Annotated in this window: 74 protein-coding genes, 2 tRNA genes and 1 other RNA gene (2 of these 77 cut by a window edge); 37 read left to right on the forward strand and 40 right to left on the reverse strand. The window is 65.1% G+C overall.

Annotated features, from left to right (window positions below):
* From fabF to CIW53_RS13985, 7 genes are all read right to left on the reverse strand, one after another.
* Positions 1–1172, reverse strand: the 5' portion of a protein-coding gene (gene fabF, locus CIW53_RS13955; protein WP_149365332.1) for a beta-ketoacyl-ACP synthase II. The gene continues 67 nt to the left of window position 1, outside the view; 1172 of the gene's 1239 nt are visible here — the first part of the coding sequence; it begins with the start codon at positions 1170–1172; the stop codon falls past the left edge of the window.
* A 239-nt stretch (positions 1173–1411) separates the two neighbouring features.
* Positions 1412–1651 carry an acyl carrier protein gene (acpP, locus tag CIW53_RS13960; RefSeq protein ID WP_007805185.1) on the reverse strand — a complete coding sequence of 80 codons (240 nt, stop codon included), beginning with the start codon at positions 1649–1651 and terminating at the stop codon, positions 1412–1414.
* 188 nt (positions 1652–1839) lie between these two features.
* Positions 1840–2583 carry a 3-oxoacyl-ACP reductase FabG gene (gene fabG / locus CIW53_RS13965; RefSeq protein ID WP_149365333.1) on the reverse strand — a complete coding sequence of 248 codons (744 nt, stop codon included), beginning with the start codon at positions 2581–2583 and terminating at the stop codon, positions 1840–1842.
* Positions 2584–2622: 39 nt separating this feature from the next.
* Entirely contained in the window at positions 2623–3570 is a 948-nt protein-coding gene (fabD, locus tag CIW53_RS13970) for an ACP S-malonyltransferase (protein WP_149365334.1), read from the reverse strand.
* A 136-nt stretch (positions 3571–3706) separates the two neighbouring features.
* Complete coding sequence (locus CIW53_RS13975) at positions 3707–4681, reverse strand: beta-ketoacyl-ACP synthase III (RefSeq protein WP_149365335.1); 975 nt, start codon at positions 4679–4681, stop codon at positions 3707–3709.
* A 136-nt stretch (positions 4682–4817) separates the two neighbouring features.
* Positions 4818–5012, reverse strand: coding sequence for a 50S ribosomal protein L32 (rpmF, locus tag CIW53_RS13980; protein WP_149365336.1), 195 nt, complete (start codon positions 5010–5012; stop codon positions 4818–4820).
* A gap of 82 nt (positions 5013–5094) precedes the next feature.
* Positions 5095–5574, reverse strand: a complete 480-nt coding sequence (locus CIW53_RS13985) for a YceD family protein (RefSeq protein ID WP_149365477.1) — start codon at positions 5572–5574, stop codon at positions 5095–5097.
* A gap of 183 nt (positions 5575–5757) precedes the next feature.
* Between CIW53_RS13985 and CIW53_RS13990 the strand changes: the two genes are divergently transcribed.
* The 6 genes from CIW53_RS13990 (at position 5758) to CIW53_RS14015 (ending at position 11387) form a co-directional block, all read left to right on the forward strand.
* The gene (locus CIW53_RS13990) at positions 5758–6213 is read left to right on the forward strand and encodes a hypothetical protein (protein WP_149365337.1); all 456 of its coding nucleotides are present in this window, start codon (positions 5758–5760) and stop codon (positions 6211–6213) included.
* A complete protein-coding gene (locus CIW53_RS13995; RefSeq protein WP_149365338.1) occupies positions 6210–6809 on the forward strand; it encodes a Maf family nucleotide pyrophosphatase in 600 nt (199 codons plus the stop codon). The genes CIW53_RS13990 and CIW53_RS13995 overlap by 4 nt, the downstream gene beginning before the upstream one ends.
* 76 nt (positions 6810–6885) lie before the next feature.
* The gene (locus CIW53_RS14000) at positions 6886–7818 is read left to right on the forward strand and encodes a MoxR family ATPase (RefSeq protein WP_149365339.1); all 933 of its coding nucleotides are present in this window, start codon (positions 6886–6888) and stop codon (positions 7816–7818) included.
* Positions 7818–8768 (forward strand): DUF58 domain-containing protein, encoded by a 951-nt coding sequence (locus CIW53_RS14005; RefSeq protein WP_149365340.1) that lies wholly within the window; start codon positions 7818–7820, stop codon positions 8766–8768. Before CIW53_RS14000 ends, CIW53_RS14005 begins: the two co-directional genes overlap by 1 nt.
* Positions 8765–10744, forward strand: a complete 1980-nt coding sequence (locus tag CIW53_RS14010; RefSeq protein WP_149365341.1) for a DUF3488 and transglutaminase-like domain-containing protein — start codon at positions 8765–8767, stop codon at positions 10742–10744. Before CIW53_RS14005 ends, CIW53_RS14010 begins: the two co-directional genes overlap by 4 nt.
* Before the next feature lie 46 nt (positions 10745–10790).
* On the forward strand, positions 10791–11387 hold the full coding sequence (locus tag CIW53_RS14015) for a Slp family lipoprotein (protein ID WP_149365342.1): 597 nt from the start codon (positions 10791–10793) through the stop codon (positions 11385–11387).
* Positions 11388–11454: 67 nt separating this feature from the next.
* On the opposite strand, the gene CIW53_RS14020 is transcribed toward CIW53_RS14015, so the two are convergent.
* The 8 genes from CIW53_RS14020 to CIW53_RS14055 all read right to left on the reverse strand — a co-directional run bounded on the left by CIW53_RS14020 (position 11455) and on the right by CIW53_RS14055 (position 16655).
* Positions 11455–11799: a histidine triad nucleotide-binding protein gene (locus CIW53_RS14020; protein WP_149365343.1), complete on the reverse strand. Its 345-nt coding sequence runs from the start codon at positions 11797–11799 to the stop codon at positions 11455–11457.
* A 17-nt stretch (positions 11800–11816) separates the two neighbouring features.
* Positions 11817–12419, reverse strand: a complete 603-nt coding sequence (gene recR / locus CIW53_RS14025) for a recombination mediator RecR (RefSeq protein WP_149365344.1) — start codon at positions 12417–12419, stop codon at positions 11817–11819.
* 110 nt (positions 12420–12529) lie between these two features.
* Positions 12530–12853, reverse strand: coding sequence for a YbaB/EbfC family nucleoid-associated protein (locus CIW53_RS14030; protein WP_149365345.1), 324 nt, complete (start codon positions 12851–12853; stop codon positions 12530–12532).
* Positions 12853–14538 carry a DNA polymerase III subunit gamma/tau gene (gene dnaX, locus CIW53_RS14035; RefSeq protein ID WP_149365346.1) on the reverse strand — a complete coding sequence of 562 codons (1686 nt, stop codon included), beginning with the start codon at positions 14536–14538 and terminating at the stop codon, positions 12853–12855. The genes CIW53_RS14030 and dnaX overlap by 1 nt, the downstream gene beginning before the upstream one ends.
* Positions 14539–14619: 81 nt before the next feature.
* Positions 14620–14716: signal recognition particle sRNA small type (gene ffs, locus CIW53_RS14040), an RNA gene on the reverse strand.
* Between the two features lie 78 nt (positions 14717–14794).
* Positions 14795–14884: transfer RNA gene (locus CIW53_RS14045), tRNA-Ser, on the reverse strand.
* A 284-nt stretch (positions 14885–15168) separates the two neighbouring features.
* A complete protein-coding gene (locus tag CIW53_RS14050; protein ID WP_149365347.1) occupies positions 15169–15927 on the reverse strand; it encodes an MBL fold metallo-hydrolase in 759 nt (252 codons plus the stop codon).
* A complete protein-coding gene (locus CIW53_RS14055) occupies positions 15924–16655 on the reverse strand; it encodes a 3-deoxy-D-manno-octulosonic acid kinase (protein ID WP_149365348.1) in 732 nt (243 codons plus the stop codon). The genes CIW53_RS14050 and CIW53_RS14055 overlap by 4 nt, the downstream gene beginning before the upstream one ends.
* Positions 16656–16690: 35 nt before the next feature.
* Here CIW53_RS14055 and CIW53_RS14060 point away from each other — a divergent pair, with 35 nt between their 5' ends.
* Positions 16691–17728, forward strand: coding sequence for a glycosyltransferase family 9 protein (locus tag CIW53_RS14060; protein ID WP_149365349.1), 1038 nt, complete (start codon positions 16691–16693; stop codon positions 17726–17728).
* A gap of 72 nt (positions 17729–17800) precedes the next feature.
* On the opposite strand, the gene CIW53_RS14065 is transcribed toward CIW53_RS14060, so the two are convergent.
* The 3 genes from CIW53_RS14065 to hisS are packed head-to-tail and all read right to left on the reverse strand — an operon-like array spanning position 17801 to position 21556.
* On the reverse strand, positions 17801–18202 hold the full coding sequence (locus tag CIW53_RS14065) for a DUF6165 family protein (RefSeq protein ID WP_149365350.1): 402 nt from the start codon (positions 18200–18202) through the stop codon (positions 17801–17803).
* Positions 18199–20121 carry an aromatic amino acid ammonia-lyase gene (locus tag CIW53_RS14070; protein ID WP_149365351.1) on the reverse strand — a complete coding sequence of 641 codons (1923 nt, stop codon included), beginning with the start codon at positions 20119–20121 and terminating at the stop codon, positions 18199–18201. Before CIW53_RS14070 ends, CIW53_RS14065 begins: the two co-directional genes overlap by 4 nt.
* A gap of 55 nt (positions 20122–20176) precedes the next feature.
* Complete coding sequence (hisS, locus tag CIW53_RS14075; RefSeq protein WP_149365352.1) at positions 20177–21556, reverse strand: histidine--tRNA ligase; 1380 nt, start codon at positions 21554–21556, stop codon at positions 20177–20179.
* 165 nt (positions 21557–21721) lie between these two features.
* Here hisS and CIW53_RS14080 point away from each other — a divergent pair.
* From CIW53_RS14080 to CIW53_RS14095, 4 genes are all read left to right on the forward strand, one after another.
* Positions 21722–21798: transfer RNA gene (locus CIW53_RS14080), tRNA-Pro, on the forward strand.
* Between the two features lie 257 nt (positions 21799–22055).
* Entirely contained in the window at positions 22056–22955 is a 900-nt protein-coding gene (locus CIW53_RS14085) for an efflux RND transporter periplasmic adaptor subunit (protein WP_149365353.1), read from the forward strand.
* A 127-nt stretch (positions 22956–23082) separates the two neighbouring features.
* The gene (locus tag CIW53_RS14090; RefSeq protein ID WP_172969679.1) at positions 23083–60120 is read left to right on the forward strand and encodes a tandem-95 repeat protein; all 37038 of its coding nucleotides are present in this window, start codon (positions 23083–23085) and stop codon (positions 60118–60120) included.
* A 621-nt stretch (positions 60121–60741) separates the two neighbouring features.
* Positions 60742–61626 (forward strand): hypothetical protein, encoded by an 885-nt coding sequence (locus tag CIW53_RS14095; protein WP_149365355.1) that lies wholly within the window; start codon positions 60742–60744, stop codon positions 61624–61626.
* 171 nt (positions 61627–61797) lie between these two features.
* On the opposite strand, the gene bamE is transcribed toward CIW53_RS14095, so the two are convergent.
* Together bamE and CIW53_RS14105 are read right to left on the reverse strand one after the other, a co-directional pair.
* Complete coding sequence (gene bamE, locus CIW53_RS14100) at positions 61798–62118, reverse strand: outer membrane protein assembly factor BamE (RefSeq protein ID WP_149365356.1); 321 nt, start codon at positions 62116–62118, stop codon at positions 61798–61800.
* A 145-nt stretch (positions 62119–62263) separates the two neighbouring features.
* Complete coding sequence (locus CIW53_RS14105) at positions 62264–62914, reverse strand: glycosyltransferase family 9 protein (RefSeq protein ID WP_172969680.1); 651 nt, start codon at positions 62912–62914, stop codon at positions 62264–62266.
* A 477-nt stretch (positions 62915–63391) separates the two neighbouring features.
* Here CIW53_RS14105 and CIW53_RS14110 point away from each other — a divergent pair, with 477 nt between their 5' ends.
* The 4 genes from CIW53_RS14110 to CIW53_RS14125 are packed head-to-tail and all read left to right on the forward strand — an operon-like array spanning position 63392 to position 70813.
* Positions 63392–64825 carry a TolC family outer membrane protein gene (locus CIW53_RS14110; RefSeq protein ID WP_172969681.1) on the forward strand — a complete coding sequence of 478 codons (1434 nt, stop codon included), beginning with the start codon at positions 63392–63394 and terminating at the stop codon, positions 64823–64825.
* Complete coding sequence (locus tag CIW53_RS14115; protein ID WP_149365359.1) at positions 64822–66675, forward strand: HlyD family efflux transporter periplasmic adaptor subunit; 1854 nt, start codon at positions 64822–64824, stop codon at positions 66673–66675. Before CIW53_RS14110 ends, CIW53_RS14115 begins: the two co-directional genes overlap by 4 nt.
* Positions 66676–66690: 15 nt before the next feature.
* Positions 66691–68832, forward strand: a complete 2142-nt coding sequence (locus CIW53_RS14120; RefSeq protein ID WP_149365360.1) for a peptidase M50 — start codon at positions 66691–66693, stop codon at positions 68830–68832.
* Positions 68825–70813, forward strand: coding sequence for a preprotein translocase subunit SecA (locus CIW53_RS14125; protein ID WP_149365361.1), 1989 nt, complete (start codon positions 68825–68827; stop codon positions 70811–70813). Before CIW53_RS14120 ends, CIW53_RS14125 begins: the two co-directional genes overlap by 8 nt.
* Positions 70814–70854: 41 nt before the next feature.
* On the opposite strand, the gene CIW53_RS14130 is transcribed toward CIW53_RS14125, so the two are convergent.
* The 9 genes from CIW53_RS14130 to CIW53_RS14170 all read right to left on the reverse strand — a co-directional run bounded on the left by CIW53_RS14130 (position 70855) and on the right by CIW53_RS14170 (position 81334).
* Positions 70855–71529 (reverse strand): YdcF family protein, encoded by a 675-nt coding sequence (locus tag CIW53_RS14130; protein WP_149365362.1) that lies wholly within the window; start codon positions 71527–71529, stop codon positions 70855–70857.
* 150 nt (positions 71530–71679) lie between these two features.
* Complete coding sequence (locus CIW53_RS14135; protein WP_149365363.1) at positions 71680–72510, reverse strand: ferritin-like domain-containing protein; 831 nt, start codon at positions 72508–72510, stop codon at positions 71680–71682.
* 95 nt (positions 72511–72605) lie between these two features.
* A complete protein-coding gene (gene purF, locus CIW53_RS14140) occupies positions 72606–74078 on the reverse strand; it encodes an amidophosphoribosyltransferase (protein WP_149365364.1) in 1473 nt (490 codons plus the stop codon).
* A 43-nt stretch (positions 74079–74121) separates the two neighbouring features.
* On the reverse strand, positions 74122–74754 hold the full coding sequence (locus tag CIW53_RS14145) for a CvpA family protein (RefSeq protein WP_149365365.1): 633 nt from the start codon (positions 74752–74754) through the stop codon (positions 74122–74124).
* 39 nt (positions 74755–74793) lie between these two features.
* Positions 74794–75828 (reverse strand): SPOR domain-containing protein, encoded by a 1035-nt coding sequence (locus CIW53_RS14150; protein WP_149365366.1) that lies wholly within the window; start codon positions 75826–75828, stop codon positions 74794–74796.
* Between the two features lie 88 nt (positions 75829–75916).
* Positions 75917–77212 (reverse strand): bifunctional tetrahydrofolate synthase/dihydrofolate synthase, encoded by a 1296-nt coding sequence (folC, locus tag CIW53_RS14155; protein ID WP_149365367.1) that lies wholly within the window; start codon positions 77210–77212, stop codon positions 75917–75919.
* Positions 77213–77353: 141 nt separating this feature from the next.
* Positions 77354–79684, reverse strand: a complete 2331-nt coding sequence (locus CIW53_RS14160; protein ID WP_197736662.1) for a heavy metal translocating P-type ATPase — start codon at positions 79682–79684, stop codon at positions 77354–77356.
* A complete protein-coding gene (locus tag CIW53_RS14165) occupies positions 79681–80106 on the reverse strand; it encodes a heavy metal-responsive transcriptional regulator (RefSeq protein ID WP_149365369.1) in 426 nt (141 codons plus the stop codon). Before CIW53_RS14165 ends, CIW53_RS14160 begins: the two co-directional genes overlap by 4 nt.
* Positions 80107–80164: 58 nt before the next feature.
* Positions 80165–81334: a membrane dipeptidase gene (locus tag CIW53_RS14170; protein ID WP_242451918.1), complete on the reverse strand. Its 1170-nt coding sequence runs from the start codon at positions 81332–81334 to the stop codon at positions 80165–80167.
* 97 nt (positions 81335–81431) lie between these two features.
* Here CIW53_RS14170 and CIW53_RS14175 point away from each other — a divergent pair, with 97 nt between their 5' ends.
* Entirely contained in the window at positions 81432–82202 is a 771-nt protein-coding gene (locus CIW53_RS14175) for a TetR/AcrR family transcriptional regulator C-terminal domain-containing protein (RefSeq protein ID WP_149365370.1), read from the forward strand.
* Positions 82203–82287: 85 nt separating this feature from the next.
* Positions 82288–83553, forward strand: coding sequence for a phospholipase D-like domain-containing protein (locus tag CIW53_RS14180; RefSeq protein WP_149365371.1), 1266 nt, complete (start codon positions 82288–82290; stop codon positions 83551–83553).
* A gap of 118 nt (positions 83554–83671) precedes the next feature.
* Here CIW53_RS14180 and CIW53_RS14185 read toward each other — a convergent pair whose 3' ends face one another.
* Complete coding sequence (locus CIW53_RS14185; RefSeq protein ID WP_149365372.1) at positions 83672–85129, reverse strand: PLP-dependent aminotransferase family protein; 1458 nt, start codon at positions 85127–85129, stop codon at positions 83672–83674.
* A gap of 88 nt (positions 85130–85217) precedes the next feature.
* Here CIW53_RS14185 and CIW53_RS14190 point away from each other — a divergent pair, with 88 nt between their 5' ends.
* Positions 85218–86015 carry an MBL fold metallo-hydrolase gene (locus CIW53_RS14190; protein ID WP_149365373.1) on the forward strand — a complete coding sequence of 266 codons (798 nt, stop codon included), beginning with the start codon at positions 85218–85220 and terminating at the stop codon, positions 86013–86015.
* Between the two features lie 17 nt (positions 86016–86032).
* Positions 86033–86506 carry a cupin domain-containing protein gene (locus CIW53_RS14195; RefSeq protein WP_149365374.1) on the forward strand — a complete coding sequence of 158 codons (474 nt, stop codon included), beginning with the start codon at positions 86033–86035 and terminating at the stop codon, positions 86504–86506.
* Between the two features lie 23 nt (positions 86507–86529).
* On the opposite strand, the gene CIW53_RS14200 is transcribed toward CIW53_RS14195, so the two are convergent.
* The 5 genes from CIW53_RS14200 to CIW53_RS14220 form a co-directional block, all read right to left on the reverse strand.
* On the reverse strand, positions 86530–86991 hold the full coding sequence (locus CIW53_RS14200) for a GNAT family N-acetyltransferase (protein WP_149365375.1): 462 nt from the start codon (positions 86989–86991) through the stop codon (positions 86530–86532).
* Between the two features lie 72 nt (positions 86992–87063).
* Entirely contained in the window at positions 87064–88905 is a 1842-nt protein-coding gene (locus CIW53_RS14205) for an ABC transporter ATP-binding protein (protein WP_172969686.1), read from the reverse strand.
* 226 nt (positions 88906–89131) lie between these two features.
* A complete protein-coding gene (locus tag CIW53_RS14210; protein WP_149365377.1) occupies positions 89132–90787 on the reverse strand; it encodes a serine hydrolase in 1656 nt (551 codons plus the stop codon).
* Between the two features lie 4 nt (positions 90788–90791).
* Positions 90792–91133 carry a transcriptional regulator gene (locus CIW53_RS14215; protein ID WP_242451919.1) on the reverse strand — a complete coding sequence of 114 codons (342 nt, stop codon included), beginning with the start codon at positions 91131–91133 and terminating at the stop codon, positions 90792–90794.
* Positions 91130–91816 (reverse strand): hypothetical protein, encoded by a 687-nt coding sequence (locus tag CIW53_RS14220; protein WP_149365378.1) that lies wholly within the window; start codon positions 91814–91816, stop codon positions 91130–91132. The genes CIW53_RS14215 and CIW53_RS14220 overlap by 4 nt, the downstream gene beginning before the upstream one ends.
* A gap of 177 nt (positions 91817–91993) precedes the next feature.
* On the opposite strand from CIW53_RS14220, the gene CIW53_RS14225 reads away from it, so the two are divergent.
* The 3 genes from CIW53_RS14225 (at position 91994) to CIW53_RS14235 (ending at position 95647) form a co-directional block, all read left to right on the forward strand.
* Positions 91994–92488, forward strand: a complete 495-nt coding sequence (locus tag CIW53_RS14225; RefSeq protein ID WP_149365379.1) for a GFA family protein — start codon at positions 91994–91996, stop codon at positions 92486–92488.
* Positions 92489–92706: 218 nt separating this feature from the next.
* Positions 92707–95109 (forward strand): DUF3772 domain-containing protein, encoded by a 2403-nt coding sequence (locus CIW53_RS14230; protein WP_149365380.1) that lies wholly within the window; start codon positions 92707–92709, stop codon positions 95107–95109.
* 103 nt (positions 95110–95212) lie between these two features.
* On the forward strand, positions 95213–95647 hold the full coding sequence (locus CIW53_RS14235; RefSeq protein WP_149365381.1) for a VOC family protein: 435 nt from the start codon (positions 95213–95215) through the stop codon (positions 95645–95647).
* Between the two features lie 58 nt (positions 95648–95705).
* On the opposite strand, the gene CIW53_RS14240 is transcribed toward CIW53_RS14235, so the two are convergent.
* Complete coding sequence (locus CIW53_RS14240) at positions 95706–97307, reverse strand: alpha/beta hydrolase-fold protein (protein ID WP_242451926.1); 1602 nt, start codon at positions 97305–97307, stop codon at positions 95706–95708.
* Between the two features lie 155 nt (positions 97308–97462).
* Positions 97463–99148, reverse strand: a complete 1686-nt coding sequence (locus tag CIW53_RS14245) for a serine hydrolase (protein WP_149365383.1) — start codon at positions 99146–99148, stop codon at positions 97463–97465.
* 178 nt (positions 99149–99326) lie between these two features.
* Between CIW53_RS14245 and CIW53_RS14250 the strand changes: the two genes are divergently transcribed.
* The 4 genes from CIW53_RS14250 (at position 99327) to CIW53_RS14265 (ending at position 101382) form a co-directional block, all read left to right on the forward strand.
* The gene (locus CIW53_RS14250) at positions 99327–100172 is read left to right on the forward strand and encodes a DUF72 domain-containing protein (protein WP_149365384.1); all 846 of its coding nucleotides are present in this window, start codon (positions 99327–99329) and stop codon (positions 100170–100172) included.
* Positions 100173–100233: 61 nt separating this feature from the next.
* Positions 100234–100665 carry a ribonuclease gene (locus CIW53_RS14255; RefSeq protein ID WP_149365385.1) on the forward strand — a complete coding sequence of 144 codons (432 nt, stop codon included), beginning with the start codon at positions 100234–100236 and terminating at the stop codon, positions 100663–100665.
* Positions 100662–101123 (forward strand): barstar family protein, encoded by a 462-nt coding sequence (locus CIW53_RS14260; protein WP_149365386.1) that lies wholly within the window; start codon positions 100662–100664, stop codon positions 101121–101123. The genes CIW53_RS14255 and CIW53_RS14260 overlap by 4 nt, the downstream gene beginning before the upstream one ends.
* Before the next feature lie 22 nt (positions 101124–101145).
* A complete protein-coding gene (locus CIW53_RS14265) occupies positions 101146–101382 on the forward strand; it encodes an RNA-binding S4 domain-containing protein (RefSeq protein WP_149365387.1) in 237 nt (78 codons plus the stop codon).
* A 73-nt stretch (positions 101383–101455) separates the two neighbouring features.
* Here the strand turns inward: CIW53_RS14265 and CIW53_RS14270 are convergent, their stop codons facing one another.
* Positions 101456–102280 carry an arylamine N-acetyltransferase gene (locus tag CIW53_RS14270; RefSeq protein WP_149365388.1) on the reverse strand — a complete coding sequence of 275 codons (825 nt, stop codon included), beginning with the start codon at positions 102278–102280 and terminating at the stop codon, positions 101456–101458.
* Between the two features lie 105 nt (positions 102281–102385).
* Here CIW53_RS14270 and msrA point away from each other — a divergent pair, with 105 nt between their 5' ends.
* From msrA to CIW53_RS14295, 5 genes are all read left to right on the forward strand, one after another.
* A complete protein-coding gene (msrA, locus tag CIW53_RS14275) occupies positions 102386–103093 on the forward strand; it encodes a peptide-methionine (S)-S-oxide reductase MsrA (protein ID WP_149365389.1) in 708 nt (235 codons plus the stop codon).
* Positions 103094–103207: 114 nt separating this feature from the next.
* Positions 103208–105055, forward strand: a complete 1848-nt coding sequence (locus tag CIW53_RS14280; protein WP_242451920.1) for an ABC transporter ATP-binding protein — start codon at positions 103208–103210, stop codon at positions 105053–105055.
* A gap of 108 nt (positions 105056–105163) precedes the next feature.
* Complete coding sequence (gene parE / locus CIW53_RS14285; RefSeq protein WP_149365390.1) at positions 105164–107053, forward strand: DNA topoisomerase IV subunit B; 1890 nt, start codon at positions 105164–105166, stop codon at positions 107051–107053.
* Between the two features lie 128 nt (positions 107054–107181).
* Positions 107182–107775 (forward strand): fasciclin domain-containing protein, encoded by a 594-nt coding sequence (locus CIW53_RS14290; protein WP_149365391.1) that lies wholly within the window; start codon positions 107182–107184, stop codon positions 107773–107775.
* Positions 107776–107884: 109 nt separating this feature from the next.
* Positions 107885–108406: a 3-hydroxyanthranilate 3,4-dioxygenase gene (locus tag CIW53_RS14295; protein ID WP_149365392.1), complete on the forward strand. Its 522-nt coding sequence runs from the start codon at positions 107885–107887 to the stop codon at positions 108404–108406.
* Between the two features lie 33 nt (positions 108407–108439).
* Here the strand turns inward: CIW53_RS14295 and CIW53_RS14300 are convergent, their stop codons facing one another.
* A complete protein-coding gene (locus CIW53_RS14300; protein WP_149365393.1) occupies positions 108440–108991 on the reverse strand; it encodes an NUDIX hydrolase in 552 nt (183 codons plus the stop codon).
* Positions 108992–109156: 165 nt separating this feature from the next.
* Between CIW53_RS14300 and CIW53_RS14305 the strand changes: the two genes are divergently transcribed.
* Together CIW53_RS14305 and CIW53_RS14310 are read left to right on the forward strand one after the other, a co-directional pair.
* Positions 109157–110686: an amino acid permease gene (locus CIW53_RS14305; RefSeq protein WP_149365394.1), complete on the forward strand. Its 1530-nt coding sequence runs from the start codon at positions 109157–109159 to the stop codon at positions 110684–110686.
* Positions 110687–110779: 93 nt separating this feature from the next.
* Positions 110780–112240 carry an amino acid permease gene (locus CIW53_RS14310; protein WP_149365395.1) on the forward strand — a complete coding sequence of 487 codons (1461 nt, stop codon included), beginning with the start codon at positions 110780–110782 and terminating at the stop codon, positions 112238–112240.
* A gap of 434 nt (positions 112241–112674) precedes the next feature.
* On the opposite strand, the gene CIW53_RS14315 is transcribed toward CIW53_RS14310, so the two are convergent.
* Complete coding sequence (locus CIW53_RS14315; protein ID WP_149365396.1) at positions 112675–113007, reverse strand: high-potential iron-sulfur protein; 333 nt, start codon at positions 113005–113007, stop codon at positions 112675–112677.
* 166 nt (positions 113008–113173) lie between these two features.
* Here CIW53_RS14315 and CIW53_RS14320 point away from each other — a divergent pair, with 166 nt between their 5' ends.
* From CIW53_RS14320 to CIW53_RS14335, 4 genes are all read left to right on the forward strand, one after another.
* On the forward strand, positions 113174–113824 hold the full coding sequence (locus tag CIW53_RS14320; RefSeq protein WP_149365397.1) for a methylthioribulose 1-phosphate dehydratase: 651 nt from the start codon (positions 113174–113176) through the stop codon (positions 113822–113824).
* A complete protein-coding gene (locus CIW53_RS14325; RefSeq protein ID WP_149365398.1) occupies positions 113821–114372 on the forward strand; it encodes an acireductone dioxygenase in 552 nt (183 codons plus the stop codon). Before CIW53_RS14320 ends, CIW53_RS14325 begins: the two co-directional genes overlap by 4 nt.
* Before the next feature lie 75 nt (positions 114373–114447).
* Positions 114448–115134, forward strand: coding sequence for an acireductone synthase (gene mtnC / locus CIW53_RS14330; RefSeq protein WP_149365399.1), 687 nt, complete (start codon positions 114448–114450; stop codon positions 115132–115134).
* 21 nt (positions 115135–115155) lie between these two features.
* Positions 115156–115343, forward strand: partial view of a C13 family peptidase gene (locus tag CIW53_RS14335; RefSeq protein WP_149365400.1) — the 5' end (the start) only. It continues 820 nt past the right edge of the window; only the first 188 of its 1008 coding nucleotides appear in the window; the start codon lies at positions 115156–115158; its stop codon lies beyond the right edge, outside the window.

Genomic DNA, 115343 nt, shown 5'->3' on the forward strand with positions numbered 1-115343 from the left:
TCGAGCTTCGCTTCGCGCGCGGTGTTCGCCACGAAGTCGAGATCGCAGCCTTCGCCCGGCTCGTCGAGATTGATCGTCGGCGGCATCACCTGATCGCGCAGCGCCAGGATGCTGAAGATCGCCTCGACGCCGCCGGCCGCACCGAGCAGATGGCCGGTGGTCGACTTGGTCGAACTCATCGCCAGCTTGTAGGCGTGATCACCGAACACCTTCTTCGCCGCCATCACCTCGCCCAGGTCGCCCAGCGGCGTGGAGGTGCCGTGCGCATTGATGTACTGCACGTCCGTCGGATTGAGGCCGGCATCGTCCAGTGCGGTCTGGATGCAGCGTGCCGCACCTTCGCCACCCTCGCTCGGCGCAGTCATGTGGAACGCGTCGCCGCTCATGCCGAAACCGACCAGCTCGGCGTAGATGCGCGCGCCGCGGGCCTTGGCATGCTCGTACTCTTCCAGCATCAGCACGCCGGCGCCATCGGACAGCACGAAGCCGTCGCGATCCTTGTCCCACGGCCGGCTGGCCTTGGTCGGCTCATCGTTGCGGGTGGACATCGCCTTGGCCGAGCAGAAGCCGGCCATCGCGGTGCCGGTGGTGGCGAATTCGGCACCGCCGGCGATCATCGCGTCGGCATCGCCGTACTGGATCATCCGTGCGGCCAGGCCGATGTTGTGCGCGCCGGTGGTGCAGGCGGTGACGCAGGCGATGTTCGGACCCTTCAGGCCGAACATGATGGAAAGCTGACCCGAGGCCATGTTGATGATCGAGCTGGGCACGTAGAACGGCGAAACCCGGCGCGGGCCCTTCGCCGCCAGCTCCAGCGTGGTCGCCTCGATCGTGTACAGGCCGCCGATGCCGGCACCGACCGCCACGCCGATGCGCGGCGCGTTCGCCTCGGTTACGTCCAGCCCGGAATCACGCAAGGCCTGGGTACCTGCGGCCACGCCGTAGTGGATGAACGGGTCCATTTTCTTGACGTCCTTCAACGGCATCCACTGCGCAGGATCGAAGCCGCTGACCTGGCCGGCGATGCGCGTGGAATAAGCGGAGGTGTCGAAATGGGTGACCGGGCCGATCCCGCTGACGCCCTTGAGAACACGATCCCAGGCGCTGGCGATGTCGTTGCCGACCGGCGAGATGATGCCCATGCCGGTCACTACCACACGTCGCTTGCTCATGCTGATGTTCCTTACGTGATTGCGTGGATCTGCCGTTGCCGACAGCCGTCCCGCGCCGACCGCGGAGACGTCGTCCGGCCCTGCCTGGCGCGCATCCTGTGCACCATACGGGTTCGGACGTTACAAAATGCAGAAACGAAAACTGCGCCGGGAAGGCGCAGCGTTCGGTCTCGCCGCGGTAGTCGACTGGCCCAAACCACGCAGGCCAGTCTGACCAACAGCGAACAATGGTGTGCCGATCAATCCTTGGAGTGGGCCTTGATGTAATCGACGGCCTGCTGCACGGTGGTGATCTTCTCGGCGTCTTCGTCGGGAATCTCGGTCTCGAACTCTTCCTCGAGCGCCATCACCAGTTCCACCGTGTCCAGCGAATCTGCGCCCAGATCGTCCACGAACGAAGCGTTCGCCGTGACTTCATCCTCTTTCACGCCCAACTGCTCGATGACGATTTTCTTCACGCGCTCTTCGATGGTGCTCATGTTGCCCATACCTCTCAAGGAGTAATTGTTTGTCTGTGCCGGCGTAATGCCTGCAAAAGGCCGGCGCATTGTAGTGGCTAAACCGCGAGGCCGCCACGATTCGCCGGTGATACCCGGACGCAGCGTCCTGTGAAACCGACGCGAAGGCGCAATTGTCGCCTAAAACGCGTCTGCTGGCGACAACTGCCTTACGCCATGTACATGCCGCCATTGACGTGCAGCGTTTCGCCGGTGATGTAGGCCGCGGCCGGTGAAGCGAGAAAGCCGACCGCCTTGGCGATGTCCGACACCTCGCCCAGTCGCCCCAGCGCGATCTGGCCGAGCAGCGCCTGCTTCGAGGTCTCCGGCAGCGCGCGGGTCATGTCGGTGTCGATGAAGCCCGGCGCCACCACGTTGACGGTGATGCCGCGGGTACCGATTTCCCGTGCCAGCGACTTGGAGAAGGCGATGACACCCGCCTTGGCCGCCGCATAGTTGGACTGGCCCGGATTGCCGGTGAGTCCGATCACCGAGGCGATCGAGATGATGCGGCCCTTCCTCGCCTTCATCATGCCGCGCATCACCGCCTTGGAGGTGCGATAGACCGAGCTGAGGTTGGTGTCGATGATCGCCTGCCAGTCCTCGTCCTTCATGCGCATCAGCAGTTGGTCGCGGGTGATGCCTGCGTTGTTGACAAGGATCGAGACCGCGCCGAATTCCTTCGCGATACCGTCGATCAGCGCCTCGACCGCAGCACTGTCGGTGACGTTCAGCACGCGGCCGTGGCCACCGTGGGCGGCCAGTCGCTCGCCGATCGCGACAGCGCCGCTCTCGCTGGTGGCCGTGCCGATGACGGTCGCGCCCATCGCCGCCAGCTCATCCGCGATCGCCGCACCGATGCCGCGGCTCGCGCCGGTAACCAGCGCGATTTCACCTTGCAATGAATTGCTCATTTGAATCTTTCCTTCGGGTGATTTTCCGTAAACGTACGCTTACGCCCATTCGGTGCGGGCGGCTTCCAGGTCGGCCGGCGCTCCGATCGCGCGTGCCTCGATGTTCTTGTCGATACGCTTGATCAAGCCGGCCAGCACCTTGCCCGGACCGCATTCGGCAATGCGCGTGGCGCCGCCGGCGGCCAACGCCTGCACGCACTCGGTCCAGCGCACCGGCAGATACAGCTGCCGCTGCAACGCACCGCGGATCTCCTCGACGCTGCCGTAGCTTCGTGCTTCGGCATTCTGGATCACCGGAATCGAGGGCGGCTGCCAATCGATCGAAGCCATCCGCTCGCCCAGCCGGTCGGCCGCCTCGCGCATCAAGGCGCAATGCGACGGCACCGACACGGCCAGCTTGATCGCCTTCTTCACGCCCAGCTCGGCAAGCCTCGCCAGTGCGCGATCGACCGCCTCGGCGTTGCCGGCGATCACCAGCTGTCCCGGAGAATTGAAGTTGGCCGGCGACACCACCTGGCCCTGCGCCACTTCCTCGCACACCGAGGCGATCTGTGCATCGTCGCCACCGAGGATCGCCGCCATCGCGCCGACGCCGGCCGGCACCGCCGCCTGCATCAACCGGCCGCGCTCGGCCACCAGCGCCGCCGCGTCATGCAACGACAGAGCGCCGGCGCATACCAGCGCGCTGTACTCGCCCAGACTGTGGCCGGCCAGCTGCACCGGCTGCGCGCCGCCGAGCTTCTGCCACACCCGCCATACCGCAACACTGGCTGCGAGCAAGGCCGGCTGGGTGTTCTCGGTGCGGTTGAGCTGGTCTTCCGGTCCTTGTGCGCTCAAGTGCCACAGATCGAGACCGGCGCCCTGGGAGGCCTCCTCAAAGGTCGCCTGCACCTCGGCATGCGCGGCGGCCAGTTCGGCCAGCATGCCGACCGATTGCGAACCCTGGCCGGGAAAAACAAAAGCGAGCGAAGCGGACGGTGAACTCATGGATACGCGAATTCCATCGACGAAAACCGACATGGTGCCAGCATCACCGCCCATACGCAGCTGTATCCGCCTGGCGCGGCCAAAAGCACGATGCCGCCCGAAGGCGGCATCGTGGAGAAACCCGAATCATCGTGGCTCAGTAGCGCAGCAGTGCCGAGGCCCAGGTGAAACCGCCGCCGAACGCTTCCAGCAGGAGGTTCTGGCCGCGCTGCACCTTGCCCGAACGCACCGCATAGTCCAGCGCCAGCGGGACCGAACCGGACGAAGTATTCGCATGCTTGTCGACCGTCACGATCACCCGCTCCATCGACATGTTCAGTCGCTTGGCGGTCGCCTCGATGATGCGCAGGTTGGCCTGGTGCGGGATCAGCCAGTCGATCTGCGACTCGTCCATGCCGGCGGCCTGCAGGGTCTCGCCGACCAGCGCGTCGAGCGTCTTCACTGCGACCTTGAACACCTCGCGGCCGGCCATGTTGATGCGCACGCCGTGGTTCGGTTCGTCCTTGAAACCGACCGATACGCCGACCGGGTTGTACAGCAGATGCTTGTAGCCGCCATCGGCGTGCAGGCAGGTGGCGTAGATGCCCGGTTCGTCGGAGGCTTCCAGCACCACCGCGCCGGCACCGTCACCGAACAGCACGCAACTCTGGCGATCGGTCCAGTCGACCATCCGTGTCAGTGTTTCCGCGCCGATCACCAGCACCTTCTTCGACTGCCCGCTGCGAATGAACTTGTCGGCAATGCCCAGCGCATAGACGAAGCCCGAGCAGGCGGCATTGACGTCGAATGCTGCGCAGCCGTTCGCGCCCAGGCGATGCTGCACCAGACAGGCGGTGGACGGGAAAATGATGTCCGGCGTAGTGGTGCCGAGGATTATCAGGTCGAGTTCGGACGCCTTGACGCCCGCCGCTTCCAGTGCGCGCTGCGCGGCAACGAAAGCCAGGTCGCCGGTGGTCTCGCCGTCAGCGGCAATGTGGCGTTGGCGGATGCCGGTGCGGGTGTGGATCCACTCGTCACTGGTGTCGACGATTTTTTCGAGATCGGCGTTGGTTACCACACGCTCGGGCAGCGCGCTGCCGGTGGCGATGATGCGGGCGTAGATCTGGGCCATTCAACTATCCGTCGGAGAAAACAGTGGATCGAACGCCGAACGTTACGGTCTGGCGTCTCTGAACGCAAAACGGCGCGTCGCCGCGCCGTCCAGCATGATCATCTGCCGGAAACCCCTGGGGGTTCCGCGGAACCGATCAATCCTCGACCGACACTGCGCCCTTGGTCTCGATCACCTTCTTGCCGCGATAGTAGCCATCCTTGGTGACGTGATGGCGCAGGTGCACCTCGCCACTGGTCGGATCAGTGGATAACTGCACGGTCTTCAGCGCGTCGTGCGCACGACGCATGCCGCGGGTGGACGGGGTACGGCGGCTCTTGGCAACTGCCATGGTAGTTCTCCAACTGAAACTTGATGATTGAAACTGGTGATCTGTTTCGACATGACCCGGATCGGATGAGCCGGGTCGGCGGTTACTTCTTCAGTTCGCGCAACACCGCGAACGGATTTTCGGAGTGCCCCTCGCCGGCATGCATCTGTTCCGGGTCGTGGCCTGTCACTTCATCGGGCAGGCTGCTGTCCGGGTTGACCGGAACCAGCGGCAGCGCCAACAGCAATTCGTCTTCAATCACATCGGCCGGACTCAATCGGCCATCCTCGGCCACCAGCAGCGGTTCGCAATCAGGCGGCAACCCGGCCTCGTCGCGCTCCAGTTTGATCAGGCCGAGCCGGGTGTCCACGGTGACCGGCAATGCAAACGGTTCCAGCGTGCGCTGACAAACCACCGTCAGAGAAGCTCGCGCACGAACGTCGACATAACTGATACCGAGACTGTCGCGCCCGAAATCCAGCTCGAACTGCACGTCGCCGCCGGTGTCTGCCAGCACTTCGCACAGGCGTGACAGGGTCGCGATGGGAAGCGCTCCCTCGAACGAACGCCGCGCCGAAACCATGCGCCAAGCGTCCACGGACTCTGGCAGTGTCACGGACATAATCGCGGAATGTTAGGTTCGAAACCGCCTCAAGTCAACCGGGACAGCGTCTGAATGGCCCAATCCCTGGCCGACCCCGCGTATTTTGCCTGATCCGGCCCCGATGCGGCAGACTGATTCCCTTCGCCGCCTGAGCCGCTGCCCTTGAACTTCTATCTGACGCTCGGTACAGCCGTACTGCTGGCGCTGCTGGTTGCCATCGTGATCACGGCGCTGCTGCTGCGCCGACGCCAGTTCCGGCGCGGCAACAGCCTCAACACCCTGCTTGATCTGGCCGACCGGCTGGAGGCCGATCTCAAGACGTGTCGATCCGGCCTGCAACAGGCGCACGCCGTGATGTCGCTCAACCCCGACCTGCCCGCCGCCAGCGAGCAGGATGCGCAGCACGCGATCGATGCCGGCTTGCGCGCGTTATTGCAGCAACGGCTGTGGATCCGCGATCGTTCGCCCCGTGCCAGCCAGCACGAACTGGATGAAGCGGCCACTTCGATGCGCAGCACGCGCGATCGCCTGAAGCCCCTGTTGCAGGCCCTCACCCAGGCCCAGAGCGATCTCAACAGCGCCATGCGCGAACACATCCGCCGCGAGTCGGATACATGAGTCCGAACGACCTGACGCCGCCCCGACTCGTGCTGGGCTCGACTTCGCGCTACCGCGCCGAACTTCTGCGCCGACTGGCGGCGGACTTCGAGCAATCCGCCCCGGGCACCGACGAGACGCCGCTGCCCGGTGAACTTCCGGCCCCACGCGCCCTGCGCCTGGCCATCGCCAAGGCGGATGCCGCGTCGAACGGCTGGTTCAACGCGCTGGTGATCGGCTCCGACCAGGTGGCCGAGCTGGATGGACGGATCCTCGACAAGCCCGGCACGACCGAATGCGCCCGTGCCCAGCTCGCCGCCAGCTCCGGCCGCGACGTGAGTTTCCACACGGCGTTGTGCCTGCTTGATACCCGCGATGGCCGCCGGCATACCCATGTCGATCACACCCGTGTGCGTTTTCGCGAATTGACGGCAACGGAAATCGCCCGTTATGTCGAACGCGAACAGCCGCTCGACTGCGCAGGCAGCTTCAAATGCGAAGGCCTCGGCATCAGCCTGTTCGAGTCGATCGACAATCGCGACCCGAGCGCGCTGATCGGGCTTCCTCTGATCGCACTGGCGAGCATGCTGCGCGCGGCCGGCGTCGCACTGCCGTAGGGTGCGCAGCGCCAGTTACACTGGTTGGAAGCGCGCAGCATGATGCGCGATCTGCCACCGAGGAAACCGCGCTGACATGACCGAGTCCAACGATGAATCCCTGCGGCAGCGTCTGGATGCCGCGATGGCGCAGGTCAATCGCGTACTCCTGGGCAAGCCGCGACAGGTGAAGTTGGCGTTCACCTGCCTGATCGCCGGTGGTCACCTGCTGCTGGAGGACGTGCCCGGCGTGGGCAAGACCACCCTGGCGCACGCCTTGGCCGCCACCTTCGCACTGGAATTCCAGCGCGTGCAATTCACCAGCGACCTGCTGCCGTCGGACATCATCGGGGTCAGCGTATACGAGCGCGAAACCGGCCAGTTCCGTTTCCATCCCGGGCCAATCTTTACCGGCCTGCTGCTGGCCGACGAGATCAACCGCGCCAGCCCGAAAACGCAAAGCGCGTTGCTCGAAGCGATGGCCGAGGATCAGGTCACCGTGGACGGCCAGACCCATGCCCTGGCGCAACCGTTCTTCGTGGTCGCCACACAGAACCCGCTGGACCTCAACGGCACCTTCCCGCTGCCCGACTCGCAACTCGACCGCTTCATGTTGCGACTGTCGCTGGACTATCCGGACGCGACCGCCGAACGCGCCCTGCTTACCGGCTCGGACCGGCGCGACCTGCTGGCCAGGCTGACCCCGCAACTCGATGTCACCGCCCTGCTCGCGCTGCATCAGCAGGCACAGTCGATCACCGCCAGTACCGCGTTGCTCGATTACCTGCAGGCGCTGCTGTCGGCCAGCCGTCGGCACAACGAGATCCGCGTGGGCCTGTCGCCGCGTGCCGGCCTTGCGCTCCTCGGAGCGGCACGAAGCTGGGCGATGCTCAGCGGCCGCACGCATGTATTGCCGGAAGACATCCAGGCGCTGTTCGTGCCATTGGCGGCGCACCGCCTGCTGCCGGCGCGGGGCGCCAATGGGGATGCGCTGGCGCGCCAGTTGCTGGCCGAGGTCGCGGTGGATTGATGCGAGAAACGCTGCAGTCGTTGCAACGATGGGCCGAGCGCCGGCTGCCTGCGCTGACTCGCTATCGTCGCCCCGAGAAGCTGCCGATCGAACTGCATCGGCGGCGCATCTATATCGTGCCGACCGCTTTCGGCCTCGGCTTTTCGGTGCTGCTTCTGGTGATGCTGATCGGCGCACTGAATTACGCCAACAACGCCGCGCTGCTGCTTACGTGCCTGCTCGGTGCGGCCAGCTCGGCCAGCATGCTGATCGCATTTCGCAGCCTCGACGGCCTGCGCCTGAGCCACATCCACGGCGGCCATGCCGTCGCCGGCCAACCCCTCGAGTTGACCTTGACGTTCGATTCCCGACGTCCGCGCAGTGCCATTCGCCTCGACCTCGGCGAGTGCCGCGTTGCGTTCGCGCCCGGCCCCGCCACCACTCAGGTAAAGCTGTCGTTGCCCACTGAAAAGCGCGGCTGGCAACCACTGCCACGCATGCGCTTGTGGAGCACATGGCCGCTCGGACTGTTTCGCGCCTGGAGCTGGCTGCATCCGGATCAGGCGGTACTGGTATGGCCGCGCGCGGAAGCTGCCGGGCCCCCACCCAAGGCGCCGGGCGACGACGCCCGCCACATGCAGTTACATCGTGGCGATGAACTCGCTGCGCTGCGCGATTACCATGCCGGCGATCCGCAACGGCATATCGCCTGGAAAGCCAGCGCGCGGCACGAAAACCTGCTGGTGAAGGATTTCGAGCAGCCGCAGAATCGCCCGCAATGGCAACTGGACTGGCGTCAGCTGGGCGGGATCGACAGCGAGGCGCGTATCGCCCGGCTGGCGCGCTGGTTGAACGAGGCACAGGCTTTGCGCTGCAACTACAGCCTGTGGTTGCCCGGCAACCACATCGCCAGCGGCAGCGGACCGCTTCACCATGCGCGCTGCATGAACGCGCTGGCGTGCCTGCCATGAGCGGCCTGCCACGCGGCCGATCCACCGAGCCGCCGATCGACTCCCGCGCATTCGACCTGCTGTGCCTGACCATGGCGCTGGTGCTGGGGCTGCATGCCATGCATCTGCCATGGTGGCTGGATCTCATGCTGGCACTCGTCCTTGGCTGGCGCTGGTGGCAGCGACGCCGACAGTCCGGCCACGTGCCGCGCTGGATCAAGCTGCCGATGCTGGTCCTGCTGACGCTGGCGGTGATAGTCAACTACGGCAACATCGTCGGCCGCGAGCCGGGTGCTGCACTGGTCGTCGGGTTGCTCGTCCTGAAATTGCTGGAAACCGAGAGCATCCGCGATGTCCGCGTCGGCGTCAGCTTCGCCTGTTTCGCATTGATGACCGCGTTGCTGTTCGATCAGGGATTGGTCGCCACAGCCGTGGTCGTGCTCGGCCTGCTGCCGGCACTGGCGACCCTGCGCGCGCTGGAACCGGCGCAAGCCCCAGGCAGCCTGCAACGCTCGCTGTTGCCTGGCCTGACCTTGCTGGCGGCAGCGTTGCCGCTGGCCCTGCTGGCGTTCCTGCTGGTACCGCGACTGAGTTCGCCGCTGTGGGGTGCGCCGTCGCGGGACCAGGCCACCACCGGCCTGAGCGACAGCATGACACCGGGCAACCTGACCGACCTGCTCACCAACGACAACCCCTCGATGCGGGTGAGCTTCGACGGCGCACCGCCGCCGCCTGACCTGCGCTATTTCCGTGCCTACGTGATGTGGACATACGACGGCCGCGGCTGGCACTACACGCCCACCCCGCCCACGACGGCGACGACGCCGGCACCGATCGACGTCGACCGCGCCATCGACTACCAGATCAGTCTGCAGCCCACACATCAGCGGGTGTTGCCGACACTGGATGTGCCGCTGGCGGCTCCCGCCCAGGCAAGGCTGCAGGCCGATCGTGAAGTATTCGCCGACAAACCGGTCAACGATCCGCTGAGCTATCGGCTGCGTTCGGCATTGCGCTATCGGCTGCAACCCACGCTGGACGATCGCTCGCGGCGCCTGGGTCTGCGCCTGCCCTCAGGCTTCAACCCCCGCACCCATGCGCTGGCAAGCCAATGGCGCCAACAGTACGGCGACGACGATGCCGCGATCGTGCGGGCGGCACTGGCGCTGTTCCACGACGGCGGCTTCAGTTACACGCTGGCCCCGGCCCCGCTGGGACGCGACGCGGTGGACGATTTCCTGTTCGGCACCCGCGAAGGTTTCTGCGAGCACTATTCGTCGGCCTTCACCGTGCTGATGCGTGCCGCCGGCATTCCGGCGCGGGTCGTTACCGGTTACCAGGGAGGCTACTGGAACGAGCTTGGCGGGTATCTGCTGGTGCGCTACTCCGATGCGCATGCATGGAGCGAGGTGTGGCTGGCCGGACGGGGCTGGGTCCGGGTCGATCCCACCGCTGCGGTACGCCCGGAGCGCGTCTCGCTGGGAGCCGCCGCGGCGGCTGGCGATCAGTTGGCCTGGTACCGGAACGACTGGCTGCAGGGTTTGCGCAATCGCTGGGACATTGTCAACCGTTGGTGGGACAAGGGCGTTATCGGTTTTGATGCCCTGCGCCAGCGCGGTTTGTTGACACCGTTCGGTGTCCGCAATACCGACACGGGAATGCTGGCAATACTGCTGGCTCTGGGCAGCTTGCTGTTTATCGCGGTCGGGCTGGCATGGGCGTTGTCGAAACGGCATTTGCGTGATCCCTTGCGGGCATCCCTGCGCGAACTGGAACAAAAGCTCGCCCGAAAGGGTGTCGCACGGACGGTCGGCGAAGGTCCGCGGCATTATCTGCAGCGTGCTGCCCGTGCATTGCCCATGCAACGCGACGAACTCGTCGCGCTGATGAGGAGTTACCTGGAGCTGCGTTATGCTCATGACGAACCGCCGCCTGAATCCTTGCGCACGTTTCAGCGCGCCGTGCGGAATTTTCGCCCTGTCGCCGTGGTCAAATAAGAGCCGAAGCGGAGGCGCATGCCTTCGCCATGATGGAGAAAGCCCCATGTCCCCGTACCGTCCAATCGCCGTCATCGCCGCATTCGCCCTGCTGGGCGGATGCGCGACGATACCCAAGCCGCTCGAAGGCGCCTACGCGAATGTATCCACCGCCAGTGCCCAGCAGGGTGGTGCCGGTGGAACCCGTGTGCGCTGGGGAGGTGAAATCATCAAGACCGAGCCGGGCCCGCAGCAGACCTGTTTCTACCTGCTGTCTCGCCCACTGGACAGCCAGGCACGCCCGGAGTCCGGCAACGCCGGGGAAAGCCAGGGGCGATTCGTCGCTTGCCGCGACGGCTTCTATGACCCGGAAGTATTCACGCGCGGACGCGAAGTGACCGTCACCGGCACCTTGCATGGCGCGGTATCGCAAAAGGTGGGCGACTATGATTACGCCTATCCGCGAGTGGAAGCCGACGTGGTTTACCTGTGGCCGAAACGCCCCGCCGTAGTTCGTTACCCGGCCGGTTTCTACGACCCGTTCTGGGGCCCCGGTTTCGGCCCGGGTTACTACGGGCCGTGGGGGCCGTGGGGCGACCCGTATTGGAACCGACCGCGGGTGATCGTGGTGCGGCCGGCACCACCGCCGCCGCCGCACAAGTAACAAGTAATCAGATGCGAAGACGCCGGCCTCGAGCCGGCGTCTTCGCATCTGCCTGGCGAGCCCTGCGTCAGCCCGGTGGCCAGTGCATGCGACGTCCGGCCAGCAGGTGCACATGCAGGTGGAACACGGTCTGCCCGCCATCCTCGTTGCAATTTATCACTGCGCGATAGCCGTTCTCGGCAAAGCCTTCCTGCCTGGCATAGGCCGCCGTGGCGAGCAGCAGCTTGCCAAGCAGTTCGGCATCCCCTGCGGTCGCGTCGTCGAGCGTGGCCAGCGGCTGCTTCGGAATGAACAACACATGCACCGGTGCCTGCGGATTCAGGTCGCGAAACCCCAGCACGTCATCGTTCTCGTAAACGATGTCGGCCGGGATTTCACGGCGGATGATCTTGCTGAAAATCGTGTCGCTCATGGATGTCTCCTCGCCCGTCAGTCGAGCAGTTGCCGCCCGCCGAAAGCGTGCGCCAGCGTGCTGCGATCCACATATTCAAGTTCGCCACCCAGTGGCACGCCATGCGCCAGCCGGGTCGGTCGCACGCCGCCGGCACGAGCCAATTGCGCCAGGTAGTGCGCGGTCGCCTCGCCTTCCACGGTGGGGTTGGTGGCAATGATCAACTCTTCGACCTCGCCCTCACCCAGGCGCTGTGCCAGTTGCGCCAACCCGAGCTCTTCCGGCCCCAGTCCATCCAGCGGCGACAGCCGGCCCATCAGCACGAAGTACTGCCCGCGATAGCCGGTGGCCTGCTCGATCGCCGCCAGGTCGGTCGGCGATTCCACCACGCACAGCACCTGACGGTCGCGACTGGAACTGGCGCACAGCGAACACAGCGGGTCCTCGCTGAAATTGCGACAACGCTCGCAATGGCCGATCCGCTGCATCGCCTGCTCCATCACGGCAGCCAGCTTCAGGCCACGCTCGCGCTCCCGCTCCAGCAGATGGAAGGCCATCCGTTGCGCACTCTTGCCGCCCACGCCGGGCAGGCAGCGCAGGGCTTCGATCAGTTCGGCGAGGAGTGGGGAGCCGGATGACATGGATGATCCGAGAAGTGAGTGAAGAGGAGTGAGAAGCGAGAGAAAAAGCGAAGAGCGGCAGGCTGATGCGCGCGCTCTCGCTTCTCACTCCTCTCCAATCACTCCTGCTTTCAGAACGGCATCTTGAAGCCGGCCGGGAGATTCATCCCGGCGGTAACGCCGCCGAGCTTGTTCTTGCTGACTTCGGCGACCTTGTTCACCGCGTCGTTGATCGCGGCGGCAACCAGATCCTCGGCCATCTCCGGGTCATCGGCAAAGGTCTGCCGGTCGATCTGCACGCGGCGCACTTCGTGCGCACCGGTCATCACCACGCTGACCAGGCCGCCACCGGCGTTGCCGGTGACTTCGAGCTTGGCGATTTCCTCCTGCGCGCGCTTCATGTCTTCCTGCATGCGCTGCGCCTGCTGCATCAGCTGGCCGATCTGTCCTCTCATCACATGGCTCCGGATTCGTTGTCAAAGGGTTTGATGGATTGCGGCACCACGCGCGCTCCAAAGTCGCGCTTCAGCGCCTGCACCAGCGGATCGTCCTCGATCGCCTGTTCGGCAGCTGCCTGGGCGCTGTCGCGTGCCTGCGCGGCGCGAGCCGCCGGCGTCTGCACGCCTGCCGCCTGGTCCTGGCTGACGAAACGCAGGCGGATGCGCTCGCCCAGCGCGTTGCCAACGCGTTCCTCCATCTGGCTGACCATCGGCTCGACCGCCATGCTCATGTGCGCCGGCTGCAACGCCAGCACCAGGGTCTGGCCATCACGCTCACGCAGCACGGCATTCTGCGCCAGCACGCTGAACGGACCACGCAAGCCGGCGCGCTCGATCAATGACTCCCAATCCGGCAAGCCATGGGCATCGCGCGCCACCGGAGCGGCGGCAACTGGCGCGGGAGTGGGTGTCGGTGCCACGCGCGGAGTCGGCGCTTCGGCTGCACGTGTCGGCGCAGCTGGCGACCGTGAAGCCTGCGCGTCCACCGCCGAGCGTGGCGCGGCCGACTGGCTGCTCGCCGACGGTCGCTCGACGCGTGCCGCCGATGAGCCATCGCCGGGACGGAACGCCAGCATGCGCAGCATAGCCATCTCGAAACCCGTTCGCGCATCCGGCGCCAGTGCAAGGTCACGGCGGCCGGAGGTGGCGATCTGGTAGTACAGCTGCACGTCTTCCGGCGTGATCCGCTCCGCCAGCGACGACAGGCTGCCGTCGTCCTCGCCTTCCTCGTCGGGACGATAGCCGGGAATCAGCTGGATCAACTGCAACCGGTGCAGCACGCTGGCGATGTCGTCCAGCACGCCGCCGAAGTCGGGCGAGTACGAGGCGATCTGCGTGCACTCGGCCAGCAGCCGCTCGCCGTCGCCGGCGGCCAGCGCATCAAGCACACCGAGCACCTGACCGCGCGCGACGCTGCCGAGCATGGTGCGCACGTCGTCCGCATGCAGCGCACCGCCGCCATAGGCGATCGCCTGGTCCAGCAACGACAGGCCGTCGCGTAGCGAACCGTCCGCGGCGCGGGCCAGCTCGCCGATCGCGCTGTCTTCATAGGCGATGTTCTCGGCACCGAGGATGTGCCGCATCTGGCCGGAGATCTGCTCGGGCAGCAGCCGCTTCAGGTTGAACTTCAGGCAACGCGACAGCACCGTCACCGGCAGTTTCTGCGGATCGGTGGTGGCCAGCAGGAACTTCACGTGCGGCGGCGGCTCTTCCAGCGTCTTCAGCAGCGCGTTGAACGCGTTCTTCGACAGCATGTGCACCTCGTCGACCAGGTACACCTTGAAGCGGCCGCGCGACGGCGCGTACTGCGCGTTCTCGATCACCTCGCGCACGTCGTCCACGCCGGTGTTGCTGGCCGCGTCGATCTCCAGCAGGTCGACGAAGCGCCCCTCGTCCACCGCCGTGCACACCGAACACTCGCCGCAGGGATCGGCCGACTGCCCGCGCTCGCAGTTCAGCGACTTGGCGAAGATGCGCGCGATGGTGGTCTTGCCGACGCCGCGGGTGCCGGTGAACAGATAGGCATGGTGCATGCGCCCGGTTTCGAGCGCATTGGTGAGCGCGCGCACCACGTGTTCCTGCCCGACCAGTTCGGCGAACTTGCGCGGGCGCCACTTGCGGGCGAGTACCTGATAAGACATGACTACCAACGTTGGGGCAAAGGTTGATTGTGCCAAGTCGCGGGGGGCAAGTCAGTAAAGCCTGCCCCAAAATGGCGGCGGCCCCGCCAGCCACACCCCGGCACCCGAACCATTCGCTACCGTTGCTTCCTTCCGGACCTGGCGGAGTTTGCGAACTATCGTCGCGGGGGGACCGACGGGGCCACCATGGACGTCAAGCAATAATGCTTGGTTTACTGCTGCGCCGGCCAGCAAGGCCGTCGCATGACTCGAATTCTGGCGGAGAGAGCGGGATTCGAACCCGCGATAGGTTTTACCCTATACACACTTTCCAGGCGTGCTCCTTCAACCACTCGGACACCTCTCCGTATAACTTTTTCGCACCACGCTCACCGAGCGGGATTGTTCGGCTCATCCTGAGCCTCACCCCTCACTGGCGTTCGGAACTTCTCTGGCGGCTGTCCTTGTCGTTCCAGACGAATTTGTCGAACCCGCGATAGGTTTTACCCTATACACAACTCCAGCGGCACCCTTCATTCAACCACCCGGACACCTCTCCGCAATGAAATCCTCTTTGCCGGCAATCCAGCCATCAAAGAGTCGGTAAGAATAGCGTCAGGGCCCCATACAGGCAAGCGAACAGGCGCTGATTCAGCCAGCGTCGGCCCGGGGCTCCGCCGGGGCGTGCAAGGCGACATGCTCGCCCGGACCGGCGATGCGGTAACCGAGCGAGGCCAGCGCCGTGCCGTCCGCCTCGCTGCCGTAGTGGTACAGCAGCAGCCGGGCGCGCAAGGCATCGGGATACTCGCGCTCGATGTCGTCGATGCCGGTGTGCGACGGGTTGCCCACCAGGCTGCAGTCGTGCGCGATTAGCTCGCCGCTACCGGCATGGCGCGCCAGCACCTCCGGGATCGGCCGGGTGTCGCCGGTATAGACGAAGCTGCCGTTCAGTGCCAAGCCGTATGAGGTTCCGGGGACGTGATGGCGGGTGGCGAAAACGTCGAACCACAGCCCGTCCAGCCAGAAGCCACGCGTGCACGGCACCAACCTGAACGCTTCCCAGAAATTCGCGCCGCCCTCGGCGAGGACACCGGGGTAGTCGGCGACCCGTGCCTGCAGCCACGGCATCAGCGCGGCGTGGACGAACAGCCGGGTGGTGCCGCGCAGGTGCGGGTCGAACCACAGGCGGATGAACAGTTGCTCCAGTCCGGCCACGTGGTCCATGTGGGTATGCGTGATGAACACGGCCGGCGGCAACGCGTCGTACGCCGCCATGTAGCGGTCGAGCGTGTCGGGGCCGCAGTCGACCAGCAGCAAAGGCACGCCGGCACGCTCCAGCACCACCGCTGATGAGCCCAATGCCACCGCGTGGGCGGCGCCCACGCCGAGAAAGTTCAGATGCCAGTTCATGGGTTGAGCGTACGCCCGTAGCGATACAGCAGCGGTTGCCAGATGCTCTTCTCGAATGTCGCCTCATCCTGGCCGACTGCCCCGAGCTTGAGCAATGAACGGCGCAGTCGCAACAGGTTGGCCCGCTGCCACGCCACCGCCGACGTCCGCTGGCGACCGCGATCGAAGTCGATCAAATACAGTCCGTTCGGCGCCACCAGCACATTGTGCGCATTCAGATCGGCATGCCAGATGCCGTCGCGATGGAAGCGCGCCACCAGCGCCCCGACCTCCTCCGCCAGCTCGCCATCCAGCCGTCCTGCCGCCAGGCACTCGGCCAGCGTCTGTGCATCGGCGATGCGGCGGGTGATCAGGTCGGCGCCGTAGAACGGGCCATGCCGGCAGTAACGCGCGGCAACCACGGCCGGCCCGGGCAACCCAAGCCGGGCGATCTCGGCCAGCAAGCGAAACTCCATGAACGGCCGCGTGCGATCGGCGCCAGTCCACAAATAACGATCACCCATCAGCGTGGCGACCAAGCCGCCGCGACGATAGTGGCGCAACACGCATTCGCCCGCCGGCGTGGCGATGATCGCCACGCCGCCACGGCCACCGGACTGCGTGCGCAAGGCATCGCGGTCGCGCCAGTAATCCGCGGCAAACCACTCATGTCCGACTTGTAGCGACACCGCCGCGTCGAACAGAATCGCGCCTTCGGCATCGCTGTTGATTCGTTCCTGCATCATCATGCCCGGTGACTGTCACCGATTCTAACCCAGGCCTCATGACAACCCTTTCCTCGATCTGCCTGCTGCGCACCTCCGCCATCGGCGACGTGACGCACGTGGTGCCGCTGGTGCGCACGCTGCAAGAGGCGTGGCCGCACACCTCGCTGACGTGGGTTGTCGGCAAACTCGAGCGCAAGCTGGTCGGCGACCTGCCGGACGTGGAATTCGTCACCTTCGACAAGGCCGCCGGCTGGGCCGGCATGCGCGCCGTGCATGCGGCGCTGCGCGGGCGACGTTTCGACGCGCTGCTGCAGATGCAGGTGGCGCTGCGCTCGAACCTGCTCAGCCTGGGCATCAAGGCCGACCGGCGCATCGGCTACGACCACGCCCGCGCGAAGGACTTGCACGGCCTGGTGGTCAACGAACGCATCCCGGCGCGAACCGGCGAGCATGTGCTCGACGCGATCGGCAGCTTCTGCGAACCGCTGGGACTGACGCAGACCCAAGTACGCTGGGACATCCCGGTTCCCGACGAGGCCCACGCCTGGGCCGCCGAACAGCTGCCCGGCGACACGCCCACCCTGCTGGTCAGCCCCACCTCCAGCCACGCGTTGCGCAACTGGCGGCCGGAGCGCTATGCCGCGGTGATCGACCACGCCGCCTCCCGCGGCTGGCGCGTGGCGCTGGTCGGCGGCCCGTCCTCGTTCGAGCGCGAAATGGCCGACGCCGTGCTGGCGGCATGCAAAGCGCCGCCGCTGGACCTCACCGGCAAGGACACGCTGAAGAAACTGCTGGCCTTGCTCGGTCGCGCCCAGCTGCTGCTGACCCCCGACTCCGGCCCGATGCACATGGCCAACGCGGTGGGCACCCGCGTGCTCGGCCTGCACGCGGCAAGCAATCCGAACCGCTCCGGCCCCTACTCCGACCGCCGCTGGTGCGTCGACAAATACGACGAAGCGGCGCGCAAGTACCTGGGCAAACCGGCCAGCGAGATCCCGTGGGGCAGCAAGATCGAGAAGCCCGGCGTGATGGACCTGATCGGCGTGGACGACGTGATCGAACGCTTCGAAGCCGCCGCGAAGAGCGAGGAGTGAGCGGAGAGGAATGAGAAACGAGAGAAGAGCTACGGATTGCGAGCCTTTCTCTCGTTTCTCACTCCTCTTCCCTCACTTCTGCTGTCGGTAATCCTGGTACGACTTTTCCTCGACCAACTGCGATCCGAGCTTGAGGTTGATCTCGCGCTTGAACGCGGCGCGCTCGTCGTTGCGGAAATAGACCGCACGCGCCAGCTCGATGAATTCCCGGTCGAACTCCTGCGCACGCTCCTTCAGGCGGATCCTGTCCTCGATATCCCACAGCAGTTCGTTCACTGCCAGCAGGCGCGCGCGCTCGTCGGAAACATCGGTCTGCGAAGCCGCATCGTTGGCCCAGGTCGCGTTGAGCAGATCCAGCTCGTTGCGCACATTGGCCAGCTTGGCGTCGTCGGTGATCCGGCGCGACTTGATTTCGAGGATGGTGATCTTGTCGATCAATTCGCCGTAGGACACCGGGGTCTGGATCAGGCTCATGCGCTTGGCTCCGTTGAAGAGGCTTGATGACGGAACGCGCCCTGCTGCACCAGCGCGCAAATCGCACGCACGTCGCCGTCCATCGCGCGGTCGCGATGAATGAAGCCGATGTGCTGGCGCAGGATCGCGTGGGCCTCGCACACGGCGGCGCCGGCGTGGAAATCCTCCGCATTGGCCAGTGCAGCGCCAAGCTGCTGCACTTCGGCGACGAACTGCGCGTGGTGCGACTGGTCTTCGCGCGGCGCGTTGCTGATTTTCGCCGCCAGCGCCTGCCAGCCACCGCGGCTCGCCAGGCGACGCGCCGCGTTCAACATCGCCTGGCGGTAATCCAGCGCCTGCGCCGCGGTATACAGCTCCAGCGCCAGCACGTGGCCGAGATCGTCGATCATCTCGAGTACGTGGCGTGCCTCGTTGGCGCCCATCGACACGTGGTCCTCGGCGTTCGCGCTGGTCGGCACCGAATACACGCTGGCCGGATGTGCCCGCGTGGCCAGGTCGTTGACCAGGGCAGCGGCGGTGTACTGCACGATCATGAAGCCGGAATCGGTGCCGTCCTCGTTGCCGGTGAGAAAGGCTGGCAGGCCGTCGTTGGTGGCCGAATCGACCAGCTTGTTGAGGCGGCGCTCGGAGATCGACGCCAGCACCGGAATCGCCGCCTTCACATAACTCATCGCCAGCGCCAGCGGCATGCCGTGGAAGTGGCCGGCCGAGATCACCTGCTCCTCGATGAACTGCGCGCCCTCGTTGTCCGGGAAGATCAACGGGTTGTCGGTGACCGCGTTCAGCTCGATGTCGAACACCCGGCACGCCTGCGCCCACGCATCGCGCACCGCACCGTGAACCTGCGGCATGCAGCGCAGGCTGTAGGCATCCTGCGGCTGGTGCTTCTTGCCGCCCTTGAACGGCAGGAAGCGGCTGTAGAACGCTTCGCGGCCATGACGCTGGTTGACCGGCACCCAGTCCCAGCCGATGTCGAAGCTGAGCGCCTGGTCGTCCGGTTCGCTCCATGCCTCGGCACTCCAGGATTTGAAGCGCGGTACCAGGTGATAGGGAATATCCACCAAGGTCGAACCGGCCAGCAAGTCGCGCACATGCGCTGCGGTTTCCACCTGCCCAGGATGCGGACGCAACGCGTGCACTTCGGGACGCAGCGCGCCGCTGCGGCCGGCAAAAGCGTCCAGCGTCATCGACGCGGCCAGGTCGGCGGTATCCAGCAACCGCTCCAGAGAATCCAGCGCCAGCACGCCGGTCGCCAGCATCTGCGCGGTGCCGTTGTTGAGCGCCAGGCCTTCCTTGAACGACAGCCGGATCGGCGCCAGCCCGGCGCGCTTCAGCGCCTCGGCGCCGTGCATCCGCTCGCCCCGATAAAACGCCTCGCCACCGCCAAGCAGCACGATCGCCAGATGCGACAGCGGCGCCAGGTCGCCACTGGCTCCCACCGACCCCTTCTCCGGAACCACCGGCACCACGCCGGCGTTGAGCATCGCGGTCAGCGCTTCGAGCGTGCTCACGCGAATGCCCGAGTGACCGCGCATCAGCGTATTGATGCGGATCAGCAACATCGCCCGAACCACGTCTTCGCCGAACGGCTTACCCACGCATACCGCATGGGTGATGATCAGGTTGTGCTGCAGTTCTTCCAGCAGGGTCCCTTCGGACGCATGCGGATTGCCACCGGGCAGTTCATCGCGCACACGATGCGCGCCCAGCAGCTTGTCGGCATTGCTGCCGAAGCCAGTGGTGACGCCGTAGGTCGGTTCGCCGCAACTGACCTTGGCGGCGAGGAAATCGGCAGCGCGCTGCACGCGCTCGAGTCCGGCGGGGGCCAGTGAAACCTTGTTGCCGTGGCGTGCCACCGCCACCAACTGGGCGCGGGTGAGGCTGTTGCCGTCGAGGACGATGGTATCGGTTGTGCTCACTGCTGCCTCATGGATGGATTGCGTCGTCTGTCATGGATCACCGGGAAGGTGGCACTCACCCCATCGCCGCGGCCTGCTCCAGCTCCACCCGCAGCGTCTTGACCAGTTCGCTGCGCGCCACTTCGAACTGATCCTCGCGGCGCAGATCCTTCACCGTGACCACGCCCTTGGCGATCTCTTCCTCGCCCAGCACCACCACGAAACGGATACCGGCACGGTCGGCGTACTTGAACTGCTTGCCGAGCTTGCCGCCTTCCAGCACCACTTCGGTGGCGATGCCGGCGCCGCGCAGTTCGCCGGCCAGCGCCAGGTAGGCCGGCAGCTGCGTCGCATCCATCTGGGTGACCAGTACATCGACCGTGCTGGCGGCGGTGTTGATCAGGCCCGCATCGCGCAGTTGCCAGTACAGCCGGGTCAGGCCGATCGAGATGCCGACGCCGGGCAGGTGCGACTTGGTGTACTGGCCGGCCAGGTTGTCGTAGCGGCCACCCGAGCAGATCGAGCCGATCTGCGGATGATCGTTCAAGGTGGTCTCATAGACCGTGCCGGTGTAGTAGTCGAGACCGCGGGCGATCGACAGGTTCAGGGCGTAGTGCGTTTCCGGCACGCCGAAAGCGCGGATCAGGTTCAACACTTCCTTCAATTCGTCGCGGCCCTGCTCCATCGCCTCCGGGCCGGCACCAAGTACGTCGAGCTTGTCGAGCGCGTCCTGCAGCGAGGTCGAGCGCACCTGCACGAAGGCGAGGATCTTCTGCACCACGTCGGCAGCCAACCCGAAGGCCTCACCAGTCAGGGTAGTGCGCACGGCGTCCGCGCCGCGCTTGTCCAGCTTGTCCACTTCGCGCAGCACCAGCATCTGCTGTTCGCCGCCGACTACCCCCAAGCTCTCGAAGTAGCCGCGCATCAGCTTGCGGTTGTTGAGCTGGATGGTGAACGGCCCGATCGCCAGCTCGCGGAACACGCTGTAGATCACCGCCGGGACCTCGGCGTCGTAGCGCACCGACAACGCGTCCTTGCCGATCACGTCGATGTCGCACTGGTAGAACTCGCGGAAACGGCCGCGCTGCGCGCGCTCGCCGCGATACACCTTCTGCATCTGGTAACGGCGGAACGGGAAACTCAGGTCGCGTTCGTGCTCGGCCACGTAGCGCGCCAGCGGCACGGTCAGGTCGAAGCGCAACGCCAGCTCCGGCGTACCCTCGTCGGCCTTGCCCAGTGCGCCGGTGGACTGCACGAAGTACACCTGCCGCTCGGTCTCGCCGCCGGTCTTGGTCAACAGCACGTCGGAGTATTCGATCACCGGCGTCTCGACGGGAAGGAAGCCGAAACGCTCGTAGTTGCGGCGGATCACGTCGAGCATGCGCTGGAACGCGATCTGGTCGAGCGGCAGCAACTCGAGCACGCCGGGCATGGTGCGGGCCGGGGTAAGCGCCATGGAATCCTCTACTGACGGTGGGAATATTCCGTCTGGCGCGGGAGCGCGCGACGGCAGCCGTCAAGATTAACAGAACGCCATCAGCCTTCCCCAGCACGTTTGTCGACCGGAGCATCGAACCTGTTGCCAAGCTCCCGATCCGCGATTAAGATACGCGGCTTCCCACGGGGTGTAGCTCAGCCTGGTAGAGCGCTACGTTCGGGACGTAGAAGTCGCAGGTTCGAATCCTGTCTCCCCGACCAAGAATTCGCGATTTAGGCCATCTTCACGGGTGGCCTTTTTCGTTTGTTCCCGTACGCCGGACGGATTGGGCAGGTCCGTGCGAACTGGATTCGTCGCGCCGACATTCGAAAGACCCGGCTGGGATACGAAGCCCCGCAAGACAGCCTGCCCACTGCACGGCGCCGCAACGGTCACCCCGGCAATTTCCTATTGCCAGAGGTAGTGCGAGACAGTACTTTGGCGGGCGGCGAAAGCAGATCACTCTCTGCATCGCCCAGTGATTCGGGGGAACAAGGGGAACAACGGAATGACTCTTCAAAACCGGGGCCTTCGCAGGCTCCTGTTGGCGTGGCGCTGTTTGTGGGCCTGGATGCCGTCGTGCATCGCAATGATGCTGTACGCGCCAGCCCTGCTCGCCACCAGTTCCCACGAATGCCTTATCGAACCCGCACAGACGGTCGAGCTGGGAACCCCGGTTGCCGGCCTGCTCGCGCAGGTCATGGTCAAACGTGGCGATCGCGTCAGGAAGCATCAGGTGCTGGCCACGCTCGACTCCCACGCCGAAAAGGCCGCCCTCGAACTTGCCCGCTACAAATCCCAGCTGTCAGGCCCGACCCAGCTGGCGCAAAGCAAGATCGAGTTCTCCCAGCGAAAATTCGAACGCCGCCGCGACATGGCAGCGGAGAACCTGATGTCCAGGCAGGACAGCGATGACTCCGAAGCGGAATTCAAGCAGGCCCAGGCCGAACTGAAAGTCGCCCAGGAAAACCGCGAGGTGGCACGCCTGGAGTACGAGCAACGCGACAGCGAAATCGATCTGCGCACCATTCACAGTCCCTTCGACGGCGTCGTCGTCGACCAGATGATGTGGCCCGGCGAAATAGTCGAACCCGGCGCCACCAAACACGCGATCCTCAAGCTGGCCAAGCTCGATCCGCTGCGTGTCCGGGTCGTGATGCCGATGCAGTCGTTCGGACAACAGAAGCTGGGCATGTCCGCCGCAGTGACCTCGGAAATCCAGCCCGGCAAGGTCTATGCCGCGAAGGTTTCCGGCATCGATCGGATCGTCGATGCAGCCAGCGGAACCTTCGTGGTGTTTCTCGACTTGCCCAATCCAGAACTGGACATGCCTTCGGGCGTGAAATGCAAGGCTGTTTTCGGTGCAACCAGCCACTAAGTAGCCGGAGCACGTGCGCCCGGTCGCGCGACTCCGATCACTCGTCTTCTTTGTCTGCGGAACATCCCGCAAAAACTTGAATCAGACACAAGCGGCGATCACTGCGTGGTCGCACATGGGGAACAACATGGAACAGTCGAACGGCAACAACTCGTCCCGCGAAAGCAAGGACGCACCCTCCTCCAGTGCGGTTCCACCCGAGTACATCTCCACAACTTCCGAGCATGCAAGCGGCCCAGCCATCCGTTTCGAAGCGCTTGAACCACGCGTCCTGCTATCGGGCGACGCCAATCCCGCCGCGATCGCCATTAGCGGTTCGCTGGATGCGCCGGGCCAGCAGAACCATTACCAATTCACCGTGACGGATACCAAGCGCGTGGTGTTCGACAGCCTGACCAACCGCGATGACATCCAGTGGACGCTGACCGGTCCCGACGGCCAGATCACCAGCCGGCGTTTCGACTACACGGATGGCCAGAACACGAGTTCGACCACCTACGATCTGGGCCCGGGGACTTACAGCATCACGGTCAACGGCGATGACGGCGCGACGGGCACTTATGCCATGCGCATCATCGATGCCGACACCGCGGTCGACCTGCAGCCGGACAGCAAGACCACCGGCAGTCTCTTGAAAGGCGACGAAACCAACGTCTATCGTTTCAATGCCGTCGCCGGACAGAAACTCTCCATGTCGGCGGACAGCATCGTGGCTGCATCCGGTTCCTCATCGATCAGCTGGCGCCTCATTGATCCGTATGGGCGGCAGGAACATGCGGCTGACTCGCTGAGCAGCAGCATGGATACCTTCACTGCCCAATACACCGGCCAGTATCTGATGCTGCTGGAAGGCGGCATCGCAAACACCGCCCAGGTCGATTATTCCTTCACGCTGGGTACCGTCAACGACATCGATGCGGCGCTTGAGCTTGGGCAGGAGGTCGACGCAGCCGGCAACCTTCCGGGCCAGGTCGCCAACTACCACTTCACGCTCGACACCGACACCTCGGTGGTGTTCGACAAGCTCGGCGGCAACGATTTTTATTGGTCGCTGAGCGGGCCGCAGGGGCAGATCACGTCCAGCTATACCGGTTGGAACTATTACGATGATCCATCCGGCGTAAAGCTGGCTGCCGGAAGCTACACCCTCACCATCGGCAATGGCAGCGCATCCGGCGCCTATGCATTCCGCCTGCTCGATACAAGCTCGGCGCAGGCGCTGAGCCTCAATTCGACCATAGATTCGACGCTGGCCTACAGCCGCAATACCAACCTGTACAAGGTTTCGTTGCAGCAAGGGCAGCGGCTGTATCTGGCCGGCTCCCTGCCCGGCGGTGGCTACATCAACTGGTCGCTGCTCGATGCCTACGGCCAAAAGATAGCCGGCAACAGCCTGACCAGCAGCACGCCGGCCTTCACGGTACCCCAGAGCGGCGACTACTGGTTGGCGATGTCCGGTTACAACTACAACGCCGCCGGCTCCCCCCTTGCTTATCATTTCTCGTTGAATCAAGTCCCCGATGTGGCGGCCAGCGTGGCGCTGGGGGCGGTGACCAACGGCAGCGTTGCATTGGCAGGCCAGCGGACGGTCTACAGCTTCCAACTGGCCCAGGCGACACAGCTGGCGTTCGATGCCTTGACCAACCGCTCCGACCTGCTCTGGTCGCTGCGTGGCCCGCGCGGGCTGGAGATCAACCAGCGCGGGTTCAACCAGAGCATCCAGGCCACGATCAGCGCCCTGCCCGCCGGTGACTACACGCTCACTGTCGAAGGCAGCAACAGCGCAGTGGGTGATTACGCCTTCATCCTGCAAGACCTCGGCGCAGCTCCGCTGGAGCAGTTGGGCATTGCCCTCAGTGGCACGCTGGATCCGGGCAACGGCAACCTGGCTTACCGCTTCGCCGCACAGGCCGGCGACAGCCTGCAACTGCAGGACAACACGGTCAGCGCCGGCCATGCCAGTTGGCGATTGATCGACCCGTATGGGCGTGATGTGAGCGGTACACGGGATCTGGCCGGCAACACGGCTGCCCTGACGGCATCGGTCGATGGCACTTACACCCTGCTGATCGAAGGCGCCATCGGCAACACTGCGCCGCTGGATTTTGCGGCCCGGTTGAACAAGGTGGGGCATACCGATCCGGCGCCGCTGCCCGATGGCGATGCCCTGCCCCTGGGTCGGGTTGCCGCCGGCGTGTTGTCGGCTTGGAACGAGACCAAGATCTACCGGTTTTCCCTGTCCGCCGAAACCACCCTCGCCTTCGATGGGCAGACCAACTCGTCGACAGTCTGGACCCTGGTGGGACCTCGCGGCACGGAGGTCAGCCAACAATATGCCTACCAGAACAACGTCCTGAAGCTGCCGGCCGGCGATTACGTGCTGACCTTGCAGGGCGCCTATGCATCCTGGGACTACAACGGCGGCTCGTACGCTTTCCAGCTGGTCGATCTGTCCACGTTTCCCCCGCTTCAGCCCGGCCAGGCCACGACCGCAACCCGCTCCCCCGCCAGTTCGACCGTGGGATACCGCATTGAAGCCACAGCGGGCAAGCCGCTGGTGCTCAACGTGGACTCGCAAGGTGGCGGTTACTACGGTTCGACCTGGTCGTTGATCGACGAGTTTGGACAGTCGGTGTCAACGATCTCCGGTGACAATCCGGGCACCATTTTCAACATCACGCACACCGGCACGTACACCTTGCTCGATACCGGAAACACAGGTGCGACCGGTAGCGCGAACGACACGTTCACCATCAGCGAGGCCGAGCAGTCGTCTGCGTCGCTATCTTTCAACGATGTGATAACCGGCACCTTGAACGGGCGCCAAAGCACTGCGCTGTACAGCTTGGATGTAAGCCAGCCGACTTCGGTGGTGTTCAGTGCGCTCTTCGGCTCCGGCGGCATTCCAACCAACGTGCGATGGTTGCTGCGAGGGCCGCAAGGCAACGTGACCGGCTGGAACAACCTGATATCCGACAACTGCACTCTGCTCGCACCAGGCCACTACACGCTTGTTCTGTCCAACCTCACCGACAACCCGGCGACGTTCCATTTCCGGCTGATGGACAGGAATGCGGCTTCCGACATCGCCCTCGGTGAGCAAACCAGCTTTTCCGTTCCAGCCTGCCAGAGCCAGATCTTCCGCTTTGATGCGGATTCCGGTGACCACCTCTATTTCGATGGTGGGCAAGGCACCAACCGCTACTGGCGGCTCATCGACCCGCGCGGTGAGGTCGTTCGCGACGGATACACCAACTACGACTACATCGACATCAATGCCAGCATCGGTGGCGAATATCTTTTGGTGCTGTCCCCCTCCAATTGGTCGAACGCCTCGACAACCGGCACGTTCACGGTGGGCAGGCGGGACTCCGTGACTGCACCCCTGACGCTGGGCGAAGATGTGGTCGGTGAAATCGCCGAGCCCGGCCAAAGCATCCAGTACAGCTTTACGCTGACGGCACCCACGAAGTTGTTGATGAATCCCGGGCGGCAGGATTCTTTCCGCTGGAGCCTGACCGGTCCGCGCGGGGCGGAGGTGTCCTCCCGCTACTTCACCAACGGCGTTTATATAGACACGTTGCCTGCGGGCATCTACACACTGACGGTCAACAGCGGCGACCTGAGCACCGGAAGTTTCGCCTTCAATCTTGCCGACATGGACGCCATGGCGGCACTGCCCTTTGGCGAACCGGCCACGACCACTGCCGTCGCTGCAAACGAAGCGCGCCCGACTTTCGTCCTGGACGTCCCTGCGGAGGGCGACTACGTCATCGACGTGCCGTCCTCGTCGTATTACACGCCGCGGTGGAGCCTCATTGACGCGCAGGGATATACGCGAGCGGGTTCCTACGGCACATCGAACGCCATTCACCTCACCCAGGGCAGGTACGCGCTGGTCTGGGACAGTTACTACTACGACGCCGACATACCCGCGACGGCTTTCATTCCGCTGGCCATCACCACGACCCGGCAAGCCCTCGTTCCAGGCACCAAGGTCAGCGGCGAAATCACGGCCCCGGGCCAGCGTTTCGAATACGACTTTTCCATCGACGCACCGACGCGGGCGATCTTCGACAGCCTGTCCAGCCGCAGCGACATCACCTGGCAATTGTCGGGCCCCAGTGGCCAGGTTGTCGCCAGTACCGCGTTCAATCAGATCGTCGACAATGGCTCGCTCGACAAGATCCAACTGTCGGACATCGGCCAGTACCGCCTGACAGTGGCCCCCGTCGATGCCACGGTCGGCACCTTCGCGTTCAACTTGCTTACCTATGCCACGGCGCCGGCACTGACGCTGGGTGCGCCGCAATCGCTCAGTCTTGACCCCGGCAACGGCACCGCCATCTACCGGGTCGAAGGCAACGCGGGCGATTACCTGAGTGTGGATGTGTCGAGCATCGCCGACGGTCAGGCCAGTACATGGCTGATGGATGCCAACGGCGTACGCGTGCAAGCGGCCGTCCTTTGGACGGCCGCAGGAAAGATGCGCCTTGCCCTGCCCCATGCGGGAAGCTATTTCCTCGTCATCAACGGGGCCACGGACAACACGGTGCCGGTGGACATCGCGTTCGAGGCATCGGTGGTCTCGCCCAGGTACGCCACGCTGGCGCTGGGTGATGACGTCTCGGGCAGCACGACGGCCACAGGCATTCCCGACCAGTGGACATTCTCCACAAGCACGCCTTCACGGCTGCTCGTCGACGGTCTGGCCGGCGGCGACCAGCAATGGGCCGTACGCGCTGCCGATGGCACGATGGTCTCATCCGGAACGCTCGCCGGCGCCGCTCCCATCGTGCTCGGCCCGGGTGTCTACACCCTGGAAATCCAGGCGGAGGACCCGGCTGCGCTGGGTGCCTACGGTTTCAGCCTGCGCGATCTGTCCGACGTCGCGACCATGACGCTGGGGCAAGCGACGGCGGTCGACGTCGCTGATGCACATGCGCAGGTCTATCGCGTCGCCAGCTCCATCGAACTGGCCGACCTGGCGCTCGCGGCCAGCACGGCCGCGGATGGCGGCGCGGCGATCCGCGTCTTCGATGCGCAGGGCCAGCTTGTCGCGTCCGGCGCGGCCTCGCTCGGTGCGCTGGCCATCGGCGAGGGCATCGACGCCAACGTGGAGCGACTGATCGTCATCGACGGCGGCAGTCCTGCGACGTACTCCATCACCGTCAACCAGTCGGCAGCCACCCGACCCCGGGTCGATCTTGGCGCAAACATCCAGGGCACGCTGCAACATGCCGGCGACAAGGCGGTCTGGCACCTGACGGTGCCGCACGCGCAATCGCTGCCCGTCGACTTGCTGTTGCGCGACCTTGGTTCGACCGGCATCCACTGGCGGCTGGCCGCAGCCGGCCAGGACGCCACGCCACCCTGGAGTGACCAGAGCACGGCGGCATATGACTGGATCCCCGGCGTAGGCGACTACGTGCTGACGATCGAGGCCACCTCCGATGCCGCCAGTTATTCGCTGCAGAGCAACGACAGCTCGCTCGCGCCACTGCTCGTGGACGGCAAGGCAAGCGGTTCGGTTTCCGATCGGCAGGCTGCCATTTATCGCTACGACCACACGCAGCCGGGAGCGATGCATATCGCATTCGCCGGTGCCGACAGCGCCGGCCTGGTATGGAACCTGTATACCGGCCAGGGTCAGTGGGTGACCAGCGGCGTCGGCGCGGTCGCCGTCGACACAGGCTTGCTCGACAGCGGCGTCTACACACTGGCAATTACGCGCTCGGCCACCGATCCGGGAACCGCCGCGTTTGACGTCGCGATCAATGCCCTGGCGCTTCCGCAAATGACGTTGAACGACGTCGTCTCCGGCACACTGGGTTCCGCCGAATCGCTGGCCGTGTACCGACTGCACCTGCCGCTCACAAGCGATCTGGCCCTCTTCGACGCAGGCTCCAACGGTGGCATGCGCTACAAGCTGGTCGCGGCGGGAGGGCAATCCGACTGGAGTTGGCTCTCCAACAGCAATGTGGGCACGCAAGGCAATCTCGCCGTGCAGTCATGGGTCGCCGGCGATTACTACCTCTACGTGCAGGGCAGCCCAGGCGACAACTATGCCCTGCAACTGATCGATATCCAGGAAACGCCTCCCGTCGGCGATAGCGAAGCCACCGGCACATTGACGGGTCGTGAAACGGCGATCTACCACCTCGACGTCGCCACCGGATATGGGTTGCACATCCACCTTGGCGATGGTGGCGATGGCAGCGCGGTGGGTTGGCGCCTGCTCGATGCAAGCCACACCATCGTGGCTTCTGCTGATCAAGGTGGCGATTTCGACACCGATACCTTGCTCGCCGGCACCTATACGCTGCTGGTCACGGGCCAGGTCAGCGACAGCAGCGACGTGTCCTATACCGCCTCTGCGGCGGCACACGTGCCCCCGGCATGCACGCCGGGCAACGTGCTCAGCGGAACGCTCGACAGCTACAACAGGCACGACAGCTATCGCCTGAGCGTGCCGCAGGGGGCGACCATCGCCCTGTGCGACAGCTACGGCGAGTCCGGCTACGTCCAGGTGGACATCCTGCATGACGGTCAGGTGTATCGCAGTTATGTCGGGCAGCAAGCACCCTATCTTTCTCCCATCGTGTTGCCGCCGGGCGAATACGACATCCGTTTCAGCAGCTACTACGCCGACCAGAGTTACCGATTCAAGATCCTCGACTTCAGTGACGCGCAGACGCTGCCTGCGGCCGCCGTGACCGGCAGCCTGGCCGCCGACCAGGACCCGGTGGTCTACACGTTCCACAGCGATGGGCTGACACCGGTTTCGCTGGGCGTTGCCACAGCCAATGCGAACGACATCCGCTGGTCTCTCTACGATCCCAACCACAATCGCTACCTGACCACCGGGGCCAACGGCCCCGCCGTGCGAGTACTGCCCAGTGGCGACTACACCCTGGTCGTGTGCCGCACGAACAAAGGCGATACCCCACTCGACTACACCGTCTCGGCCACCCCCCTTCCCGTTTCCTCAACGGCGCTGGTCGTCGGCCAGAGCTACACCGCCTCACTCGATTCGGTGAACAGCCGCCGAAGTGACTACACCTTTACGCTGTCCCAGGCCGGCCGATTGAAGCTGGTCTCCCCGAACCAAACAAATGGTTACATCCGTTACCGGATCGTCGACGAAAGCGGCCAGACGCTGCTCGATTCGGCCATGTACGACTACTCGGAACTTCCGTTCACTCTCGCAGCCGGCAAGTACACGCTGTCCTTCGGCGACTTCAACAACAGCTACAGCAGCGGTTCGCCTTTCACCTTCGATTTCCGTCTTTCGGATGCCAATGCAAGCCCGGAGCTCCCGATCGATACAAGCGCGACGGTTGTGCTGCAATCGGGTTCGGACGTCCAGATATTACGGCTGTCGGGCAGCGTCGGGGACGTGATCGACCTCTCGTCGACCAGCACCGTGTCGACGTGGGGCTACTGGCAGGTCGTCGACGCCGACAACCAAGTCGTTGCCAGCAGCAACACCAACGGTGGCGAGGCTACGTTCCAGTTCGGGGAAACAGGCACGTACCTGTTGATGGCCTACGCCAACCAGGCAACCCAGCTGGTTTTCAGCGCGACGAAGCAAGTCCCGACGGCCACGCCCGCGCCGACACCGGTGTCGACCACCACACTGGACCCGGGCACCGCGGTCACCGACACCGTTGCCGCAGGTACCAGCAAGGCCTACACCTTCACCCTGGCGTCGGACACCTTGGTGTCCCTGAAGGGCGCCGCCAACAACTACGGCGCGTCCTGGGAACTCCGCAATGCCTCGGGCGTGGTGCTCAGCGGTCAGTTCGACTTCACGGATGTCGCCGATGCGCTAGATGCGCAGGCGCTCGCCGCGGGGGATTACCAGCTCTTCGTCAGCGCCGACAACGACCTCAGCGTCGACTTCGTCCTGGCCACGCAGGCCAATGCCACCGGGATCCCGGCCGACAGCGCCAGCTTCGACGTCCCGCCGGGCATCTACGCGCTACCGCTTGTCGCCGGCCAGGACTATTACCTGTCTGGCTCGCCGAACTTGCAGTACGCGCTGTATCGCCCCGACCTGAGCCTGGACAGTTCCGGCTCCTTCAATCTCTATTCCAACACGGGATCGAACCAGGGCCTGGTCTCCGCCGACCCATCGGGTTCCGACGGAAGCTTCGCCCTCCACCTGCATCCCGATGCCGACGGCACCTGGTACCTGGTCAGCTTCAACACGGTCGGCAGCTACGACCCATCCGGCTACGGGCAGGCTTCCGCGGGTGCGGTGCACTTCACGACGGCAACCGCGATTACGCTTGACAGCCCCCTGACCGGTACGGTCCAGCCGGGCAACGTGATTGCCGAACACACGCTGGACCTGAGTGCGGATCAAGACATCTGTTTCAGCGCCGATGCCAGCGCGCGGGTCGCCATCCACATCACCGGGGACAACCTGGACCAGCTGTTCTGGGCAGGCGGCTACACCAGCGGGCTTGCGCAGTTCGTGCATCTGGCTGCAGGCAGCTATCACATCGAGGTCGCCGACGCGGACGACGTCGGTTACTACTACGGCGGTGGGGGCGGCGGATATATCGTTGCCCCGCAGGCGGTGTCCACGGGCGATACGACGAACGCCATCTCCTATACGCTTTCACTCGTTGCCCTGGATGCCGCGCCGTTGCTGGCGTCCAATGCCCCGGCAAGCGCGGAGCTGGCTCCTGGCCAGACGATGGCCTGGCGCGTGCAAGGTACTGCCGGCCAGCAGCTCTACGTCATTCCACAAGACAACAACGTCGACTCCGGCTGGACGCTGTTCGACAGCGCCGGGGCGGTGGGCGCCAGCGGGAATGCTGATTGGACCGTGCGGCTTCCGGCCTTCGAGACCGATGGCATTTATTACCTGGTCTGGAGCCGGGCTGCCGACAGCACCGGCAGCTCGACGCTCGGATTCCGTCTGCTCGATGCCTCCGCACAGACACCTGCCCCGTTCCAGGTAGGCGATCTGCTGCACGTCGACACGGCGACCACGGACAGCGCGGTGTACAGCCTCACCCTCGCCCACCCGACGCAGTTGTTGCTCAACCCGGCGCACGGCGGCAACGACAGCTTCCACTGGTGGCTGACCGGCGCTCAAACCGACGCCGAGGGCGATTCCTACGGGCCGCAGCTGATCGAGCTGGACGCCGGGACCTACACCCTCACCGTGGCCGCAGCGACCGGCAGCACGGAGCAGTTCGACCTGCAGACGCTCGATGCGCAGCAGGCGATCCCCGTGGAGCAGGACAGCAGCATCACCGGCCAGGTCACACCTGGCAGCACCGTGGTCTACAGCTTCGACGCGCTCGCCGGAGACACGCTGGATTACGACCCGACCGATGTCGGTTTGCTCGGTGGCAGTTGGACCTTGCTCGGCCCGGACGGTCAGTTTGTGAGCACTGGCGACATTACCGGTGCCGGCAGCCTGACTGCGCCATGGGCCGGCCGATACCTGCTGGTATGGCGTACCGATGCGGGTGCCGACGCGGCCCCGGTTGCGTTCGGCTTCGCGCTCGATCGTCGGCAGATCGAGGTGGGTACGTATTTCCAGAGCTACGGCTCGCAGAATTTCGACTTCACGGTGTCGTCGCCGACGCGGGCCCTGCTGGACTTCACCCAGGGCAACTACTCGTTTGGCTGGAACATCACGCGGGATGGGCAGGTCGTCGCATCCGGCAACAATTGGGGTACCGATCCGGCCAGCGGCAGTCCCCTGCTTGACCTGGCGACCGGCAAGTACACGCTGCACCTGACAGGCGTTTCCGGAACGCTGCGCTTGCGCCTGCTGGATCTTGCCGGCGCGACCGATATCCAACCGGACGTGCCCGTCAGCGACAACGAAGTGCCGGGCGAAGCGAAGGTCTACCGCTTCGACGGCAAGGCCGGGGACAAGCTCACGCTCGAGGCCACCGGCAGTGGGCTGGTCTGGAACCTGTACGACGCCTTCGGCCGCTTCATCAAACAAGTGCAGACACCGGTCTTCCCGCTACCGCGCGACGGGTCGTACTACCTCACTTGCGACAGCAACAACTACCAGTCGGCAGCGCCTTACACGCTGAAGGTATCGCTCGACCAGAACATGGACACCCTGGTGGTCGGCCAGGCCACAAGCGGCACGCTTGGTGAGGATGGACGGGTCAGTTACCACCTCGATCTGGCAAGCGCGTCCACCCTGTGGCTGCAACCCACCGGCGACACCTCCAATCTTCGCGTCGACATCTACGATGCCAACGGCACCCTGGTCTATGCCGCCGACGAGTCGGACCCCGCTCGTCCGCTGGTCGCGTTGAACGCAGGCAGCTATACGGTCAGGTTCAGCCATGCCAATGGCGATGCCGCCCCAGGCAATTTCAGCATCTTCCTGGGCGATGCGAGCTTGGCACCGGAACTGGTGGGCGGCGCCATCATCAGCGGGAGCTATCCATCGACCGCGGTTGCATCCCTGTATCAGTTCGACCTGGCACAGGCAGGCAGCTTCGCGTACCGGTACATCGACGGTTCGTATGCCTCTTATGCCCGTTGGCGGCTCTACTCGCCTTACGGCAAGTTGATCGCCTCCGGTTCTGGCTCCCAGATCGCGCCTCCCCTGGCGCTGGATGCCGGCCATTACCTGCTGGCCATCGACAATGCCTATTCCTATTGGTGGGCAACCCCCAACTTCCGCTTTGTGGCGGATACCACAGCAGTTTCCTTGCCACTGAACACCGTGGTTTCGGGAACCACGCCGGCATCGGGCCTGCGCGTTCGCTATGCCCTGCATCTCGACGCCGACAGCCGACTGGTGTTTGACAGTCTCGTTTACAACAACACGAACTGGCAGTTGGATGGTCCTCACGGAAGCGTGGTCAGCAGCAGCTTCTATTACGACGACATCCGCGAGATTCCTGCCGGCGATTACGTGCTGAGCGTCTGGGCGAGCCAGGCTCAGGCGTATTCGTTCCGCGTGCTCAACTTCAGCGACGCGACCGACGTCGTCCCGGGTACACCCGTGACCGTGCAAGTCGATCCGGGCAACGAAACGCAGTTGTACCGTCTGACCATCGAGGCGGGCGCGAGCTATTTCCTCGACGCGCTGACGGCCCCCAACTCCTCCGGCTACACGGCCGAATGGAGCCTGTTGGATCCGCATGGGCGAACCGTCTTCGGTGACAGGTACGCGAATGCCGGTGTCGATCTGGCCAATCTCACGGTCGGCGGTGACTACACGCTCGTAGTTTCGGTCTCGAATTACGAGACGACTCCGCTACGCCCGTTCACCTTCAACCTGACCAAGCTGTCCCCCAGCCCGGCCCAGGACGCGGGAACCATCGGCACCACATTCGCCCCCGACCTTTCGGTCAACAACGTCAGTATCACCCCCGCCAGCGACCTGTCGACCGGCCAGTTGGTGGACGTGCAGTGGGTGCTGGAAAACCGCGGCAACGCGGCAGCCAGCCAAAGCTGGAACGACCGCGTCATCGTGCGCAATACCGATACCGGCGCGGTCCTGCTCGACACCGTGGTGCCCTACGACGGCATCGGTACGCCGCTGGGTATCGGCACGGCGATCACGCGCCATCTGCAGCTGCGCCTGCCCGACGGCACCGCAGCGGCGGGCAACATCAGCATCACCGTGCTGGCGGACTCGGACAATGTCCTGCGTGAATTCAACGCCGCCGGCACCGGCGAGAAGAACAATGCCGGCGTCCTCTCCACGCAGGTGAAGCTGGCACCTTATGCCGACCTCACCGTAGGGAACGTGCGCCTGCAGCCGGCCGGCGATTTCCAGCCAGGCCAGACCGTGGCGGTCGACTGGACCGTCACCAACCAGGGTGCCGCCGCGGTGACGATGCCGTGGAGTGAAAAACTCGAGTTGCGCAACCTGTCCACCGGCCGTGTGGTCGACACCTTCAGCGTGCGCGACCTGCTCGACGCCGGCGCACTCGAAAGCGGCGCCAGCCGCGACCGGCAAGGCAGCTTCGTTTGGCCGAGCGGCATCGACGCGTCCGGTCGCTTCTCCCTGCGCATCATTGCCGACAGTCTTGGCGAGGTGCCTGAGGCAAACGCTCAGGGCAGCGGGGAAAGCAACAACACGATCACCTCCACGCTGACCGCCGGCCCGGACCTGCAGGTGAAGAACCTGCAGATCACCACCACCGACGTGAAGGCAGGCGGCCTGGTCACGATCAGTTGGGAAGACTGGAACACCGGCACAAGCGCAACCGCCCTGGGCTTCAGCGACCACATCACGGTCAGCCGCGGGGACTCGGGCCTGCTGCTGCTCGACACCAGCCTGCTGTATGACCCGCAGGCCACGATCGACGGACAGGCCAACGGCCCGATCGGCGCAGGCGAGCATCGCCTGCGCAGCTTCACTTTCCGCCTGCCCGATGGCTTGAAGGGCACGGGCGATCTGGCCATCACGGTGGCCACTGACCAGAACACCGCCGGTCTTGGCGTGCTGTACGAAACCAATCTCGACGGCACCGCCGAGGACAACAACACGGCCAATGCCAGCCTGACTTCAGCGGCGGTTGCCTACGCCGACCTGGCCGTCAGCAACGTGGTGTCCCCCGCCACAGCCATGGGTGGCACGCAGATCAAGGTCAGCTGGAACGTCAAGAACACCGGGCAGGCTGCCACCTCGAATGCCTGGACCGACCACATCATCCTGAGCACCGATGCAACCATCGGCAACGGTGACGACATCGTCATCGGCAGCGTGCGGCACACCGGCGCCCTGGGCGTGGGCGAAGGCTATTCGCAGGCACTCATGGCCACTTTGCCAGGGTTGCCCGACGGGCGCTACTACATCGCCATCCGCAGCGATGCCAACGGCGAGGTGCTGGAGCCGGATACGCGCGGCGACAGCACCAGCGCCGCGCAACCGATCGTGCTGGCTGCCGCCTACGCAGACCTCGGCGTGACCTCCGTCACCGCTCCGGCAACTGCCTTGAGCGGCGAGAGCGTCCGCGTGACCTGGCAGGTCAGCAACAGTGGCAATTCCGCAACCAACCTGGCGTTGTGGAACGACCGCGTCGTGCTTTCGCGCACCGGCGTGCCGTCGTCGTCGGACATCATCCTGGCCGGCTCGGTAACGCACGCGGGCTACCTGGCGGTGGGCGACAGCTATACCGCGAGCGCCACGCTGACCCTGCCGCGCGACCTGGTCGGCGACTACTACATCCTGGTCTACACCAACCTCAACAACGTGGTCGACGAAAACGGTCGCAACGGGAACAACAGCGCCTACAGCCAGTTGCTGAAGATCTCGCTCTCGCCCTCGGCCAACCTCACGGTAACCGACATCAGTGGTCCGACCGACGCACGACCGGGCGACAACGTCAGCCTGACCTATGTGGCCCACAACCTGGGCAACGCCGATGTCCCGGGCACCTGGCGCGACCGCATCTTCCTGGAGAACAGCAACGGGCAGCGGTTCGAGGTCGCCAATCGCTTCTACACCGACGGCCTCGCGGCCGGTGCCAGCGCGCTGCGCAACGTCAGCTTCACGCTGCCCGCCAACTTCGTCGAAGGCAGCTATACCTGGGTGGTCACCACCGACACCGACAACACCGTCTACGAGCGCGACGGCGAAGGCGACAACCTGGCGCGGGGCGGGACTGCCCTGACCGTGGCCCGTCCGGATCTTGCCGTGAGCACGGTGACCGGCCCGAGCCTGGTGCAATCCGGCTCGACGATCCATGTCGACTGGACGGTCACCAACCATGGTGGCCTCGCCTCCACAGGCTGGGTGGATCGGATCTACATTTCGCACAATGGCGCGCTCACACAGTTTGCCGAAGTGGCACACGCCGGCCCGCTGGACAAGGGCGCCAGCTACACCGCCGGTGCCGACCTTGCGCTGCCGCTGGCCTACGACGGCGAATACGCCATCGTCGTGGTCACCGACGCAGCCCACGCGCTGGACGAGCACTCCCGCACCGACGACACCGGCCAGCAGGCGCTGACCGTACAACTGGCGCCCCACGCCGATCTTGCAGTGGGCGCCGTGCAGGCGCCGACCTCCCTGATTGCCGACCCGGCCACGCTCGACGTGAGCTGGACGGTGACCAATCAGGGGACCGGCGCGGGCCTCGCTGGCCAATGGACCGACAACGTCATCCTCTCCACCGATGACGTGCTCGGCAACGGCGACGACCGCGTGCTGGGCACCGTCCTGCACGACGGCGCGCTAGCCGTCGGCGACTCCTATACCGGGCACCTCAGCACCCTGCTGCCACCCGGCACCACCGGGCACTACAAGCTGTTCGTGGTGGCCGATTCGGCAGCGGTCGTATTCGAGAACGGCGCGCGCGCCAACAACGTACTGGAGGCCGACCACGCCATCGACGTGATGCCCCAGCCATACTCCGACCTGCAGGTGCAGTCCGTCACCACGCAGGGCGCAGCAACCAGCGGCCAGCCGCTCACCGTGAGCTGGAGCGTAGTCAACAACGGTATCGGCATCACCGACACCGCGCAGTGGACGGACCACGTCTGGCTGAGCAGCAATCCCGACGGCACCGGCTCGATCGTGAACCTGGGGTCGGCCGACCACATCGGCCAGCTTGCCGTTGGCGACACCTATAGCCGAAGCATCACGGTCAACTTGCCCAACGGCATCCAGGGCAACTATTACCTCAACGTACGCACGGGCGGGCCGTTCGAGTTCATCTATGGCAACAACGACGTTGGCCACAGTGCAGCGGTGCCGGTCCAGCTTGCGCCTTCTCCCGACCTGGCCGTGCAATCGGTCAGCCTGCCGGAGACGGCGCAGGAAGGTGCCCTGGTCGACATCGCCTGGACTGTCGTCAACCAGGGGGCAGCGAACGCCGTCGGCCCGTGGGTCGATACCGTCAAGCTGGTTCCCGCCGATGGCAACGGCTCGGCGGTCGTGCTGGGCAATTTCACCTATGACCGCCCACTGTCGCCCGGCATCGCCTACACCCGCACCGAGCAGGTGCGCCTGCCCTCCAGGATCGAAGGGCTCTACCGCATCGAGGTGGTCACCAACTCCGGTGGCAATAACGATGTCTACGAATACGGTACGGCAAGTCAGAACAACGTCCTGATCTCGTCCGACGCGTTGCAAGTCAGCCTCTTGAGCCGCCCGGATCTGCAGGTCGGCAACGTGGTGGTGCCCGACCACGTCGCCGCCGGCACCAGCATGGCCATCCAGTACACGGTGACCAATCTGGGTTCCGTCCCGGCCAACGGTCGCTGGCGCGACAAGGTATACCTCTCGCTCGACGGCACCTTGAGTGGTGACGACAAGCTGGTCGGCGTATACGACAACAACAGTGCGCTCGCACCGACGGAAAGCTATTCCAACACCAGCGGCACCATCGACATCCCGATCACTTACCGCGGGGACGTCTACCTGATCGTCGTCGCCGATGGCGACAACGCCATCGACGAGTACCCGAACAACGGCAACAACGCAAAGGCCGCACATTTCTATGTCGACCCGGTGCCCTTCTCCGACCTGGTCACCAGCGACGTGGTCGCACCGGACCAGGCCGTGCACGGCGCCACCATTGACGTGCGCTACAAGGTCAGCAATCTGGGGAGCGCCACCACGCGGGGCGTAAGCGCCGACGTCAACAGCTGGACCGACACCGTCTGGCTGGCCAAGGACCCGCGCCGTCCCGGTGCCTACAAGGGCGATGTGCTGCTCGGCTCGATCAAGCACACCGGCAACCTCGCCATCGGCGAGGACTACCTGGGTGACCTGCAAGTCACCATTCCCGACGGCACCCTGAGCGGGCAGTACTACGTCACCGTCTGGTCCGACGCCTACGACACCATTCTGGAAGACACGCTCGCCTCCAACATCAACCCGGACGATCCCAGCCAGGTCGACAACGACAACTACAAGGCTCGTGCCATCAGCGTGCTCGGCATCACCCCGCCGGACCTGGTGGTGACCGAGGTCAACGCGCCGGCGAGCATCGACGCCGGAACCACCCTCAGCTTCAGTTATACCGTGCAGAACCAGGGCGACCTGTTCGACGGCGACTGGACGGATACGGTCTATGTGGCCGACAACGCCGACCTCAGCAAAGCCAAGCACATCTGGACCCTTGGCAGCTACACGCAGAAGCGCGCACTCAACAACGGCGAAAAGTACACTGTCAACCAGACGGTGCAGTTGGCACCATCCATCACCGGCAGCTACATCATCGTCCAGACCGATGCGCTCCAGCAGGTGCGCGAGGTCAGCAACGCCAACAATGCAACGTCAGCCGCGTCGGTCGTCACGCCGCATCCGGCGGACCTGCAGGTCACCGCGGTGCAATGCCAGCCGCAAAACTACTCCGGCGAACTGACGTCGATCAGCTGGACCGTCACCAACCACGGCGAGGCCGTATGGCCGTCGACCGCGCGCTGGCAGGATTCGGTGTACATCAGCACCGACCCGACCTTCATTCCCAGCCGGGCGACCCTGCTGGGCCTGTTCGAGCATGACAACAGCAACGGCCTGGCCGCGGGCGCCAGCTATACGACCACGGCCAACGTGCGCCTGCCAGCCGGCACGGATGGGCGTTACTACATCTACGTCATCACGGACAGCGAACGGCACGATCCGGATTTCCACCGCAATCCTGCCGAAGAAATCACCACCGGCGGCTTCAACAGCAACGCGCTTTCGTTCTACCGCACGTCGGCATACGAAGGTGCGCGCAACGACAACAACCTCGGAGGCAGCCCGCTCGACATCACCTACCGCGAAGCGGACCTGCAGATCGGCTCGGTCACCATCGACAACGACGCGCCCAAGTCGGGCGACCTGGTCACCGTCACCTGGACGGTGACCAACCAGGGCACGCGTGCGACGCGCACCAACGCGTGGTACGACGGCGTATACCTGTCCAACGACGACTCGCTCGACAGCAGCGATTTCGCACTGATCGAGGGCGGCTACTACAACCCGGGTTGCGTGCAGCAAATCTCCCTCTTCGATGCGAATGGCCAACCGCGTTTCCTGCTGCCTGGCGAGTCGTACACGCAATCGGCCACCTTCCACCTGCCGCAATCGATCAGCGGCGACTTCCACATCATCGTCAAAGCGGATACTTCGACCGTCGCCGACAACGACGAACCGAGCACCATCCGTTCCGACCTGCGCGGAGTCAGCGGCAGCGGCCCGGGCGCCGTGCTGGAGTTCCGTGACGAGGGCAACAACGTTGCCTCGCTCGCGCTGCCGATCACGCTGGCCACGCCACCGGACCTGCAGGTGGCCCAGGTCACCGCACCGGTATCGGTGATTGCCGGCCAGAAATTCGACGTCGACTACAGCGTGCTCAACGCCGGCGGCACCACGCCCGGCGGCCAGACCAGCTGGAACGATTTGATCTATCTCTCCCGCGACCGTTTCCTTGATGTCAACCAGGACTGCTACCTCGGCTACCTGTCGCACAGCGGCGGTCTCGCCGCCGGCGGCACCTATGACGGCCACTTCGAGATCACCGCACCCGGCGACCTCGAGGGCCCCTACTACGTGTTCGTCATCACCGACCCGGCGCGTGCCTTCGGCAGCGGAGCCTACGGCAAGGTCCGCGAGTTCGGCTACGACCAGAACAACGCCACCGCCGCGGCCCAGCCGATGCTGGTGGAAACGCCGCCACCGGCCGACCTCAAGGTCGTCGATGTCAGCGTTCCCGCGCAGGCCACGGTGGGCACGCCGGTCACCGTCACCTATTCGGTCACCAACGATTCGAGCAACACCGCCCACGGTCACTGGACCGACGCGATCTACCTGTCGCAGGACAACGGCTGGGACATCGGCGACATCCTGCTCGGCAAGGTCAACCATTCCGGCGACGTCGCCGGTGGTGCCAGCTACACCGGTACGCTCACGGCCAACCTGCCGCCGCTGAAGGACGGCAGCTGGCGCATCGTGGTACGTCCGGACCTGTACAACGAGGTCTACGAAGGCGACATCAGCTACGGTCCTACCGGACTGGTGATGGCCCCGGGCGAGGCGAACAACCTCACCGCGTCGGCGTCGAGCATCCAGACCCAGGTGCCGCAGATCGCGGTAGCCAGCCCCACCGCGATCACGCTGTCGGACGGCCAGACCCTGCTCTACAAGGTCAGCGTGGCGGCCGGGCAGACCCTGCGCGTCTTGCTCGATTCGACCGCGGCCAGCGGCGACAACGAGCTGTTCGTGCGCTATGGCGACATCCCCACCGGCTTCGCCTACGACGCGGCGTACACCAACGCGGCCTCGGCCGACCAGCAGGCCCTGATCCCCAGCACCCAGGCCGGCGACTACTACATCCTGGTGCGCTCGCGCAGCGGCAATGCCGTGCCCGCGATCCTGCGCGCCGATCTGCTGCCGCTGTCGATCACGAAGGTCACGCCCGACAACGGCGGCGTCAGCGACGATGACCACCGCTGGGTCACGCTGGACATCTACGGCTCCAGCTTCCAGGCCGGCGCGATCGTCAAGCTGACCCGGCCAGGCGTGTACCAGGCCGAGCCGGAACGCTGGCAGGTGTTGGACGCCACGCACATCCGCGCCGTGTTCGACACGCGCGCCTTCCCGCTCGGCCTGTACGACGTCACCGTCGTCAACCCCGACGGCCACAGCGTCACCGAGGCCGACCGCTACCTGGTCCAGCGCGGCATCGAGGACGACGTCACCATCGGCATCGGCGGCCCGCGCAATCTCGAACCGGGCGACGCTGCGACATACACCGTGTCGCTGCAGAGCCTCACCAACGTCGACACGCCCTACGTGCGCTTCGACGTCGGCGCGGTCGAGATGGGCTACAACCATTATCTGCTCGACGGACTGGACCTGCCCTACGCCCTGTTCGGTTCCAACGTCGGCGGCTCACCGTTCGGCAATACCGCCAATGCACCGGCCAACACGCAGAGCTACGGCCAGACGCCGGGCAGCCAGCCGCGCAGCGACATCCCGTGGGCCTCGCTGGATGGCACCGAAAACACCAGCGGGTACAACCTGGCGCCGGGCTATGCGTTCGACGTGGCCGCGCACGGCTTCGTCGGCATGAACTTCCGGCTGCAGACCTATCCGGGTCTGACCGCGTGGATCAACGGCGATTTCAATACCCTGCGCGATGCCCTGTACGCCACGCACCCGGACTGGAAGGCACAAGGAATCCTCGATGCCGGCGTAAGCGGGCTGGACAATATCCAGCAGGGACTTGCCGCACGCTTCCTGAACCCGGACGACCGCGCGCTCGAAAAAATAGAAGCGCTGTCCGAGTCGTTCGAAATGAACGTGGTGGCTTCCGCCACCGCCCTGACCCGTGACGAGTTCATCGCCGAGCAGACCCAGTACGCCTTGCGCCTGCGCGATGCCGTGCTCGCGGACGCGAACGCGCCCAGCAATCTGGCGGTATTGGCAGCCGACGCCACGCAATGGGTCAACGGCTGGCTGGCTTCGCTGGAAGCCTGCGGCATGCTGCGCCCGGCCGACCAGGCACCGCCGATCTCGACCAATCCGCAGGTGGTCAGCCTCAACGCCACGCTGGCCGCCGGCATCCTGATGTCCAAGGGCGGCGACAGCTATCGCACCCAGGCCGACATCCTCGGCTTCTTCGCCAAGGTGCAGCAATGGTATGGGGATACCGCGCAGTACGCCGGCGACCCGAACGCGGCGACCGGTGCGATCGATCATTACGAAACGCGTACCGACTCCGATGGCGATGAAATCGAGGTGCCGGTGCCGGCGCTCGCCAACCCGGCAGATTACGATCAGCACGCCGGCCGCACGCTGCAGTTTGAGAATTTCCGCATCTTCGTCGGCGGCCAGGCCGAGCTTGAATACCTGCGCGACCAAGGGCTGCTCGACGACAAATTCAACCCGCTGCCCGCCAAGGGCCTGAACCTCGCCCAGTACCTGCAGTTGGTCGCGCGCCAGAGCAACGTCGGCGACACCGCGATCAGCGTGCAGGGTCCGCAGGGCCAGGCCATGGCCGCGGACGGCAGCATCTACGTGCCGGCCGCCACGCCGCTGCCTTACAGCTTCGCCTTCAGCAATCCGGGTACGCAGGGTGTCGGCCAGATCCGCATCGTCTCGCAGCTCGATCCGAATCTGGACCCGCGCTCGCTGCGCCTGGGTGACCTCAAGATCGGCGACATCAACATCCACGTGCCAGCCGATCGCGCCAACTTCCAGGGCGACTTCGACTTCAGCGGCAGCAAGGGCTTCATCCTGCGCGTGAGCGCGGGCATCGACGTCGAATCGCATACGGCCACCTGGCTGTTGCAGGCGATCGACCCGGCCACCGGCGAGGTGATGAAGAACCTCAACCGTGCGCTGCTCGTTCCCACCACCGGCTCCCAGCCGGCGGGCGGCTTCGTCAGCTACACCGTGGCCGCCGCAGCCGATGCCGCATCCGGCGCCCACATCGCCACCGCCGCGCGCATCTTCTTCGACGATACGCCGCCGATCGACAGCACCACCGTGACCACCACGCTGGACGCCACGGCGCCCACGACCAAGGTGGAAGTGACCTCCACAGGGACCGACGCGCAAGGCGCGCCGACCTTCGACGTCAAGTGGACGGCGACCGACGACGCCAGCGGCATCCGCTACGTCACCGTCTATGTCGCCACCGACGGCGGCGACTTCAAGATCTGGCAGCGCCAGCTCGGCCTGGACCAGACCCACGCGACCTTCACAGGCGAAGCCGGCCACCATTACGAGTTCCTCGCCGCGGCCACCGACAACGCCGGCAACCGCGAAGCGGCCATGGTCACCAACGCGGTACTGCCCGACGACGGCAGCCGCCAGCAGGTGCTCGACGGCTTGGGCGTCACCCCTGGCGTAGAGCAGAGCGCGCAGGTGTCGCAGGCACCGGCCGACCGCAGCTACGCCGAAAACACGCTGTTCCAGCAGGCCACCCAGCTGTTGCCGGGCCAGGTCGCCAGCGTCGGCGCCGGCGACCTGCGCAACGTGCTGGCACCGTTCGCAGCACGCGGCTTCGCGGATGGTTTTGCCACCGGCGCGGCCGACATCGGCGCGATGGCGATGGTGCAACTGGCCGATGGATCGGTGCTGGTCAGTGCCGGCGCGGAGCGCAATGAGGTGTTTCGCTACGACGTACACGGCGGCCACAGCACCACGCCGCTGTTCACGCTCGATGCGCCCGTGCTCGACATGGCCGTCGATGCACTCGGCCAGCTGTGGGTGATGACCGGCAACGAGCTGCTGCAGGTCGACGCAGCCAGTGGCGCGATCGTGCGTCGCCTGCACGGTCCCGGCGACCAGCCGCTGACGCACGCGCTGGCAATCCAGCCCGGCACCGGCGACATCTACGTCTCCGCCGGCGACGGCATCGATGTGTTCCACCCCGACCAGACCGATCCCAGTCTGGCCTGGCAGCACTTCAGCAACACCCGCGTGGGCGATCTGGCCTTCGGTCCCGACGGCCGCCTGTGGGGCGTGCGCTGGACAGGCAGCGACATTACCGCTGCCGATCCGAATGGCAGCACCGACATCGTCAGCTTCCCGATGAGCGGCGCCACGCTGGGCCGGGCGGAGCTCGAATACCGCCTTGCCGGCGTGGTCGACTCGATCGCCTTCGGCCAACCGGGCAGCCTGCTCGATGGCCTGCTGTTCGCCTCCGGCGGCTTGAACCAGCACGTGCAGGTGGACGGCGTCGCCGACACCACGCATGGTTCCTCCGTATGGATGATCGCACTCGACTCGCGCCGTGTACTGCAGGTCGCCGGCGGCGGCACGCAGGGCGAAGCGCTGCTCACCACGGCTGACGGCCGCATCCTGGTAGCGCAGACCAACCACGTCGACGAGATTGCACCCGCGCAAGCGCCCAAGATCATCGCCACCAGCGTGCCCGATGGCGCCCTGGTGCCATTGCCGTTGGGCGAAATCGCGGTGCAGTTCGATCAGGACATGTGGCTGGGCACCAACCCGCAGGATGCCTCCAGCATCTACGACGTGGCCAACTACAGTTTGCTGCCCGACGGCACGAACGCCGCGGCCATCAACCCGGCCAGTGTGCGCTGGGATGCGGCCACGCACACCGCCTACCTCGACGTAAGCGGTTTGCAGGCCGGCCACTACCAGCTGACCATCAGCGGCAGCCTGCGCAGCAGCATGCAGCTGGCGATCGGCCAGGACACCATCACCGGTTTCACCGCGCTGCTCAACATGAGCTCGCAGGTGCACCTGAGTTTCAGCCACACCCGCTCCAACCAGGCTACTGGTGAAGTCAGCTACGACGTCAGCCTCACCAATGTCGGCACCGACGACCTCGATGGTCCATTGATGCTGCTGCTCGACCCGGGTGCCTACTTCGGCGACAGCATCACTGGTGCCACCCAGGGCAACGGCGACCAGGCCGACCTGTGGGTGCTCGACCTCACCAGCGCATTGCAGGCCCTCGGTGGCAAACTCGCCGCCGGTGCCACGCTGGCCGACCAGACCGTCACGGTCGTCCCGGCGAGCGCCTTCGGCGGCCCAGGCAGCTTGCCGGAACTGGCCAAGTTCGACCTGGGCCACGGCGTCTACGCCGTGCCGCAGGCCAACCTGCCGCCGAGCCTTGGGCTGGTGCTGGCCCCTGCCACTGACGGAACCGACGGCGGCGATGCGACCGTCCCGGTCATCGACTACTCGGCCGACACCTTCCCGACCACTGCCACGGTCGGCCAGCCTTGGACGGCGCAGGTTGACGCGCTCGATCCCGACGGCACCGTGTTCCACTGGCAGCTCGTGCAGGCGCCCGCCGGTGTCACGCTGACGCCAGCCAACGGCACCACCGTCGGCGCAGACGGCTATTACCACGCCACCGCTACGCTCAGCTGGACGCCCGGAGCCAACGCACCTGCCGACAGCGTGATCGTGCTGCGCGTGCAGGACAGCCGCGGCGGCGTGGCCCTGCGCACCTTCCACCTGCCCGTCGCGGGAGGCAACCACGCACCGACGCTGTCGCCAATCGGCACCATCACGCTGAACGAAGGCCAGTCGCTCTCCCTGCCGCTCGCCGCGGGCGACGCCGATGGCGACCTGGTCACGCTGGCCATCGCCAACTTGCCGGCGGGTGCGTCTTTCGACGCCCGCACGGGTCTTCTTTCCTGGACCCCTGGCTACGACCAGGCAGGCATCTTCCACGACGTCACGGTCACCGTCAGCGACGGCAAGACGACCACCCGCCAGCAGTTCGACATCATCGTCGCGCAGGCGCAGCCGGCGCCGGCACTCGCGCCCATCGCAGCGCAGATCCTGCGTGAAGGCGAGGCCTTCGGCCTGCAGCTCAACGGCCAGTTGCCCGGCGGTGTCACCTTCGCCGACGGCACCACGGTCGACTTGCGCTACAGCGCTCCACTCCTGCCCGGCGGCATGACGCTCAACACCGACACCGGCTGGCTCGCCTGGACGCCGGGCTACGACCAGCACGGCAACTTCAACGTGGCGGTCACGCTCACCGCGACCTACACCTTGCCCGACGGCAGCTTGGTGACGCGTAGCGCCACCCGGACGCTCGCCCTCAACGTGCTCAACGCCAACGGCGCGCCTGTGTTCGACGCCAATGTCGGCGACAGCTGGAACCTTCTCGAAGGCCAGCCACTGAGCATCAGCGTGTTCGCCTTCGACCCCGACAATCCCGGTTTTGCACCCAAGATCCGTCTGGCGCCCGGTGGCCAGGCAGTGCAGCAGGAGTCGGATGCGCCCGCCACGGTCAGCTACCAGGTGCTGGGCTTGCCCGACGGCGCAAGCTTCGACCCGGACACCCTGGAAATCCTCTGGACGCCGGGCTACGCCCAAGCCGGCACCTACCACGTCACGGTGATCGCCACCGACGATGGCGATGGCACCGGCACGCCGGCGGTCAGCCAGGTCACGATCCCCATCGTGGTTGCCGACACCAACCGCGCACCGGTCATCGCGCCGATCGGCAACGCCTTCGTCGACAAGGGCGCCACGCTCGACATCCCGATCGACATCGCCGACGTGGACGGCAACCCCATCCAGCTCACCTTCGACGGGCTGCCGCCGTTCGCCACTTACACCCAAAATCCGTCCAGCGGCGACGGCCACATCACCGGCACGCTCCATTTCGCGCCGGGCGACAACGACCGCGGCGACTACACCATCACCGTGGCCGCCCGCGACAACGGCGATGGCGACCCGGCCCGCGTGCTGGCCAGCTCGGTCAGTTTCGTGGTCACCGCGCGCAGCGCCAGCGAGCCGCCGGTGTTCACCCTGCCCACGCAGATCGTGGCCGTCGCCGGCCAGCCGATCAGCCTGCCGATCACGGTCAGCGACGCCGACCAGGATGCGCTCTCCTTCAGCGCCACCGGGCTGCCGCTCGGCGCGCAGATCACGCCGCAGACCCAGTACGGCCGGGCGATCCTCACCTGGACGCCGAGCACCGACGACATCGGCGGTCACGACATCGTGTTCACCGTCACCGACAGCGGCCTGCCGCCGCAGGATGCCGGCTACACCAACCCGGCCAACCCGGTGCCGAACGTGACGACGCACACCGTGCGCATCGTGGTGCGTGCGGCCGACGTGCCGCCGCAGTTGCTCGGCCTGCAACTCAACGGCCAGGCCGTGGCCGACAGCACCGACCCGACCGTGCCGGTGCAGCTGACCGCCACCGAGGGCACGCCGCTCGCGCTCGACCTGTTCGCCAACGACACCGACGCCGACCTGATCAACTGGACCGCCACCGGCCTGCCACCGGGAATGCAGCTGAGCGTGCCCGCCGGTGCCAACGGCAACCGCGCCACACTGAGCTGGACGCCGGGCCTGTTCGCCGCGCAAAGCGACAACGTGGGCGGTGCCAGCCCCGGCACCTACCGCTTCGCCCTCACCGGCAGCGACGGCAGCGCAAGTTTCGTGCGCCATTTCGAAGTGCACGTGACCAACGTCGACCAGGCGCCGGTGATCCTGCCGATGCCGCTGCAACTGGTGAACGAAGGCGGCACGCTCTCCTTCACCGTGCGCACCTTCGACGCCGACGGCGACCCGCTCAACGCCAGCCTGGTCTACGACGACACCACCCCGCCCGGCATCGCCTTCGACCCGACAACCGGCTACTTCGAGTGGACGCCCGGCTACGGCGTGATCGACAACGCCAGCGCCGACAACCGCGACTTCAGCTTCACCTTCAAAACCACCGACGGCACGCTCGCCACCACGCGGATCGTGCACGTGCGCGTGTTCGACAGCAACCGCGCGCCCACCCTCGGCGTGGCCAACCACCTAGCCGTGGTCGGCCAGACGCTGACCCTGCCCGTCCACTTCGGCGGCAGCGCCAGCGATGGCTTGACGGTCACTGACCCGGACGGCGCGACGCAGACCGACGGCCTGACCGTGAGCGTCCTCGGCCTGCCCGAGGGCGCCAGTTACGACGCCCAGGCCAAGGTTTTCGTGTGGACGCCGGGTCCCGGCCAAGTGGGCGACGTCGTCATCACGGCCCAGGTCAGCGATGGCCACGCCACCACGCAGCAAACCTTCGTCGTCCGCGTGGGTGCCGACGGGAGCGCCAACGCGCCCAGTGTGCTCATCGACAGCGTCCCCAGCACCCCGGCACTCCCCGGCCAGTCGGTGCTGGTCACCGTGCGCGCGAGCAGCTTCGGCGCCATCGCCAGTGTCATCGCCCAGGTGCGCGGCACCGGCCTGGGTACCGACACGTGGCAGACCGTGGCGCTCGATAGTTCCGGTCGCTTCCATGTGCAGGCTACCCAGCCCGGCCTGATCGACGTACGCGTGATCGCCACCGACACCGACGGCAATACCCGCACGCTGGACAGGCAACTGCGCATCAAGGACCCCGCCGACACCGGTGCCCCCGCGCTTGCGTGGACCGGCGTCCTGCAGGGCGCCACGCTCGATGGCCGTCCGCTCGACATCACCAGCCCCGCCGCCCTGCAAGCCTCGCTCGATGAACTGCAGGCCATGGGCTACCGGCTGCAGATCGCAGCGGCCGGCAGCGACCAGTGGCAGACACTCGCCGAGCAGTCGCTCGACGCCGCCACCATCGACCAGCAACTGGCGCTCGCCAGCCTCGATCCCGCCGCCTTCAACAATGGCGTGTACCAGCTGCGCCTGACCGCGTGGGATCTGGCCGGCCGCACCAGCGAGATCGATGCGCGCGTCATTATCGACACCGCGCAGAAGACCGCGCCCGCGGCCAGCACCACCGACGCGACCTACATGCTCGGCGGCCATGCCTTCGCGCTCCAGCGCACTCTGGGCAGCGGCGACTTCGGCAACTGGGCCATTGCCGGCTTCGACAGCCACCTGACTACCGATCAGAGCGCCACCACCGCCAGCGGCGCTAGCGCCGCCTGGACGGTCGGCGCACGCCTGTGGCTGACCCTGCCCGCGAGTTTGACCTCACCGCAGGCATCAACCCACTTGAGCTTCACCCTCGACGTCGTCGGTACCCCGCTGGACACCTCGCCGGCTGCGCCCATCGTCTATCGCGCGAGCTTCGGAAACGATCAGGGCTGGCAGCTTGAGGCCGTCGACGGCAGTCACCTGCAACGCATGGGTGACCGTCTGTACGACGAACTCACCGGCCTGCCCTGGACACCCAGCGGCTATCAGTTGACCGCGCCAGACGGCACGATCTACGCGCTCGACACTGCTGGCAAAGTCACCGCCGTGACCTTCGCCGACGGCATGCAATGGCTGGTCTCCGATACCGGCATCGCCCTGGTCGGTGGCGACGCCTCTGCACGCATCAACATCCTGCGCGACAGCCAGGGTCGCATCGCCCGCATCGCCGGCCCGACCGACGCCGCCGGCACCACCCGTACCGTCGTCTACCGCTACGACACGGCAGGCCGTCTCGTCCTCGCCCGCGCTCTGGGCGGCAACGATTTCGGCACGCCGTACGGTTACGACACCCAAGGTGCGCCCTTCACCGACGTGCTCGCCGCCAACCTGGGCACCGCCGCAAGCTGGCAAGGCAGCAGCACGGCCAACACGTGGGCCGGCACTCTGACGAGCGGCGAAACCACGGCACTCGGTTTCACCGTCCGCGACAGCGAACTGGCTTCCACCATCAAGGTGCCGGGCGAGCAAGGTGCGCTGATCCTCGCCATCAGCGTGAGCCTGAGCGACCCCAACGCCAACCTTCAGATCGTCGGCGCCGACGTGCTCGGCAGCACCGTGCACAACGGCGTGCAGACCTGGCTGGTGCGCGTCACCGAAGCTGGGCTCAAGCTGATTCGCTTGACCGGCGCCGGCACGGCAACCGTCACCGTATCGGTCGCGGGCGACCTCAACCGTGACGGCGCCATCGACGGCGCCGACAGCGCCGCGTTCGAGCAAGACCTCGCAAGTACACACCTTGGGGCCGACCTCAACGGCGACGGTCAGGTCGACAGCACCGACCGCCAGGTCCTCTACGCCAACTACGGCTGGCGCGCCAACCAGTCACCGGTGAACGCCGTCAATGCACCTGCCACCCTCACCCACGCCGACCTCGCCGTGCGTATCCCGCTGGCCTCCATCGCCCAGGACTACGAAGGCGACGACGTGTTCTGGCGCGTGCTCGGCGCTACCCACGGCACCGCCATCCTGAGCGACGATGGCCAAGCGGTGATCTTCACCCCCGAAGCCGGCTACAGCGGCGCCGCTACGCTTACCCTGGGTGCCGATGACGGCTACGCATCCAGTGCGCCGATTACGTTGAACATCAACGTCAGCTCTGCGGCGCTGACTGCAATCCATGTCGAACGCATCCCGGCAATGGCTGCTGGCGATCGTCAGCAGTTGGTAGTGACGGGTGATTTCGCCGACCAGGAAAACGTCGTCCTCCCGATCGATTACCTCACCGTCGTTTCATCCGACCCATCCGTTGTCACGGTGATGGCCGGCGGGATACTGCACGCACGGGAAGATGGCACGACCTTGGTCACCATCTCGGCGCATGGCATAAGCGCGTACAACGCGTTGATCGTCAATGCCGACGGCGAAGCTCCGTTGGCCATACAGGGCAACGAGCTGGACGTCTTTCCGCCACGAATCAACCTGGCCGCTGCGATTGGGCAACGCCAGATCGACGTTTCTTCCCTGGATACCGGCGAAAGCCTGTCAGCGGCGTCCACTGGGACTCAATACCATTCAAGCAACCCCTCCGTTGTGACGGTGACACCGGACGGATTGCTCAAGGCGCACGCTGCCGGCACGGCCATCATCACGATCATCCATGACGGGCTCCAGGCCGAGATTCAAGTGACGGTTAATGTGCCAGCGGTTGGCCCAGTAGCCATGAACGCCGAGGCCGGCGCTGTCACGCAGGACGAGCAGGGAGACACCCTGATGGTCGCCGGCGGCAGCGTGGCCCATGACGCCGACGTTTCGCTCCAGCGCGTGGATGCGGCATCGGTAGGCATGACTGCGCCGGCACCGGACTTCCTCGACGTCATTTCCGCGGTCAAGGTGGACATTGGCGGCGAAAAGGCAGGCAACCCGCTCCAGTTCGCCCTGAAAGTCAATGCGCCCATCGACCCGGCTACCGGCGAACCGAAAGTACTGGAGGCCGGTACCACCGTGTATTTCTGGCGACTGGGGACAGTCACCCTGGCCGACGGCAGCGTTCATCAGACATGGTGGCTGGCCGACGACGGCGTCATCGGGACCGATGGATTGGCGCATACCGCCAGTCCGCCCTACGGTGGGGCCACGGTAGGGGGCGTGTATTTTGCGACCGTCTCCAAGCAACCCGTGCAGAACGGTGGCGTGCAGGATGTACACCTGAAAGGCGCTGCAATGGATTGGCAGGCCTATTGGATGGGAGCGATGGGAATCGGCTTCCGCGCAGCCTTATCGCCCAGCCTGGCGGGGTTGTTGGTTCAGATGACGACAAATGCCGCGCAGTCCATCGTGGCACTGGACTACACCATTGCGGGTACCGCGCAAGCGACCGTCCCCGTGAGCGACCTATTGTCCACCAGCGACGCAACCTTCCCGGTACCCGGCGACTATCTACAGAATCCCAGCGCAGCTCCCTTCATCACCAACATGTCGTACAAGGCCGCCTCGCAGGACTTGACGATCACAGGAAACTTCGGCAGCGGGCGCTTGCTCGTCAGATTGATTCCGAATGGTTCGCAACTGGTCCAGCCGGGCGTCTTCGACGACGGTCAATTGACCCCGGACAGGGGATTGGTATGGGATGAAATCGTTGCCGGTGCACCCGGTTCGGATGGCCTGGCGCAAACCATCACCATACATATCCCTGATGGAATGGCGTTAAGCCAGGAGGCGATCAAGGTAATCCGGCAAATACCGGTACTGGCCAGCGACGGGTCGGTTGATCACTACGAAAGCGTCGGCAGCAACCTGGTGGCTGCCTTCACGGGGAGCAAGGGGGAAACGATTGCCACCTCGGACAACGCGATCTACATCTTCAAGGGTACCGGTCAAGCTACCGCCGATAGCAGCGCGCCCGTCGAAACACGTGCAACCATCACCAAAGACGAAAACGGGAACCCCATCCAGCCCGGGCGTCTGGGCACGAACATGGTCACGTACTCGCAAGATGGTTCGCTCGCTTTTGTAGCTTCCTTTAGAAGTCGAGAAATCTATGTCATCGACATGATGACGCGATCCATCGTGTACACGATCCCCGTCGTCTCCGGCCAAGGTGAGATCAGCGGCCTGATCGCCCATGACGGCTGGCTCTATGTTTCGCTGCAATCGGACGGCGCAAATCTTTCCATCCTGAAATCCTCGGCCGACGATGTTGGCGGCGGCTTGATGCGCATCAACATTGACCGAACGTCCCCACAGTTCTTCGAGCAGCAGCAGGGACTGAGCGGCCTGCCCGGTGGCAACCAGATCAAGGGCGGCTTCGAATCGATCGCGATCAATGACAACAGCTACATGGCGGCTACATCGCTGAGTGGGCGTATCGATTTCATCGACCTGAACAGCATCGACGAGAATGGGACAGTTGCCAACGCCATTTCGGTCGGCGCGGAAATTTACCAATCGCCCAGTTACGACAACGCGACCTGGAATGTGGTTTCGGGCAAGGAGCCCGGTCAATTCGTGGTCACCAACATACATGCCGTGGATCACGGCGTGACCACGATTCAGTTGCCGCTGGACGAAAATGGCAGGATCGACGCCTCACAGACCGTGACGACCAATACCATTTCCACCGCAGTGTCGCTGGAAAAGTACGGGATTCACCGCGACCATTTCCGCGAGAACATCCGTGGCGCTTCAGACGTGGTGATCGTGGAATACAACGGCAAGGAATATGCCCTGGTTTCTGACCGGAACTTCTGGTACTACGACCCCACGGTCACGGGCCTGTCGACACTTCCCCCTTATCAAACAGGCGGAAAAATAGGCGTCATCGAAGATCCATTCGGGAAGGATGGCGCACCCGTTTACCTTGGAGCCACCAGTGCAATGGCTGGCGCATCCATAAAAGATCTCACCATCGGTGCAGATGGGCTGCTCTATGCCAAGGTATGGAACTACGAGCCCGACTACGACATGTTCGCCGCGTCGTATTTCTCGCTGTATACCTGGGATGCCGCGGCGCTCGTCCAGGCGGCAATCAATGCCCGCGGCCAGTGGGATTACTGGCGCGGCAAAAACATCGATCCACTGAGCCGTCCCATTGATCGGTTCTACGATGGCACTTCGGCCGGCATCGGCACCATGATGCCAGTGGTGACGCCATCCCAATACAAGGGAACGTCGGATACGGAGTCGTTCTACGCGCTGTGGACGGTCGCCGGGTACAACCCCTCTGGTTTGCCGGTGGAACTGGCTTCTGCAGAAGGAAGAGTCCCGGTCTATGACATCCAGTACACGCCACTTGCGCCCGTGGTGAAGCCATTGGATCTCTTGTCCGAAATGAGCCCAATGGGAGCTGTGCTGTGGAGCGTCCTTGACACCAAATATGATTCAGGCCTCGCAACTGAATTTCATGAGAATATCGAGAAAATGTCCACGGAGGGATGGACGCTGGATAAGGTGCATCACGAAAACGCCAAGAAAATTGGCGAATCCATGGTCGATGCCTTATTGGATTCTGCCGTGGAAACCGCGACCGCAGGAGCGCTGGCAGCCAGTGGTAAATTCATGGAACTCGAATCTCTGGTCCAGATCAGATTCGAAAAGCGGCTGGTCGTTGCCACGAACGAATGGATCGTCGCGCGGAAAATTTCCATTGCGGTCGACTTGCCGCACTATGTCCAGGATATGGAGAAAATAAAGGGAATATCAGAGAGAATAGCCAAGGCGGCTGTCGCGCTTTACCACTACGGAATAGATGACAATTACAACATTACCGACCCTGAAAACTGGAAGGATATTATTTCCATATTCTCTCCTGATGCCGGCAAATGGTTTGAGCTCGCTGACAGCGCGTTGGGAGCCTATTTCAATCCCGCCTACGCCAAGCTGAAAGAAGAGCTTGGGCATGTTCTTGACGCGGTTCTCCATAAATCACCCGGAGAAGCGATTCAGTACTTCCTGCATCTCGGCGACGACAAGCCGGGCGAGGGTAGCGGCACGGAGATAACCCATGCCGGTACCACGGTCGCCCCGCAGGATTATCGCATTCCACCTGTCGAACCCGGCACGGATGTGAAAAACGGTCAAGGCGATGTTCTGTTTACCGCGCCAGCGCAGGCTTCGATGGATGCGTCGCAGGCGATCACCTGGTACGCCAACCAGGTGAGCCGGTTGCGTGACATGACAGCTGGGCTTCCTACTTCCGACATGCGCGCCCAACAAGCCGTGCAGCTTATGGGCATGCTCAACCAGGCGACCGCCAACGCTATTGGTGATCCAGTCGAACAGATGTTCTTCAAGTTCAATTTTCCGATGTACTCCCTTGAAGATCTGACGCTGCAATTCCAGGGGCAGTACAGCGGCAGCAAGCTCTACGACGCCATCCAAGGCAATATCGTGTCTGCCGTCCAGTCCAAGGCATCGACACTGACGAACGGCGGAGAAATTGCCGTGCCCTTGCCGGATGCGGCCATCATGGCTGGCCCCGGAACCCAGCAACAGCTGTCGCTTGGCGACGTGAACGCGCTATTGCCAGCTGCCATCTCCTACTGGACGAATCTTGGCGTCCCCGAATCAGTCTTCAAGGACGTGACTGTGTCGATTGCCGATCTGGAGGATCTGCTGGTCGGCAAGACCGATGGCAATAGCATCACTCTGGATACAACTGGGGCAGGCTGGGGTTGGTACACCGGCGCACCGGGAGCAGGTGCTTTCGACCCGGTGGATGGCTCCAGCTCCCATTTTGTTGCCAAGGAATCCGGCGCGGCGTACGGAAAAATGGATCTTTTGACCGTGCTGATTCATGAACTCGGCCATGTCGCGGGTGCGCAGGACGTGATGCGCTCCTCCGATTGCATGTATCCGTACATGACCCCTGGCGACCGCCGTCTCCCGACAAGTCTGGACAAGACGACGGAGTCCGCGGGTAGCCAATTGATGACGCAATCCGTGACAACGCAACCAGCCGATTCCGGCGCTCATGCGTTGGCGTCGACGCAGGCGGATGAGATGCGATCGCTTGCTCTTCGTGCCCCGGAATTCATGGTCGCGCGGGCTGATGCGCAAAATGGTCCGGCTGACGGATTGGTCAACTCCGGTTTCAACGGCACGGACGGCTGGAAAGTCGACGGCAAGGCGGTCACGGGGAACGGCTCGGTGGTGCTCGACGAGATCGCGGGAGGCCAGACGCGGATCAACCAGATCTTTACCGTAGGCCCCAACGACCAATTCCTTCGCTTCACCGTCGACAGCGCTTCGCTGGTCAACTCGGGCAATCTTCCCGAGGACGCGTTCGAGGTCGCGCTGCTCGACGCCAACACGGGCGCGTCGCTGCTGGGCTCGATCGGCCTCAGCCACACCGACAGCTTCCTCAACCTGCAGGGCGACGGCCAGGCGTTCTTGTCCAGTGCAGTGCGCGTGGTCGCCAATGCCGACGGCAGTCGAACCTATGTCGTCGACCTGCGTGGCATCGCCGCCGGCACGGCGGTGAACCTTTCCTTCGACCTGCTCGGTTTCGGCGAGGCGCGCAGCCAGGTCACCATCCGCGACCTGCACATCGGTGTGCCCGAGACCTATGACGACACGGCACAGACCGCCGAGGACACGCCGCTGACCGTGGCCGCGCTGGCCAACGACATCGCTGCTGACCAGCCGGGCTTCCTACCGGTCGTCGTCGATGGTCCGGCACACGGGCAAGTGACGATCAACCCCGACGGCACCTTCGCCTACACACCCGACGCCGACTACTTCGGCCCGGACCGCTTCACCTACAAGCTGAGCGACGGTCAGATCGACTCGAACGTCTCCTCGGTCGATATCACTGTCACTCCGGTCAACGACGCACCCGTCGCCAGCGACTTGGCGCCGGCTACGCTTGAGGACACGCCGCAGATCATCGACCTGCTGGCGCAGGCGCATGATGTGGACAGCACGACGCTGACGCCGCGAATCGTCGATGGACCAGTGCACGGACAATTGGTGGTCAACACCGATGGCACCTACAGCTACACGCCGGGCGCCAACTTCAATGGCGCCGACAGCTTCAGCTACGTCGTGAACGATGGCGAGCTGGACTCGGCCGTTGCTACCGTGCAGATTTCGGTCACGTCGGTCAACGATGCGCCGATGGGTGCCAGCGCCACCGTGACTACGCTGGAAGACACGGCATATGTCTTCCAGGCCAGCGACTTCGGTTTCGCCGATGCCAGCGACGCGCCGGCCAATGCCTTTGCTGCTGTCGTCGTGGGTGACCTGCCGTCGCTCGGCAGCCTGACGCTCAACGGCCAGGCCATCGTGGCCGGCCAGCGCATCACGGTGGCTGACATCACCGCGGGTCTGTTGCAGTTCTTCCCAGCCACCAACACCAGCGGCGACGCCTATGCGTCCTTTACCTTCCAGGTGCAGGACGACGGTGGCACGGCTAATGGCGGTGTGGATACCGACCTGATCGCCCGGACGCTGACGATCAATGTCACCTCGGTCAACGACGCCCCGACCGGCACCAACACTACCGTCACCACACTGGAAGACACGTCTTACGTGTTCCAGGCCAGCGATTTCGGCTTTGCCGATGGCAACGACACGCCGGCCAATGCCTTTGCTGCTGTCGTGATCGGCGACCTGCCGCTGGTTGGCAGCGTGCTGCTCGACGGCCAGGCGGTCATCGCCGGCCAGCGCATTACGGTGGCAGACATTACCGCCGGCCTGCTGCGGTTCGTGCCGTCTGCCAACGCCAACGGCAAGGCCTATGCCTCCTTCACCTTCCAGGTGCAGGACGATGGCGGCACGGCCAACGGCGGTGTCGACACCGACCCGACGGCCCGCGCGTTCACCATCGACGTGACCTCGGTCAACGATGCGCCGACCGGTGCCAGCACCGCCGTGACGACCTTGGAAGACACGCCCTACGCCTTCCAGGTCAGCGACTTCGGCTTCGCCGATGCCGACGATGCACCGGCCAACGCCTTCAGCGCCATCATCGTGGGTGACCTGCCCTTGGCCGGTAGCTTGACCCTCGACGGTCAAGCGGTTACGGCCGGCCAGCGCATCAACGCCGCGGACATCACCGCCGGCTTGTTGCAATTCCTGGCCGCTCCCAACGCCAACGGCGACGCCTATGCCTCCTTCACCTTCCGGGTGCAGGACGATGGCGGCACCACCCACGGCGGTCTCGACACCGATCCGACGGCCAAGACCCTGACCATCAACGTCACGCCGGTCAACGACGCGCCGGTCGCCGCGGCTTCGACCCAGGTCACTGGCGTGGAAGACACGCCCTACGTCTTCGCCTGGAGCGACTTCCCGGTCAGCGACATCGACAGTAGTGCGCTTTCGATCGTGCTGGCCTCGCTACCGACGGATGGCACGTTGCAGGTCTACGATGGCGCTGCCTGGGTTGCCGCCACGAGGGGGCAAACTCTGACCTCGGCTGATATCGACGCGGGCCACCTGCGCTTCGTACCGGCTGCCAATGCCTCGGGTATGGCTGGCTTCGGCGGCGATGGCACCGGCAATCTCCAGTCGCACTACGCCCGCTTCGACTACCGCGCCAGCGATGGCGAGCTGCTGAGCGAGCTGGCCAGCGTGCTCGTGGACATCACGCCTGTGGCCGATGCGCCCACGCTCTCTCTCACCGAACGTCCCGGCGCCACGCAGGAAGTGTTCCGTACCGATTGGGAAGATGTGGACGACCGTAGCCCCACCTCCACGCTGATGCATGGCGACAGCCTGGACGGCTGGAACCTGGTCAAGCAGCCCGATCACACCTGGGGTGGCTGGAACGGCTTCGAAGTCTGGTCCGAGGGCGATCGCATGGACGGCCCGCACGGCCGACCCGTCGAGGTCCACGCCGCCACCGACGGCGGCCACAACTGGCTGGAGCTCAACGATGCCCAAGGCCTGGGCAACCAGACCATCGGCATCGAACGCCAAGTGGACACCATGGCCGGTGCCACCTATACGCTGAGCTTCGACTACGCCGGCCGCATCGGCTACAGCGCCGACTACACCGCCATCGGGATCTACGTCGACGGCGTGGAAATCGCCCACTACGCCGGCACCAGTCCGGACGATTCCCTGGCATGGCAGGCGCTGAGCTTCAGCTTCGTGGGCACGGGCGGACCGCAGACCTTGAGCATCGTCACCGAAGCGACCAAGCGCGATGCCAACGGTCGCGGTGCCATGCTGGACAACCTGGTGTTGACCCAGGCACTGCCGGCCAACACCGGCCTGGAGGACACTGCCATCCCGCTGTCGGCGATCCAGGCCGCCCTGGCCGACACCGACGGCTCCGAGGCGCTACGCCTGACGGTTGGTGCCCTGCCCGTCGGCGCGACCCTGAGCGACGGCACGCATAGTTTCACTGCCGCGGCCGGCGCCACCTCGGCTGACATCTCCAGTTGGACGCTCGATGCGCTCACGCTGTTGCCACCGGCGAATTTCAACGGCACATTCGACCTCACCGTCGAAGCCACGGCCATCGAAACCGCCAACGGTGACGTGGCCCGCACCGTCGCCGCGCTCACCGTCACCGTGCTACCGGTCGACGACGCTCCCGTCGCCCAGGCAGACAACGTCAGCGTGCGCGAGTACAAGACCGTCGTGATCGACGTGCTCGCCAACGACACGGACATCGACAGCACGGCGCTCACAGCCGACATCGTGTGTGGCCCGCGCCACGGCTGGCTCACCCGCAACGCCGACGGCACCTTCAGCTACACCGCCGGCTGCGGCTACGTAGGTACGGATACCTTCACCTATCGCGCCAATGACGGCGAACTCGACTCGGCACTCACCACCGTCACCATCACCGTAACCGCCAACCAGAGCCCGATGGCCCAGGACGACACCATCACCGCTCAGGAAGACACACCGGTGAAGATCGACGTGCTCGCCAACGACAGCGACGCCGATGGCGACGCGCTGGGCGCCTGCGTGGTCTGCGGCCCCGAACACGGTCGCTTGTGCCGCAACGACGACGGCACCTGGACCTACCTGGCCGATCGCAACTGGTCGGGCACGGACACGTTCACCTACCGCGCCTACGACGACCTGGACGGCTCCAACCTGGCCAGGGTCACGATCACCGTCGCGCCGGTGAACGACGCGCCGATCGCTCGCGATGCGACGTTCGGGGTTCGTCAGGACGGTAGCGTTTGCATCGACTTCGCTTGCCTCGTCACCGATGTCGACGGCGATGCCCTCAGCTTGTCGTTCACCAACCCGAGTAACGGCACCCTGACCCGCACGGACGATGGCCGTTATCTGTACCGGCCGGCCAACGGCTTCAGTGGCACCGACAACTTCACCTACACCGTAAGTGACGGCCAGAGGAGTACCACGGCTACGATCAAACTGGACGTAGACCGCTCGGATGATTGCAGTAACAGTGCCAGCGTATGGGTCACGTCCGAGTGGGCAGCAACCAATCAAGCAGACGGGGGTTATCGCTACCTCGTGGTGAACCAGACGCGCGGCTCAAGCGATGACAAGAGAGACGCGGCAGTCGACGACCTGCCGAAGGTCGACTGGAGCACCCCAGTAGAGGCACCGGCATATGCGACGACCAGCACAAGCAACCCCTGGTGGGAGGCGCTGGGAGAAGAAACCGCTTTGGGAACAATGGACCTCGCAGAGCACTGCGGATTGAGGGTCAAGAAACCGCACTGATCCTGGAGGTGTGGCGCGATGGATGCGCGCCACACCTCGGCTGCAGCTTGGAAGCATGGGCGGTTCGTGGACTGGCTGCCGTTGTCCCCTCAGTCTGCCGCGGCCCACGGATAGTGAGCCGACGATGTAATTGAGGTTGGTCGCCGTGCCCAGATGTGCCGCCAAGGTGTTTCGGTCACGAAGATTCAAAGCCGTGGGTCGACTCCAGCATCCGGAAGTGCAGAACACATTGGCGCGTCAAACTACGCGCTTGGCTCATCCTGTCAATCGGCGAAGAGGTGTAGAGACAACACGCGACAATCGATTGCCACGCCTTCCCGATCATGCCGACACGCCGACACGCCGCGTCGGAGTTTTCTTCGTATCGATGCCGCCGACAACGCGAACGACCGCATGCGATGGAGTCTCGAAAAACAAGCTGACGAGCACACAGGGGTTATTCGGGATTTCCGCAAAGAAGTTCCGTCTACAATCATGCGGACCTTGACCGGGAGGAAACCGGCAAGGACCTGGCACTACGGCTTCATCGAATCGGCAATCGTGACTCAGGCGCCCGCGTTCGAATGCAGAGGTTTTCCCGCTTGCCGTCACGGATCGTCGCAAACAAAAGGGGGAAAGCTCATGGGCAGGGTATTGAGGGTTCGCAAGAAGGTCGATTACCACAAGGTCAACCACAAGTACGACAAGTACACCTTCAAGTCGCAGAAGGTGGTCAAGATCAAGGTACACAAGTACAGCGGCACGGTCGGCCGCGCCTCGGCCGCCCCGCCGCTGACCACATGGCCGCCGTTGGGCATGCACGGCGGTGTGACCTATTTCGCCGACATCACCATCGGTACGGGCTGGAGGGGCGCGGCGATCGATACGGTGTGGATGCCGTTCAAGCTGCTCGACATCCATGGATCGCAATGGCAGGGGATCTCGCAGGTTGTGGCGGGGGCGGATGCCGACGTCATGGCCCGTGCCCACTTCGACGACGTCTGCCATTCGCTGCGCACGGCCTACATGAGCACGCGCATTACCGAGGCGGTGGGCGAAGCGGCAGCTGCGATGTATGTGCTGGAAAACCATCCCGGCTACCAGATGACCTGGGGCGCACATGTGCATGCCGGCACCGGCATCGACCAGATATGGCAATACACGCACGGCAACGGTATCCGTGACTATCTGATCGTCGAGGCAAAGGGTCCGGGCGCGACCCTGTTGTTCTCGCCATTCCTGCCGACCGGATACAACCAGATGGATCCCGGCTGGGTGATCAATCACCTGTACAGCATGAGCCAGAATGGCCATGCCGCCGGCCAGGACATCGTGGCCCGGAAAGGCCTGGTATTCGCGGTAGCCCACCCCAACTACAACGGCGGCAGCAAGAGTTACTACGGCCTGCACCACAGCAGCGCCCATGCCGCGCGACCCGGCCGCGTGTTCGGCATTGTGGTGACGGCGCAATGGCGGGCCGATGGAAGCCTCGGTTACAACGCCACTGCGCCGGTGCGGTATCTCTAGAGCACCGGAGTTCGACAAGACGGGGCAGATACAGCCGAACAGGCGTCTCTGCCGCGTCGCGAGCAGTGCGCACAGGAGCCGCGGTAGGATGACCGACCTTGCCCCCCGGGAACGCATCCCTTGCCGTGCAGTTCAATCCCCATGCAAGGAAAACATGGCGAAAGACAACCGTCAGGACTGCGGCGGCACGATCACCACGGTATGCAGACCTTCCCGCTGAGGCAGGCCAGGACCGAACTGGACGACTTTCCCGTCCTGCATGACCACGGTGTAGTCGGTATGGTGCAGCGACCGGCGTTTGCGATGACGGTTGAGGTAGGTGTAGACCTCGTAATCGCCCATGGTGCGTACGGCATCCGGGCGACCCAGCCAGTCGCGCACTTCGGCGGCCGAGTTGCCGGTATAGAGGTGAGTGATGCGCTGACCGGTTGTCCGGCAGCCACAAAGCGCGCAGACAACACCGAACACCGCAGCAGCGGCAAACTTGTTCACGTCCTACCCCCTGAAACAAAAAAATGACAAGCCCCAACTGTCAAGAATAGCCCAGCAGTTGCCGAAATGTCAGGCTCCACGAGGGCAAGCGCGCGCCGGCCGGTCAGCGAAATCGAGCGGGCAAGGCGATGAAGCATCGGCCCGATTACCGACGCGGGATTCGAAGCAGACCGGACAAAACACCCAGTACGTCATCCACGCTGATCAGATCCATCGCATGGCCCGGAAGGTGTTTGGCGCTGTCGTAGGTCGCACCCGACGAAAATGCTGCCTGGTGCCGATCTATGCACCAGCGCCTGTCCCGATAAGGGCCGTACGTGACGGTGCTGGTTGCCGCATAGAGCCCCACGGCGGGGATGCCGAGTGCATCGGCGAGATGGACATGGCCGCTGTCGGGTCCGATGACGGCGAGGGCTCCGAGCATGGCTGATGCAAGGGCCGGCGCGGTCATGTCTGCGCGTCTGGTGTGCTGCGGCAGCGGAACCTGCTGTCGTCCCGGCATGCCGCAGACAATCACCTCGCAGCCCAGCGACAGGAGGTGCTCGCTCAAGGGTGCCCATCGCGATCGGTGCCACTCCTTGTATCGCGCGCCGGCATCCGGGCAGACGATGACGCGTGGCCGATGCATCGCCACCGGGGGCGTTGACCGGGCGATCGAAACAGCCAGCCCATCCTCTTCGACTCCAGCCGCTTGCGCCATCGAGTCACGCACATGCTGGCCGTGTCGCGGACCCTTGAACGCCTGGCGCGAGGTGGTTTTCCACACCGTACCGCGAGCATCGGCCAGCACTTGCATGGGTTGGTCGGGAAACAAGGCAGCCAACGGAGTGTAGGCATGAAATCGCCGCTCGCGATCCTGCCTTGCCAGGGCGCACATCACGGCATAGGCATGAATGCTGTCGCCAAGGCGTCGGGTGTGGTTTGCGTGTGCCAATCAGGGGCGCCAATGGTGATGTCGGGCGAGAAGAGACTCGAGTGCTTCAACGACAACCGAACGTCCGAACCATCTTAGCCTGATCACGCACTTGGCATAGTTGGTGCGGCAATGCCAAAATGATGACTAAGGGGGAATGATCTGGTTTGTTTGTCCGACATCACGTGTTGCGTGGGTCGGAACATGCCATGGGGAACCATCGACGGAATCGTTTCTCCCTTCAGTTGCAGCGAAGGGATTTGAGTGCTGGCCCATGCATCCACACCTTGCCTATAACGACGACCCTTCCGGTCGATCCATCCGTGCGCGTCGTCCATGACCCTGCCCCGAAGTCGCGGCATGGCTGACCAGGCATTTACGCGCGGCCATGCTTTTCTTGCATGCTGTGCGCCCCTGCTGTTCGGGTTGTGCTGTATCGCTCCTGCACACGCGGCGCAGCCGACCGTCACCTCGCTGGGCGAATTGTTCGCGATTGCTCACGAAAGCGAGCCCGGATTTCGCTCGGCCATGGCCGATGTTGCCGTGGCGCATGCGCGCGCGCGCGAGGCGCTGGGTGCCATGTTGCCGCAGCTCACGGCCACGGCGAACAGCAATGGCAACCGCCGTCGCTACCACACCCTGGATACACCGCCGTCGACCCTGCACGACCGTTATCACAGCAACGGTGACCAGATCAGTCTGAATCAGCCGCTCTGGCGCCCCGCGAATATCGCCTCGTGGCACCAAGCCCAGGAAAGCGCGGCGCAGGCCGGGTATCGGCTCGACGATGCGGAGCAACAGCTCTACCTGAAAGTCGCCACTGCATGGTTCGACCTGATGGAAGCCCGCGATGCGGTGGAGTTCACCACGGCGCAACGGGATGCATTGCACGCCCAATGGAATATTGCGCGGCGCGCAGCCGAACTCGGCGCACAAAGCCAGCCACAGGCCGACGACGCCCAGGCGAAATATGAGGAAGCCAGCGCGGACGAAGCTTCGGCCGAACTCGATGTCGAAACCAAACTCGCCGCCCTGGAACAATGGGTAGGCCGCGCCGATGGCCTGGTCCAGCCTTACCTGCGTGACGACGCCAGGATTCCGGAATTGGTCGGTGGCGATCTGGATCAATGGCTCGAACAGGTCGACACGCACTGCCCTGCACTGCGCGCCGCCGACCGTGCGATTGCCGCGGCCAATGCGGAGGTGAGCAAACAGCGGGCCGGACACCAGCCTACGCTGGACATCGTGGCTACGTATGGCGATACCGATCAGGCAGTGGGCAACTTCCCGGGCCAGACCGGCTACCGCATTCGTCAGTTCGCAGTGGGGTTGCAGCTCAACGTGCCGATCTATTCCGGCGGCACGCAATCGGCCAAGGTCGCCGAAGCACTGGCGCTGCGCGACAAGGCGCGTGACGACCGCGACGCCGCGCGCCGACTGGCCATCCTGAACGTCAAGACGGCGTTTCTCGGCTGGCGCGCGGGCCTGGCGAAGGCGAAGGGCGCACGCATCGCCGTGATGTCGGCAAAATCCGCGCTTGCCGCCGCCGAGTCATCGGCATCGCACTGTCTGAAGACGCAAGCGGATGTCCTCACTGCGCGTCAACAGATGGCCACCGCACGGCGCGACCTGCGCAAGGCGCGTTACCAGCAACTGACGTCCTTCATCAAATTGAAGTCGACGCTGGGCGAGCTGAGCGAGGGAGATGTGGACGAACTCGACCAGTTGTTCAGTGCCAGCGAAAGCGATGCGAGTGCCATGGCGATGACATCGACGGCACAACCAACGCCATGAGCACGCCGATTCCGTCCGGCATCGGCGACACGCCGCCCCAAGCGCTCGTAGTCGGCGCCTGGGAGCGCTTTCTCGCCGCCCGAACCTCCGATACGTTCTGCGCCGCGTGGCTTGCCCTGATCCGCGAAAAATTTCCGGCGGTACGCCAGGCCGCCGTGCTGATCGAGTCTGCCGATGGCCAGTCGTTCGTACCCATCGCGGTCTGGCCGAGGGCGAATGCCGACATGGCCCGGATGGGTGCCGCCGTGCAGCGGGCGCTGGGTGAGCGCCGCATCGTGCTGGTACCTGCGGACGAACAGCCCGGGTTGTTGCATGTGGCTTTGCCCGTATCCGCCAACGAGCGCATCGTCGGCGCCGTGGTGCTGGAAGTGGCCGCCGAGGCGAAGGATGCAAACCCGCTGCTGCGCGAACTGCATTGGGGCAGCGCATGGCTGAGCAACCTGCTCGGCAAGCGCGAACTCGATGCCGCGACCGCGGCCAATGCCCGCTCGATTGGCATTCTGGAAACCGTCGCTGTCGCACTTCGCCATCGTCACTTTCAGCAGGCGCTGTTCGAGCTCAGCAATGAACTGCGGCAGCGCTTCGATTGTTCGCGGGTGGCGATCGGCCTCGTACATGCCGCGCGGGTGAAACTGGCGGCGCTGTCGGAGGCGGCGACGTTCGAAAAATCCTCGCCGATGGTTCAGGCCTACGTCGACGCCATGGGCGAAACCTGCGACCTGGCCCAGGTCATCGAGGCTTTCCGCCCCGAAGAAGGCTCTCCGCCGGAGACTTATCGTGCGCATGCCACCCTGCTGCAGCGGGTAGGCAGCGATGCGCTGATCTCGCTGCCGGTCAGCCACCAGGCACAGACCATCGCAGTGATCACACTCGAGCGCGGCAACGGCCAGCGCTTCAGCGACGCCGAGCGTCAATGGCTGGAGGCCTTTGCCGCGCTGTTCTCGCCGGTGGTCGCGCAACGGCGCGATGCCGAACGCAACTCGCTGCGACGTCTCGCCGATGAAAGTTCGCGCTTCTGGGGGGCGTTGCTGGGACCCCGGCACCTGCTGTGGAAGATGGGCGGCCTGCTCACGCTGCTGTTGCTTGCGTTGCTGGTGTGGCTGCCCGTGCCCTACCGCATCTCGGCCAAGACCGTCACCGAAGGTTCGGTCCAGCGCGTGGCTGCCGCGCCTTTCGAAGGCTATCTCGCGGCAGGCTTCGTGCGGGCGGGAGACGTTGTGGACAAGGGCCAGGCACTGGCGAAACTGGATGACCACGACTTGCTGGTGGAGCGCGCCAAGTGGACCAGCGAACGCGACCAGTACGACAACAAGCTGCGCGAGGCCATGGCCAACCACGACCTCACCGCGATCCAGGTAATCGGCGCGCAATTGAACGAAGCGCAGGCGCAACTCAACCTGACCGACGACAAGCTGGCCCGGGTGAAGATCGTCGCACCCTACGACGGCGTGATCGTCACCGGCGACCTCAGCCAGCAGATCGGCACCCCGGTCGAGGCCGGCAAGAAGCTGTTCGAGATCGCCCCCCTGCACAGCTACCGGATCATCCTCGAAGTGGACGAGCGCGATATCGGACAGGTTCGCACCGGGCAGCAAGGCCGGCTGTTGATGAGCGGCCTGACCGATCATCCGATGTACTTCAGCATCGCCAGGATCATGCCGGTGGCGACCGCGCAGGACGGCAAGAATTTCTACCGCGTCGAAGCGAAGCTCACGCACGAATCGACGCTGCTGCTGCCGGGCATGGAAGGCGTGGGCAAGGTCGACATCGGCAAGCGCAAGCTCGGCTGGGTGCTGCTGCACAGCCTGTTCGACTGGATTCGCCTGAAGCTCTGGAACTGGGGACTGTAGAGATGGCGCCGACCCGTGTCGCGTAATCCGTTCAGTCCTTCGTGGCACAGCGTCGCGGCGCTGCGGCCGCGGTTGATGCCCTACGCCGTGGTCACGCGCGTGGTGTTCCGCGGCAAGCCGTGGTACGTGGTGCAGGATCAGACCGGCGGCCGGGTCTACCGCTTTTCGGCGACGGCATACGCCCTGATTGCCGGCATGGACGGCCGTCATACCGTGCACGAGCTGTGGGAACGCGCCAATGCATCGGAAGTGCGCGACGCCTGTACCCAGCCGGAGGTGGTCGATCTGCTGGTACAGATGCACTCGGCGGACCTGCTGCAGACCGATGTGACACCCGACTCCGCCTCCGCCATGGATCGTCACCGGCGCAAGCGCTTCGAAACCGTCAAGCAGTGGCTGCTCAATCCGATGAGCCTGAAGTTGCCGCTGCTCAATCCGGATGGCTTCCTTACGGCGCTCGCGCCCTGGTTCCGCTGGTGCTTCGGTCCGGTCGGTGCCGCCTTGTGGCTCGCCACGATATTGCCGGCGATGGTGCTTGCCGCCCAGCACTGGGAGGAACTGACCCATAACCTGTCCGATCGGGTGCTGTCGTCGAGCAACCTGCTGGTGATGCTGGCGGTGTACCCGTTGGTCAAGCTGCTGCACGAGCTCGGCCACGGCTTTGCCGTCAAGCGTTGGGGCGGGGCCGTGCGCGAGCTGGGGTTGATGTTCCTGATCTTCGCGCCGGTGCCCTACGTGGAGGCATCGTCGTCGGCCGCCTTTCCGTCCAAATACCGGCGCGCGCTGGTGGCCGCGGCGGGCATGCTGGTGGAGCTGTTCCTGGCCGCGCTGGCGCTCTACGTCTGGTTGCTCGCCGAACCGGGCCTGCTGCGCGCGGTGGCGTTCAACGTGATGGTGATCGGCGGGGTATCCACCGTGGTGGTGAATGGCAACCCGCTGCTGCGCTATGACGGTTATTACATTCTTTCCGACCTGATCGAGATGCCCAACCTGGCCCAGCGCGGGCTGGACTGGTGGGCGTGGCTGCTGGACCGCTACGCCTTTGGCGCCAGCGATGCCGTGAAGCCGGATGAAAGCCTGTCCGAGCAGCGATGGCTGGTGCTGTATACGCCACTGGCATGGTGTTACCGCACGCTCGTCACGATATCGATCATCTTCCTGGTCGCTGGCAAGTTCTTCATCGTCGGCGTGATCATGGCGTTGTGGAGTGCCGTCAGCCTGATTGGCGTGCCGCTTCGCAAAGGCTGGAAACATCTGGTATCGGGACCGGCGTTGCATCGTCGCCGCGGTGAAGCGATGCGCCGCACCTTGCTCGCGCTGGGCGGCCTCGCGGCATTGCTGCTGGTGCCGCTGCCCTTGCGCATCCGCGCGGAGGGCGTCGTGTGGTTGCCCGACCAGGCCATGCTGCATGCTCGCGAAAACGGCTTCTTCGGACACTGGCTGCAGGCTCCAGGCAGCATGGTGCACAAGGATCAGCCGCTGTACGTGCTGGACAATCCGCAACTACAGGCCGAACTCGCCGTGGATCGGGCCAAGCTTGCGCAAGCGCAGGCGCGCTATGACGCCGACCAGTTCAGCGACCCGGTGAAAGCCGATGTATCCGGCCGCCAATTGCAGGAGGCTCGCGAGATCCTGCGCCAGAGCGAAATCAGGGTTGCCCGGCTGAACGGCAATGCGGAAAGCGATGGCAAGCTGATCGTCGCCACGGCCCAGGACATGCCTGGCCGCTACTTCAAGAAAGGCGACCTGCTCGGCTACGTGCTGCAGGACGACGAGTTGCTGGTGCGCGTGGTGGTGCAGCAGGACGATATCGACCTGGTGCACGAGGGGCTCAGCGGTGTATCGCTGCGCCTGAGCGATTCGCCCGAGCAGGCGTACCGTTCGCGCGTGGTGCGAGAATTCCCCGGCGCCGTGGACGAACTGCCGACGGCCGCACTCGGGCTCAACGAAGGCGGCATCATCCCCACCAGCCCGAACGACCCCAAGGGGCTGAAGACGTTGCAGCGCGTGTTCGTCGTCGACCTCGCCTTGCCCGGCCATACCCGGCCCGCCTTCGGCGAGCGCGTCCATGTGAGATTCGAACACGGCAACGAACCGCTGGGGCGCCAGCTGTTGCGCAAGCTGCATCAGGTTTTCCTGAGTCATTTCGGTGTCTGACGTACGTGCGCTGCTGGCCGGGCGTCATGTCGAGCTCGGCGATGGCCCCTATCTGGAGCGGCTGGACCGGACCCACGCGCCGTGGGAGGAACGCCTGCGATCGTGGCTGGATCGAGTTCCCCGCCCTGAAGGTCGCCGTACCCGGCGCTTCCTCCAGGCCACGAAAGCGTTCGAACCGACGCTGGGCCCGCTGGACGATGAAGGCCTGCGTTTGCGACTGGCCGCGACGACGCGGCAGATGCAACGTGATGGCTTCACCGATCCCCTGCTGGCCGCCGCTTTCGCGGTGATTCGCGAAGCCTCCCGACGCGCGCTCGGCATGCGCCACCATGACGTGCAGTTGCTCGCCGGCCGTGCGCTGCTGCAGGGCCGACTGGCGGAAATGGCCACCGGAGAAGGCAAGACGCTTGCCGCGACGCTTGCCGTCTGCACTGCCGCCGCCACCGGCGCAGCGGTGCACGTGGTCACCGTCAACGACTACCTGGCCGAACGCGATGCCGACGACAACAACCCGCTGTTCACCCTGCTTGGGCTGAACGTCGGCGTGGTGCTGCAGGACATGGACGTGGCGAAGCGGCGCGAGGCCTACGCCTGCGACATCACCTATGTCTCCAACAAGGAGCTCACCTTCGACTACCTGAAGGACTGCATCGCGATCGGCGAGGCTTCGCGCACCCAGCAGCGCCTGCGCGAACTCGCGGGCGGCAACCGCGGGGAGTCGCCGATCCTGCGCGGGCTGCACATCGCCATCATCGACGAGGCCGACAGCGTGTTGATCGACGAGGCCAGCACGCCGCTGATCATTTCCGAGACATTGCCCGACGACCTCGATCCGGCCATCTACACGCAGTCCCTGGCGATTGCCGGCTCCTTGCGCGCGGGGATCGAATACGTGCATGGCGCACATCGCGATCTGTGGCTGACACCCGCCGGCAAACACGTGGTGCGCAACGCCAGCTCCGGCCATGGCGGGCTGTGGCAATCGCCACTGTGGCGCGAGGAGTTCGTGCACAAGGCGCTTTCAGCCATCCACAGTTTCCAGCGCGACCAGCATTACATCCTCGCTGAAGGCAAGGTGCAGATCGTCGACGAATCCACCGGCCGGGTCATGCCCGATCGCACCTGGGAGCGCGGCCTGCACCAGATGATCGAAGCAAAAGAGGCCTGCGAGATCACCGGCCAGCGACGCACCTTGGCGCAGATCACCTACCAGCGTTTCTTCGGCCGCTACCTCCTGCTGTGCGGAATGACAGGAACCGCCCAGGAAGTCGCCGCCGAAGTCAAACGCACCTACGACCTCTCGGTGACGCGAATCCCCACCCACAAACCCAGCCGGCGCCGGCGCCTGGTCGACCGCATCTGCCGCACTTCGGACGAACGCTGGAAGGAAGTGGCCCGGCGTGCCACTGAAGTGGCTGCCACTGGACGACCGGTCTTGGTGGGCACCCGCTCGGTGGAGGCGTCCGAGCAGCTCGGCAACTTGCTGGAGCGCGACGGCATTGCGCACGCGGTTCTCAATGCGCGGCAGGACAAGAGCGAAGCCGAGGCGGTGGCACAGGCCAGCCAGGCCGGCCGGATCACCGTGGCGACCAACATGGCCGGCCGCGGCACTGACATCAAGCTTGCACCTGACGTGGAGCAAGCCGGCGGCCTGCATGTCATCCTCACCGAATTCCACGAGTCGGCACGCGTCGATCGCCAGCTCTTCGGTCGCTGCGCACGCCAGGGCGACCCGGGCACCATCGAGTCCGTGGTGAGTGTCGAGGACGAACTCTTCCGGCAATTCGCACCCGCTGGCGGACGCTGGCTGATGCGCGCGATGGTCAGGCAGAACCGCGAAACCCGCCGATTGCTCCGCTGGTGGGTGCGACATCTGCAAAACCGGGCCGAACGCCACTATCGAAAGCAGCGCACCGAAACCATACGCAGGGATTTCGAATGGGCACGGGCGCTAGGCTTCGTGGGAAAAACACGAAAATAGACGGCCTCATCCACTTCACTCACCACTGATCCCCCGCCGCCTCACGTCCATCCGCGCAACGCATATATCCATCGACCGAGATATTCGTGCAGGCAGTCTGCGCTTCGGATGAGCGACCATTTTCGCGAGTGCCAGAAACCGTTGGCCACGGGGTGCGAAGGGGGTGCAAGCGGCGGCGCCGGCACCACGTCGAAACCCTGCTTTCTGAAGCTTGCCGCGGCACGGCCCATATGCCGCGAAGAGGTGACCAGCAGAATGCGCCGCGCGCCCAGGCGATGGAGAATGGGCGCGGAATAGAGCGCATTTTCGTGAGTGTTGCGACTCTTGTCCTCGATCAGGACGTGCGCCCGTGGCACGCCATTCAGTGCAAGGTTGGCCGCCATTCTCGTCGCCTCCCCGTCGCCACCGGTGAGCAGGATGATCGGGGCGCACCCGGCCTGGTACAAAAGGCGACCAAAGCCCAGCCGGGTCATCGGCGCGACCGCCGATACGTACTCCGGATCGTCTTCCGGGTCCACGACCCAGCCGCCGCCCAATACGACGATGGCATCCGCCGCGGCATAGCTCGCGGCCGCGCGGGGCGGGTAAGGGTTCGTCAGGCTACGCCGCAAAAACATCGAAAACGCCGGCGTCGAACACGCAACCAGGAAAACGGCCATGACGGCGAGCAGGATCCACACGGATCGGTACAGGTGGGTAGTGATGGAATATTTCACGTAAAACTGCACCACGGCAGATGAAACCTCGAAGGTTGTTGAACCGGACGTGCCTTGAATGCGTCGGGCAGAACTGCTGACTTTCACGGTCCCGGCGAAAAACCGACGTGAAGCCCGGCACAATTGTCTGGCCGCCGCATGTCGGCGGCGCTATGCACGGCGCTGCTGTTCGCCCTCTTGCACGGCCAGCGCGACCAGCCGGTCGAGCTCCCGCTCATCGAAGCCTGCCTGGCGCCGGGCCGGCAGGTTGAACGGCCCGCGCAGGCTGACGCCCATGTAATCGCGCAGCAATTCGAAGAACGTCTCGACCGGCTCGACGCCATCGCGTTCGCAGCAATGCCGATACCAGCGGGTGCCGGCGGCGACGTGGGCGACTTCCTCGCGCAGGATCACTTCGAGGATGGCCACCGTGTCGTCGTCGCCGAGGTGGCGCAGGCGCTCGATCATGCCCGGCGTCACATCCAGCCCGCGCGCTTCCAGCACGCGTGGTACCAGCGCCATGCGGGCGGTGTCGCTGTGCGCGGTCTTCTCGGCCATCGCCCACAGGGCATCGTGCGCGTCGAAGTCGCCGTAGGCGTGGCCGAGTTCTTCCAGACGTCCGGACAGCAACGCGAAATGGCGCGCCTCGTCATCGGCGCAACTCGCCCAGTCGCGGTAGTACGCGTCCGGCTTGCCGCGGTAGCGATACACCGCGTCCCACGCCAGGTTGATCGCGTTGAATTCGATATGTGCCACCGCGTGGACCAGCGCGGCACGGCCCTCGGCGCTGCCGAGGCCACGTTGCGGCACCTGGCGCGCGTTGACCAGTTGCGGGCGTGCCGGGCGACCGGGTGGACCGATCGGTTCGGGCGGCGGCGACGCGGGATCGGCACGCAGCGAACCGGCAAGAAAGGCCTGCCATGTCTCGTGGGTGAGGCGAAGCTTCTCGGCCGGATCCGTAGCGTCGAGGCAGTGTCTGGCAGCGGCATGCAGATCGGTCATAGAGATTTTCTGTAGGAGCCCGCTCGCGGGCGATGCTCCTGCGCTGATGCGCAACGAAGAGGATCGCCCGCGAGCGGGCTCCTACAAATTGTATTTCAGGTACGCCGCGCGGCCTTGGCGTCGTCCGAGCGCAGCATCTGGATCTGCTCCAGGTAGCTCTGGTCGAGGCCGGTGACGTATTCGCCGGAGAAGCACGAGGTGTCGAACTGTTTCAGATTCTCGTTGCCGTCCTGCACCGCCCAGATCAGGTCCTTGAGATCCTGGTAGATCAGCCAGTCGGCACCGAGCATCGTCTCGACCTCCTGTTCGGTATGGCCAGCGGCGATCAGTTCCGAAGTGGATGGCATGTCGATGCCATAGACGTTCGGATAACGCACCGGCGGCGCGGCGGAGGCGAAGTAGACATTCTTCGCACCGGCATCGCGGGCCATCTGGATGATCTGCTTCGAGGTGGTACCGCGCACGATCGAGTCGTCCACCAGCAGCACGTTCTTGTTGCGGAACTCCAGGTCGATCGCATTGAGCTTGCGGCGTACCGATTTCACCCGCTCGCCCTGCCCCGGCATGATGAAGGTGCGACCGATGTAGCGGTTCTTGACGAAACCCTCGCGGAACGGCACGCCGAGCGCGCCGGCCAGCGCGCTGGCCGCGGTGCGCGCGGTGTCGGGAATCGGGATGACCGCGTCGATGCCGTGGTCGGGCCGCTCGCGCAGGATTTTCTCGGCCAGCTTCTCGCCCATGCGTAGGCGCGCCTTGTACACCGAAACGTCCTCGATCATCGAATCGGGCCGCGCCAGGTAGACGTATTCGAAGATGCACGGCGTGTGCAGCGCGCCCTCGGCGCAGCGGCGGCTGTGCAGCTGGCCGTCGTCGGTGATGATCACCGCCTCGCCCGGCATGATGTCGCGCACGCGCTTGAAACCGAGCACGTCGAACGCGACCGACTCGGAGGCCACCGCGTATTCGTGGCCTTCCGCAGTAACCCGCTCGCCCAGCACCAGCGGGCGGATGCCATGCGGATCGCGGAATGCGACCAGGCCGTAACCCAGCACCAGCGCGATGCAGGCATAACCACCGCTGGCGCGCGCATGCACGCCGGCGACGGCCTTGAAGATGTGGTCCGGCGTCAGCGCCATCCGGTCCTGGATCTGCAGCTCGTGCGCCAGCACGTTCAGCAGCACCTCGGAATCGGACTCGGTATTGATGTGCCGCCGATCGCCCTCGAACATCTCCCGACGCAACACATCGGTGTTCACCAGGTTGCCGTTGTGCGCGAACGCGATGCCGTACGGCGAGTTGACGTAGAACGGCTGCGCTTCGGACGAGCCTTCCGAGCCGGCGGTCGGATAACGGCAATGGCCGATACCGATGCGTCCGCGCAGGCCGCTCATCGCCGCCTGCCCGAACACGTCGCGTACCAGCCCGTTGCCTTTGTGCAGGCGCAGGCGCGAGCCATCGACAGTGGCGATGCCCGCCGCGTCCTGGCCACGGTGCTGCAACACCGTCAAGCCGTCGTAAAGCGCCGATGCCACTTCGGTGGTACCGACAATGCCGATGATTCCGCACATGGTGTTGTTGCCTGCTTCAGAAAGTCGTATTCGGAAAACGTGTTCAGGAACCCGTCGGTCGCGCAGCGGCGCTGTCGACAGCCGCCGGTATCGCCTGCGGCACGGCGGTCGTCGTCGGCGCGGGCGTTGCCCCCGATATGGGGGACAACAGCGACGTCGGCAAGCGCGGCAGGTGATCGAGCATGGCAGCCGGGTGCAAATGTTCGCCGACGCTGGCCGGCACCCGCTGCTCCAGCCATGCCGCCACGCGCTGGAATTGTGGCAGCAAGACCGATTGCTGCCACCAGGGATCGCGCGTGAAGGCGGTAAATCCGACCAGGAACACCAGCAGCGTCACCAGCAGTACGCCACGAGCGAAACCGAACAGCATGCCCAGCAGGCGATCGGTACCGGAAAGCCCGGTGCCCTCGATCAGCTTCCTGATCACGAAACGCAGCAGCGCACCGAAGATCAGCACAGCCACGAAACAGATACCGTAACCGACGATGATCCGCACCGACGGCACATGGATGACGCCCTCGAAATGTGCCGCCACGACCGGTCCGAACACCCAGGCTGCCCAGAACGCGGCGACCCAGATCACCAGGGCCAGCACCTCGGAAACGAGCCCGCGCCACAGTCCGATCAGAATCGACAGGCCGAGGATGCCGAGGATGATGTAGTCGGTCCAGTTCATCGGTTCATCCGGCCATCGTCGGTGCCAGCGTCGACATGCTCAGGGTACCGACACGACGTTGCCGTCGATGCCAAGCCTGGCCTTGATCTGATCGTGTACCTGCTGCGCATCGCCGCGCTGCGTCTGCGGCCCGGCGCGCACGCGCCACAGGGTCTTGCCGCCGGACTGCACCGAGTCGACGAAGCCGTCGAAACCGTTCGCGCGCAACTTGTCGCGCAAGGCGTTGGCATCGGCCCGATCGCTCACGGCCGCCAACTGCACGGCCCAGCCGCCCGGCTTGCCGGCCGCCGATGCGGTTTTCGTCGATCGGGTGGCCGCCGTCGCCGCGTCGTCGTGACTGGCGTCCTGCTCCAGCCGCGCCGGCACGCCGGGGATGGACTGGATGATCTTCAGGCGCGCCGCTTCGGCCGCCGTGCGCGTCTCGAACGGCCCCGCGATGACCAGCGTGCGCGGCTTGCCGGCCTGGCTGATGGCATGGCCCGTAACGGGATAGCCCAGTGCGCGCACGCGACGCTCCAGGTTCGCGGCACCGGCGGCACTGGCGTACGCGCTGAGGTTGAGCGAATAGCTGCCATGGCCCGCTGCGGGTGCTGCAGCTGTCGTTGCCGGGGGCGTTGCCGGCGCCACGGCGGGTTTGACCGGCGCCTTGACCGGGGGCGGCGGCGTGATCGCGGGCGGGGTGCTGTCGACGGCGGTCCGCTGCGCAATCACCGGCTGGCTCGGCGACGCGCCGGTGCCGATCTTCACCGTGGTCGGCACCGGCGGCTTGCCCGCCTCGGGATCGGTTTCCACATCGCGCGGGCGGTTCGAGCCGATCTCGACCGTGGCCAGTCGATCGCCCGAGGCCGGCGTCACCGACGTGGTCGGCAGCGCGGCAGCAGTCGACGAACCGGCCACGGCATCCGGGCTCAGGCTCATCGTCCGGGTCTGCAGGTCACGATCCGGCGCCGGCGGTATCGCCAGGTTGACGGCCTGATCGCCACCGGGAGCCGGCGGATTGCTGGAAAAGAACATCGGCACGAACAGAACCGCCAATGCAATCAGGACGGCGGCTCCCAGCAGGCGTGTTTTCAAGTCTTCGCTCCAAGGCGGCAAACGCGATGCACAACGGCGCGATTATACCTGCCCGCGCCGAGCCCCATGAGCCGACCGCCAAGTCGCCTCAATTGCTGCGTTCAGCAAGTACGGCGCTGGCCACGAAGAACGAGCCGAACGCCAGGATCCGCTCGACCGGCCGCGTCGTCGATCGCGCCGCCGCCAGTGCAGAGGGCACATCGGGATGCATGTCGAACGACGCCTGCGGAAGGGTCTGCTGCAGGATCTCGGCCAGCGACGCCACCGCCAGCCCGCGCGGCGTCGCCTGGTCCAGCCCGGCCAGGTGCCAGTGGTCGATCCGTGCGCCCAATGCAGCGATCACACCGGCCACGTCCTTGTCCGCCAGCGCGCCGTAGACCGCATGCACGCGGGCCGGCGGTTGTGCGTCCAGCCATTCGGCCAGCGCGCGCGCAGCCTGCGGGTTGTGGCCCACGTCCACGATCAGGCCCGGATCGCCACCGAGCGACTGCAGGCGTGCCGGCGCGCGCACCGCATGCAGGCCGGCGCAGACCGTTGCGAGGAAGTCCTTTGGTGCGATCGACTCGTCGTCGCGCCACAAGGCGTGCAGCGCCGCTATCGCCGCGGCGGCATTGGCATGCTGCACCGGCGCCACCAGGGCCGGATCGGGCAGTTCCATCGTGGTGCCGTCGCGATGCCGCCAGCGCCAGCCGTCCATGTGACGCTCGGTGTGGAAATCGACGCCCGCACGTTCCACTCGCGCCGCACACGCAGCCAGCGCATTCAGCAGCCCCGCCGGGGGATCCAGTTCGCCCACGATGGCCGGCCGCCCGTGCCGCGCGATGCCGGCCTTCTCGCGACCGATGCTGTCGCGATCCGGACCGAGCCACTCCATGTGGTCAAGGTCCACCGTGGTGACGATCGCCACGTCCGCGTCGATGATGTTCACCGCGTCCAACCGCCCGCCCAGGCCCACTTCCAGCACCGCCACATCGAGCGCGGCACAGGCAAACAGGTCCAGCGCAGCCAGCGTGCCGAACTCGAAATAGGTCAACGGGATGGCATCGTCCCGATCCGCTCCCCGCGCCGCCTCGATCCGCTCGAACGAGGCGACCAGCGCGGCGTCGCCGGCGTTGACGCGATCGATGCGGATGCGCTCGTTGTAATCCAGCAGGTGCGGCGAGGTGAATGCACCCACCCGCAAGCCTGCCGCGGACAGCATCGCCTCCAGCAGCGCCACGGTCGACCCCTTGCCGTTGGTGCCGCCAACGATGATCACCTGCTTCGCCGGTGCCGGCGCGCCCATGCGTTGCCACACCTCGCACACGCGATCGAGCCCCAGCTCGATGCTGTGCACGTTGACGCTTTCCTGGTACGCCAGCCATTGGGAGAGAGTGCGGGTCATGCGACGATCATGTGGAGGAGAGGCGCGAAGCTTAAGGCAAGCCGCGCCCCGTAGGAGCGGCTTCAGCCGCGATGCCCTTGCCTTGGGCTCAGGAACAAGGGCATCGCAGCTGAAGCCGCCCCATTCCGACCCACAGCACGTTCACAATCTGGTCTTGCGCAGCCGCAGCGCGTTGCTCACCACCGACACCGAGCTGAAGCTCATCGCCAACGCGGCAATCATCGGCGACAGCGTGACGCCGAGCCACGGATACAACGCACCGGCCGCCAGCGGCACGCCGACCGCGTTGTAGACGAAGGCGAAAAACAGGTTCTGGCGGATGTTGCGTACCGTGGCCTGCGACAGCCTGCGCGCACGCACGATCGCGCCCAGTTCGCCCTTCACCAGAGTCACCTGCGCGCTCTGCATTGCCACGTCGGTGCCGCCGCCCATCGCAATGCCGATGTCGGCGGCGGCCAGCGCCGGCGCGTCGTTGATGCCATCGCCCGCCATCGCCACGCGGCGGCCTTCGGCCTTGAGCCGGTTCACCACCGCCGCCTTGTCGGCCGGCGACGCATCGGCGTGCACCTCGTCGATGCCCAGCGTACGGGCCACCGATTGCGCGGTGGTGGCGTTGTCGCCGGTAAGCATCACGATGCGCAGGCCGACAGCGTGCAACGCCTCGATCGCCGCAGGCGTTTGCGGCTTGATCCGGTCGGCCACTGCCAGCAAGGCGGCGAGCGTTCCATCGACCGCCAGGAACATCACCGTGGCGCCCTGCCCGCGCAATTGTTCGGCGCGCGCCTTGGCGTCGTCACCGATCTCGATGCGCAACTCGGCCATCAGTTTCGCGTTGCCCAACGCCACGTCGTCGGCGTCCACTTTCGCACTGACGCCACGACCGGCCAGCGAACGGAAGTCCACTACCGCCGGCATCGCCGCTTCCTCGGCATCCGCGGCATTCACGATCGCCCGTGCCAGCGGATGCTCGCTGGGCCGCTCCAGCGCGGCGGCCAGCGCCAGCAGATGTTCGCGCGGCTGCCCGCCCAGGCTCACCAGCTCGGTCAACACCGGTTTGCCCATGGTCAGCGTGCCGGTCTTGTCCACCACCAACGTGTCGATGTCATGCAGGGATTCAATGGCCCTGGCATCCTTGAACAACACGCCATGCTGCGCCCCGCGCCCACTGGCGACCATGATCGAGATCGGCGTGGCCAGGCCCAGCGCGCACGGACACGCGATGATCAACACCGACACCGCGGCGATCAGCGCGTGGGTGAGCCGCGGCTCCGGCCCCAGCAGCGCCCACGCCGCGAACGCGATCAGGGCAACTGCCACCACCGCCGGCACGAACCACGCCGCCACCTTGTCGGCCACGCGCTGCAGCGGTGCCTTGCTGCGCTGGGCCTGTGCCACCAGCGCCACGATCTGCGCCAGCATCGTTTCGCCCCCGACCTTCTGTGCGCGCATGGTCAGCGCGCCATCCTGGTTCACGGTGCCACCGGTCAGCGGCTCATCCTTCGTCTTCGCCACCGGCATCGGCTCGCCGGTGAGCATCGACTCGTCGACGTGGCTCTCGCCGTCCAGCACGATGCCATCGACCGGAACCTTTTCACCGGGACGCACGCGCAGCACGTCGCCGGCATGCAGGTCATCCAGCGACACGTCGCTCTCGCTGCCGTCGGCGGCGATCCGTCGCGCGATTTTCGGTGCCAGCCCCAGCAATGCCTTCAGCGCTGCACCGGTACGCCGGCGGGCGCGCAGCTCCAGGAAATCGCCCAGCGTGACCAGGGTGACGATCACCGCCGCCGATTCGAAATACACCGCGACACGGCCGTGCATGTCGCGGAACCCGCCCGGAAAAATCCCCGGCAGCAGGAACGCCACCGTGCTGTACAGCCACGCCACGCCTGTACCCAGCGCGATCAACGTGTACATGTTCGGCAACCACGGCTTCAGCGAACGCCACCCACGCGCGAAGAACGGCGCACCGCCCCACAACACCACGATGCCGGCCAGCACGGCCTCGATCCACGCCGCCACGCCATCCCATGGCGCGGGCAGATGCCAGCCGAACAGATGCGGCCCCATGGCCAGCGCGAATACCGGCACGGTCAGCGCAACCAGCAGCCAGAAACGCCTCGTCATCGAGGACAGCTCGCCGCCGTCGTCCGCGTCCAGCGTCGGCATCATCGGCTCCAGTGCCATGCCGCAAATCGGGCAATGACCGGGGCCGACCTGCCGGACTTCGGGATGCATCGGACAGGTGTAGATCGTGCCGGGTGGTGCCGGGGGCGATTCCCCGCGCGCTTCGAGATACGCCGACGGATCAGCCACGAACTTTTCGCGGCATCGCGCTGAACAGAAGCAATACGTCTGGCCATCGTTCTCGGCGCGGTGTTTTGCGGTCCGCGGATCCACCGTCATCCCGCACACCGGATCGATCGTCGTCGCGGCCCCGTCGCCGCCGTGGCAGCAGGCGTGGGCGTTCATGCCGACACCTCGTCGTCGCTCAGCGCGCGCAGGATCGGGCATGCTTCCGGCTTGCCATGCCCCGGGCACGACGCGACCAGCTGCGCCAACCCGTCACGCACGCGCTGCAACTCGACGATCCGCTGCTCGATTGCCGCCAGTCGCGTTTCGGCCCGCTGCTTCACCGCCTTCACTCCGCGCTGGCGATCGGCCGACAGCGCCAGCAACTCGCGGATCTCCTCCAGCGTGAAGCCGAGATCCTTCGCGCGGCGGATGAAGCGCAACTGGGCAACCGTGCCGTCACCGTAACTGCGATAGCCCGAGGCACGCCGCTGCGGCTCGGGCAGCAGGCCCTCGCGCTCGTAATAACGGATCGTGTCGATCGCCACGCCGACGCGTTTGGCGAGGGCACCGATGGTCAGGGAGGGAGTTTGTGTGTTCATGCCGCCTACTCTAGACCTTTGATCAAGGTCCAGAGTCAAGCGGCTTCCATCCGGCGTGCTACACCGTCCAGATTTCCTTGAACACGCGGCTGAAATTCAGACCCAGCACCTTCTCGGTCGCGCGGCTGCCGTAGCCGCGTTTCAGCAGAGCGTCCGCGACCCGCTCCAGCTTGCGCGGCGTGTTGATGTCGGGGATGTAGGGCGGCCGATTTTCGCCGGGCGCACCCACACCCGCTTTGCGTCGCGCTTCCTCATCCGCTGCGATCGCCTTGAGATCGCTGTCGCCGACGGTGAAGAACATCGAATCGGTACCGATGCCGACGTGGTCTTCGCCGCACACGTCGAGCGCATGCAGCATGTGCCGCATGTAGTCCTCGAGCATCGGTTGGCGGGTATCGACCGTGAGGAATGGCAGCATGTAGATGCCCATCACGCCGCCCTTGTCGGCCAGCGCCTTCATCTCGCGATCGGGCTTGTTGCGCGGATGGTCGAACACGCTGCGACAACCCGAGTGCGTGAATACCGGCGGCCTGGTCGACATCGCGATGCCGTCGGCGGTGGTGCGCACGTTGGCATGGCTGAGGTCGAGCGCGACACCGAGTTCGTTCATCCGCGCGATCGCCTTGCGCCCCAGCGCGGTGACACCATCGCTGTCGCCGTCGAGGCAGCCGCAGCCGAACGGCGTGCGGTGGTTGTACGACAACTGCATCACCCGCACGTCGAGCTGGCGGAACAGGTCGATGCGTTCGAGCTTGTCCTCCAGCATCGACGCCGCCTCGAACGAGAAGATGATCGCGACCTTGTGCTCGCGCCTTGCCCGTTCGAGGTCGTCGTGGCCGACCACCTTGACGAACATGTCGGGGTATCGCTCGATCAGCGCCTGCGCCGCGGCGATGTCGGCCACGGTTTCCTCGAACGTCCCGCTGGCACCGCCGAGCGTGCTTTTCAGCGCGGTGAGGCCGGAATCGCGGATGGCCTGCAGCTCCTTGCCGATGTCCTTGTCGCCCGCCAGGGTTCCGAACGAGGCGAGCGTGTTGCAGTCGAGCACGAAGGCCTTGCGATAGAGCGCATCGGCGTTCGTTTCGCCCGTGGCCACCGATGCATCGCCGAGGACCAGGCCGCCCTTGCGGGCAGCGAATGCCTTGGCCGGGAGTACCGGCAGCACAGTGGCCAGCAGCGCACTGCCGGAAAGGGCCAGGATTTGCCGGCGCGTCCACATATCGCTCATGAGATTGCCTCTTCGAGGTTGCGCCGGCATCGGCGGGAAGGCTGCGACGTTCAATTTATCAGTGATAAACTAGCATCCGGAAAACCGAGGTACAAGCATGCGCAAGAAGGCTCCCGACACCGCCCGCAAGCGCGTCCGCGCACCAACTGCCGCAGCCACCGCCGGCAGCCGGGCCGGGCTCGCCCGCGACCACCTGGTCGAGGCCGCGCTCGACCTGCTGCAGGAAGCCGGTCTCGACGCACTCAGCACGCGCCGGCTGGCCGACCGCCTCGGCGTGAAATCGCCGGCGCTGTACTGGCACGTGCACGACAAGGACGAACTGCTCGGCCTGGTCGCGGACGCGATCTGCGCGAGGATGGCGTTGCCGGCGGCCAGCTTGTCGTTCCGACAGCGTCTCGAAGCGATCGCCGGAGAATACCGCCGCGTGCTGATCGCCCACCGCGACGCCGCGCGCCTGTTTGCCGAACAGGCCCCGACCGGACCGCACCGCATCAAACTGTACGACGCCGCCGTGGGCGCCTTTCTGGACAGCGGCTTCACGCCGCCGGAGGCCGTCGCCATGGCGACGTTCTACCGCAACTACCTGCTCGGCATGATCGCCGAGGAAACTCGCCAGGCCTGGCCAACCCGCCCGGAAACCCTGCGTCCCACGGTGGCCTTGGGTATCGAGCTTTCCCAGCTCGGCGACAACGCGCGCGATTATCCGAACCTGCAAGGCACCGCTGGACTGCTTGCGGACATCGACCCGGCGGAGCTGTTCCGGATCGGCCTCAAGGTGTTGCTCGACGGCATGGAATGTCGGCTCGGAGAGATCGCCCATCCTGCCAGGGCAAAATCCGCCGGCAGTCATGGAAAACGAAAACCCTAGCTGCGACAGGCCCATTCACCAGCCCATGACCTCGGATCGGGATCATCCGCGACAGATACCGACACCTCCGGGGACAGCCGCAAACATGTGGACCGTGATACTTGCCGCCATCGTGATCACGGCTTTCGTCGTCATCGTGCTGATGAACTTCCATCGCCCGGAAAAATCCGTGCGCCATCACGTCGAGCACTGCCATGCGATCGACGACCCGCAATTCATCCACGAGATGGACGCGATGCTCGGCTCTGCCCTGCTTGCAGGCAATGCGATCACCGCACTGCAGAATGGCGACGAGATTTTCCCGGCCATGCTGCAGGCGATCCGCGGCGCACAGCGCAGCATCACGTTCGAGACCTACATCTACTGGTCCGGCGAGATCGGCCAGCAATTTGCCGACGCGTTGAAGGAGCGCCGCCAGGCCGGCGTGGCGGTCCACGTGATGCTCGACTGGGCCGGCAGCGCGAAGATGGATGCCCGCCTGCTCGACGAACTCGTCGACGCCGGCGTCGAGTTGGAGCGCTACCACCCGCTGCGCTGGTACAGCATCGCAAGACTCAACAACCGCACGCATCGCAAGTTGCTGGTGGTCGACGGCCGCATCGGCTTCACCGGGGGTGTCGGCATCGCCGACCAGTGGAGGGGCCACGCGCAGGATCCCGACCACTGGCGCGACATCCACTTCCGCGTGGAAGGCCCCGTGGTGGCGCAATTGCAGGCCGGCTTCATGGACAACTGGATCAAGACCACCGGCCGCGTGCTGCACAGCGCCCTGTACTACCCCGCGCTGGAAAAAACCGGCGATACCGGCATGCACCTGTTCGTCAGCTCACCCGCCAGCGGCAGCGCCAGCATGCGGTTGATGTACCTGCTCGCGGTCGCCGCCGCTACCCGTTCGATCGACCTGCAGGCCGCCTACTTCATCCCCGATCGCCTGGTTGCCGAGGCCCTGATTGACGCGCGCGAACGTGGCGTCCGCGTTCGCCTGCTCGTGCCCGGCCGCTACATCGACTCCGCCCTGGTACGCATGGCAAGCCGCCGCCGCTGGGGCCCACTGCTCGCTGCCGGCGTGGAGATCCACGAGTACCGGCCCACGATGATGCACAACAAGATGCTGATCCTCGACGGCGAATTGGTCTCGGTCGGCTCCACCAACTTCGACATGCGCTCATTCGACCTCAACGACGAAGCCAGCCTCAACATCTACTCCCGCGAATTCGGCCGGAAGATGACCGCGGTGATGGACGCCGACCTGCAGCATGGCAAGCCATATACGCTGGCGATGTGGCAGCAGCGGCCGTGGCGGCAGAAGCTCGGCGAGCTGCTGGTGCGGCCGATGGAGTCGCAGTTGTAATCGCCCGCTGGCGGCCATCCATTTGGCGCTCCGAACACACCCGCCACGCAGCTTCCCGCAGGAGTCCCCGGGGGCATGGCTTTGAACAGCAACAAGAGCGCCGCCCGCCGGCGGACTCCTACCGACCCCGCCTTTTTTCCAACGCACGACGCATGTTCTTCAGCGCCGCTGCAATGTCGCCCGTATCGATGACCCCGTAGCCGAACGTCACCGCCGGTTCGATGTCACGCGTCATCGCATAGTCCGCCGTCGATTCCGCACCCGGGGCGAAGCGCAGCACGGTCGGCATGACCTTCGGCGCCAGCCCCGGATCGCGGAACCGCGCGGCGAGGTGCAGGCCGGCTTCGGAGGGAATCGGTTGCAGCCATTCGCCGAGTTCGCGGTGCAGTCCGTCGAGCAGGGCTTCGCGGCGTTCGGCGTAGATCGGCCGCATGTGACGCACGTGGCGGGCGAGATGGCCATCGCGGATGAAGGCGGCAAGAGCGGATTGGGTGATGCTGTCGCAGTGCGAGTCGACACAATGCTTGACCGTGATCAGGCCGTTGCGGGCCCACGCCGGTGCGACCACGAAGCCCTTGCGCAGCGAAGGAAACATGCTCTTGGAGAAGGTGCCCGCGTAGAACACCAGGGCGTCGCGGTCGAGCGTCTGCAAGGCATCCAGCGGGCGGCCGCCGAAACGGAATTCGCCGTCGTAGTCGTCCTCGACGATCACCGCGCGATGCCGGCGTGCGAAGTCGAGCAAGGCCGTGCGCCGGCGCAGCGACATCGCCACACCGGTGGGCGACTGGTGCGACGGGGTGACACTGATGATGCGCACGTCGTCGGGCAGGCGCTCGACGCACAGGCCCTCGTCGTCCACCGGCAGCGGCACCAGTTGCGCGCCGGCGGCAGCGAACGCGGCGCGCACCGGCGGGTAGCCCGGCTCCTCCACCGCTACCTTCGTCTGTCCCGGCGTGACCAGCAGGCGGGCGATCAGGTCGAACGCCTGCTGTGCGCCGGAGGTGACGATCACGTCGTCGGCCGTGCAGGCCACCGCGCGGGCGAACGCGACGTGCTGCGCGATCACCTCGCGCAACGCGGGGATGCCCTGCGATGGCGCATAGGCGAACTGTTCGCGCGAGCTTTTGCGCAGCGTCTGCGCCATCAACCGGCGCCAGACGTCGTGCGGGAAATGGCGATGGTCGGGAATGCCGAGACGGAAATTGCGCTCGGGCAGCACGCGCGCGGGCGACGGCGCCATGAACGGCGTGCGCCAGACCGGCGCGAAACGCGACTCGTCGATGCCGACGCTGGCCCCGGGCGGTTTCGACGCCCGGCGCCGGGCGAATTCGGCGACCTGCGGCTTCGCGCCCTTGCGCGGAATCAGGTAGCCCTCGGCGATCAGCAGATCGTAGACGGTGACCACGGTGTTGCGCGCCACGCCCAATGCCTCGGCGACTTTCCTGGTCGCGGGCAAGGGCGAATGGGCCGGCAGGCGGCCGTCGAGGATGGCCGCGCGCAACTGCTGGTGCAGCTCGTGCGCGAGCTTGCCGTGACTGCGCGGCAGGTTCACGGGAAACGGAAAAACTGGTTCCATCAAATATCTCGTGAATGGATCAATCAAGGATCCAGATTACTCCTAGAGTGGACCTCGAAGCGACGCTCGATTCCACGGAGACCAAGCCATGACGATGTCGATCTGCGAGACCTGCGGCACCCAGTACCCGGATACGCCCAGCCACTGCCCGGTGTGCGAGGACGAGCGCCAGTACGTCGGCGCGAACGGCCAGACCTGGACGACGCACGAGGCGCTGAAAGCCACGCACACCCTGCGCCTGGAAGACGAGGCCGGCGTGCTCGGCATCGGGCTGGCGCCCGACTTCGCGATCAACCAGCGCGCGCTGTACCTGCCGACGGACGCGGGCAACATCCTGTGGGAATGCCTCAGCCTGGTCACCGACGAGGCGGTCGAAGCGCTGCAGGCCCGCGGCGGCGTGGACCTGATCGCCATCTCGCATCCGCATTTCTATTCGTCGATGCTGGCGTGGAGCGAAGCGCTCGGCAACGTGCCGATCCTGCTGCACGAGGCGGATCACGACTGGGTGCGTCGACCGTCGCCGAACATCCGGTTCTGGCACGGCGACACGCACCGCTTGTCCGGCGGGGTAACGCTGATCCGCACCGGCGGCCATTTCCCCGGCAGCACCGCGCTGCACTGGAAGGACGGCCCGCGCGCCGGCGGCGCGCTGTTCTCGGGCGACACGCCGCAAGTGGCGAGCGACCGGCGCCACGTCGGCTTCATGTACAGCTATCCCAACTACATGCCGATGCGACCCGATGCCGTCCACGACATGCAGGCGCGCCTCGCGGGCTACGCGTTCGAGGATGTCTACGGCTACACCTGGGGCCGCAACATCATCGGCGGTGGCCGCGCCGCCATCGACGCCTCGTTCGAACGCTACCTGTCCGCCATTGCCGCCTGAGCCACGGAGTCATGCCGATGACCACGCCCTCCTCCCGCCTGCACGATTACCTGCCCGCCCGCTTCAACACCACGGCCGCGCGACAATGGATCCCGTCCGCGACACCGGGCAAGTCGTCCAGTCCGCTGCGTTTCTTCGCCGACGATCGCGGCTTCGTGGAACTGCTGCGCATGGAGCCCGGCGTGGTGATGCCGCTGCATCGCCACAGCGGCGAGATCCACGCCTACAACCTCAGCGGCACGCGCAAGCTGTGCACCGGCGAGCTGATCGGTCCGGGCGACTATGTGTACGAGCCGCCGGGCAACGTCGACTGGTGGAAGATCGTCGGCGACGAGCCGATGCTGGCGCTGGTGATCGTGATGGGCACGGTCGAATTCCTCGGCCCCGGTGGCGTGGTGACCGCTCGGGCGTCAGCCAGCACCCAGCTTGCCGACTACAAGCGTCATTGCCGCGAGCATGGACTGACGGTGCAGGATCTGCTCGACCAGTAGGCCGACGTTGCGCGACCGGCGCGCTACAGCATCTTCCGGTACACGACGAATCCCGACTTGTCCGCGACCTTGTCATACAACTGCATGGCCGCCGCATTCGTCTCATGGGTCTGCCAGTAGACGCGCGCAGACCCTGCCTGTCGCGCGCACTCGTACACTGCCTCGATCAGGGCGCGGCCGACGCCCTTGCCTCTCGCAGCCTCGACGGTGAACAGGTCCTGCATGTAGCAACTCATGGCGAGCTGGATGGTGCTGCGGTGGTAGAGAAAGTGCGCCAGCCCGAGCAGGCGGTCGCCGCTCTCGGCGACGAGGGCGTGCATCGGCTCGCCGGCATCGAAGAAGCGTGCCCAGGTTGTCCGGGTGATATCCGCAGCCAAGGCGGTCGGGCCGCTGCGACCGTAGAAGGCGTTATAGCCGTTCCACAAAGGTTCCCACGCGGGAAAATCCGTCGACTGCACGGGTCGGATCACGACGGGATGGTTCATGCGGGCATCCTGAATTATTGAAAGCTGCGGAGGGAGCATTGGCCCGCCCTGGATATTGGCGCCGGCATCGACCTAGGCCAACGCGTCATCTGCCGCCACGAAACCGCCGGTCTGCCGCTTCCACAACCGCGCGTACAGGCCTTCGTGCACGATCAGTTCGGCATGCGTGCCGGTCTCCACGATCCGCCCCTTGTCCAGCACCACCAGCCGATCCATTCGCGCGATGGTGGAGAGGCGGTGTGCGATCGCGATCACCGTCTTGCCCTGCATCAGGATGTCGAGGCTGTCCTGGATCGCGGCTTCGGCTTCGGAGTCCAGAGCCGACGTCGCTTCGTCCAGCACCAGGATCGGCGCATCCTTAAGCAGCACGCGGGCGATGGCGATGCGCTGGCGTTGGCCGCCGGAGAGTTTCACGCCGCGCTCGCCGACCAGCGCGTCGTAGCCGCGGCGGCCTTCGCCGTCGCTGAGGGTCGGGATGAACTCGTCGGCGCGTGCCTTGCGCACCGCTTCGATGATCTGCGCTTCGCTGGCATCCGGACGTCCATACAACAGATTGTCGCGGATCGAACGGTGCAGCAGCGAAGTGTCCTGGGTCACCACGCCGATCTGCGAACGCAGGCTTTCCTGGGTGACGCCGGCGATGTCCTGGCCGTCGATCAGGATGCGCCCGGCCTCGAGGTCGTACAGCCGCAGCAGCACGTTGACCAGGGTCGACTTGCCGGCGCCGGAAGGGCCGACCACGCCGATCTTCTCGCCCGCACGCACGGCCAGGTCGAGACCCGCAATCACCCCGCCCTGCTTGCCGTAGTGGAAATGGATGTGCTCGAAGCGCACCGCGCCATGGGTCACTTCCAGCGGCATCGCGCCTTCGCGGTCCTGCACCGCACGCGGTTGCGAGATCGTGGTGATGCCGTCCTGCACCGTGCCGACGTTTTCGAAGATGCCGTTGACCACCCACATGATCCAGCCAGACATGTTGTTGATCCGGATCACCAGCCCGGTGGACAGCGCGATCGCGCCCACGGTCACCCGGCCCTCGCTCCACAGCCACAGCGCCAGCGCCGAGGTACCGACGATCAGGAAGCCGTTGAGCGTGGTGATGCTGGCGTCCATCGCGGTGGTAACGCGGGTCATCCGGCGCAACTTGTCGGTCTGCTCGGCCATTGCATCTGCGACATAGGCTTCCTCGCGCCGCGTATGCGCGAACAGTTTCAGCGTCAGCACGTTGCTGTAGCCGTCGACGATGCGGCCCATCAGTTTCGAGCGCGCCTCCGACGCCTTCCACGAACGCTGCTTGACGCGCGGAATGAAGAAGCCCAGCAGACCCACGTACGCGAACACCCAAACCACCAGCGGCGCGGCCAGCCAGAAATCCGCCTTGGCAAACAACACGATCGCGCTGCCGGTGTAGATGGTGACGTACCAGATCGCATCCACGATCTGCACCGCCGATTCGCGCAGCGCGCCGCCGGTCTGCATGATGCGGTTGGCGATGCGTCCGGCGTAATCGTTCTGGAAGAAGCCGAGGCTTTGGCGAATCACGTAGCGATGGTTCTGCCAGCGGATGCGGTTGGTCAGGCTGGGCAGGATCGCCTGGTTGACCAGCAGGTCGTGCAGGCTGTTCAGCACCGGCCGCGCGATCAGCGCCACGAAACCCATCCATAAAAGGGTGCGCCCGTGCTCATGAAAAAACGCCGCCCCCGGCGTGCCTTTCGCCATGTCGACGATGCTGCCGATGAAGCCGAACAGCGACACCTCGACGATCGCCACGCCGAAACCCACCACGATCGCCGCAGCGAACACCGGCCATACCTGGCGCAGGTAGAACGCATAGAAACGCCATACCGATGCGGGCGGCATGCTGTCGACGGGTTCCCTGAACGCGTCGATGAGGGATTCGAACCAGCGAAAGATCATGGGGTGCGCAGACAGCGGGGAGCGGATAGCGTGGATGCTGCCCGGCTTCGACGCAAGCGTCGATGCCGGCGGCTACGCAGTCGAATCCGGCAGGCTACCGGTTCTTCCGTCCACGCCTCCCGCACGTGCGATCGCGAGCCGACTGCGCAAAGAACAAGACGATGAAAATGGCGATGATGGCTGCCGACATGGGAACACTCCTCGCAAGACGTGGAAACGACAGTCAGGGTTGACGCGGCGCGCGCAGGTCCTGGCCGTTCTGGTGCAGCACCAGCGCCAAGACCTTGCCGGCCGCATCGCGCTTGAAATCCAGCCGGGCATCGACCACGGTGTAGAAGAAGTGATCCTTCGCCTTCGCATAAACCGGATACGCCGCCTGACCGGTCAATTGGACGTACAGCTGCCCGTGCTGGACGGTGATCGCGAATTCCGCGCCTGCGCCCAGTGCGTAACGCCCGACGTAATCGTGCAGCAACGCCGGATCGAGCCTGACGCTGGACGTACCGTCCGTCGCGGTCGCGCTTTGCGTGCGTGGCGCGTGCCGGTCGTGTCCGTTCTGGTGCAGGGTCAGCGCGCCGACCTTTCCGTCGGCGGCGCGTTCGAAATCGATGGTGATCGGCGCGACCCTGGCGAAGAAGGCATCCGGTGCGCTGGCGAACAGCGGAAACGCGCCCTGCCCGGTGGCCTGCACGAACAGCTGGCCGGCACGGCGGAATACGTTCAACGCATGGCCCGGGCCAAGCGTGTATAGCCCGACGTAGGCAGCGAGTTGCGCGGGCGGCATGGCTATCGCCTTGTGTACCACCGGCAATGGCGCCGACGGCAGCAAGGCCGCGAAGCCCAGATCCTGCGGCGCGCCGGTGGCATTGGCCAGGATCACCACGCCGCGGCGGCCGTCGCTGGTGAAGCCGACGAAGCTGCTGTAGCCGCCGGTTTCGCCGTTGTGCCAGATCACGTCGCCCTGCGCCGTGTGATGGGTCATCCAGGCCAGCCCGATGCGATCGCCGCCGCCGATGTCGCGCCGTGGCTCATGGGCCAATCGCATGGCTGCGGCCAGCGACGTTTTCAGCAGGCCCATGTTGGCCTGCAGATAACGCGACATGTCGTCGCCCGTGCTCAACAAGGTGCCGGCACCGGCCAGGACATCCCACTGCCAATGCCTGGCAGCCTCACCTTCCTCGTCGTGACCGGGCGCGAGTCGCGCGCGCATGGCGGGCGTCAACTCGGCACCGCTGGAGCGCATGCCCAGCGGAGCCAGCACCTCGCGTTGCACGAGCTCGCCGTAAGACAGTTTTGCGTGCTGCGCCAGCGCCTCACCGAGCAGGCCGAAACCGAGGTTGGAATATTCGTAGGCCGCGCCGGGATCACGCGGCAACGTGTAGCTGGCCAGGAACGCCCTGAGCCGGTCGCGCCCGTAATCCGCATACGGATTGCCCAGATCCGCCGGCTCCAGGTTGCCCGGCAACCGCGGCAATCCGGAGAACTGTTCGGCCAGCAAACCCAGCGTGATCGGCCTGCCGTTGCGCGAAGGTATATTGAAGCCCGGCAACAGCGTGGCCACCGGCGTGTCCAGGCTCACGGTCTTCGCCTCGACCGCGTGCGCCAGCAGCAACGCGGTGAAGGTCTTGGTCACCGAGCCGATCTCGAACACGGTGTCGCCATCCGGTGCGCGGCCATCGGCGAGCTTGCCGAAACCGGCGACTTGCGCATGGCCATCGTCGACCATCACCACCACCAATGCCGGATAGACCCCGGCATCGGCGTACTGCCGAGCCACCTTCGCGATGCGCGCCGGCAGCACCGCGGGATCGGCGGAGGCAAGCGAAGCCAAAGCCAGCGACAGCGCAGCGGCCAGCACCCATTTCAGGGAATGCCTCATCACGTCATCTCCGTTTCGTGCCGGCTGCCGGGTCGGGAAGTTCCTGCATGACGGCCGCCAGCTGTCGTCGATAAGCGGCCAGTGCACGACGACCGGCCGGCGTGATGCACAGTTCGGTCAGCGGACGCTTGCCGCGGAAACTCTTCTTCACCTCGATCAGGCCACCCGCTTCCAGCTTGCTCATGTGGCTGGACAGGTTGCCCTTGCTCAGACCGCTCATCTGTTCCAGGAAGCCGAACTCGACTTCCTTCGCGCCTGACAGCACCGCCAGGATCAGCAGCCGCGCCGGCTCGTGTACCAGCCGGTCCAGCGCCATCACTTCGCCAAGGCGACCCGGCGTGCTCACGATTCACCTGCCGGCGCGCCGCGCAGTTGCCCAAGACGCAGGCGCAACTCGCGGAACTGGCGATGTTCCGCCACGCCTCTGGCGATCATCGCCAGCGCCGCCAACGGGAACATCAACGCCACCAGCGACATCAACATCCCCTGATGCGTGTGGGTGGTACCGATCAGCGGATAAAAACCGCCGGCGCTGACCACCGCCGCCTGACAGAAAAGAAAGGTGCCCACGATGAAGTCGAGCGGGCTGCGCAGCCAGCGCCAGGCGGCCACGACCAGCAGCCACAGCAGCGCCAGATAGCCGAGCATGCCGGCCGGCAGCGACCACGCATGCTGTCGCGCGGTCATGCCGATCGACGTGGTGAGGATCACCGCCACCAGCAAGGTCACCGCGACGCAGAACCAGTGCATGTGACGTTCCTGTGGCGTCTCGAGCTGTTCGACATGACCCATCCGCTGGTAGTAGCGGCGCACCATCCAGCCCTTGGCCAGCAGCCACGCGGCGGGGATGGCGATCAGCACCGCGCGCGTCGCCGGCGTCGCCGGCAGCAACGGGCCGCCCAGATAGACGATCAGGCACAGCACGCCGCCGAGCACCGACGACATGCCGCCGGCACTGCGCGAATAGCGCGCGTAGCTGCGGGTCAGCGACTCCAGTTCGTGCAGGCGGTTTTCGACATTTGCGGACATGGGCATGCCTTGTTTTGCTCAACTGCAAATTAGTTTGCAATGCAAACTTATTGGAGTCAAGGCCCCACCGAAATCTTCACGCCGGCAGCAGCGGTTTACGCGTGGCAGAATCCGGTGTCCCGGCACGCGATCGCCGGCACGTACACGGCCCGGCCAACCGGTATGCGGGAGATCACGATGTCCGTCGACAGTACATTCGAAGGCGCCTGCACCTGCGGCGCGATCCGCTATCGGCTGACCAGCGCACCGATGATCGTGCACTGCTGCCACTGCAGCTGGTGCCAGCGCGAGACCGGCAGCGCGTTTGTCATCAACGCGATGATCGAGACCGATCGGCTGGAATTGCTGCAGGGCGAGCCGATCATGGTCGACACGCCCTCATGCAGCGGCAAGGGCCAGCAGATCGCGCGCTGCGCGCAATGCCACGTCGCGCTATGGAGCCATTACCCAGGCGGCGGCAAGGCGGTGGCGTTCGTGCGGGTCGGCACACTGCAGGAGCCATGGCGGTTGCCGCCGGACGTCCATATCTACACCTCGACCAAACAGCCATGGGTGCTGCTTCCCCCGCACGTGCCGGCGGCTGACGAGTTCTACGACCTGGACGAAGTCTGGTCGCCTGCCAGCCTGGAGCGCCGCGCCGCGTTGCGCGCGGCCAGGGCCCGGAACAACTGAGAACCCGCATGACCCATGGGGAGCGGCTTTTCTGTGGGAGAGGCTTCAGCCGCGATGCTTTGGGTTTGGATCGACCAAAATTGAAGCAATCGCGGCTGAAGCCGCTCCCACAGAAGGTCGAATGAAGCGGCTCGCCAATCTGAACGCCAGCCACAAACGCCGCCGTCACGCCGTCCAATACGATTGACCGTCCATGAGCGCGCTCCGATCATGCGCGGATGCCCAATCTTCCCCGCTACTTTCTGCTGTTGCTGCTGGTCCTCGGCGGCGGCACGCTGCACGCCCAGAGCAACGACCAGCCCAACGCGCCTGCCGTCACTCCGGCGCAGGCACTCGACCAGATGGGCGACCAGCTCGATGCCGTCAAGGCTGCGTTGAAGGACGCCAAAGCCGACGTGCCCCTGGCCGACCTGCGCAATACCGCGCTCGGCGTGCAGGATCAGGCACGAGCGCTCACCGCCAGCCTCACGCCACAGATGGCCGCGCTGCAGGCCCAGCTCACGGTGCTGGGACCACCCCCGGCCAAGGGGGCTCCGGCGGAAGCTCCGGAAGTTGCCGCCCAGCGCCGGAAACTGGACCGGGCGCAGGCCGACCTCGACGCGCAGATCAAGCAATCGCAACTGCTCAACCAGAACGCGATGCAACTGGCTGCGCAGATCACCGGCCTGCGCAACGACCAGTTCCAGGCGCGGCTGGCCTCGCGCACGTCCACCCCGTTCAGCCGCACGTTCTGGGCCGATCCGGCAAGGACGTTTCCGGACGACCTGACCCGGCTCAGGCGGCTCGGCACACGCTTCGCAGCCGATCTCGGCCAGGCGTGGCAACCGCCGAACCGGACGCCGCTGCTGTGGTGCCTGATCGCCGCCGCCTTGCTGCTGGGCGGTGGTCGCTGGGTGCTGGAACGGCTGCTGCTGATGCTGGCCACCCGGCACGTACCGGACGGCCATTTGCGGCGCAGCGCGATGGCCAGCGCAGTGGCGCTGACCGCGATCCTCACCACCGGGCTGGCGGCGCAGCTGGCGTATCTCGGACTGAACTGGAACGACATCCTCGACGACGACATCCGGGCGCTGGCGACCTCCGCGGTCCGGCTGGTGTGTTTTGCGGCATTCGTGACCGGACTGGGCCGCGCACTGCTGTCCGTGCGCCGGCCATCCTGGCGCCTGCCGGCCTTGTCGGACCTGGCCGCGCAGCGGCTGCGGCCGTTCCCGTGGCTGCTGGCTGCCGCGGCGCTGCTGTTCGGCATGGTCGAGCGCACCAGTCGCACGATCGGCGTCAGCCTGCCGGCCACGGTCGTCACGCGTGGGCTGTTCGCGCTGGCCATCAGCGGACTGATCGGCGTGGCGCTGTTGCGCCTGCGGCGCAGCCGGCGCGAGCTGGCCGTCGGCAATACCGAAGCCGAGCACCGGCCGCTGTGGGTCGGCCTGCTGCTCGCCGCCGCCGCGCTCGGCGTGGTGATCAGCTGGCTCGGCGTGGCCACCGGTTTCATCGCGCTGGCGTTCTTCATTGCGGTGCAGATGCTGTGGATCGGCGTGATCGTGGCCACCGTCTATCTGCTGATCCACCTGCTGACCGACTCGATCGACACCCTGCTGTCGCCCAAGGGGCGCAGCGGCGAGCGCCTGCAGGCCACGTTCGGGCTGGCACCGCACACGCTGGAGCAGGCCTCCACGCTGCTGGTCGGCGTCTGCCGCATCGGATTGATCCTGCTGGCGCTGGCGACCGTGCTGACCCCGTTCGGTGCCGGCCCGACCGATCTGTTGAACAGCGCCAGGCAAACCTTGAGCAACCTGAGGCTCGGCAATCTTCCGATCGAACCGGGCAGCATCTTCACCGGCGCGCTGACGCTGGTGATCGGCGCGGTCGTGCTGCGCCTGCTCAAGCGCTGGCTGCGCGAAGAACTGCTGCCGAAGTCCACGATGGAAGCCGGCATGCAGGACTCCATCGTCACCCTGCTCGGCTACCTCGGCGGCATGCTGGTTTTCGTGCTGACGCTGGCGGCGCTGCATGTGGACCTGAAGAGCATCGCGTGGATCGTCAGCGCCTTGTCGGTGGGCATCGGTTTCGGCCTGCAGGCGATCGTGCAGAACTTCATCTCCGGCCTGATCCTGCTGGTCGAGCGGCCGGTGAAGGTGGGCGACTGGGTCAGCCTGAGCAGCGACGTCGAGGGCGACATCCGCCGGATCAACGTGCGCGCCACCGAGATCCAGATGGGCGACCGCTCGACCGTGATCGTGCCGAACTCGCAGCTGATCACCCAGAACGTGCGCAACGTGACCTTGGCCAACGCGCAGGGCCGCGTGCAGATCAAGCTGCCGATGCCGCTGGATGCCGACGCCGGCAAGGTGCGCGAACTGATCCTGGAGGTGTTGCGTGCGCACGCAGGCACGTTGAAGCTGCCCGAACCGTTCGTCCGGCTGGAAAACCTCGATGGCGGCATGATGATGTTCAATTGCATCGCCTACGTCGCCAGCCCGCGCGAGGTGGGCGGCGTGAAAAGCGACCTGCTGTTCGAGCTGCTCGAACGCCTGCGCGGGGCAAGAATGCCGCTGACCAGCCCGCAAAGCATGCTCGTGCGCACGTTGCCGCCCGTGTTCGAGGACGACAGCGAGCAAGGATGATCCACCAGAGCGATCATCCCCGGATCGAGCCCCGGGTGTCCGGTGGAAGCATGGCTTGCGATCGCGCTAGCCTGTGCGCACCGTCCGCCACGGAGTCCCCATCATGTCTCCCGCACAACATCCCGGCAGCACCATCATCCCCTGCCTGCGTTACCGCGACGCCCACGCGGCGATCGACTGGCTGTGCAAGGCGTTCGGCTTCACGAAAAACGCGGTGTACGAAAACGAGCGAGGTGGCGTGGAACATGCCCAGCTCGCTTACGGCAACGGCATGGTCATGCTGGGCGAAGTACGCGACAACGAGTTCGGCCGGCACATCGCGCAGCCCGACGAGATCGGCGGCCGCGAGACACAATGCGCCTGCGTGACCGTGACCGACTGCAAGACGCACTACCGGCAGGCCAAGGCCGCCGGCGCGGTGATCGTCGACGACTATGCGGAGAAGGAATACGGTGGTGCCGGCTACAGCTGCCACGACCCGGAAGGCCATCTGTGGTACTTCGGCAGCTACGATCCGTGGCAGCCGGAACAGGCCTGAAAAACCACGGCTGAAAAACGGAAGGCCGGCGGCATGGCCGGCCTTCGTCTTTTGCGGGTTAGTGGAGCGCCGGCTTCAGTGTCGAATGCGGCCGCGCGACCGCGTACATGTCCCAGCTGATCTGCTTGAGCAGCGCGTGCCGGTCCTTGCCCTGCACGTACAGATCCATGTGGGTCTTGTTGGGCAGGAAACGGATGTCGGACTTCGCGTGCAATCCGTCCAGCACGGCCTTGAGCTTGTGCGCGGCACCGTCGAGATAGAACGTGTCGGCGGTACCGACGTACAGGTGGATCTTGCCGTCGAGGTCGGGCTCGAGCTGCGCCCAGTCGCGTTGCAGCCGGTAGGCGATGTCGTAGTGTTCGCGCCAGTAGGCGACCACGACCGGATCGACCACGCCGGTGTCGCGGTCGAACATCGGCATCGGGCGACCGTCCGCGCCGCGCGGCGAGAACACCCAGTCGAACGACGCCATCTGCCCGCCGTATGGGCCGAGCACACGCTCCAGCTTCGCGAACTGCTCGTACGTGCCCAGTACCTTGCCGTGATCGCGCACCAGCGGATAGGCCGACCCGTCCGGCCGGCGGTAGACGTTCGCGTTCGGCGCGTACAGGTCGACGCCGGTGAAATCGTGGAAGTCGCTCGGGTCCGGCGAGGTCGACCAGGTGCCACCGAAGATTTTCGGGTAACGCGTCTGCAGCCACAGCGTGGCCCAGCCGCCGGAGGAATGGCCATTGAGGAAACGCCCGCTGGCGCGGCCATCCATGCGGTAGCGCGATTCCAGTTCGGGAATCAGCTCGGTGGTCAGTGCCTGACCCCACGGGCCGTTGTTGACCGAGTCAGCGAACTCGTGGGTGCCGGTCGGGCTCGACTCGTCCAGGAACACCCAGATCATCGGCGGCATGTCGCCCTTGGCCATCGCCGCGTCGACGCTGGACAGCGTTCCCATCACGCGCTCGTTGTTGCCGCCGAAACCCTGCGTGTAATACACCACGGGATAACGCACGGATGCCTTGGCGTCGTAGCCCGGCGGCACCAGCACCCAGCCGAGCATGTGGATCGGGCGACCCCAGAATGCACTCAGCGAAGGACTGACGAAGTCGACCAGGGTCGCGTGCCGGCGCGCGGCGGCCATGCCGTCGCGGACCGCGGCCGGCGCCGACGCCGGCACCGCCCACGGATTGCGCCCCGGCAGCGCCTTGGCCAGGGTCAGCGCGGGGACCTCGGCGCTCGGCAGGTGGACCTTCACCACCGCGCTGACCAGATCGCCGGCACCGCGCCCGGTGTAGTTGTAGTCGTGGTTCACGTCGAGCACCGCCTGCACCAGGTAATCGCCCGGCGGCAATTGCGAGTAGCCTGCCGGAAACGCGACCCGGTCGGCGTCGATGTCGACTGACTGCCCCGGCTCCCAGTGACTGACCTCGCGCGCCGCCACGCTGGTCTCGGTGGCACGGAACGGATTGGCGTCGACCTCGTCGACCTTGCCGCTGTGGTCCCTGGACTCGGCCTTCGCCGCCGCCACCGCGGTCTTCTCGTCGATCGCGAACAGCAGCAGTCGCCCGGAAACGGGCTGGTTCGAAGCGGCGCCGAGCTGCACGTGGAAGAAGCGGTGGGCGCTTGCGCTGCCGGTCCGCGCCTCGACCGAACCCGCCAACAACCCCATGCACAGCAACGAGGCAATGACGTGACGACGAAAATGCATGATGGATATCCCCTGACGATCAGATGATGGAGCGAAGGAAATCTCGAATAACTGCCTTTTTGCTCGTCGGGAGCTTTTCGAGGCTCCCCTGAAGGCCTGCTTTCGCGGGCCATCAATCAATCGTGCTGCGACTTCGATGTATCCACTGCCAGCGGCACCAGGCGCAAGTCCTGGAAGTCGAAGCTGAAGTCGGTCAGCGGCGAGATCGGCTGCATGCGCATCTCGCGGATATGGCCGTCCACATCCAGGCTGAAATCGACGAACGCATCGGCGTTGAGCGCGCGATCGTCCCAGCGCACGGTGAAGGTATCGTGCTGCCACGGCGTCATCGTGCCGACCAGTTGCGGGGTCTTGCTGAAGCGCAGGCGCAGCTTGCCGTGCTCGTTGCTGATGACGACGTCGCCGTACCACGGGTCGCGATAGGTACCGGCATATTTCGCCAGCGGCAGCGACGGCTTGCTGTTCTTGTCGCGTGCGGCTTCATGCTTGGCGACGCTGTCGTCGGCCTTGCCCGCAGCATGCTTCACCGCCTTGTCGTAGACGGCCACCCAGTCGGTCTTGTGCGACGCATTGAGGTACGCGTCGAGCACGCGATAAGTCACCGCGTTGAACGCCGCACCGGACTCCTGGTTGGTCAGCACCACCACGCCCAGGTGCAGCTCCGGCACCAGGGTCACCCGCGACACCATGCCCGGCCAGCCGCCGGTGTGCCAGACCAGCCGCCGGCCTTGGTAGTCGGACAGGAACCAGGCCTCGCCGTAACCGTAGAAGTGCGGCGTCAGCGGTGCCAGTTCCGGAATCGGGGGCTTGCCGATGGTGATCGGCGTCAGCATCGACCACATCTGCTGCTGGCTGTCGGCCGAGAACAACCGCTGCGGCTTGCCGTCCGCGCCGTTCGTCGGCAGCATGCCGCCGGCCAGCTGCACGTTCATCCATTTGGCCATGTCGTGCACGCTGGCGTAGATGCCGCCGGCACCGGGATCGTTGAGCCAGGCCATCGGCGGCACCGGTTCGAGATCCTTGAAATCGGATTTGGCGTGGCCCATCGCCACGTCCATGCCGGGCTTGAGGTAGGTCTTGTCGATCAGCGACTCGTCCATGCCGACCGGCTTGAAGATGTGCTCGCGCACGTAGTCGGCGTAGCTCTGGCCGGAAGCCTGCTCGATCACCAGCGTAGCCACCGCGAACAGGATGTTGTCGTAGGCGTAGCCGCTGCGAAAACCGTTCTTGATCGGCACATGCGCCAGGCGCTGCACCACCTCTTTCGTGGTGTACGAAGTCGGCGGCCAGTACAGCAGGTCGCCCGCGCCCAGGCTGAGGCCGCTGCGATGCGCCAGCAGGTCGCGGATGCGCATCTCGTGCGTCACGTACGGATCGGACATGCGGAACCACGGCAGGTGATCGATCACCCGGTCGTCCATCTTCAGCTTGCCGGCCTCGGCCAGTTGCTGCAGCGACGCGGCGGTGAACGCCTTGGTGTTGGAGGCGATCGCGAACAGCGTATGCGCATCGACCTTGTCCGGCTTGCCGATCTCGCGCAGCCCGAAGCCCTGCTCCATCACCACATGGCCGTCCTTGACGATCGCCACCGCGATGCCCGGCACGTCGAAGGCCTTGCGCGCACTGTCGACGTAAGCGCCGAAATCCAGCAACTGCGCCGGCAATGCCGGCCGCACGCGATCGTGGATCGACACCGGCGGCGGCAATTGCCGCGCCGCGGGAGCCTGTGCCCAGGCACTGGTGGCGAACACGAACAGCGCACAACAACCCGCCACGCGCGGGGACATCACTCGCAAGGACATCGTCGGCTCCACTGGGTATCGAAGGCGGCAACTATCGCGGCAAATCCACCGCAAGGCCAGCGCCCGGGATGTCTGTGCCCGCCCAGCTCGATGCGCCATGCCGCCACTGCACGACCGAAGTCACTCACGGATGACGTACGGCGTGGCAAGATCGCCCGACTCCCGCACGGACCACGCCATGCCCGCTCCTGCCGCCACCCACGGCCTGTTCGCCGCGACACCGGACACTTCCACGATCCGCGTCGGCATCGGCGGCTGGAACTACGCGCCGTGGCGCAACAACTTCTACCCGGCCAAACTGGTGCAACGGCGTGAACTGGAATACGCCAGCCGCCAGTTGCGCACGATCGAAATCAACGGCACCTACTACGGTGCGCAGAAGCCGGCCACCTACGCAAAATGGGCGGCGGACACTCCAGCCGGTTTCATCTTTTCATTGAAGGCACCTCGCTATATCGCCGAAGGCAGGAGGCTGGCCGATGCCGGCAAGGGCGTCAGCGGTTTCGTGCATGGCGGACTGGCGGAAATGGGCGATCGGCTGGGGCCGATCCTGTGGCAGCTGCCGCCCTCGCGACCGTTCGACGCCGACGACCTGGCGGCCTTCCTCGACAACCTGCCGCGCGAACTGAACGGCCAGCCGCTGCGCCACGTGCTGGAAGTGCGCCACCCCAGCTTCCTCGACGAACGCTACGTGGCACTGGCCCGCAGGCAGCACATACCGACCGTGTTCACCGACTCGCCCGACTACCCGTCGCTGGCCGACCTCACCGGCGATTTCAGCTACGCGCGATTGATGCGCAGCGCCGACAACGTTCCGACCGGCTATGTGCCTGCCGAACTGGATCGCTGGGCGACCCGCGCGCGTGACTGGGCTGCCGGCAACGACATCGACGACTTGCCGCACGTTGCCGCTGTCGAACCCGAAGCGCCACCGCGCGATGTATTCATTTTCTTCATCAGCGCCGCCAAGCAACGCAACCCCGCCGCGGCGATGGCGTTGCAGTCGCGCATCGACGCCAGTTGATGCCGCCTGCCCCCAAGCGCCCTGCTAAGCTCGCGGCGCATTCATTCACCAGCGAACCGGCATGCGCCAGCTCAAGCCACTGATCCTGCTCGTCATCGTCGTTCTGGCGGTGACGTTGTGGAACCGGCACGCCGACACGTCGGCGCCGGGCAACGGCTCACCCGATCGCAGCGGTCACCACGAAACGTCCAACGCACCGCGATCGTCCGGCACCAGTCTGCCGACCTTCCTGCCGGCCGAAGCACGCATCACGCTGGATCGGATCGCCCGCGGCGGCCCGTACGAACATCGCCAGGACGGCGTCGTGTTCGGCAACTATGAGGGCTTGCTGCCGAAGCAGCCGCGCGGCTACTACCACGAGTACACGGTGGAAACGCCGGGCGCGCGCACGCGCGGCACGCGACGCATCATCACAGGGGGCACGCCGCCGGCAGTCTGGTACTACACCGATGACCACTACCACAGCTTCCGCCGCTTCCAGGCGGACCGATGAGCACGCACGGCTTCGACCTGGACCTGACCAAGCCGACGCAGAGCGGCGTGTACTTCGTAGGTGTCAGCGATCTCGATCGGCTGGCGCGCGCCGCCGCCCGCGACGAGCTGTGCGTTTGCCGCACCGATCTGGCCGGCTGCCAGGACAAAAGCGAGCTGCTGCGCCGACTGGCCGCGTCGCTGCGACTGCCGGCCACGTTCGGCCACAACTGGGACGCGCTGGCCGACTGCCTGCGCGACCTCGGCTGGATGCCTGCCTGGGGCTACGTGCTGCTGTTCGACCACGCCGACGAGCTGCGCCAGGCCGCCGCGGCCGACTACGACATCCTGCTCGGCATCCTCGATGATGCCGCCACGTTCGGCGGCGATCACGACATGCCGTGGTTCGCGTTTCTCGCCCTTCCCGACAGCGCCTTCGACGATGACATGCGGCCGCGTGAAAGCGTGTCACCCTTGTAGGCCCCCTTTATCCCGGATACCCATGCAAACCATCGATTTTGAACTGGAAGGCGTCTACGTCGAACTCAACATGCTGCTCAAGCTGACCGGCCTGTGCGACAGCGGCGGTGCCGGCAAGGCGATCGTCGCGACCGGCGCGGTCAAGGTCGACGGTGCCATCGAATTGCGCAAGACCTGCAAGATCCACGCAGGCCAGGTCGTCGTCATCGACGACGTGGAAATCCATGTGCTGGCCGACCCCGAGGAAAGCGAGAAGTGAGGGAAGAGGAGTGAGGAGTGAGAGAAAGCGGCGTCAGGACAATACCCTTCTCTCACTCCTCACTCCTCTCCACTCACTCCTCTCCATCAGGCAACTCACCCAGACGCCGGTCCAGCATGGCAGTACCGGGCAGGCGCAAGCCGAATTCCCGCTCCAGCACGTGGCGTATTTCCGTCGCATCGCGCAGCTGCCGACGCTCGGGCTCGGATTCGGGGCGGCGCACGGTGAACTCGCGGTTGCGCAAACTCAGGCGGCGATCGGACAGCGTGCGTGCCACGCTCAGGTTGTTGACGAAGTTCGATTCCGGATGCGTCGATACATAGTGGTTGGCCACGACGTAATCGATCAACGGCACCGGCCGCAGATCGAAGTGATAGAGCGAAAGCCACTGCCCGTGCACCAGCGACTGCATGCGCCAACGGCCGTCCTCGTGCTGCAGACGAAACGGCTCCAGCGGCGTCGGCTGCTCGATATCGGGCTGCAGGCGCAGCGCGCCGGACGGCGTCTGCACGCCAAAGCCCACGTCCACCAGCCAGCTCTCGCCGGCCAGCTCGACCCGCACCAGCATGTGGGACTGCGGGGTGACGGCGTCGTCCGGCCGCGTCCACACCACACGGGCGATCAACCCCGACACCTCGAAACCGATCGCGCGCAAAGCAGCTACGAGCAACAGGTTCTGCTCGAAGCAATAGCCGCCGCGACCGTCGAACACCAGCTTTCGCTCCAGCGCAGGCAGCGCCAGATCCACCGGCAGGCCGAGCAGCGGATTGAGGTTTTCGAACGGAATCGCCGCCACATGCGCCGCGATGATGGCCTGCAGCGTTGCCAGGTTGGGCGCGGCGGCGGCACGCATGCCGATGCGCTGCAGATACGCGTCCAGGTCGATGGCGTCGTGCATGTTCAGTCCCGAGGAAAACCGGAGTCGATCATGGTAACCGGGCACCGATGTCCAGCGAAGTAGAGGGTAACGGCCACTTTCGCCCGGCTATCCGCGAGGCATCCCATGATCCGTCGTAGCGCCATTCATGCCATTCCGCTCGCGGCCCTGCTGATGCTGGCATTGAGCGCATGCCAGCCGGTGTCCGCTGCCAGCGATGTCGCCCTGCCCGCACCCGTCACGGATACTCCGAAAGCCGACGCACCCGGCGATCAGGTCGCCGTGCTCGCCGGCGGCTGCTTCTGGGGCATCGAGGCGGTGTTCGAGCACGTCAAGGGCGTGCGCAAAGTCGTCGCCGGTTACTCCGGCGGCAGCGCCGATACGGCCCACTATTTCGAGGTCGGCTCGGGCCGTACCGGCCATGCCGAGTCCGTGCAGGTGCACTTCGATCCGGCCCGGGTGAGCTATGGCCAGTTGCTGCAGGTGTTCTTCTCGGTCGCGCTCGATCCCACCGAACTGAACCGGCAGGGTCCGGACAGCGGCACGCAATACCGTTCGGTGATCTTCTACGTCAACGACCGGCAGAAACAGGTCGCCAGCGCGTACATCGCGCAACTGACCGCAGCCAGATCCTTCCCTGCCCCGATCGTGACCCAGGTTGTGCCGCTGAAGGCGTTCTATCCGGCCGAGGCCTACCACCAGCATTATTTCCAGTTGCACCCGAACGATCCGTACATCGTCTACAACGACGCGCCGAAGGTGGCGCACTTGAAGCAGCTGTTTCCGGCGCTGTACCAGCCGGATCGGCAGGTGGTCGAGGTGCAGCTGCATTGACGCAGGCGATGATTTGACCTTCGTGGCGGCATGCGGCCATCTTGCGTGAAGCGGCGCGGCCCCCATCTCGGGATTTCCGCGCCGCTGCGCCGATGACCTGACGACTCCCTTCACGTGCCGCCGCACCATTCCCCTGAACCCGCCGAATCGGCCGGACTCACGCGCAGTTTCCTGGGTGTGTTCCGCTACAGCGGGCGTGCGATAGGACTGGTGTGGAGCACCAGCCACGCGCTGACGATTTCGCTGGCCTCGCTGACCCTGATCGCCGGCCTGTTGCCGGCCGGCGTGGCGTATGTCGGCGCGCACATCGTCGACGCGGTGGTCGGTGCCAGCAAGGCGTGGGCCGCCAGCGGCCGGGCTCCATTGCGCCAAGTATTCGAATGGGTGGCGCTGGAAGGTGTGCTGGTGGCGGCGCTGGCCGGCACCCAGCGGGGGCTGTCGATGTGCCAGTCGCTGCTGCGCGCGCTGCTGGGCCAGCGCGTCAACGTGATGATCCTGGAGAAGGCGCTGACGCTGGAGCTGGCGCACTTCGAGGATTCGGAGTTCTACGACAAGCTCACCCGTGCACGGCGCGAGGCATCGAGCCGGCCGCTGTCGCTGGTGACGCGCACGTTCGGCCTCGGCCAGAATGCGATCTCGCTGGTCAGCTACGGCACCTTGCTGTTCCAGTTTTCGCCGTGGGCGGTGGCGGTGCTGCTGCTGGCGGGTTTGCCGTCGTTCTTCGCCGAGACGAAATTCTCCGGCGATGCGTTCCGGCTGTTTCGCTGGCGCTCGCCGGAAACGCGCATGCAGCTGTATCTGGAAACCGTGCTGGCGCGCGAGGACCACGCCAAGGAAGTGAAGCTGTTCGGCCTCGGCCCGCTGCTGCTGGGCCGCTACCGCGACATCTTCGACAAGCTCTACCGCGATGACCGCGACCTCACCGTCCGCCGCGAAGGCTGGGGTTTCGGGCTGGGCCTGCTCGGCACGCTCGCGCTTTACGGCGCGTATGCGTGGATCGCCGCCAGCACGGTGATCGCGCGCATCACCTTGGGCCAGATGACGATGTACCTGGCGCTGTTCCGCCAGGGCCAGTCGGCGGTGTCGGCGATGCTCTCGGCGATCGGCGGCATGTACGAGGACAACCTGTACCTGTCGACCCTGTACGAATACCTGGAGACCCCGGTGCCGCCCGCGACCGGCGTGGTGCAGCGCGGCGCGCAGCCCGACGACGGCATCCGTTTCGAGCAGGTCAGCTTCACCTATCCCGGCGCCGGCGAACCGGCATTGCAAGGCATCGACCTGCATATCCGCCCCGGCGAATCGCTGGCCCTGGTCGGCCAGAATGGTTCCGGCAAGACCACCCTGATCAAGCTGCTGACCCGGTTGTACACGCCGGACAGCGGTCGCATCCTGCTCGACGGCACCGACCTGCGCGAGTGGGACGAGGGCGTACTGCTGCAGCGCATCGGGGTGATCTTCCAGGACTTCGCGCGCTACCAGATGCGCGTGGGCGAAAACGTCGGCGCCGGCGACGTCAGCCACTTCGAGGACGAAGCGCGCTGGCGCGAAGCCAGCGACAAGGGCATGGCCAGCGACTTCATCGACAGCCTGCCGGCCGGATTCCAGACCCCGCTCGGCAAGTGGTTCAACGACGGCCGCGAACTGTCCGGCGGCCAGTGGCAGAAGATCGCGCTGGCGCGTGCCTTCATGCGCTCGCGCGCCGACATCCTGGTGCTGGACGAACCCACCGCCGCCATGGACGCGCAAGCCGAAGCCACCATTTTCGAACGCTTCCGCGAACTGGCCGGCGGCCGCATCGCCATCCTCATCTCGCACCGCTTCTCCACCGTGCGCATGGCCGACCAGATCATCGTGATCCAGGACGGCCGCATCGTCGAAAACGGCAGCCACGAGCAGTTGATGGCCCAGGCTGGCCACTATGCACACCTGTTCTCGCTGCAGGCGCAAGGTTATCGGTGAAGCGTCGACGCAGTTGAGTGTCAGCCGAACAACACCATCAGCATCCAGCTTGACCATCGCCGCCCGCGCCCCCCATGCTTTGCGTCTTGTCTCGATCGAAACATCCGCATGAGCAGTCGCTACAACGCCGCCGATATTGAAGTCCTGTCCGGCCTGGATCCGGTCAAACGCCGCCCCGGCATGTATACCGACACCAGTCGCCCGAACCACTTGGTGCAGGAGGTGGTGGACAACTCGGTGGACGAGGCGCTGGCCGGCCACGCGAGTTCGATCGAGGTGGTGCTGCACACCGACGGCTCGGTGTCGGTGAGCGACGATGGCCGCGGCATGCCGGTGGACATCCACCCCGAGGAAGGCGTGTCCGGCGTCGAGCTGATCATGACCCGGCTGCACGCGGGCGGTAAGTTCAGCGGCAAGAACTACAGCTTCTCCGGCGGCCTTCATGGCGTGGGCGTGTCGGTGGTCAACGCCTTGTCCGATCGCGTCGAGGTGACGATTCGTCGCGACGGTTCGGAATACGCGATGGCTTTCGAGCACGGCGACAAGGTCAGCCCGCTGGAAGTTGTCGGCACGGTCGGCAAGAAGCGCACCGGCACCACCCTGCACTTCTGGCCCGAGGCGAAATACTTCGACTCACCGAAAATCTCGCTGGGCAAGCTCAAGCACCTGCTGCGTGCCAAGGCGGTGCTGTGCGCCGGGCTCAACATGAAGCTGACCGACGAGGCCAGCGGCGAAATCGTCGAGTGGCATTACGAAGATGGCCTGCGCGACTACCTGCGCGGCGAACTCGAAGGCAATGAAGCCTTGCCGAACGACTTGTTCGTGCACCAGATGGCACGCGACGCCGAAGGCATGGAAGTCGCGCTGGCCTGGTTGCCCGAAGGCGAACTGGTGCAGGAAAGCTACGTCAACCTGATTCCCACCGCGCAGGGCGGCACCCATGTCAACGGCCTGCGCACCGGCCTGACCACGGCGATCCGCGAGTTCTGCGACATCCGCAACCTGCTGCCACGCGGCGTGAAGCTGGCGCCGGAAGATGTCTGGGAGCGCCTGTCGTTCGTGCTGTCCGCACGCCTGCAGGATCCGCAGTTCGCCGGCCAGACCAAGGAGCGACTGTCCTCGCGCCAGGCTGCGGGCATGATCGAGAACGTCATCCACGACGCCTTCAGCCTGTGGCTGAACCAGAACGTGGACACCGGCGAGCGCATCGCCCAGCTGGCGATCGAGCGCGCCAGCGCACGTCTGAAAGCGGCCAAGCAGATCGTGCGCAAGAAGATCACCCAGGGTCCGCAGTTGCCCGGCAAGCTGGCCGACTGCACCGCCACCGACCTCACCCGCACCGAACTGTTCCTGGTCGAAGGCGATTCCGCCGGCGGCAGCGCCAAGCAGGCGCGCGACAAGGAATTCCAGGCGATCCTGCCGCTGCGCGGCAAGATCCTCAACACCTGGGAAGTGGAGTCCACCTCGGTGCTGGCTTCCGAGGAAGTGCACAACCTTGCCGTCGCGATCGGCTGCGACCCGGGCAAGGACGATCTTTCCGGCCTGCGCTACGGCAAGGTGATCATTCTCGCCGATGCCGACTCCGATGGCCTGCACATCGCGACCTTGCTGGCCGCACTGTTCCTGCGCCATTTCCCGAAGCTGGTCAGCGAAGGCCACGTATTTGTTGCAATGCCGCCGCTGTTCCGCGTCGACGTCGGCAAGCAGGTGTTCTACTGCCTCGACGAAGGCGAGAAGGAAGCGATGCTGCAGCGGATCGAGCGCGAGAAGATGAAGGGCGCGATCAGCACCACCCGCTTCAAGGGCTTGGGCGAAATGAACCCGCCACAGCTGCGCGAATCCACCATCCATCCTGATACGCGCCGGCTGGTGCAGCTGACCATCGGCGACGACGACGGCACCAGCAAGTTGATGGACATGCTGCTGGCGAAGAAGCGTGCCGGCGATCGCAAGGCGTGGCTGGAAGAGAAAGGCGACCTCGCCACACTCGAGGTCTGAACGTCGAGCGTCTTTGACCTGACGTCACTGCACTGAATGCCAGGCGGCTCCGATGCATCCGTTCCGATGCAAGCTGCGTATCTCCAGTTGCTTCCAATCCGCGAAGCGGAAAAACCTGGAGAACATTCATGAAGACCCTTTCCCGCATGCGCGCCCTGGCCGTCGGCCTTTCCATGGCATTGACCACCGCTGCCATGGTGCCGATGGCCGTGGCCGGCCAGATGGAGTCGATGAGCATGCAGAAGACCGTGATGGTTGGCGGCGCCGCCATGTATCCCACGAAGAACATCATCGAGAACGCGGTGAACTCGAAGGATCACACCACCCTGGTCGCCGCGGTGAAGGCCGCCGGCCTGGTCGAGACGCTCGAAGGCGCAGGCCCGTTCACCGTGTTCGCGCCCACCAACGAGGCGTTCGCTGCCCTGCCCGCCGGCACCGTGGACAATCTGCTGAAGCCGGAAAACAAGGCCACGCTGACCAAGATCCTCACCTATCACGTGGTACCGGGCAAATACACCGCGCACGACCTGGCCAAGCTGGCCAAGGCCCATGGCGGCAAGACGATGCTGAAGACGGTCGAGGGCGAGTCGATCACCGTCGCCGGCAAGAACGGCAAGTGGACCGTCACCGATGCCAAGGGCAATGTCGCCAACATCACGATCGCCGACGTCACCCAGTCCAACGGCGAGATCTTCGTGATCGACAAGGTGCTGATGCCGTAACAACGAAGTTGCCGTCGTCACAAAACGAAGCCTCCCGGGTCGCCCGGGCGGCTTCATTTGTGACGATGGTGGCGCTATGGTGCGAGCTGGTTTCCCGCGAGCATTGCGCATGGCCCTGTTGCCGCCCCTCGATCTTCAGCGCTGGATCGACGAACACCGCCACCTGCTGAAACCGCCGGTGGGCAACAAGTGCATCGTCGACGGCGACTTCATCATCATGATCGTCGGCGGCCCGAATGCGCGCACCGACTACCACTACGACGAAGGCCCCGAATTCTTCTACCAGATCGAGGGCGAGATGGTGCTGAAGGTGCAGGACGAGGACCAGGCGCGCGACATCCCGATCCGCGCCGGCGAGATGTTCTACCTGCCGCCGCGCGTGCCGCATTCGCCGCAACGCATGCCGGCATCGATCGGACTGGTGATCGAACGCCGCCGCGTCGCCGGCGAGCGGGACGGCCTGCTGTGGTTCTGCGAGCAGTGCAACCACCAGCTGTACGAGGAGTATTTCACCCTCGACAGCATCGAACACGATTTCCCGCCGGTGTTCGACCGTTTCTACGGCTCGCGCGAAGCGCGCACCTGCGACGCTTGCGGCCATCTCAATCCCGCGCCGGACAAATACGCGTAAGGCGGGCACCGCCCGCCGGCTTCCGGCACCGCCCTACGATGCAATCCCAAGCCACTTGCGCGCCATGCGCCGCAGCGAGGCATCGAGGCTGTCATCGGCAGCGACATCCCTCACCGACCGCCACGCCAGCGCGCGGGATTCCTGGTTGATCGTGAAGCGTTCGTCCGCGCCGGCACGCACCACGTAGCGTACGTCGTAATGCCAATGCTCGGGCTCGCGTACACGGGCCGGTATACGATGTCGATCGATATCGAAGATGCCGTCTTCGATATGCAAGCCAGCCACGCCGGTTTCCTCCTGTGCTTCGCGCAATGCGACGCGGGCAAGGTCGGTGTCGCCGTCGGCATGGCCGCCCGGCTGCAACCACTTGTCCAGTTTGCGGTGGTGCATCAGCAACACGCGCAAGCCATCGGCGCTGACCAGCCAGCACGAACCGGTGAAGTGCCCCGCCGCATTGGTGCGCTCGAAAGCATTCGCCTGCGTATGCAGAAATTTCCCGAACAACGCGACCGCCTCCGACTCACCGTGCCATTGGTCACGGTAGCGCCGGAGTGCGTGGATCATGGAGGAGGCTGGCTGCTGCATGGACATCCGTTTGTGTGGTTTGAAACTCGTCACGACATGTTTCGCTGCAACATGAACGAAGCTTGTGCATCATCTATTGCTGGGCTATGTTGGCCCGCCATTGCCCACCCATTGCAGCCATCCGCCGCAGAGCGGACGCGGGCAAAATTACCTGAGGGGAACTTGATGATAAAAGGTCTATTTGCCACTCACGCGATCGAGGCGATGCCTCGCGTGGATGCCGGCGAACCCGTCGAGGGTGGTGCGCAGGGAGAGATCACTCTCAAGCGCGTGCTGACCGCACGTCATCTGGTGATGCTTGGCATCGGCGCCGTGATCGGTGCCGGCATCTTCGCGATCACAGGAACCGCAGCCGCGCAATTCGCCGGCCCTGCATTGATCCTGAGCTTCCTTATCGCCGCTTTCGCCTGCGGCCTGGCCGGCATGTGCTACGCGGAGTTCGCCGCGATGCTGCCGGTGTCCGGCAGCGCCTACTCCTATTCCTATGCCACGCTGGGTGAAGTGGTGGCCTGGTTCGTCGGCTGGGCGCTGGTACTCGAATATTTGTTCGCCGCTTCGACTGTAGCGGTGGCCTGGTCCGGCTACTTCGGCGAAATGCTGCGCATGCTCAGTTCGATGACGGGGCTGAACTTCAACCTGCCAGCGGCGCTTTCCTCGGCTCCGCTCACTTTTGCCGAAGGTGGCCACAAGCTGGTCTTCACCGGTGCCTTGATCAACCTTCCCGCGATCCTGATCGTCGGCGCGATCAGCTGGCTGTGCTATCTCGGCATCACGCAGTCGGCCACGGTCAACGCGATCATCGTGGCGATCAAGGTGACCGTGATCGTGCTGTTCCTGATCGTGATGTTCAACTACGTCCACCCCGAACTCTGGCACCCGTTCATTCCCGCGAACGAAGGCGGCTCGAAGTTCGGCTGGAGCGGCATCTATCGTGGCGCCACGCTGGTGTTCTTTGCCTACATCGGTTTCGACGCGGTCTCCACCGCCGCCGGCGAAGCCAAAAATCCGCAGCGCGACATGCCGATCGGCATTCTCGGCTCGCTGCTGATCTGCACCGTGCTGTACATCGCCATGGCTGCGGTGATGACCGGTACCACGCCGTTCCGCATGCTCAATACGCCCGAGCCGGTCGCTACCGCGATCAACTACGTGCTCGGCACCGTCACCCCGGGCAGCGCCTCCAGCTATCTGCTGGGCGCCTTGAAGATCCTGGTGGTATTCGCCGCACTGGCGGGCTTGAGCTCGGTGGTGCTGGTGATGCTGATGGGCCAGCCGCGCATTTTCTATGCGATGTCGCGCGACGGCTTGTTGCCGCCAGCACTGGGACGCCTGCACCCGAAGCACCGCACGCCGTACGTCGGCACCATCCTGGTTGGGGTGATCGCCTGCATCCTTGCCGGCCTGTTCCCGGTGGACGTGCTCGGCGACCTGGTCTCGATGGGTACCTTGCTGGCCTTCGCCACGGTTTGCATCGGGGTGCTGGTGCTTCGTTATACCCGGCCGGAACTGCCGCGCGCCTTCCGCGTGCCGTTTGTCTGGTTCGTTTCCCTGGTTGGCGCAGCGGCCTGCTTGTTCCTGTTCTGGCAGGCTTTCGTGGTGCGCTGGCCCCTGCTGGTCAGCTGGATCGTGATCGGTTTCCTGATCTACGGCTTCTACGGCTACCGACACAGCAAGTTGCGCCAGAACGCTCACTGACAAGCGGCGACCGGTGCCCATGGCACCGGTCGCCTTGGCTTTGTGACGCGCCCCATTTCAGCTCGACGCTCCGTTTCCCCAAGACGATATCCCATGCTCAAGCAGTTGCTCGCCCGCAAGATCGACTTCAGCAACGACGACAACGTCCACGGCCCGGCACTGCGCCGCACCCTGGGACCATGGGGGATCACCGCACTGGGCATCGGTGCCGTCATCGGCACCGGCATCTTCGTGGTGACCGGCACGGCGGCGGCCGAGCATGCCGGCCCGGCCGTGCTGATCTCGTTCATCATCGCAGCGATCTGTAGCGGCTTCAGCGCGCTCTGCTACGCCGAGTTCGCCACGCTGATTCCCATCTCCGGCAGTTCGTACTCCTACGCCTATGCCTCGCTGGGCGAGCTGGCGGCATGGTTCATCGGCTGGAACATGGTGGCTGAATACGGCATCTCGGCCTCGGCGGTCGCCGCCAGTTGGACCGGTTATTTCACCAGCCTGCTCGATCACATGGGGCTGCACCTGCCCGTCGCGCTCACGGAAGCGCCGCTGGCCTTCACCGATGGCCACCTGGTCGCTACCGGCCACCTGTTCAACCTGCCGGCGGTCGCCATCGTGATGGCACTGACCTGGTTGTGCTACATCGGTATCCGCGAATCCTCGGGCCTGAATGCGCTGATGGTGCTGGTCAAGGTGGGCCTGATCGTGATCGTCGTGATCGCCGGCTACCGCTATGTGAATCCGGAAAACTGGCATCCGTTTATCCCGACGGCACAGGGCGACGGCAAGTACGGTTGGTCGGGCATCATGCGTGGTGCGGCGATGGTGTTTTTTGCCTACATCGGCTTCGAAGCGACATCCACGGCAGCGCAGGAATGCAAGAACCCGCAACGCGACCTGCCGTTCGGCATCATGGTATCGCTGGTGATCTGCACCGTGCTTTACCTGGCCATGGCCGCCGTGCTGACCGGCCTGGTGCCGTATACCGTGCTGGATACCTCCGAACCGGTGGTCACTGCGGTCGCGGCGCATCCGGAACTGGACTGGCTACGCCTGATCGTGGAGATCGGGGCGATGATCGGGCTGTCCTCGGTGATCCTGGTGATGATCATCGCGCAGCCGCGCATCTTCATGATCATGGCGCGTGACGGCATGCTTCCGCGCGTCTTTGCCAAGGTGCACCCACGCCATCGCACTCCACACATCAACACCTTGATCACTGGCGCGATGATCGCCCTGCTGGCCGCGATATTCCCGCTCGACCTGCTGGCCAACCTGACCTCGATGGGCACGCTGATCGCGTTTTCGGCGGTCTGCGCCGGCGTGCTGATCCTGCGTCACACCATGCCCGATCTGCCCAGGACGTTTCGTGTGCCGTGGGTCTGGTTCACCTGTCTCGCTGGCGTAGGCAGTTGTTTCGCGTTGTTGTTCAGTCTCGACTGGTTCAATTGGGCCATCCTGGGGATATGGACCGTGCTCGGGTTTGCCATCTATTTCATGTACGGACGCAGGCACAGTCATCTGCGATACCTCGCGGCTGGCGCCACGCCATCGGAATGACACATAATTTCGTCGAATAGCGGGCATTTTCGCCAAATTTCAACGAAATGACCCATTTGAGCAAGCTCCATCATCTTGGCAACTTGTTTCACAAAATTTCTCTAAATTTTTATCCAATTCATTGTTTTAATTGAATTTAACGAGAATTTTCCAAGAGAAATCCGGTACACGATCGCCCAATCGCCGAACTCGGGAGTATCATCCTCAGTCCGCGGGTTGATCACTTGGCAGTGGGCCCCGGATCGCGGCTCGGCGCGTCAGGTGGGTAAGCTCCTCAGCCTGGTGTGTCCGGGCCGCACTTTTGTCGAAATTCCCCGCTCGCCCGCACATCGTTTTTCATTGCGCGAGCCGCTTGCATTCGACCCACACGCGCCAAAACGAAGGGCCGGCGAAAGCCGGCCCTTCTGACCAACGCTCGATGGATTTTCCCGCGACTACGCCTTCTTCGGCGTGTGCGATACGCACCAGCCTTTCGCATTCACCGACTTGCCCGGGAACAACTGGCACGGTCCGCGACCGGTGGCGCCGCCGGTATAGAACTGGCAATTGGAGCAGTCGTCGCCCGCCTTGTGCTTGGCGTTGGTCGTCTTGCTGGCATCTTCGACATAGCCCAATGCCTTCGCGGTCGGATCCGCCTCGGTCACCGGCGGCAGATCCGCTGCACGCGCAAAGCGCGGCAGGCCACCAACCACCATCGCCGCCACCGTGGTGCCGGCAGCGACCTTGAGGAATCGGCGACGCGATTCGATATCTTGTTCGTTCGACATGGGCAAGTCTCCGTCTTGTATCTATCGAGCGCACCCGCGCCCGATTCCAACGCGATGTTACGCCGGACGCCCCAATTTTTCCTGACTTGCGAGAATGGCTCTCATTTCAACCAGGCCGGCACTTTGCGCATGGTATAGTCGGCACTCATTTGGACGTCCAAACCGCATGGCTCAATCCCTTCCCGCCACGATCCCCGCCGGCCTGTTCGAAGGCTGTGCCGACGCCATCGCCGAGGCTGCACGCGAGCTGTCGGCGATGGGCTGGACGCCGGCGACCAGCAGCAATTTCTCGATGCGCATCGACGCCACACACGCTGCGATCACGGTCTCGGGAAAGCACAAGGGTCGGCTTGGTCGCGACGACATCATGCTGATCGACTTGGACGGCCACGCTGTCGGCACCGATGCCCGTCCCAGCGCCGAGACGGCATTGCACACCCAGGTCTACCGGCGCTGGCCGGAGATGAACGTGGTGCTGCATACCCATTCCCGAGTGCAGAGCGTGGCCTCACGGCTGTTCGCCAATGACGGCGCGATACAGCTGCAAGGCTGGGAGCTGCAAAAGGCCATCAACGGTTACCACAGCCACGAAAGCATGCTGGAAATTCCCGTGTTTCCCAACACACAGCACATGCCCGAACTGGTCGCGCGGGTCGATGCCTGGCTGGATGCGGGCAAGCCGCTGCACGCCTACCTGATCGACGGCCACGGCATCTACACGTGGGGCCGCGACATGGCCGAGACCCAGCGTCATCTGGAGGCGCTGGAGTTCCTGCTCGGCTGCGAGCTGGACCTGAAAAAACTGAGGGCATCATGAGCCGCCTGCGCATCTTCGACGAATCCCTGCCGCCATCGCCGCCGGCCATCTTCCACGAGCACGCGGCCATCGCCGCCGAGCTGGGCCAGGTCGGTGTCCGCTTCGAGAAGTGGGAGGCGAGCCAGCCGATCGTCCCCGGTGCCAGCCAGGACGAGGTGATTGCTGCCTACCGCAGCGACATCGACCGGCTGATGGCGGAGAAAGGCTACCAGGCGGTCGACGTGATCAGCCTCAGTCCCGACCATCCCGATCGCGCCGCGCTGCGCCAGAAATTCCTCAGCGAACATACCCACAGCGAGGACGAAGTGCGCTTCTTCGTCGCCGGCTCCGGCCAGTTCACCTTGCACATCGATGGCAAGGTCTACGACATCCTGTGCGAGAAGGGCGACCTGATCGGCGTGCCGGATGGCACCCGCCACTGGTTCGACATGAGCGAGGCGCCGTACTTCGTGGCGATCCGGCTGTTCACCAACAAGGAAGGCTGGGTGGCGAACTTCACCGGCGACGACATCGCCTCGCACTTCCCGCGCATGGATCCCGCCGCGTAGGAGCCCGCTCGCGGGCGATGCCATCCCAAATCCCAAATCCCAAATCCCAAATCCCGAATCCCGAATCCCGAATCCATGATCGAAATCCGCGCCATCGTCACCGACATCGAGGGCACCACCAGCTCGATCGACTTCGTCCGCGACGTGCTGTTCCCGCATGCGCGCAAGCGGCTGCCGGCCTTCGTCGAAACCCATGGCGACAAGCCCGACGTGCAGCACTGGCTGCATGAGGCCGCCAGGGAAGCCGGCCTGGTCGAGGCCAGTCGACAGGAAATCATCGAACTGCTGCTGCGATGGATCGATGCGGATCGCAAGTCCACCGCGCTCAAGGCGCTGCAGGGCATGATCTGGAAAGACGGCTACGCGGCCGGCGACTACCGCGCCCACCTGTATCCCGAAGTCGCCGCACGATTGCGCGAGTGGCGCGCCGACGGATTGCGCCTGTACGTCTACTCCTCCGGCTCGGTACCGGCGCAAAAGCTGTTTTTCCAGTACAGCGAGGCGAGCGACCTGACGCCGCTGTTCGCCGGCTATTTCGATACCGAAACCGGCCCGAAACGGGAGGTCGAATCCTACCGGCGCATTGCCGCGGCGATCGAGGAGGAGCCGCGACACCTGTTGTTCCTGTCCGATATCGTGGAAGAACTCGACGCCGCGCGGGCGGCCGGCTTCCACACGGGCTGGCTGATTCGCGAACCACAGGCCCTGCCCGACTCTCCACGCCATGCCGTTTATCGCGATTTTGACGCGATCGCGCCCTGAACCGGACCGGCGAATCCAGCCATGCGCCGCACCCTGACCGTCCTGCTCGCGTTCATTGCCGCCGTTCTGGCGATCTTCTGGTGGTCCGGCCATCCAGCCGTGCCGGCTGCAGCAACCGCCGCCGCGACGACCAGCGCCCATCCTGCGCCCCCGGCGTCGAACGGCGTCGATGCCTACGGCGAGGACAGCTGGCCAGCCCAGGGGCCCAC

The sequence above is a fragment of the Rhodanobacter sp. T12-5 genome (assembly GCF_008329435.1).
GTDB lineage: Bacteria > Pseudomonadota > Gammaproteobacteria > Xanthomonadales > Rhodanobacteraceae > Rhodanobacter.

Coding starts and splice junctions, on each gene's coding strand:
- acpP (WP_007805185.1), bottom strand. CDS start 1,651: ATGAGCACCATCGAAGAGCGCGTGAAGAAAATCGTCATCGAGCAGTTG.
- fabG (WP_149365333.1), bottom strand. CDS start 2,583: ATGAGCAATTCATTGCAAGGTGAAATCGCGCTGGTTACCGGCGCGAGC.
- fabD (WP_149365334.1), bottom strand. CDS start 3,570: ATGAGTTCACCGTCCGCTTCGCTCGCTTTTGTTTTTCCCGGCCAGGGT.
- CIW53_RS13975 (WP_149365335.1), bottom strand. CDS start 4,681: ATGGCCCAGATCTACGCCCGCATCATCGCCACCGGCAGCGCGCTGCCC.
- rpmF (WP_149365336.1), bottom strand. CDS start 5,012: ATGGCAGTTGCCAAGAGCCGCCGTACCCCGTCCACCCGCGGCATGCGT.
- CIW53_RS13985 (WP_149365477.1), bottom strand. CDS start 5,574: ATGGTTTCGGCGCGGCGTTCGTTCGAGGGAGCGCTTCCCATCGCGACC.
- CIW53_RS13995 (WP_149365338.1), top strand. CDS start 6,210: ATGAGTCCGAACGACCTGACGCCGCCCCGACTCGTGCTGGGCTCGACT.
- CIW53_RS14000 (WP_149365339.1), top strand. CDS start 6,886: ATGACCGAGTCCAACGATGAATCCCTGCGGCAGCGTCTGGATGCCGCG.
- CIW53_RS14005 (WP_149365340.1), top strand. CDS start 7,818: ATGCGAGAAACGCTGCAGTCGTTGCAACGATGGGCCGAGCGCCGGCTG.
- CIW53_RS14010 (WP_149365341.1), top strand. CDS start 8,765: ATGAGCGGCCTGCCACGCGGCCGATCCACCGAGCCGCCGATCGACTCC.
- CIW53_RS14015 (WP_149365342.1), top strand. CDS start 10,791: ATGTCCCCGTACCGTCCAATCGCCGTCATCGCCGCATTCGCCCTGCTG.
- CIW53_RS14020 (WP_149365343.1), bottom strand. CDS start 11,799: ATGAGCGACACGATTTTCAGCAAGATCATCCGCCGTGAAATCCCGGCC.
- recR (WP_149365344.1), bottom strand. CDS start 12,419: ATGTCATCCGGCTCCCCACTCCTCGCCGAACTGATCGAAGCCCTGCGC.
- CIW53_RS14030 (WP_149365345.1), bottom strand. CDS start 12,853: ATGAGAGGACAGATCGGCCAGCTGATGCAGCAGGCGCAGCGCATGCAG.
- dnaX (WP_149365346.1), bottom strand. CDS start 14,538: ATGTCTTATCAGGTACTCGCCCGCAAGTGGCGCCCGCGCAAGTTCGCC.
- CIW53_RS14050 (WP_149365347.1), bottom strand. CDS start 15,927: ATGAACTGGCATCTGAACTTTCTCGGCGTGGGCGCCGCCCACGCGGTG.
- CIW53_RS14055 (WP_149365348.1), bottom strand. CDS start 16,655: ATGATGATGCAGGAACGAATCAACAGCGATGCCGAAGGCGCGATTCTG.
- CIW53_RS14060 (WP_149365349.1), top strand. CDS start 16,691: ATGACAACCCTTTCCTCGATCTGCCTGCTGCGCACCTCCGCCATCGGC.
- CIW53_RS14065 (WP_149365350.1), bottom strand. CDS start 18,202: ATGAGCCTGATCCAGACCCCGGTGTCCTACGGCGAATTGATCGACAAG.
- hisS (WP_149365352.1), bottom strand. CDS start 21,556: ATGGCGCTTACCCCGGCCCGCACCATGCCCGGCGTGCTCGAGTTGCTG.
- CIW53_RS14090 (WP_172969679.1), top strand. CDS start 23,083: ATGGAACAGTCGAACGGCAACAACTCGTCCCGCGAAAGCAAGGACGCA.
- CIW53_RS14095 (WP_149365355.1), top strand. CDS start 60,742: ATGGGCAGGGTATTGAGGGTTCGCAAGAAGGTCGATTACCACAAGGTC.
- CIW53_RS14105 (WP_172969680.1), bottom strand. CDS start 62,914: ATGCAAGTGCTGGCCGATGCTCGCGGTACGGTGTGGAAAACCACCTCG.
- CIW53_RS14110 (WP_172969681.1), top strand. CDS start 63,392: ATGGCTGACCAGGCATTTACGCGCGGCCATGCTTTTCTTGCATGCTGT.
- CIW53_RS14115 (WP_149365359.1), top strand. CDS start 64,822: ATGAGCACGCCGATTCCGTCCGGCATCGGCGACACGCCGCCCCAAGCG.
- CIW53_RS14135 (WP_149365363.1), bottom strand. CDS start 72,510: ATGACCGATCTGCATGCCGCTGCCAGACACTGCCTCGACGCTACGGAT.
- purF (WP_149365364.1), bottom strand. CDS start 74,078: ATGTGCGGAATCATCGGCATTGTCGGTACCACCGAAGTGGCATCGGCG.
- CIW53_RS14145 (WP_149365365.1), bottom strand. CDS start 74,754: ATGAACTGGACCGACTACATCATCCTCGGCATCCTCGGCCTGTCGATT.
- folC (WP_149365367.1), bottom strand. CDS start 77,212: ATGACCCGCACTCTCTCCCAATGGCTGGCGTACCAGGAAAGCGTCAAC.
- CIW53_RS14160 (WP_197736662.1), bottom strand. CDS start 79,684: ATGAACGCCCACGCCTGCTGCCACGGCGGCGACGGGGCCGCGACGACG.
- CIW53_RS14165 (WP_149365369.1), bottom strand. CDS start 80,106: ATGAACACACAAACTCCCTCCCTGACCATCGGTGCCCTCGCCAAACGC.
- CIW53_RS14170 (WP_242451918.1), bottom strand. CDS start 81,334: ATGAGCGATATGTGGACGCGCCGGCAAATCCTGGCCCTTTCCGGCAGT.
- CIW53_RS14175 (WP_149365370.1), top strand. CDS start 81,432: ATGCGCAAGAAGGCTCCCGACACCGCCCGCAAGCGCGTCCGCGCACCA.
- CIW53_RS14180 (WP_149365371.1), top strand. CDS start 82,288: ATGTGGACCGTGATACTTGCCGCCATCGTGATCACGGCTTTCGTCGTC.
- CIW53_RS14185 (WP_149365372.1), bottom strand. CDS start 85,129: ATGGAACCAGTTTTTCCGTTTCCCGTGAACCTGCCGCGCAGTCACGGC.
- CIW53_RS14190 (WP_149365373.1), top strand. CDS start 85,218: ATGACGATGTCGATCTGCGAGACCTGCGGCACCCAGTACCCGGATACG.
- CIW53_RS14195 (WP_149365374.1), top strand. CDS start 86,033: ATGACCACGCCCTCCTCCCGCCTGCACGATTACCTGCCCGCCCGCTTC.
- CIW53_RS14200 (WP_149365375.1), bottom strand. CDS start 86,991: ATGAACCATCCCGTCGTGATCCGACCCGTGCAGTCGACGGATTTTCCC.
- CIW53_RS14210 (WP_149365377.1), bottom strand. CDS start 90,787: ATGAGGCATTCCCTGAAATGGGTGCTGGCCGCTGCGCTGTCGCTGGCT.
- CIW53_RS14220 (WP_149365378.1), bottom strand. CDS start 91,816: ATGTCCGCAAATGTCGAAAACCGCCTGCACGAACTGGAGTCGCTGACC.
- CIW53_RS14225 (WP_149365379.1), top strand. CDS start 91,994: ATGTCCGTCGACAGTACATTCGAAGGCGCCTGCACCTGCGGCGCGATC.
- CIW53_RS14230 (WP_149365380.1), top strand. CDS start 92,707: ATGCCCAATCTTCCCCGCTACTTTCTGCTGTTGCTGCTGGTCCTCGGC.
- CIW53_RS14235 (WP_149365381.1), top strand. CDS start 95,213: ATGTCTCCCGCACAACATCCCGGCAGCACCATCATCCCCTGCCTGCGT.
- CIW53_RS14240 (WP_242451926.1), bottom strand. CDS start 97,307: ATGGGGTTGTTGGCGGGTTCGGTCGAGGCGCGGACCGGCAGCGCAAGC.
- CIW53_RS14245 (WP_149365383.1), bottom strand. CDS start 99,148: ATGTCCTTGCGAGTGATGTCCCCGCGCGTGGCGGGTTGTTGTGCGCTG.
- CIW53_RS14250 (WP_149365384.1), top strand. CDS start 99,327: ATGCCCGCTCCTGCCGCCACCCACGGCCTGTTCGCCGCGACACCGGAC.
- CIW53_RS14255 (WP_149365385.1), top strand. CDS start 100,234: ATGCGCCAGCTCAAGCCACTGATCCTGCTCGTCATCGTCGTTCTGGCG.
- CIW53_RS14260 (WP_149365386.1), top strand. CDS start 100,662: ATGAGCACGCACGGCTTCGACCTGGACCTGACCAAGCCGACGCAGAGC.
- CIW53_RS14265 (WP_149365387.1), top strand. CDS start 101,146: ATGCAAACCATCGATTTTGAACTGGAAGGCGTCTACGTCGAACTCAAC.
- CIW53_RS14270 (WP_149365388.1), bottom strand. CDS start 102,280: ATGCACGACGCCATCGACCTGGACGCGTATCTGCAGCGCATCGGCATG.
- msrA (WP_149365389.1), top strand. CDS start 102,386: ATGATCCGTCGTAGCGCCATTCATGCCATTCCGCTCGCGGCCCTGCTG.
- parE (WP_149365390.1), top strand. CDS start 105,164: ATGAGCAGTCGCTACAACGCCGCCGATATTGAAGTCCTGTCCGGCCTG.
- CIW53_RS14290 (WP_149365391.1), top strand. CDS start 107,182: ATGAAGACCCTTTCCCGCATGCGCGCCCTGGCCGTCGGCCTTTCCATG.
- CIW53_RS14295 (WP_149365392.1), top strand. CDS start 107,885: ATGGCCCTGTTGCCGCCCCTCGATCTTCAGCGCTGGATCGACGAACAC.
- CIW53_RS14300 (WP_149365393.1), bottom strand. CDS start 108,991: ATGCAGCAGCCAGCCTCCTCCATGATCCACGCACTCCGGCGCTACCGT.
- CIW53_RS14305 (WP_149365394.1), top strand. CDS start 109,157: ATGATAAAAGGTCTATTTGCCACTCACGCGATCGAGGCGATGCCTCGC.
- CIW53_RS14310 (WP_149365395.1), top strand. CDS start 110,780: ATGCTCAAGCAGTTGCTCGCCCGCAAGATCGACTTCAGCAACGACGAC.
- CIW53_RS14315 (WP_149365396.1), bottom strand. CDS start 113,007: ATGTCGAACGAACAAGATATCGAATCGCGTCGCCGATTCCTCAAGGTC.
- CIW53_RS14320 (WP_149365397.1), top strand. CDS start 113,174: ATGGCTCAATCCCTTCCCGCCACGATCCCCGCCGGCCTGTTCGAAGGC.
- CIW53_RS14325 (WP_149365398.1), top strand. CDS start 113,821: ATGAGCCGCCTGCGCATCTTCGACGAATCCCTGCCGCCATCGCCGCCG.
- mtnC (WP_149365399.1), top strand. CDS start 114,448: ATGATCGAAATCCGCGCCATCGTCACCGACATCGAGGGCACCACCAGC.